Source organism: Flavobacterium endophyticum, assembly GCF_003634455.1.
Classification (GTDB): Bacteria; Bacteroidota; Bacteroidia; order Flavobacteriales; family Flavobacteriaceae; genus Flavobacterium; species Flavobacterium endophyticum.
The window spans coordinates 287,984-403,326 of the sequence record NZ_RBLC01000002.1 but is presented as its reverse complement, the minus strand read 5'-3'; the positions used below and the strand labels follow the sequence as shown (position 1 = coordinate 403,326).

The window sequence follows — 115,343 nt, the reverse complement described above, 5'->3', positions numbered from 1 at the left end:
TGAAGGCAAAAAGAAAAAGCAGTGTCGGAATAATTTTAGTAGTATAATACATATGTTAATGATTTAGGATATTTTCAAATATAGTCTTATATTTTGCGAATATTTTAAAAATAATATATTTAACATAACGATTTTTTAACATGACGCCGATTTATTTAAAAATATTGCAAAGTCTTTACTGGAAACGGTACTTGGAGTAATAATCTTATTTTTTTCTCAAAACGAGAATAAGTGACTATTAATCACTACCTTGCTTCATTACCCTCCATCAGCAAACCCTTCTGCCTTTCTTTTCAGGCCCAGCCCAGCAAGATATTTTATCAGGAATTGCACATCTGTCACCAGTTGATTAAAAAACATTTTCATATGGAACATACACTAACAATATAAGCAGGCACCAGATCCGTCACCGGTGGCAACCTGCAATTTGCGGTACGTCCATTTTGGTGGTGTATGACGAAAGATTACAGACTCCGTCTTTCCCTTACGCATTTCTCCCTATAATCTAAATGACCTAAATCATTTTTTCAATTCCAATAATTATGGCAAATAAAAATATACTAAAAAGTATATTATGAAAAATACTTTTTAGTATATTTGCAACGTTATAGACAAAGATCATGTTGACGAAAGCAGAAAAAACAAAGCAATTTATACTTCATACAGCGGCGCCGATATACAATCAGAAAGGTATTTCCGGAGTCAGCATTGATGATGTCCTTGCAGCTACAAAGCTCACAAAAGGCTGTCTTTACAGTCATTTTGAAAACAAGGAGGATCTTACAAACCAGGTTGTAGATCTGTTGCTAAAAAAGATATCAGACCAGATGAGACTGGAAGTTGCTAAGGGAAAAACAGTAAAAGGAAAACTGTTCAATTTTTTAGATTTTTACAAAGATCCCATCCAGACATTCGTCCCGGGAGGCTGTCCCATCATTAATACTGCAGCTGAAGCAGACGATAATTTCCCACTGATCAAAGAAAAGGTAGCATCCGTATTCCGTGCAGGGCAGGAGGATCTTACGAACCTGTTGATACAAGGCATAGAAGATGGAGAGTTTTCAAAAGAACTTGAACCTTCTGTCATTGCATTTAAGATTGTGGCTGCTGTGGAAGGAGGCATTGTCATGTGTAGGGTAATGAATTCTACAAAACCTATGGTTTCTCTGATAAAAAACCTGAAAGCCGAACTCGAACAATATAGCAACTAATTTTTTTTGGACTAAAATAGACCAAAAAGTATATTATTTCTTTAAAATAGACTAAAAAGTATAATACATAACATATACATTCATTATGGGTAAAACAGCGTTAACATCAGAAACCAAATTTGTAGGCATCGAAAACAGGAATATAGCGTATCGGCAGATCGGAAATGGATCTCCGATCATACTTGCCAATCGATTCAGGGGAACCCTGGATACCTGGGACCCATTATTTCTGGATCTATTAGCGGAAAAGAACACCGTGATCACTTTTGATTACCCTGGTATCGGTTATTCGGGGGGAGAACTGCCAACCGATATTAAGGAAGTTGCCAGTGAGATCATTAAGCTGGCCGACTGCCTGGGTATTGATAAATTTCATGTCTTGGGATGGTCTTACGGTACGTTTGTAACCCAATATGCTACGTGGTTGGCACAGGACCGCATATTGAGCAATACCGTAATCGGAGGAAATCCAATAGGGAAAAACGAAGTTCCGCTTGAGCCTCTTTTTCTAGAGCTGGCCCCTAAGCCTGCCTACGATTTTGAAGATTGGGTCACTCTATTCTTCGAACCTACATCGGAAAAAAGCAGATCAGCAGCCAAGGCTTCAACAGACAGAATCCATGAACGTCTTGACTGGAGTAAAGTACCTTCTACTGAAGAATTGATCGGTCGGTACATTGCCGGCATTGCGAGTGCAACCGAGGATGCCCTCAATGTTAGGGACGGTTATAAAACCTTACAGGTACCTGTTTTTGCTATTTCGGGCGACCACGACATATCTCTTGCAGTAGAGAATTGGTTCCCATTGTTAAAAAATGCACCTACCCTACAGCATTTTATCCTTAATGACGCAGGCCACGCTCCCCATTACCAAAGTCCTGAACTTATTGTGGGCTATATCCATAATTTCCTTTTAAAATAAAAAATCATCTACCAAAAATAAAAAAAATGAGTACAGAAAACATTTTCAAACCCTACACCCTAGGGAGTGTAGAATTGTCGAATAAGATCGTTATGGCTCCAATGACCAGAAGCCGATCGGATAATTCAGATAATGCCCCAACATTATTAAATGCTGAATATTACGGACAAAGAGCGTCTGCTGGTCTTATTATTACAGAAGGCACTGTTATTAGCAAATATGGCGTGGGTGTTCCGAATGTGCCAGGCATTTATTCTGAAAAGCAAATAGAAGGATGGAAACTAACTACAAATGCTGTGCACGAAAAAGGCGGGAAAATTTTTGTCCAGCTTTGGCATACAGGAGCATATTCGCATCCTGACCATCACAATGGAAACGCACCGCTGGCTCCATCAAGCTATAATCCAGATCTGGATATATTCACGCCTACCGGTTTCAAGAAAAGTGAAACTTCCAGAGCAATGAGCCTGGAGGATATCAAGCAAACCATAGCAGATTTCAGACAGGCAGCTGTCAATGCATTCAAAGCAGGTTTTGATGGTATAGAGTTGCATGGGGCAAACGGTTATCTTTTACAGCAGTTTTTCAGTAAGAACAGCAACCAAAGAAATGATCAATATGGTGGTTCTATAGAAAACCGTGCACGTATTCTCTTTGAAATCCTCGACGAACTTAAAAAAGCTGTGGACATTTCCCGTGTCGGTGTACGTTTTAACCCTTCATTAAATAACCTTATGGGTATTTCTGTTGACGATGAGACGATCGCCATCTATGATTATATTGTTGATAGGCTTAACGGCTATGGATTGGCTTACATTCATCTAACCGAACCATTTACAGATGTTACAGGAAACCCATTCGCTATCCACGAGGTGGCCAAACACTTCCGCAGCATTTATAATGGCACTATCATCATCAACCGTGGTTTCACGAAAGAAACGGCCAATGCCGTACTGGAAGCCGGTGATGCTAATCTGGTATCATTCGGAACTCCATTTATCGCTAATCCGGACCTGGTTGAGAGATTCCGTACCGATGCGGAACTTGCCATTCCAGATCAAAATACATTCTATACACCGGGAGCAGAAGGATATACAGACTATCCGGCACTCCAAAAGAACTAATAATTTCACGCAGCAGAGGATAAACAGCCTTAATTAAAGCGGTTCATGGGATGTGCTCTTAGATGGGCACCTCCCTGTTAAAAAGAAATATATGGAATTAAAAGGAAAAACAATATTGATAACAGGCGGAGGTTCGGGTATAGGACTGGAAGCCGCAAAACAGTTTCTTGAAATTGGAGCAAAGGTTATCATAACAGGCAGAAACCAGCAGAAACTAGATGAAGCAAAAAACAGGTATCCGTCACTTATTACAATACAGAGCGATGCAAGAAACGAACAAGATGCCAGAGCACTCCACTGTCAGGTTTCTGCTTTGGGAGGTATAGATATCCTCTATAATAACGCAGGGGTCGGCGTCCCGCCATTAAATCTTGGCATTGCTGATGATAGGCATCTTAATGGAGCAGCTTACGAAATGGAGGTTAATTATCTTGGTGTTATCCGTCTGAACAACCTGTTTATGGATATGCTCAAATCAAGAAAAGAAGCCGCCATAATCAATACGACTTCCATACTCAGTATCGTACCCTCTGTCATGGAAGCAACCTATTCCGCATCCAAAGCCGCTTTGGCATCTTACACCAGATCATTAAGGGAGCATCTGCATATTATTGGCAGTAATGTAAAAGTCTTTGAATTGCTGCCTCCGCTGGTTGATACCGAGATGACAGCAGATAGAAAAGACAAAAAACTATCTCCAGAGCAGTTTGTAAAAGGGCTTATCAGTGGATTGCATAAAAACCAGTTAACGATACGTGTGGGGGATACAAAACTTGTATACCTATTAAACCGTCTTTTACCAAAATTTACCTATGGACTGGTTAACCCGGCTAAAGATAAAAAATCATTGAAATAAAAAATTTACTAAAAATAAGATCTTATGAGCAGCAAATTTGAAGCACGAATCCAACGTTAAAGTGAAAGCGGAAAAAGCTGCGGAAAAAGAAAGTAATTTCCAACTACTTTGCATAGCTAGTCTCAAATCATATTAATAAATTAGTGAATAATAACTTAACCCTTTGAACTATGAAAGCGTACAGTATTTCCAGATACAGTAAAACGGACAGGTTGAAACTTGTCGATTTACCGGTTCCCAACCTAAAGCAAGATGAGGTCTTGGTCGAGATTTATGCCGCAAGCGTCAACCAACTCGACCTAAAAATAAAAAGTGGCGAATTCAAATTGATCCTGCCCTATAAACTACCGCTTGTGTTAGGGCACGATGTATCAGGTGTAGTAACCAAGGTTGGTTCAACAGTAACAAAATTCAAAGCCGGTGATGAGGTGTATGCCCGTCCATCGGATTTCCATATTGGGGCCTTTGCAGAATATATTGCAATAAATGAGATGGATTTAGCACTAAAACCGACTAATATCAGCTTCGAGGAAGCTGCATCCATGCCATTGGTCTCTTTAACGGCCTGGCAGGCACTTATAGAAAAATCCAATTTAAAAAAAGGACAAAAAGTTTTTATACAGGCAGGTTCGGGAGGTGTGGGAACAATTGCAATCCAATTGGCAAAACATCTGGGATTGAAAACCGCAACCACAACCGGTGCAGCGAATACTGAGTTGGTAAAAAGTCTCGGAGCGGATGTAGTTATTGATTACAGAAAAGAAGATTTTGAAGCTGTTTTAAAAGATTATAACCTTGTATTGAACAGCCAGGATGCTAAAACTCTTGAAAAGTCTTTAAACGTGTTGAAGGATGGCGGTAAAGTCATATCTATTTCAGGTCCCCCAACGCCAGTATTTGCAAACGAGTTCAACCTTCCGTGGTACGTAAAATTTGCTACCAAGCTATTAAGTAGTAAGATCAGAGGAAAGGCAAAGAAATCGAATGTTGATTATGAATTTCTTTTTATGAGGGCTAATGGAATGCAGTTGTCTGAAATCGGAAAGCTTATTGAAACGGGTGTCATTCGTCCTATAGTTGATAAAGTGTTTCCGTTTGAACAAATGAACGAAGCAATGTCCTATGTTTCAAGTGGTCACGCCAAAGGAAAAGTTGTCGTTAAAGTCAAGTAGCCAGGCTGTCAATTGGGGGTATTCTAAAAGTGGCCACCTGTTTTTTTCCAAAGTGGGGTTCTTCCCCACTTTTGGTGGTAAATCATGCGTGTGTGATTTTTGCTATCTAGAATACAGTTTTATAGCTGTGCGATGCACGTCAGTGGTAGATAATCGTGAGTAGCCGATAAGCTACCACCAAAACTAGGAAAGATCCACTTTCACTGAAATACACAATACCCAGGCAAATTATTTTTTGTAAGTGATATTTCTTTTGATACGGCTTAATGTTTCGGGTGCGATACCCAGATATGACGCTACCATTTTTTGAGGTATTTTATTAATGATTTCAGGATTAGAATTAAGTAACTGTACATACTTTTGTTTACTATAAACTTAGGTAGCAGATAGTTCTTTTTTAATGTGATGGACTATTGTTAAAAGATTTTTGCCTTAGCTTTTTGTCGCAAATTAGGTAGCAACTCCATTTTTATCTGTGCCATGATTGTGCCACAGAGATTTTGTGTGTTTTTGAAATATTTGTTAGGAGATTGCGTAAACAAAAAAGTCTACAGTTCATCGAAACTGTAGACTTCATGCCATTTAAGGGAAATTTTTTACCAAAACCAACAATTTTATTTATTGGTCTTTAAAGTACATTGTGGAGTCGGGGAGAGTCGAACTCCCGTCCAAACAAGCAACCAAAAGGCTTTCTACACGTTTATTCCCTGATTGGATTTTCGTCATTGAGCAAGGCCAGGAACAGCCACACAATGCTTATCTTCTTAGTTGTCAAAACAGCCCCGAAGCTTGACTGTTTCTAGGTTTATTTTTACGGTTCTCCTTTTAAGAACGCCACAAACCAAGGCTTTCAAGGAGAATCTAGCTTTCCTGCCTTGCAGGAACTAGGCAAATCGTACTATAATTCGGATTAAGCAGCTAAAGCGTAATTATTTTCGCCGTGTAAAAGTGTTAGGACCATTTAGTAACGAGAATTGTCCCAGTTCTCGACGTGCTTACTTTTCAATTCGACTTGCTGTCAAAACCAGTCGACCCCCAATATGTTTAAGAACTCTGCTATAAAGCAAAAACTATACCGCAAAAGTAGTCCAAATAAATCGAATTTGCAATGTACAGGCTAATTTGCGACGTCGTCTTTGTCAAGCTTGATCGGGTAAGTACCGAAAAGAGGCGCCAGCTTCCAGATTTTGTAGGTCTTTAATGTGTATTTGTTTGAAATGGCAAACATGGCCACGGTATCTTTTTTGAGCTTTACATACGATGAAGTATTTCCGTGCCACCATCCGTTATGGTAAAATAGCTGCTCTCCCGTTTCCCATTCCAGCATGCGAATGCCGAGGCCATAGTTTTTGGTTCCTCTATGCTCATAGCTGTATCCTTTAAAGGCCTCGCTGACCAAAACTGAATTAAGAAATTTATCGGAATAAGTTGCCATGTCAAATTTTAGCAGGTCTCTTGGAGTGGAATAGATATTCTTATCGCCATAGACATCATCCAGATGGTTCATCTCGTATAAGACTTTATTGCCTTTATAGGAAAGGCTTGAGGTTTCTTTGTCTTTAGCATAATCGTAGACATAAGTATTTTTCATGCCTAGCGGCTCAAAAATCATTTCCTGCATGGCATTGCGGTAATTCTTGCCTGTTACTTTTTCAATGACCAGCGCCAAGATGGCATAATTGGTATTGCAATAGCCAAACTTTCTGTCCGGCTTAAAGTACAATCCAAATTTATGCTGCGCCAGCAGATCAAGAATGTCTTGGTTGTGAAGCATCTTTGAACGATTCCAGATTTTAGTATCGTCTGCAAAATAAGCATAGTTCGGCAAGCCGCTTCTGTGGTTCAAAAGCATCTTGATGGTAATTTCATCATAAGGAAATGTAGGCAATATGCTATTGACTTTGTCTTCAAGATTTAGTTTTTCCCTGTCGATAAGTCTCAAGATGGCAGTTGCCGTGAGGACCTTTGATACTGAAGCAATATGGAGCGGGGTGTCGGCATCAATGCTTTCTCCTTTTGAAAAATTAGACTTGCCTTCGTACTTTTCGAAAATCACCTGTCCGTTTTTAGCAACGAGAAAGCCCCCATTCATAGAATTATTGGGCCAGTTTTTTTCGTAAAATTTCTCTAAACTCTCCTGTTTTGAAGATACATAACTAGGCAGGAGTTTTTTAGATTTTATGGTATAAGGTGAAAGTGCATCTGTAGTATTTTCGGTAAGGTCATTAGAAGCAATCTGTTTTTCCTTTTCTTGGCATGACGTTAAAAGTAAAGCCGAAACAAGGAAGGAATATATATATTTTGAAAAAGTCATTTTAATTCGGTGGTTGAATAGCAAATATAGAAAAAGCGACAAACTATGTTTCTACTTTAACAAAATAAAATAAAAGTTATTGTACGGTATCCCTCCTTTAACATTTTAGGAAGAAAAACTAAAAAAATGCAGCATTATTTCTACGTAAATGTCTTGCATGGCTTTTGAGTTAATGTTATATTTGGAACAAATTATATCGTTGTAGTTATAACAAATCGTTCAATATTATGATTTTGTTAAATTATTGCGATACTATTAATCATCTCGCGATAAAATTAAAGACCACCCTTTACTTTTTTAAAAACTAATATGAAATTCGGAATTATTAAGGAAAGAAAAAACCCGCCTGACAGGAGGGTCGTATTTACACCAGAAGAAGCATCAAGATTGCTTAAGGAACATCCAGAAGCACAGCTAAAAGTCGAAAGCTCTGATATCAGGGTATTTACGGACGAAGAATACAAATCACTGGGACTAGAGGTTACAGAGGATGTCTCTGATTGCGACGTGCTTTTTGGAGTAAAAGAAGTTCCTTTAGAGTGGCTGATTCCAAACAAAAAATATTTTTTCTTTTCGCATACCATCAAAAAACAGCCTCATAACAGAAAACTGTTGCAGGCAATCCTAGAAAAAAAGATCGATTTATACGATCACGAGACCATAGTAGATGCCAATTATAAAAGGCTTATTGGTTTTGGAAGATATGCCGGAATCGTAGGGGCTTACAACGGAATAAGAGCGTTCGGAATTAAATTCGAATTGTTTAATCTTCCGAAAGCGGAAACATTATCGAGCAAAGATGACTTGATTGCTCGATTGAGAAGACAGACGCTGCCGCCCATCAAGATTGTGCTGACAGGCCACGGAAAAGTAGGTATGGGCGCTAAAGAAATCCTTGACGGGATGAAAATAAAACAGGTTACTCCAGAACATTTCCTGTCTAAAAATTATTCTGGACCGGTCTATACGCAAATTGATGTTTTGGATTATAACAAACGAATAGACGGTAAGCTTCTTGATAAAGAAGATTTTTATGCCAATCCGCAAGACTATACTTCCGATTTCGAACGCTTTTCGCAAGCAGCCGATATCTTCATGGCCGGCCACTTCTATGGCAATGGCGCTCCGGTAATCTTATCGCGAGAAATGCTCAATTCAAAAGACAATAAAATTAAGGTTATAGCCGATATTTCTTGTGATGTAGATGGTCCTATTGCGGCAACGATCAAAGCTTCTACAATAGCAGACCCTTTATTTGGTTATCTTCCGAGCGAACATAAAGAAGTGGATGTGTTCCATCCGGCTGCTATCGTAGTCATGTCGGTTGACAATCTGCCGTGCGAACTGCCTAAAGATGCTAGCGAAGGATTTGGAGAGATGTTCATGGAGCATGTTATTCCTGCTTTTTTCAATGGCGATAAGGACGGAATATTACAGCGTGCCAAAATGACGGAAAACGGAAAACTCACCGAAAGATTCAAATACCTACAGCCGTTTGTTGACGGAGAATAAAAAATGGCCTCGAAGTATCGGGGCTTTTTTTGTAGCTGATTTGTTCGTTTTTTAGCAAACCTATATCTACCTTTATAAAAAAATAAGTATCATGAAAAGAAAATTTGTAAAATTAGTTGTGCTTGGAGCGGCTATAACTGTAGCGGCCTGTAATTCAAATAAAAAAGCTGCTGTAAAGGAAGACGGTACCGAAGTCGTGAAAATCAGAACTCCTGATGCTACAGAAGCTGGAAAAGAAGAAGAAAAAGTAGAAACCGTCGCTGTTCAAGGAAAAGTCGGCGAAATAAACAAAGGAAAAGACGGTTATACGGCTATCCTGACCACTGATGACGGCAAAATTTATTATGCCACAATCAGCATCCCGAATCTAAAAGACCCGAAGCAATACCGTTCTGTCCAGATTGGTGAAACCATCAAGGTCAAAGGCGATTCTTGGAAAATGGAAGACGATAATTATATTACGGTTCGTGAATTAGAAAAGTAAAATACTTAATTATTATTCCGGCGACATAGGTCTATTTTGAGCCTTACAGTCGCTGGAATAGTTATTTTAACTACTCTTTGACCATTATTATCTGAGTTGATTTCTCAATTCGGACTTTAATCATCTCGTAAATCCATTCTGAATTTACTTTTTGGGCAGCAATGTCCATTCTTCCTCTTTTCTTTTTTCCTCTTATCCGCACGGTGGCAAAAACAGATTTGTTGTTATTGGAATATTTGGTGCTTCCTTCTAAAATTGCCAGATTATCTAAAGGCCCGATTTCTCCAAGAATTTGGATGACTTCTTCATTGTTATTTGCTTGGTCTATTGCATTGGTGTAAAGCGTCGTATCGTTATAGGCTTGTGCCATATCTTTAAAGTTGCCCTGAGTTATGGCATACGCTAGAATCAGGCTTGCCAAAATAAAAGCGAGCAGGGAAACAAACCATTTCCAATTTCTTTTCCACCAGTTTTCTTGAGTTATTTCATTATCCATGATTATATGATTTTAAATGTGTTACGTATTGTATTTAAAGGAATATTTAGCATTTTTGAATAGTCAAGACTATGGAATATCAAGGCATTCTTTCCTCTTTGGTATTGGCTTTTGAAGTAGCTGATTTTGGCAGGGTAGAAGAAGGTTCCAGTTACTAGCACCATATACAAATAAAAGCTGCGTTTGCCGTTACCGTATAAAAAATACTGCATGCCGATTTCTTCCGGGACTGAAATGCCCGTATTGGTCAGTACATGGAATACGTCATGATTTTCTAATTTCGGCTGGATTTCGAAATTGTATTTCAACAGAAAACAGCCAAGATGGAATCCTAGAGATTCTTCAGGCAGTTGCAGCAGTTCCTTTTGGCTGATTGTCCAAGGTTCGCCTTTTTTAAAGAACTTTTGGTAAGGCTTTTTACTTATTTCATAAAGCTTTTCGATAAATAAATCTTTCATAGGGCAGTATTTTTATTTTGTAAAGTACTTTGTTTTTCAAAGTAAAAAGATAAAAAAAAGCATCAGCTTTTTTGGATCAATTTTTCAAGAGCATCAATATGTTCTTTAAAGGCTTTTTTTCCTTCTTTGGTAGCGATATATCTTGTGTTTGGTTTTTTTCCGATGAATTGTTTTTCTATGGAAATATAATTTTCAGATTCCAATGCTTTGGTATGGCTGGCCAGATTACCGTCAGTGACACCCAAAAGCTCTTTCAGCATATTGAAATCGGCAGATTCGTTTACCATAAGAATAGACATGATTCCGAGTCTGATCCTATGGTCAAAAGCTTTGTTGATATTTTGGATGATGTTTTTCAAGTTATAATAGTGAGCAGTTTAATTATTTCTGTGCTTTTCTGAGTCGGGCCAAAGATACTATTTGTAAAGTTTTAAATATAATTTTAGTTTTTTTCATATTTGAAATACATCATCGATCCGTAAAAAATATGGCAGATACCGAATCCTAAAGCCCAGAAAAACAATCCATAAGCTATAAAATAAGAGGAAGCTAGGCCAATGATAATCAGTGTAATTCCTAAATAGCGGACATCGCCTAAAGTGTATTTGCTGGCATTTACGCAAGCCAGTCCGTAAAAAATCAACGTTAATGGCGCTACATAGCCATAGATTTCTTTTTCAATAAGGAATAATATAAAAAAACCACCAGTCGCCAACGGAATAGCAAAGTTGATGATTAGTCTTTTTGAGGAAGCATCCCAGATCTTTTCGTTTTCTTTTTTTGCTTTCTTGATGCTCAGTATAATTCCGGTAAGCAGGGAGAACAGTATTACGATAAATGCGATTGCAAAAAGCCTTTTCATGGCATCTTCTGTAAGGACTAAATTTTTATAGGAACCTACATTATTCGAATCGGTGTATATCGTTTGATAGGCAAGCCAGGCTCCGATTAAACAATAAACTCCGGCTAAAATTCCTGATAAGCCGCTTAACGAAAGAAATCGAGAAGAACGATTCATCATGTTCTTGATTTCTGTAATGTCATTAAGATATTTGTTTGTCTCCATATAAAGTACTTTGAGCAACAAAGTAAAGTAAATAAAATGTAATAGCAAAAAAAATCCCTCGAAAATTTCGAGGGATCTTAAATTATTTTTTCAAAGTGCTTACAGCCTGAAAATACCGCCAACAGTAATAATTCTTTGGAAGAATCCGAAATGTTGCGATGCACTGTCAGCATTGCTAGAAGTGGTCTTGATGTCTTGCATGTCGATATAGCCTCCTTTTAGTTCACCTTGGATATAAAAGTGCTTGAAGAATGTCAAGTTGAGTCCTACTTGTGCAGAAAGTCCGTATCCAGAAACATGGAAATCGTCGTGACGTTGCTTGCTCAACAGGGTTGCGTTGGTTTTAGGGTATAAAAATCCGCCGCCGACACCTTCTGTCAAATTAATTTGGAATTTGTCTGTGTTTGGAAGGTGGAAAAATCTTGAGATATCGTCAACACGGTTAATTTGTGCGTGCACGTAGTTCAATCCGTCTGTATGCTCGAATTTCAAAAAGTCTTCTGACATTACGGTCGGTCTGTTGTCATAGATACCGTTGTGGATTGATCCTGCTTCCGATTCTGGAAGGTTGATTTCTCCATTTACATTGGCAGTTTGGCCTTGTGTCATTACATATTTCATATGGTCAACGCCGATAGAAACGTTGTAATGGTCGCTGATAAAATACCCGATTCTCAAGTTGGTTTGAGGAATGGTCATTCTTGCAGGGTTCAAATAATCAAGATGATACCCTTTTGGCTTGTCGTGTGCTTTCACGTCGTTGACTGTGAAATTATAGCCATCGCCTTTAAAAGTAATGTCTGATTTTGTGTAAGATTCTCTGTTGCCACCCCAAGAGATAAAGAATTTTCCTTTGTTGTGAGCAGTGTATTTTTCAGGACTTGTTGCCAGTTCTTGGGCAAAGGTGTACTGTGAAAAAGCACAAAAAAAAGTTAGTACACCCATTAGGAATGGATGTTTCAAAATGAGGGATATTAGTATTAAAAATTATTTACGGTTTTTCTGATGGCTACTAATTTTGTCATGAGTCCTTCAAAATATTTAAGGTCTAGCATGTTAGCGCCATCGCTTTTTGCGTTTGCTGGATCGAAATGGGTTTCGATAAAGATTCCGTCAACGCCTACGGCAATTCCAGCTTTTGCAACGGTTTCGATCATGTCTGGTCTTCCTCCAGTCACGCCTGCTGATTGGTTAGGCTGTTGTAGCGAATGGGTTACGTCCAATACTGTGGTAGCGTATTGCTGCATGGTCGGGATACCGCGGTAGTCTACAATCATGTCTTGGTAGCCAAACATGGTTCCTCTGTCGGTTACCATTACTTTTTGGTTGTTGCAATCCAATACTTTCTGTACGGCATGTTTCATGCTTTCAGGGCTCATGAATTGTCCTTTTTTAAGGTTTACGGTTTTTCCTGTATTAGCGGCGGCAACGACTAAATCGGTTTGGCGTACTAAAAAGGCAGGAATCTGAAGCACATCTACATATTCTGCTGCCATAGCGGCGTCTTCGTTAGTGTGGATGTCTGTAACTGTCGGAACGTCAAAAGTTTCGGAAACTTTTCTTAGAATTTTTAGGGCTTTTTCATCGCCGATTCCAGAGAAACTGTCTATTCTGGAACGGTTTGCTTTTTTGAAGGAGCCTTTAAATACGTAAGGGATTTCTAGTTTGTTTGTGACTTCAACTAATCTTTCGGCAATTCGAAGCGCCATTTCTTCGCCTTCGATGGCACAAGGTCCTGCTAAAAGGAAAAAGTTATTGCTGTCTAGGTGCTTTATTTTTGGGATATCTTGTAGATTCATAAGTGTTGTTTTTGAAAGCGCAAATTTACAAATAATATTAATCGAAAGATAAATTCTGTTAAAAGTTTAAGAAGCAAAAAGACAGGGATTTATAGGTAATTTGTTTTGTTGTTTTCTAAATTGAATTTTTTTAGACTTTCTGTTGTATTATAGGGTTTTGAAATAGAATTTTTGAGGCATAAAAAAACACGAACGTACTTTGAGCAGCGTGTTCGTGTTGGTTTGTTATTGGCTTTTCTTGAGTCCGAATCCTTTTGGGACAAAGAGATAGCCTTTTTCGTAGATGTTGAAGTAGAGGCGGATGGGCTTTGCTAGTCCGGGCCACGTGATTTCATAAATGTCTAAGAGTCCGGCGCCCATTTCGTTTCTTTTGGAAGGGAAGGGACAGCAGCTTTCTATTTTTTTATAGCTTATGGTTTCGCCTTTGGGACCTGTGAGGGCATCTAGAAAGCGTTTCGGGTTGATGTCTTCGTCGGCAACGCTTTTGTAGAATACGTTGATCGGATAGTCTTTGTCGTAGCCGTATTTTTTGTCCTTGCTAAATTCGGTTAAAAGAAACCAGCCGTCTTTGGTCAGGATAGGTTCTGGGGCATTGTCGTCGATGTTTTTGATTGTCGAGCGGGTACTTACGCAGGAAACTGTAAGTATTCCGACGAATAGTGCTAGTATGAAAGATTTGGTTTTCATTTATTTTGTTTTTTTAGTTTGGACAAAATAGGCTACGATAGCCGAAATTACCATGCCTATAGATAACGCAAAAAAGATGCTTTGTATGATATAGCTTTTCAAATTAAAATAGGTTGCCGCGCTGGTTTTGTCTTTTGAGGCTTTTATCATGTTCTCAAAAAATTCAGGGGCAATTAATTCATGCAATGAAGCTTGTGTCAGCGGCATGAGCAGGGCGATTACAATGGTCATGTAGAGTCCGGTGGCACAGCCTTGTTTCCAGTCCATGCTGCCATTGAAATAGTGGGTCTTTTTTTCTTTTAGGGCCAGGGTATAGATGAGTGCTGCAAAAAGGTAAAATAGTAGGGAAGAGAGCATATAAAAGCTCATGTTTTCTCCATAAATACCTAAAGATTTTTCAAGGATGGCCCATGCCAGATAACAGAAAGTGTATCGGATGCCCCATTTGATTTCGATTGCAAATTTTTTCATTGTATGTAGGGTGTAATTCTGCACCAAAATTAAATGTTTATTTTAATTGGGTTCTATTTTAAGGCGGAATATTACGGAAGAGTGGGAGCGAATTGTTATTTTTGCGTAAATATTTTCAGCTATGTATAGTTTTTATGGCACTTGGCCTTGGTATATTTCGGGATTTTTGATTGGGGCTGTGATGCTTCTTTTGATTTATTTCGGGAAGACGTTTGGTATGTCTTCTAATCTTCGTACGCTTTGTTCTATTTCTGGAGCGGGAAAGTTTTCTGATTTTTTTAGGTTTGACTGGAAAGCGCAGCGCTGGAATCTGGTTGTCGTGCTTGGTGCGATGATCGGGGGCTTTATCGCCGTGCATTATTTGAGCGATGGTTCTGGGGTCAACTTGAATCCGGCTACTGTAGCGCAGTTGAATGAGATGAATATTGATGCGCCTCATGGCAATTTGCTTCCGGAACTTTTTACTTCTAAGGAAACCATCTTTACGCCAAAAATCTTTGGGTTTTTGCTTTTCGGAGGTCTTTTGGTAGGCTTTGGTTCTCGATATGCGGGGGGATGTACTTCGGGCCATGCGATTACGGGGATGAGCAACTTGCAATTGCCTTCTTTGATAGCGGTTATCGGTTTTTTTGTGGGCGGCTTGATAGCGGCGCATTTTTTATTGCCTTTGATTTTTTAAGTTTAATTATCTTTTGATCTTTGACCCTGACAGGGTTTGGAACCCTGTCAGGGTCAGAGCCGGAGGTGAAGGGGAAAAGAAAATAATTCTATTATATCTGTACGATGAAATTTATAAAATATTTGCTTGTTGGTATCTTGTTCGGAATCGTTTTGACTAAATCGGAGGCGGTTTCTTGGTACCGTATTTATGAGATGTTCCAATTCCAGTCGTTCCATATGTTCGGAATTATTATGACGGCTATTGTGGTGGGTGTTATTGGCATCCAGATTTATAAGAGGAATAATGTTATCGGGCTTGACGGCAAGCCGATACAGATTGCGGATAAGGAAAAGGGCTTTAAGAATTACATCATCGGGGGCACTATCTTCGGATTGGGCTGGGGAATGATCGGTACTTGCCCGGGACCTATCTTTATCTTAATCGGGGCTGGCTTTTACGGAATAGGGATTGTTCTTTTGGGTGCCTTGATCGGAACATTTCTTTATGGCTTGTTAAAAGACAATTTGCCTCATTAATTTTTGCGGCTGTGCATCGATTTTAGGGATAAAATTTATTTCTAAAGGCGTGAAAAGAGTTTCTAAAGAGGTGAAATGAATTTCTGAAGAGGTGAAATTAATTTCTAAAGGCATGAAAAGAGTTTCTAAAGGCGTGAAATGAATTTCTAAAGGCATGAAATGAATTTCTAAAGGCGCGAAAAGAGTTTCTAAAGACGTGAAATGAATTTCTAAAGGCGCGAAAAGAGTTTCTAAAGACGTGAAATGAATTTCTAAAGGCGTGAAAGAAGTTTCTAAAGGCATGAAAAGAGTTTCTAAAGACGTGAAAGAAGTTTCTAAAGGCATGAAAAGAGTTTCTAAAGACATGAAATGAATTTCTAAAGGCGTGAAAAGAGTTTCTAAAGACATGAATGAATTTCTAAAGGCATGAAAGAAGTTTCTAAAGACATGAAAGAAGTTTCTAAAGACATGAAATGAATTTCTAATTTACTTATATAAAAAAGCCCCAAGGTTTCTTGGGGCTTTTTTTATGTGAGCATTGTTTTTTCTGCGTTTTCGAGGGACATGGCTTCTCGGTCGGCTAGGATGACGCGTTCGAGTTCTTCAATCTTTTCGCGGACGGCGCTAATGTATTCGTCTTGGTTGCGTATGCTGGCGAGGTACTTGAGCGTTTTTTCGTCGTGGGTAAAGAAGGTTTTTGCGGAACGGGTGGCTTCATAGCTGCTGTGTCCTAATAGCTTGAGCACGTCGATGCCGACACGCAGGCTGGTATCGAGGGTTTCTCTGTAGATGTGCATGATTCCGGCATTCATCTGATCGTAGGCATCGTCGCGGTTTTCGGAGCGCACTAGGATGTAGAGGTTCGGGAAGTGTTTTTTGACCATCTCGATCATCTCCATTCTTTTTTCGCGGTTTCCTATGGCAATGACGATGACTTGGGCTCTTCCGGCTCCGGCAATCTGAAGGAGGTCGTGGCGGGAGGCGTCTCCGTAATAGACCTTGAAGCCTAATTTTCGGAGGAGGTTGACATTGTCGCTGTTGTTGTCGAGTACGGTGGCTTGGATGTTGTTGGCGCGAAGGAAACGTCCGATCGTGTTTCCGAAATGTCCGTAGCCTGCAATGATGACGGGGTTGCTTTCATGGTCTACATCGCTTTCGTCTTCTTCTTCGCTGCCGGTCATCGAGCATTTGGATTTCATCAGTACTTTTTCATTGAACATCATCAGCAGGGGCGTAAAGGCCATACTAAGGGCTGTTACGGCCATCATGAGGTCTGTTATTTCTTTGCTGAGTATGTTTTCTTGCAGGGAGAAGCTTAACAGCACGAAGGCGAATTCGCCAATCTGGCTGAGTCCGAAACTGAAAATAAAGTTCTGTGAGTATCCGACCTTGAAAAATTTGCCTAGGGAATAGAGCACGGTAATCTTGATAGCCATGATGCCTGCTACTAATCCTATAATCTGGAGGGGCTTGGACAGGAGGAGCTCAAAGTCGATGGAGCTTCCTACGGATATGAAGAAGAGTCCTAAGAGGAGTCCTTTGAAAGGGTCGATGGCAATTTCGAGCTGGTGGCGGTATTCGCTGTTGGCGAGCATGACACCGGCCAAAAAGGCTCCTAGGGCAGGGCTGAGTCCGACGGAGGTCATCAGTACGGCAATGCCTACTACGACAAGGAGTGCCATTGCGGTAAACATTTCGTGCATTTTAGTCTTTGCCATGGCGTGGAAGATGGGACGAAGCAGGTATTTTCCGGATAGGACCACGAGGGTTACGGAGGAGAGTACCAAAAGGGCTTGTATCCATTTAGGGAAGGAGTCCATTAGTGTGACATGGGCCGCCACGGTATTGTTCTGTAGGGCTTTATTGGCCAAGAGGGGCAATATGGCGAGCATGGGAATGATGGCGATGTCTTGGAAAAGCAATACGGCAAAGGAGCTTCGTCCGGCTACGGTTTTCATCCAGCCTTTTTCGTCGAGGGTCTGCATTACGATGGCTGTTGAAGACATGGAGATAATCATTCCGAGCACGAGGGCTGTTTTCCAGTCGAATCCGAAGGCCAGGGCAATAGCGGTGAGTGTTATTGTGGTTCCTGCGACTTGTATGCCGCCCATTCCTGCTATTTTTTTTCGCATTCTCCAGAGGCGGTCGGGTTCTAGTTCTAGGCCTATGACGAAGAGCATCATGACAACGCCGAATTCGGCAAAGTGCATGATGTCTTGGCCTTCGGTACCGATGAGGCCCAAAAAGGCGGGTCCTATGATCACTCCGGCAAGCAGGTATCCTAAAACGGAACCGAGGCCGAGTCTTTTGGCAATGGGAACCATGATGACGGCTCCTGCCAGATAGATCATTGCTTGAAAGAAGAAAGTGTCCTGCATATAATTGATTTACTTTATAAAATTAAGCTATTTTAAAAAAGGTATTGGTTTTTAGAAATAAAAAAATCAACTGCCTGACGGGTAAATATCAGGCAATTGATTTAGGGAATTATGAATGGGCTGTTATTTCCAGCCGCCGCCTAGGGAGCGGTAAAGTTCAACGTCTGCCTCAAGGCTAGAGCGTTTTATGGATGCGAGGTCTAATTCGCTTTGCAGCAGATTGCCTTGTGCTACAATAACTTCTAGGTAGGTCGCCATGCCGTTTTTGAACAGCATGTCGGCGTTTTTCACGGCTTTTTGCAGCGTGGCTACACGGCCGGCAACTATGGCTTGTTGTTCTTTTAGTTTTTCGACTTTTACGAGCGCGTCTGAGACTTCGCCTACGGCTACGAGTACGGATTGTCTAAAGTTGATTACGGCTTTTTCTCTTTCTATTTTAGAGATTTCGTATTGGGCTTTTAGTCTTTTTCCGTTCAGCAGGGGCTGTGCAAGGCTTCCGGCCACGGTCCCGAAAAGGGAGGCTGGGGTGTTGAACCAGTTGCTGGCTTCGAAAGAGGTGAGTCCTCCGGCGGCGGTAATGTTCAGGGTCGGATAGAGGCTGGCTTTTGCGATTCCTACTTTTGCGTTGGCGGCTTTTAGGGCCAGCTCGGCATTCTTAACGTCGGGTCTTCTGCTTACTAAAGAGGAGGGAATACCTGCGGCTGCATTTTCTTTTAGGGCAATGGCGCCTAGCGTGGTTTTTCTTTCTTTGGCACTCGGGAAGGTTCCGGTGATCGTGCTCAGGGCATTTTCTTGAATAGCGATGTTTTGCTCTAGTTCAGGAATTAGCTGTGCGGCTACTGATTGTTGTGCTTCTGCTTGTTGTTTTGCCAATGAGGTTACTTGCCCGGATTCGTACTGCAGGTTGATGACAAACAGGGTACTGTCGTTCAGGGTGAGGTTCTTTTTGGCAATTTCTAATTGGGCGTCGAGCATCAGAAGGTTGTAAAATCCTTTGGAAACATTGGCTACGATGGTGGTCTGCAGGGCTTTTTTGGCTTCTGCGGACTGTAGGTATTCTGCCAAGGCGCTTCGTTTTTGGTTGCGGATCTTGCCCCAGATGTCGGCTTCCCATGATAGGTTCAACGCGGCATTGTAGTCTTCGACGTGCTTTCTTCTTAGGAAAGTGCTGGTGCTTAATCCGTTCAGGCTGTTGTCTGACAGACGGGTGGATGTGGCAGTGGCTTGGAAGTTTACTTTGGGTACGTTGCCCCATTTGGACTGTGTCAATTGCCATTGCGCGGCTTCGATATTTTTTTGGGCTACCAGCAGGTCGTTGTTCCTCACGATGGCGCTGTCGATCAGCTTTTGCAGGGAGGGTTCTGTGAAGAATTCTTTCCAGCTTTGGTCGGCAATGCTCGTGGTGTCTGTAGAAGTGGTATTTCTAAAGTTTTCTGGCAGGGCGTCTTTTGGAGTCTCGACGTCTTTCGAGACTTTACATGCTGTAAGGGTGGTAAGCAGTACCAAGACAGCGACATATTTATTGATGTACTTTTTCATTTTTTATTTTTCTTCGTTATGGATTACGGCAATTGGTTTTCCACTAACTTTTTCTTGTAAATATTGGAATATTATGAATAATACCGGGATGATAAACAGTCCTAGGATTACTCCTGATAGCATACCTCCTGCAGCACCAATACTGATGGAGTGGTTACCTTGGGCAGATGGTCCTGTGGCACTCATCATCGGAATCAGTCCTACGACGAAGGCTAGCGAGGTCATGATAATTGGTCGCAGACGTAGCTTGGCTGCGTCGATGGATGCTTTGCCTAGCGCTTGGCCTGATCTTCGTTTTTGTACTGCAAATTCTACGATCAGGATGGCATTCTTGGCGAGCAGTCCGATAAGCATGACGAGCGCTACTTGTACGTAAATGTTATTTTGGATGCCTGTCAAACCGATGGCTGCAAATACTCCAAAGATTCCGGTTGGGATAGAAAGGATTACTGCTAACGGCAGGATATAGCTTTCGTATTGTGCTGCAAGTAGGAAATAGATGAATACCAAGCACAATAGGAAAATCGTTGTTGATTGTCCTCCAGAAGAAATCTCTTCACGGGTTTGTCCTGAAAATTCATAGCTGTATCCGGCTGGCAATTGTTGTGCCGCTACTTCTTCGATTGCTTTGATGGCGTCTCCGGAGCTGAAACCTGGTTTTGGAATGGCGTTGATTGAAATGGAGTTGAACAGGTTGTATCGTGAAGCGGTTTCGGAACCGTAAATACGGGTTAGTTTTACTAGGGTATTTATCGGAACCATTTCGCCATTTTTGTTTTTTACGAATACGCGATCAATGGTCGATGGGTCTGCTCTGTCGGCAATATCTGCTTGGACTACTACTCGGTAGTATTTTCCGAATCTGTTGAAATCGGAGGCTTGGGCACTACCAAAATAGGCTTGCATGGTTTGCAATATGTCTTTTACTTTTACGCCTAATTGGTCTGCTTTTTCATCGTTGATGTCTAATTGCAATTGTGGATAATCGGCTTTAAAAGAGGTGAAGGCTACTGCAATTTCTGGGCGTTTCATTAGTTCTCCGATAAAGTTTTGCGAGATGCCGCTAAATTTATCGAGCTTGCCGCCTGTTTTGTCTTGCAATACTACATCTAGGGCTTCTACGTTACTGAACCCAGGTACGGTTGGGAAACTGAATACGAAGAAACTTCCTCCTGAGATGGCGCCTAATTTGCCTTGAACCTGACCCATTATTTCGTCTATATTTTTAACGTCTCCACGTTCTTCATTTGGTTTCAGCAATACGAAAACAACTGCTGAAGAGGGGCTTGTAGAGTTTGTCAATAGGTTGAAACCTGAGATTGCGGTTACAAATCGTGATGATTCTAAGCCTTTTAGCATGTTTTCGGCTTCTGTCATTACTTTTTGGGTTCCGTCAAGGGATGTTCCTGAAGGGGTGTTTACTGCAATGGCGATAAATCCTTGGTCTTCTGTTGGGATAAATCCTGTTGGAGTTCTGTTGACCATAATGACTGTTGCAACGGTAATCACTGCTAAACCGCCTAAACTTACCCATTTGTGACGGATTAGGAATTTAAGTCCGCCTACATAACGATTGGTTAAAGAGTTAAAGCTAGTATTGAATGCGTTGAAGAATTTTTGCTTGAATCCTGGTTTGGCATATGGTTCGTCTCCGTCGTGTGCTGTATGGTTTTCTTTTAAGAATAGGGCAGCAAGGGCAGGGCTTAATGTCAAGGCGTTTATTGCCGAGATTACGATGGCGATTGCCATGGTAAAGGCAAACTGACGGTAGAATACTCCTGTGGAGCCTTCCATGAAACCTACGGGTAGGAATACGGCGGCCATTACTAGGGTAATCGAGATAATAGCGCCTGTAATTTCGTGCATGGCTTCGTGTGTTGCTACTTTTGGAGACAGGTGTTTGTGTTCCATCTTGGCATGCACGGCCTCGACGACGACAATGGCATCATCGACCACGATACCGATCGCTAGGATTAAAGCGAAAAGTGTCAATAGGTTGATGGAGAATCCAAATAGCTGCATGAAGAAGAATGTTCCTAAAATGGCTACTGGTACTGCAATTGCTGGAATCAGGGTTGATCTAAAGTCTTGAAGGAAAAGGAAAACTACAATAAATACGAGTATAAATGCTTCTAATAGGGTGTGTTCAACTTGTTCAATTGATTGGTCTAATGATACTTTTGTACTGTAAAATATGTTGTGTTTTATTTCTTTTGGGAAATCTTTGGATGCTTTGACCATCAATTTGTTGATGGCTACCTGAATGTCGTTTGAGTTGGAACCTGCTAATTGGATGATACCGATTACGACTCCTTTGTTTCCGTTTAAACGGGTCAAACTGTTGTAGGAATAGGCGCCAAGCTCTACTCTGGCCACGTCTTTTAGGCGAAGGATAGAACCGTCGGCATTGGAACGGATCGCAATGTTTTGGTAGTCTTCTGGCTTGGTTAGTTTTCCTTTGTATTTGATAACGTATTCGAAAACTTCTTTGCTTCGTTCTCCAAATTTACCTGGTGCGGCTTCTAAGCTTTTGTCTTGAATCGCAGCCATTACTTCGGTTGGCGTTACGTTGTAGGTTGCCATTTGTGTTGGGTTTAACCAAACACGCATGGAATAGTCTTTTGTACCTCCAAAGATGGAAGCGGAACCGACTCCAGGAATACGCTTGATTTCTGGAATGATGTTGATTTGCGCATAGTTGGCAACAAAGGTTTGGTCGTATTTGGCTTCGTCTTCGGTATACATACCGATGGCCATGATAAAACTGTTTTGTTGTTTTGCGGTAATAACGCCTTGTTGTACTACTTCTGCTGGCAGCTGGCTCGTGGCTTGTGCTACTCTGTTCTGTACGTTAACGGCTGCTTGGTCGGCATCGGTACCTAGTTTAAAGAAAACGGTAATGGCTAGGGTACCGTCGTTACTGGCAGTCGAGCTCATGTATGTCATGTTTTCGACACCGTTGATGGATTCTTCTAGCGATGGTGCTACCGAACGCAAAACGGTTTCGGCATTGGCTCCAGGATAGACTGCGGTTACCAATACGGATGGGGGCGCAATGTCTGGAAACTGTTGTAGGGGCAATTTTGTAAGTCCTAGTACGCCTAATATCACCAATAAAATGGATATAACTGTGGCTAATACAGGTCTCTGTATGAATATTTTGAACATTTTCGTGAAATTATTTTTTGTTAATTACTTGAGCAATCTTAGTGGATTTTTCAGGTTGGATTGCCTGGCCTTCTTGAAGTTTGTCGATACCGCTTAATACGATTTGATCGCCTGATTTTACGCCATCTTTGATAAGGTAGTTTGTACCGCTTTTGCCTATGATTGTAATTGGTGCTTTGGTTACTTTGTTTTCTTTGTTTACGGTAAACACGAAAACTTTATCTTGCATTTCAATGGTTGCGGATTGCGGTACTAGGATGGCATCGTTGTGTTTGATTCCTAAACGGACTCTTCCTGTGTTTCCAGAACGTAAGGTTCCGTTTGCATTAGGGAAGGTGGCACGAAGCGTGATGGCTCCTGTGTTTTTGTCGAATTGGCCGTCTACCATATCAATTTTTCCGGTTTGAGCATAGGCGTTGTTGTCTGCTAATATTAGGGAAACTGGCGGCAGAGTTTTGATCTTGTCATTGATGGTGTTTCCTGAGTATTGTGCTTTGAAGTTGATGAAATCTGTTTCTCCAAGTGAGAAATAGGCATAGACTTCGTGTACGTCAGAAAGTTTTGTCAAAGGCTCGATATCGGCCGGCGAAACTAGGCTTCCTTGTTTTTTTGGAAGTCTTCCGATGTAACCGCTAACTGGGGCAGTGATTGTAGTATAGCCTAAGTTGATTTTTGCTGAACCTACCATTGCTTTTGCTTGGTCTAAATTGGCTGAAGCGATTCTGTGTGATGCTTTAGCTGTTTTTAATTGGTATTCTGAAACGACTTTGTTTTGAACTAATGGTGTTAGTTTGTCAATTTCTAATTGGGCATTGATCAAAGCGGCTTCGGCTCCGTGAAGACTAGCAAGGGCGTTGTTTAGTTGCTCGCGATACGGCTGCTCGTTTATTTTGAATAGGGGCTGTCCTTTAGAAACGAAAGCGCCTTCGTCTACGAATATCTTTTCTAGGTTACCGCTTACTTGTGGACGGATTTCTACGTCAACGGTTCCTTGGATAGAAGCTGGATATTCTGAATCTGTGGTTGCGTTTTCGCTTTGGATGGCGTATACTGGCAATGTTGGAGCAGGAACTGCGGCTTGTTGCGCGGCTTTATCGGAGCATCCTATTAGTACAACAGCGAGTACTAGGCTGGTTAGAATTATATTTTTCATTTTTTTTTGACTTTTGAATTTGTTGAACATTTTGATTGATTCTTGGTTTTTGTTGCGATACATTTTTGTAAGTGATTTAAATAGGACCGGCTATTTTAGAAGCTGGTGTTTTTACTTTCTTTTTGTTTTATAAACCATTTTATATCATTTTTGTGAAGTGTTTCTTCTGGGAAACAGGATCACGACTACGAACCCGCTACATTGTCATAAGTATTAGTTTGTTCTTAATCATTGTAAAAAATTATAATTAAACCTTATTAAATTATCTAACATCGTTAAGTGATAAGACGAAAAAATGTATAGATTTGTTGGCTTATCTATTTGTTATAGATTAGCATTAAATTATTTATCACTGTTAAGTATCGGGTTAAAAAAAAGGGTGATACTTTATGTTATTGTTATTAAATCATTTATCAGCGTTAAGTAAAAGTCAAAAAAATTAGGCTTCTACTACTTGAATTGATTTAATGATTCCTCCGATTGCATCCTTAAGTATCTGGTTATTGATACTTGATGCCAGCCCATTGCCTACAATATTGATTGAAATCAGTCCGTGGATTACTGAGAAAAAAGTGAAATACTTTTGTTTTATGACATCGTCTGTCGGCTTTTGTCCTTTCATCAATTCGGCAATTGCTTCCGTAAATAGTTTGAAAGGGACTTCTGCTTCTGGAACGCGTTGCATACAGCAGGTCATTTCGACACCAAACATTACCTGATAGAGTTCTTTGTCTTCGAAAGCAAAATTCCAATACGCCATCCACATTTCTTCTAGCTGTTCGGCCGGATCTGCTGATATGGTTTTTGCTTTTTCAAGATTTGTTGACAGGCACACGAACCCTTTTTTGGTGAGTTCATGTAGTATGGCTTCTTTGTTTGAAAAGTATTCGTAAATGATTGGGGCGGTATATTCGATGCGGTCTGCGATTTTTCGCATGCTCAAACCTTGCCATCCTTCTTCCTTCACAATATAATAGGCAGCATCCAGGATGTTATGCCTGGTCTCTTCTTTTTGTCTTAAAATTCGATCTTTGCTTGCCATTTTTTGTATAGTATTAAATTGTTTAACACCGTTAAGCAAAATTACAGCTTTTTTATAATACGAACCAAATGCATCATCAAATTTTCTTATGGAACTATAAAGAGTATAGAATTTCTATATAAAAAAACAATCGCAGGAAACGAATTCCCTGCGATTGCTACTAACTCAAAACCTGAACAAAAAATTATTTGTTCGAATATACTCGAACATAATCGATGATAAATTCTTGTGGAAAGATGGAATCGTCTACTTCTGGACCGCCAAAGTTTCCTCCAACGGCTACATTTAGGATAAAATAGAAGGGTTGGTTGAACGGCCAAACGTCTTCGGTCTTGTCTTTTGGATTGAAAGTAAAGACGAGGGTGCCGTCTACATAAAAATCCATTTTTTCTTTGGTCCAATCTACGCCGTAGGTATGGAAGCCTTCTTCGATATTCTCGAATTTGGTCTTGTGCGAACTGGCTTTGTCGCCGTGATTGGCTTGTGTATGGAGTGTCGTGAACACCATATCGGGTTCTTTTCCGATGTATTCTAGGATATCAATCTCGCCGCTTTTTGGCCATCCGACTTGTTTGATATTGGAGCCTAACATCCAAAATGCTGGCCAGATTCCTTGTCCAACGGGAAGTTTGGCGCGTGTTTCCATATAGCCGTATTTGAATTCTTTTTTTCCGGCCGTGGTGATGCGGGTAGAGGTGTATTTATTGCCGTCTTTTTTTACGGTAATGATCAGCTTGCCATCAACCAGCTTATGGTTTTCGGTGGTATAGATCTGGCGTTCGTTGTTTCCCCAGCCGCAGATGTTCGGGCAGCCGTCGCCTAGCTCATAATTCCACGTTTTTTCGTTTAGTTTATTGCCGTCAAAGCTTTCTTCCCAAAGGAGCTTTCCTTTTTTGACCTGTCCGAAAACGGAACAGCTTGTAAGCAGTAGTAGGATTGCAGTTTTTTTCATACGTCTTTTTTTAGTTGGAATAGTTAAAGTCTGCCTGAAGGGTTGCTGTAGAACTGCCACCGACAAATAGCTGGAAATCTCCGGCTTCTGCTTCCCAGATCTTGTTGGCAGAATAGAACTCGATGGTTTTTTCGTCGATTGTAAAGGAAACGGTTTTTGTCTGTCCGGCTTTTATTTCGGCCAGTTCAAAGCCTTTTAATTCTCTTACCGGGCGCGTTACGCTAGCGACCAAATCTCGGATGTATAATTGCACGACTTCTTTACCATCAACACTGCTGGTGTTTTTTACGTCTACAGTGACTTTAATTTTTCCGTTTTTCTGTAATGATTTGGTATCGAGCTTTAGGTTGGAATATTCAAAAGTTGAATAGCTCAGTCCATGTCCGAAAGGGTATAGGGGCGTATTTTCGATGTCGGTATAATGCGACCAGAAAACGCTTTCCGGATTGTCTGTCGAAGGTCTTCCTGTATTCTTGTAGTTGTAATAGATTGGCACTTGTCCTACATTTCTAGGGAAAGTCATCGGCAGCTTGCCGCTAGGGTTGTAATCTCCGTATAGGACTTGTGCAATGGCGTGTCCGCTTTGGGTTCCTAAATGCCAGGCCTCGACAATAGCGGGAATGTTTTTTGCTGCCCACGGAATGGCTAATGGACGTCCGTTTTGCAAGACGAGCACTATATTTGGATTGGCTTTGTATACGGCTTCGAGGAGTTCTTGTTGTACGCCAGGGAGCGTGATATCGCTTCGGCTTCTTCCTTCGCCGGTCTGCAGTCCGTGTTCGCCTAGTACCATAATGACTACATCGGCTTGTTTTGCGGCCGCGATGGCTTTGTCAAAACTGCTCTTGTCGGTCGTATTTATTTTTGTTTCTACCATAAATCTAGGTTCTCCTAGAGCTACATCGGCACCTTTTTCATAGGTAATCTGGTTTCCTTTGTAGGCTGCCATACCTTCCAGAAAGGAAATAGCGGTATTGTCGTCGGCACCAATTCTCCAGCTTCCTAACGGGCTGGTCTTGTCGTTGGCTAGGGCTCCGATTACGGCGATTTTCTGTCCTGATTTTTTAAGCGGCAGGAGCTTGTTTTCGTTTTTCAGAAGTACGATAGATTTTTTTGCCATGTCTAAAACACCGTCTTGAAATTCTTTTTTCCCGATGTTTTGCTTTTCGCGGTTTTCGTCGCAGTATTTATAGGGATTTTCAAAAAGGCCTAATTCAAATTTTACTTTTAGGATTCTTCGTACGGCATCGTTGATTTTGTCTTCGGAAACTTTGCCTTCTTTTACTAGTGTTACAAGGTGGTTTAGGTAGCCGTAAGATTCCATGTCCATGTCAGAGCCTGCATTTGCGGCTTTCATAGCGGCATCCTTCATATCTTTGGCATAGCCATGAGCAATCATTTCGCCCATAGAGCCCCAATCGGAAACGACGAAGCCGTCGAATTTCCATTCGCCTTTGAGCAGGTTTCTTTGAAGGTAGGCGTTTCCAGTAGCAGGAATTCCTTCTAATTCGTTAAAAGAGTTCATGAAAGTGAGCACGCCTGCATCGACTGTAGCTTTGAAAGGAGGAAGGATGATATTGTGCAAAGTGTTGTCGCTGATATCGACTGTGTTGTAATCGCGTCCGGATTCGGCAAAACCGTATCCTGCAAAGTGTTTGGTGCAGGCTGCAATGTGAAATTCATCGAGCTTGTCGCCTTGAAATCCTTTGACTCTTGCGATAGCGATTTGGCTTCCTAGGTAGGGGTCTTCGCCAGCGCCTTCCATCACGCGTCCCCAGCGGGCATCTCTGGAGATATCTACCATTGGGGCAAATGTCCAGTTCAATCCGGAGACGGCGGCTTCGGCTGCGGCAATTTCTGCTGATTTTTTCATGGCTTCGAGATCCCATGAAGCGGCTTCTGCCAAGGGGATAGGGCTGACTGTCTTATAGCCGTGAACGACATCGAATCCGAAGATAAGCGGAATTCCTAGTCGGGTTTCTTCTACGGCAATTTTTTGCAGCGCTCGTACGTCTTTAACACCGCGGACATTCAGCATGGAGCCTACTAATCCTTTTTTTAGGTTTTCGTATTTTTTTGCAGCTTGTCCGTCTTTAGGAACGGGACCGGTAACATCCCAAAAGCCGTTGTATTGGTTCATCTGGCCCACTTTTTCTTCTAGGGTCATCAGCTTTAATACGGAATCTACTTTTCGGTCTATGGGAAGCTTGTCTTTTCCTGCGAAATTGCTTTGTCTGGAACTGCTGCATCCGATGGCAAAAACCAACGCGGCGGCAACTCCGTATCGTATCGTAGTATATTTCATTCTTGCTGTTTCGAAATTTTATAAAAAGCCAATAATCAAGAAGGCTAGCCAGGCTAGCCTCCTTAATTAGAAGCGAAAGAGTTGGATTTATTGGTAGACTCTTACGTAATCAATTTCCATTGCGGACTGCGTGAATCCAGGTGCTACTGTTCCTCCGAACGTTCCACCCATGGCCACATTCAATATCAAGAAGAAATTGCTATTGTATGGTGTAGAAGGGGAGTTTACATAGGAATGGAAAGCAGGCTGGTCGTCTATATAAAACTTGATCGATGTAGGGCTCCAAATGGCTTTGTAGACATGGAATTCTGACGAGACATTGCTGGCTGTCGTGGTTCCGCTGTCTGCATTTCCGCCTGAACGGCCAGGATAGTGGAGTGTTCCGTGAATGGTATTCGGTTCGTTGCCTTTGTGTTCCATGATATCAATTTCGCCGCAGGCTGGCCAAGGGTTTGTGGCGTAGTTTTCTCCTAATGCCCATATCGCAGGCCATGTTCCGCCGCCAGATGGCAGCTTGGCTTTTACTTCAATCTTGCCGTATTTGAATTCGAATTTGTTTTCTGTAACCAAACGGGCAGAGGTATAGTTGGAACCAGAGAAGCTTTCTGCTTTTGCAATGATTTTTAATACGCCGTTTTGAACAATCGCATTGTCGGCTCTGTCGGTATAGTGTTGCAACTCGCTGTTGCCCCATCCGCCAGCGCCAAGATTGTATGACCATTTTGTAGGATCTGGAGCGCCGTCTACTTCAAATTCATCATTCCATATCATGTTGGTATAGTCAGGCTCATTGCCTCCTTGAACAGGCGGCTGGTTGCTGAAGGTATGGTACCATGCCAAAGCAGGATTGCCACCCATTACAGCTCTTACCACAAGCTTGCTGTCTGTAAGTTCTAAAATTTCGTAAGTGCTTTGTCCGATATAGTAGCCCATAAAGCCATTGTCTGAAAAGGTCATAGCGGTACCACGTTTTTTGTCTGCTGGTACTAAGGATTCGCTAGGGCTCAAGGCTACTGTCTTAACGCCGCTTGTATTGTAGTTCAAGCAAAGGTCAGAGCTTCCTGAACCGCCGCCTACACCTAAGAATGCTGAATTGAAGAATGTTTTTCCTCCATTGTCTAATTCAAATTTCAATACGCCGTTTTCTACGAAAAATTTCAGTTCGTTGTCGTAAAGGCAGCTGCTGTCTGGCGATCCTGCTTTTTCGAATGGAGTCGCTGCATAGTAGTTAGGGTAGAAGTTTTTGGTGACGTCGCCGTCGTTTTGTCCTACGCCTAAATGCCCTGGCTGTGCTGCTGCCCAATACCATGTTTTGGAGCTTCCGTTGGTAAGCAGTGTTATGGCTTCTGGATCGGAGAAGTTACTGAAAACGGTTACTTCAAATGAAGTGTTGCTGGCTGTTCCGCCTTTTCCAAACGCAATGACGGTTACGATATAGGTGTTTACGCCATTTTTGGTAAAGGTTTTTGTATACACGCCTCCTGGGGCATTTTGGGAAGTGGCATCGCTGAACAGGTATTTGAAGTTTACTGCATTTTCGGCAGTTGCTTTCAATATCACTTTTCCTGAACCGTCGCCGTCGGGATGTTCTGCATCTTTGCCGACAATTTCATATTCCAATTGGATGTTCTTTGGGGCATCGAGATTGCCAAAGGTCTTATCGTCTTCTTGGCAGCTGCTGACCATGAATAGGAGCAGGGCTAGTTTTCCGAAGTTTTTTAGTATGTTTTTCATCACTTTTAATTTGAAAGTTTGACGTCATCGAAATAGTAGCTTGCTCCGGTTCCGTTGGTTCCGAAATCAAAGAAGAGGACTACGTTCTGATACGCATTGTTGTTGTTTATTCCTGTAAAGTCATAAGTCAGTTCTTCCCATCCGTTAGCAACGGTAGTGGTTACCGAGATTTCTCTGTTGATACCTGTATTGGCTGAATTTTCTAGTTTTAGAAGTACTGGTATTCCGGCTTGCGGCGACCATACTTTGATTTTGATCTTATGATACACAGAGAAGTCGATCGGTTCGGTAAGCGTGATAGCAGTTCCTGCCCAAACTTCTGAACCGGCGTTCTTTACGACTCTGGCTACATTGGCTGTCGTATTGATTCCTGTTGCATCAGGATTGGCTATTTTTGAAGCAAATGCGCCTCCAAAGTCACCAAAGCCGTAATTGATGGTTGTGGATTCGAATGTCAGCGGCAAGGTTTTAGGCTCGTCGCCATTGGTCAGGTAGATATCGTCGAAATAGTACGTAGCACCGTTTCCTGGATTTCCGAAGTCGAAGAAAAGAACGACTTTTGAATAGGATTGTGATAAGTTGGCTCCTGAGAAATCATACGTAAGGTATTGCCATGCATTAGCGACCGTTGTTGTCTGGTCTACTTCGGCATTTATTCCGGCATCGGTAAGGTTTTCAAGTTTCAGCTTTACGACAGCTCCGATTTGCGGCGACCATACCTTGATTCTGATTTTGTTTAAGGTCGAAAAGTCAATCGGACTGTCAAGAACCATGATGGTTCCGCCCCAAGTTTCGGCTCCGTTGTTTTTTACCAATCTTCCTACTTTTGAACTTAGGTTGATTCCAGAAATATCAGGATTATTAACCTTACTTGTGCTTACATTTCCGAAATCGGAAAACGAATAGTTTAATGCTGCATTTTCGAAAGTCAGCGGCATCAAGATTGGGTTAGAGATTACGACGTTTTGAGTATAGGTGGTCGTTGCCGCACCTCCGCTATACGCTACAACTGTTACGACATACGTTCCAGTGTTGGCGTAGGTATGCGCGACAGGAGTGCCACCTTGCATAAATGGTATCGGTTCTTGCGCCGGATCTTCTCCAAACGTCACTTCAAAGAATGTTTCGAAGTCTGCCGAAGCGGTCACGTTGATAGAGAAAGAATCTCCAACAACAGGACTGATTGTTACAGCCAAGTTTTCTGGAGCCCTGAAAGCAACAGTCAGCGGAAGCACGACTTCGCTAGTCAATCCGTTGATTGCGGTGGCTACAATTTTTACATCGTATTGGCCTTCGGCGTAGATGTGCTCTACGGTTCTTCCAACGGCTACTTCTGCAGGTTCTGCCGTAGCATCGCCAAAATAGACGTCGTATTTTACTAGGCCTTCGCCTCTAGGGGCTATTGTTACCCGACCAGAGTTGTCTTGCGTGATGGTAAACAATGCAGACAGGTTGGAAGGAGCAGGGGCATTCGTAACCGAATCAAGGCTTGTATCGTCGCTGGAACATCCTATGAGGAAAGCCAGCAGGAATAAGCTGATTATTGATTGTATTTTTTTCATATATCTTAAATTTTAATATCCAGGGTTTTGTTGCCAATTTCCAGCTGAAAACTGAATTTCTTCAATCGGAATAGGGAATAGTTCGTTTTTATCAGCAGTAAAGCCGTCGATTTCAATAGCTGCTCTTCCAGTTCGTACCAAGTCAAAGAAACGGTGTCCTTCTCCTAGAAGTTCTCTTCTTCTTTCTTCCCAGATCAAAGAGGTAAGCGTAGCTCCAGTTCCATTGATGTCGTGGTTGGTATCTCCAAAAGCGCGTCTTCTTACTTGGTTTAGGTAGAATCTTGCTTTGGTGTCATCGATACCGCCTCTGTTGAAGGCTTCGGCAGCCATCAATAATACGTCTGCATAACGGATCGCCCTGTAGTTATTTGGGTTCGTCAAGTTCAAGTCACCTGCTGCGTTCGCGCTTCTTGTTCTTGGAATGTATTTTTTGTTGAAAAAGCCAGTATGCTTGTAGCCTACGCCATAGGTAGCGCCAGTTGCTGTAGCCCAAGCCGCGATATCTAGGATGGCAACATCTTTTCTAAGATCGCCTGCTTCGTAGATGTCTACTGCTTCTTGAGTCGGAACGTTAAAGCTGTATCCTGAAGAAAATCTTGGTCCAGAATAGTTTCTAGGTCCGTTGAATCCTACGGCAACGTTTCCTTCGCTGCATTGAAGACATCCGAATCCAGCACCTTCGATATCGGTGTATTGTACTTCAAGTACTGATTCTACGCCGTTTTCTTCAGCAACTTCAAAAAGAGTGTCGTAATTTGTAACTAATGAATAGCCTCCCGTTACGGTAATCAGGTTTTCTAAGGTCTGTGCCGCCAAGTCAAATTTGTCTTGGTATAGGTATACTTTTCCAAGCAATGCTTGCGCTGCGCCTTTGGTAACGCGTCCTACTTGTGGAGCGTTAGGACTTAAGTCGGCAATAGCTAAGATCAAATCATTTTCGATAGATGCGTATACTTCTGCTTTAGAAGATCTAGGAATCGTTTTTTCGTCGCCTAATTTGAATCGGGCATCTTGTTTCATCGGAATACCGCCGAACCATTTTACTAATTCAAACTGGAAATAGGCTCTCAAGAAACGCGCTTCGGCAATGATTTGTGGTTTGTTAGCGAAATTGGTCTTGTCTTTGAACTCCATGATGTAGCTGGCTCTGTTGACTCCGGCAAACATCCAGTCCCAAACGTTTTTTACGTTGGCGTTTACCGGAGTGTGGATCATTTCGTCTACTTGCTGGAATCCGATAACGTCGTTGGCGCTTTCTCCGCCCGAAAGCGTATTGTCTGAAGCGATTTCGCCTAACAATACGTTGACATAGGTAGATTGCAGGATATCATAGGCAGCGACCAAGGCATTATAGTACTCTTGTTCGTTGTTAAAGTAATTGTCTGCTCCGATCGAATAAGGAACTTCCCTATCGATGAAATCGTCTCCGCAGGAAACGGTTGTCAAGAGCGTCAGTGCCATGAAGGCTGTGATTATATTCTTTTTCATTTTTGTCTTGAATTAAAAATTAACATTTACGCCAAACATATAGGTTCTCGGAATCGGATAGAATCCGTTATCCACACCGCCGCCAATAGGATTTCCATTGGATGCTCCTGGGTCATAGCCTTTATATTTTGTGAAAGTGTAAAGATTGTTTACTCCTGTGTAGATTCTCACTTTGGTGATTCCTGCTTTTTCTGTGAAAGAAGGGTTTAGCGTATAGCCTAATTGTACGTTTTGTATTCTTAGGTACGAAGCATCTTCTACGAAATAATCTGAGAATATGTTGTTGGCCGTAGCTGCTGTCGTAACTCTAGGAACGCTGTTGGAAGTACCTTCGCCTGTCCATCTGCCTAACATGTAGTTGGATCTGTTAACGTCGTTTTGAGTTCTTTCATAGGCTCTTACCATGTCGTTTCCGATAGAAGCGAAGGCATAGGCTGTGAAATCAAATCCTTTGTAGTTTAGGTTGATGTTCAATCCCATGGTTACATCTGGAATAGGACTTCCAATGTCAGTTCTGTCGCTAGTATCGATTTTGTTGTCTCCGTTGACATCAACAAAGCGCAGGTCGCCTGGTTTTGCTTCAGCACCTAAAGCGGATTGCGAAGGATGTGCATCGACTTCGGCTTGGTTTTGGAAAATTCCGTTGGTTTTGTATCCGAAGAAATAGCCCATTTCATGTCCGACCTGCATTCTAGAAGTAATCGTGCTTGTTCCGAATAAACCGCCTTCGATAAATCCGGTACCGTTATTGACTTCGATCACTTCGTTTTTCAATGTCGTAACATTATAGTTTACGTTGAAAGAAAAATTGTCAGACAGTTGTTCTTTATAGTTGATGGCAAATTCAAATCCTTTGTTTCTAACGCTTCCTGCATTAACGACTGGCGAAGAGCCTCCAGGAGCCGCAATTCCAGTGATGGCACTGATCGGAACGTCTACGATCAAAAGATCTTTTCGGGTATCGATAAAATAATCGGTAGCGATTTCGACTTTGTCGTTAAACAGTCTGAAATCCAAACCTACGTCGAACTTTTTAGCTTCTTCCCATTTTACATCTGGGTTGGCTAATAATCCGATTGCATTTCCATTGACAAGCTGTCCGTTAAAGATATAGGTAGCTTCACCTCCTAGCAAGGAGATATAGGCATTTGATTTAATTTGGTCGTTTCCAAGGCTTCCGTAGCTTCCTCTTAATTTTAGGAAATTGATGAATTTAGATTCTCCAAAGAAACTTTCGTCTGATATCACCCATCCTGCTGTGAAAGAAGGGAAGTAGGCCACGCGGTTGGAAGGTCCGAATTTAGTTGACATATCGCGTCTGATCATGGCAGACAACAGGTATCTTCCTTTATAATCGTACTGCAATCTTCCGAAATGTGACAATCTTCTTTCATCATAGGCGTAGGATCCTGCTGCTTTTCGGTCTACATATCCTGTAGTTAATGAAATGTCGGCAAATTCCCATGAGTTGTTCGGAACGTCAAAACCAGTTGCATTCAGTCCGTTGCCATATTCTTTGAATACGGTCGTACCTGCTGTTACTGCAAAGTTGTGGTCTTCTGCCAGCGTTTTTTTATAGGTCGCAAACAAGTCGAACGTGTAGCTGTTGTCGTTGATGGCGTTTTGGTCTACGCTGCTTCTCGGATTGTTGAATACTTTTCCTTCGCCGTAATAAACCAGCTTGTTAAACGTTTTTCCTTCGCTGTTAGAGGTTTCAAAACCAATACGTCCGGTTACTGTCAAGTCTTTGATGACGTCATATTCTAACGCAAAGGAACCGCTTAATCGCTTAAGGTTATAGGTGTTGAAGGTGTTGGCAATCTGCTCTAGCGGGTTGATGATTTCAAAACCGATGTTGCTACCTGGAGTATTCACATCACCGCTTGGCAAAACGGTATAGTTTCCGTTTTGGTCATAAGGTTTGAATATAGAAGGCGTATTGATGGCATTAAACAATACCGATCCTAAAGCATTTTCGTTAAAAGTCCTTGAGCTTGTGTATAAATACATCACGTTTGCTTTGGCTCTTAATTTCTCTGTCAAGTCAGCATTTAAGTTCAAACGTGCCGTATTTCTCAAGAAATTTGATTTATAGCCGCCAATGATACCGCCTTGGTCTAAATGTGATCCGCTGATGGTATAGGTCACTTTATCCGAACCGCCGCTTGCAGAAAGGTCATGGCTTACGATCGGCACGCCGGTATCGAAAACCTCGTCCTGCCAGTCGGTTCCTTTGCCTAGTCCGGCTACATTTGGGAACGGAAGCGCATTTCCTGCATTAGCATAGCTTTCGTTCAATAACAGCGCATATTCCGTAGCATTTAGCAACGGTAGCTTTCTGCTTGTTTCTTGCGAACCAATATATGTATTATAGGAAATTCTTGTTTTTGAGTTTTTCTTTCCTGTTTTTGTCGTAATCAAGATCACACCGTTGGCACCAATGGTTCCGTAGATAGCCGCTTGCGCATCTTTTAATACGGTAAGGCTTTCGATATCATTCGGATTCAGCAATCCTATATCTTTTATGATATTGCCGTCTACTATAAAGGTAGGCCTGTTTTCACCGTTGGTAGCGATACCTCTGATTCTTACGTCAAGATTACCGCCTGGTCTACCAGACTGAGTCGTTACATTGACTCCAGAAACGGTTCCTTGCAGCGCCTGCTCGATTTTTATAGGACGCAGCTGTTCTAGATTCTTGCTGCTTACGATCCCTACGGCTCCGGTTACTTCTCTTTTGGTTTGGCTTCCGTATCCGATCACTACAACTTCTTCTAGCGATTCGGCATCAGGACTCAATCCTATAGAGATGGTTTCGTTCTTAGTTACCTTAAATTCATAATTAGAGAATCCAACGTAACTAAATACTAAAGTAGCACCCGATGGAACGCCTGAGATCTTAAAATTTCCATCTAGATCTGCTATTGTTTGTAATGTTCCGTTTTTTACGGAAACAGTCGCTCCAGGCAATGGCAGGCCTGTTTGAGCTTCAGTTACTTTACCGCCAATTTCATATTCCTGCGCATAGCAGAAAGAAGAAATCAGGATGAAAGCAATGAGGAAAAAGTTTGACTTCATATAATTTGTTTTTTGTGATATCTAAAATTAGAAGTCTTGTTTGAGAATATGAGAAATACAACCACAACAAAAAATATACAATTCAAAAAAAATTGGCTTAAATTTTATTATTCATAAAAAAAGCGAGCATTAACAGTAATTTAAGAGATTTTTAAAGTTTTGCTAACACTCTCTAAGTAAGCTTAAGAAATCCAATTACAACGTTGTTGTTGTGGTGTTGTATAGGTAGATTTGCTTAATGTTGTGGTTTGTCATATCGAAAGTATGTACTCGACAAGGCCTTCTTCGTGGGATAAATCCATTTTTTTACGCAAACGATATCGTTTTATCTCTACACTTCGTACAGAAATGTTAAGCAGGGGAGCAATTTCTTTGGAAGAAAGATTCAATCGCAAATAGGCGCAAAGCCTTAAGTCATTAGGTGTTAACGACGGATGCAGATTTTTTACTTTTTTAAGAAAATCCTTGTCAGCATTGTTAAAAGCGTCCTTGAAGATATTCCACGTGTCTTCTTCGCTGATATTCTTGTTGATGGTGGTGATGACCGACTTGATGTTTCTGTTTCCTTCTTCAGAATTTTTCTTCAAATCTTCTTTGATCATGCTCAAGAGCTCGTTCTTTTTGATAAGGCTCATGGTCGATGCCGCCAGCTCGCGGTTCTTGCTTTCAAAATCTTGTTCCAGCTGCTGGTTTTTGATTTTCATCAGTTCCTGTTCTGTTTCCAGTTCTTTGATTTCAAGTAGACGGTTGTTTTCTTCAATCAGCTTTTCTTTTTGCTGGTGGTAGTAATTTTTATAAGCCCTGTTGATGAAATACGCCATCACCAAGAAAATGATGATGTAGATGATAACTGCCATCGTCGTTCGGTACCAAGGCTTTAGGATCGTAAACGTATAGGAAATCGTATTTTCTGAAAGCGCGTTTCCGATTTTAGCACGAACCTTGAAGGTATAGTCGCCTGGCGGAAGGTTCTTAAAGTTTACGGTAGGCTTGTTGCTCCATTCGCTCCAGGTTTCTTGATAATTTTCAAGAAGGTATTGGTATTCCGCATTGATGTATTTGTTGAATTCCGGAACCGTATACGAAAAAGTAATGTTGTTGTCGGCAAACTTAAAATCAGAATGCCCCGCGATTGCTGCATAGCGAAGGCTCTCATTGGATTTGTTGACTGAAATGCTCGACATCGAAATCTTGTACTTGTTGAATTTAAGATCGTCGATGTTGATGGTATAATAACCGTCCGTTGTTCCAATCAAGTAGATGGAATTGGATATCTGCGTAATATTTTCATACCCCAGCATCGAATTGGTAAGCGAAGACGGAATCGGGATGATATTGTGCTTCAGCTGCGAGCTTAATTTTCCATACGAGAAATAATTGATGTAGTTTTTGGTAAAAAACCATAGCCTGTTTGAGTTATCGACCATCAGCTTTCCCGATGTATAGCTGTCTTTCTCAAAAACGCGGCTTAATGTCGTATCCTTTTCAAACTGCTTGGTCTTTGGGTCTAGCTTAAAGATACCGTATTTATAAGAATAATAGATGCTGCCGTTGAATTTTGTGAGTCCGGCATTTTTCCCTTTTGTCGGATATTTATACGTGATGAACCTGTCTGTCTTTCGCAAGTCGGAATCCAGCTGAAAGCGGAAAACGCCTTTGTATTCATGGCTTACGTAGACTTCTAAGTTCTTTGTAATCTCAAAGTATTTCGAAGAATAGTCGAAACCAGAGATTTTATTACGGAAAGCCCATTGCCCATTTTTATTTTCTAAAACCGAAACGCCATAATAATTGCCTTGCAATAACAAATCTTCTCGGCCGGGAACAGTTTCGAATTTCCAGGTTCCTGAAATAGTAAAAAGAGAACTGACGGTATTGCCGTTGACAATAAACGTACCCGAATCATGGCCGCAGAACAGTGTTCCTTTGTGCGAATACAATGTCCAGACCTGTCCTTTGGTGCCGTTTATGAACTTGAAGTCTTCAGGCGATTCGTAGGTTTTATAAAACAATCCTTGGTTAGTACCCACGAACAATTTGCCGTCATGGAGAATCGATGTATAAACGGTACCCAGAATTCCAGTATCGTCCGAAAAAGAACGTACGGGAGAATTTAGGTTGATGCAGTTGATGCCGTTATCAAGGCCGATCCAAAGGTTTTTATCATAATCTTCAAAAATCGACAAGGCCGTGTTGTTGCTCAAGCCTTTGTTTTGGGTAATATGATAGAGCATCTTTCCTTCTTTGGAAATGATAAAGATGCCGTTAGAAACGCTGCCTAGAGCAAAACTGCCGTCAGATAAAATCTGGCTGCTATAGATACTGCTCGCGGATAAGTCCGCGTCTGCTTCTGTATGCCATTTGACCGGCGTGTTGTTGAAGAAGGTATAAAAGCCGTTGAATTGTGTCTGCAACAACAATCCGCCGTTTCTTGAAAAGATATTTACGATTTTGTTCTTTAGGATGATAGGATCGTTAGAAATCAGCTTGCCTTCGCCGTTTTCAATCTCAAACAGCCCTTCGGTATAGGTTTGGTAATAAATAGCATCGTTGGCCTTAAAAGCCCTTGAGATAGCGCCTTTTGGGGTAATGATTTTGAATTTTGAGGTCTTGGTATCGTATAAAAAAATCTGGTTCAGCGATTGAAAGATGACCCATTGATCGTAATCGATGATGTTCCAGATCTGCTCGTCGTCCAACATCTTGTCAATAATAGGCTTGCTCAGCGACGTATATTTCAAAAGACCGTCCTTTTGTCTTTTCCAATAGCCGAACTCCATATAACAGCCCGTATAGATCCTGTCGTTGATGAATTTTGCCGAACGGATGATGGTTTCGTTTGGCGAGGGATAGAGCTTCCAGTCGGCCCCGTTAAATTCTAAAAGCCCTTCATTGTTAGCAAAATAAACAAACTGGCTGTTGTCTTGGGTAATCATCCAGTTTTGGTTGCCGGCTCCATAACTGTTGGAACCGTATTTTAGGATAGGAGGCAGTTCTTGCGAAAATCCTAAAAAACAGCAAAATAGCAATAGTATGAGTATTTTTTTAGACAAGGTCGGGTAGGGATTAGGTTCTTAAGTGCTACGAATATACGATTTGAAATGAAAACTTTGCAAGGCAGATTTCAATGTATTGCGGGTTTATCACAATTTTTACGCTATTTTTTAGTTATAATCCCAAAGAATATACTATGAGAAAGATTAAAATTTTGATGGGTGTGCTGGCTATGGCAAGCTTATCATTGGCTTCTTGTAGTTCTAGCGATGATGAGTTTGAAAGAACCATTGTCGGCAAATGGAACTACAACAAGACTATCGTCACAGCTCAAGGAGGCACTCCGGTAGACCAAAGCTACACGGGTCATGAAAACGGCTGTGAAAAAGACCATGTAGAATTTGTTGAAGGCGGTGTTTTTAGGAATGTGCTGCTAAACAAAGACCAAAACAACAACTGCGTGGAAGATGCCACCCAATCGAATTGGACAAAGAATGGCGCAACGCTTACGATAGGTGCCGATACCTATCAGGTGACCAAGCTGAACGGCTCAGAATTGCGGTATGAAAATACGGTCAATCTCGAAGGCGTTCCTGTTAAGGTAGTTAAAGTCTTTACAAAAAACTAAAAAACTGGATAACGAGCTTGAGATTTGGCCGTTCTAGTTATGCATTAAAAAACCTGAAGTCGTACTTCAGGTTTTTTTTGTGCGCTTTTATGCGGTGTAGCTATACTATGAGTAAGCTTGTAAGCGTACCAAGTTGCTAGGCAAGGCTATGCTAGAAGCAAGGCAAAGTATACCTATATGTTGGGCAAAGTCATCCAAGGGGTAGATCAAAGTATGCCTACGTAGTGAGCCAGATTATCCTAGGGGCAGGGCAAAGTATGCCTAAATATAGATCAAGGTTATCCATGAGGTAAAGCAAAGTATACTTAGGTAGAGAGCAAGGTCTTGTTAGATACAAGTCAAGGAATTTCAAGAAAATGCTAAAGCAAGTTTCATGATAAGTTGCCATAATTCGATTTTGCTGTCCAAATAAAAAGGCTCCCATTGGGAGCCTTTCTTTTTAAACTATTTCTGCGCTTAATCCAGCTTCTAGCAGCTGGGTACATTGCGGCTTCAGTTCGTCCAATGAACCCGTTTTCACGGTACACTTTCCTTTATAATGAACAATGATAGAACATTGCTCGGCTTGCTCGGAAGTATGATTGCAGACCCGTATCAAGGTTTCGATAACATGGTCAAAAGTATTCACATCGTCATTATAAAGAATAATTTCATTGTTTAAGGAAGTCAGTTCTTCGACTAAGACTTCTTCTTGAATTTTTTCTTTAGTGCTCATAATCAAAAATTTAATCTAATTTACATATTTCAAGGCGACCCAATTGTTTTTTTGATGTTTTTTAACATAGGTCAGCCCTTTCTCAGTGCAGGAAGCATCGATTACCGGGATGTCTTCTTCATAAAAACCGCTCAAGAATAATGTGCCACCCGGATTCAGGCAATCTACATATTGCTGCATGTCGTCTAGCAAGATGTTTCGGTTGATATTCGCGATGATTACATCATAGCTTTTGCCCGCCAGCAATGCCGCATCGCCTTCATAAACGGTAATATGGCTGCAGTTGTTGCGTTCAGCGTTTTCAATCGAATTCAGGTAGCACCAGTTGTCGATATCGATAGCATCGATTGGTTGAGCGCCTTTCATTTCAGCCAATATTGCCAAGATAGCGGTACCGCAGCCCATGTCCAACGTTTTCTTTCCTGCTACATCCGTTTCCAAAAGATGCTGGATCATCATGTGCGTCGTTTCGTGATGGCCGGTTCCGAAAGACATTTTCGGCTCGATCACGATATCGTATTTTGCATCGGTCTTTTCATGAAAAGGAGCTCTTACATGGCAGATTCCGTCAACGTCGATGGCTTCAAAGTTCTTTTCCCATTCCTCATTCCAGTTCACCTGCTCGATTTCTTCTACCGTATAGCTCACGGTAAATTCAGGCGAGGTCAATATAAAAATATCCTCTAAGACATCCTCAGTCCAAAGTACCTTTTGAATGTAGGCCGTAACTCCAAATTCAGTTTCGATGAAGCTTTCAAAAGGTTTTTCGCCTAATTCGGCCACAAGAATTTCTGAGCCCAGCTCTTTTGGTTCTACTTTAAAATGATATCCCAGGTAGGTATTTGCCATAACATTAATTTTTTGCAAAGGTAATATTCTCATAACATACGCTAGGTAAAATTAATATTAAGTTTGCATCAAATTAACACAACGCCATTATGAAGAAAATCTTAACGCTGGCATCGCTATTTGTAATTAGCGTTTCTACTGCTCAGGACATTAAGGTTACTACCAAAGATAACGATTTAAAATTATCTGCGCTGCCGTACTACAGCTACGGTAAAGGCTTGGGGCTGACATCTCCTGATAGTCTTTTTCAGCTGAACATCCGTTTCAGGATGCAGAATAGGGTCACGTATATTGAGAATGAAGGGGAAGAATCGGCTTATGACGGACAGATTCGAAGATTGCGTCTGCGTTTTGACGGATATGTAGGAGATCCTAGGTTTTTATATGCCATCCAGCTTTCTTTCGCTCCTGGCGATGTGGGCGAGATCGAAGAAGGAGAGAACCTCAACATCATCCGTGATGCGGTGGTGTTTTACCGACCGAATAAAAACTGGAACTTTAGCTTCGGACAGACAAAATTGCCAGGGAACCGCCAGAGGGTCAACTCTTCGGGAGGTCTGCAGCTGACAGATAGGACCATTAATAATGCCAAGTTTACGGTAGACCGTGATTTTGGTTTCCAAGCGCATTACCTCCACGAAAACCTAGAAAAGTTTTCTTATAACATCAAGACGGCAGTTTCGACCGGCGAAGGACGAAACTGGACAAAGAGCAACGACAACGGCGTGGCCTTGACCGGAAAGCTGGAGCTGTTTCCTTTTGGTTCTTTTAAAAAGGACGGAACTTCTTTTGAGGGCGATATTGCCAGAGAAGCAACACCAAAATTAATGCTATCGGGTGCTTTCCAGCAAAATAACCATGCAAGAAGAACGCAAGGACAGTTGGGAGAAGATTTGTTTGAGCAAAAAACAATGAAATCGGTACTGCTCGATGCCATGCTAAAATACAACGGCTGGGCATTTATGTCGGCCTATATGTCTAGGGCTTGTGACAACCCGATTACGGTAAATCCAGAAGATGCTACCGATATACAGTATGTCTTTACCGGAAGCGGAATGGACTATCAATTGAGCTACCTTTTTCCTTCAAATTATGAAATCATCGGAAGGTTCTCCACACAAAAAGTCAATGAAGACATTCAAGAATTAGCACCGGATACCAAACAGTACAGCATAGGCGTTACCAAATACATCTGGGAGCATGCCTTCAAGCTTCAGGGAGAGCTTACGCTTGACGATTTGAATTACTTTGACGGAAGCTCTAAGCAGAATTGGTATTTGAGATTTCAAGTAGAAATAGGGATTTAAGAGGTTGTTTGTTGCCCGTTTTAAATTTCCCATAGAGGCTTTATCGTTTGATAAGGCCTTTTTTATTGCCTTATGTCAACCTCAGCCAATCTGATGATAGCAAAAAAAACCAGTTTCAGAACGAAACTGGTTTTTTGTAAAGGGAAGAAAGAAGGGGATTATTTGACCACGAGCTTTTTCGTGATTCCTTCAGCGGTCTTAACCAGGTAGATTCCGGTTGCCATTGAAGAAGTGTCGATGGTCAAGGCTTGTTTGGCTGTATGGATTAGTTTTCCGGTATAGTCGAAAACTTCGATATCGGCTATTCTGTTGAAGTACACGATTCCGTCAACCGCCGGGTTCGGGAACAATACGAACGTTTTAGGCTCGTTTTCAAAACCTGGAGTCGAAAGATTTTCAGTATTTACTTCAAACAACGTCAAAGTACCGCTGATTTCATTGGCTACTACAATATAATCTTTATTCGTCGGGCTGTCTGCCGCTTTGATATAGGTGATTCCTTCTGGACCATGATCACCAGCATAAGCAGAAACGCTACGGCTATTTTTGTAATCTACAAATTTCACGTCGTTCGGGTTAGTCACATCATAGACCATAACGCCACCGACTCTTTCTAGGCTGATAAAAGCAAATGTTTTGCCTGCAATTTCAGCAAGCGTAACACCTTCAGGTTCTGGACCCTTAGCGCGGCTTCTTACTTTGATTCCGTTATCCTCGTGATCTGCATTAAAGATCGGATTGATAGACGGTGTCATGGCTGTGTACATTTCAAAATCGTCACCGCTGTCAAACACTAACTGTTTTGTATCGGTATTGAAGATAGAGAACGAACGTCCGCCAAGCGCATAAATCTGTTCTTTTTCAGCGTCAGCATCAGTATTTCCTGAGAAAGCAGAAACTCTGAATCTTCCGGCATTGTAGCTTTGTTTTAGCATAGAAGCATTTGGATACGCAATAGCGTCTAATCCGTAGTTGTTATCTCCAATCGTAATTCTTTCTACAAAACCAGTATATTCTTTTTCATCGCCTTCGTTAGCCGTTACGATAAAATTAGTACCGCCTGCAGTATAATTGGCAATTCCGTCAGGCTGGTAGAATGATTTTATAGGCCAGTTGGCAATCAAGATCTGTCCGTTGTTGTCTGAGATATCCGCTCCGTTACCTACAACGCTCATGTCTTTTGTGCCTAAAGCCCAAAGAGCCGTGTACGTATTGTTGGTCAAGTTGATTTCTGCAATGGCGTTGTTTTCCTGCAAAGCAACCCACGCTTTTTGAGAATCAGCGCTGATCGTGATGTATTCTGGCTCAAAATCTTGAGACATTGTGCTTGTCGATTTCAATTTTCTAACGCCGCTGGCAATAAGTGCCGTTTCTTGGGTGTTGTACTGCGTGAACAACATAGTCGTTACGTTCGCTTGCGTAAGAGAAGCAATGCCTCCCGAAATATCAATTACGCTTACAGAACCTTCTGGATCGACAGTATAGTCTGCGTTTGGCTGTCCTTCGTTAGCAGTCAATACTTTAGTGCCGTCTGGCGTAAATGTAATCATGTCTGGAAGAGCACCAACGGTAACTTGCTTTTGGAACACACCGTTAGTAGTGAAGAATACCACAGAACCGTTCAATGCTTCGTTTGCATTTGGAGAAGCCACGGCAACAATTCCGTTTTTAACCGCAACACTTGTCACGCCGCCATAAGGATTCATGTCAATCGACTGTACTACAGATAAGGCAGCAGGATTCGAGAAGTCTACGATGTCAAGAAAACCAGCAATAGCGCTTGTCGTGAATAAACGTTGTGAAACTGGGTCGTGTACTACGATTTCACACGTACTGTTGTTTGCTCCTGACGGATCAAAGCTTCCGATATAGTTCAATTGAATATCGTTGTTCGGAACTTTAGCCATCCTATCGTTGTCTTTGATATAGATCGTAGCCATAGGATTTCCTGTAATCGAATAGCCTACAGGATTTTCTAAGCTCAATACGAAATATTCCGCTTGTTGCTCTAAAGCCGTATCGTCGATAATCGGAATCTGTATCGTTTGTGTCAATGCGCTTGCAGAAGTGAAGTTCAGCGTGCGTGTAGCAAATGTAAAGTCATTCGAGTCAGCAGTGTTGAATGAAGCCGGTTTTAAGACCAAGTCTACAGAACCTGTAGCTGCAGCCGCAAGATTGACAACAAAATTCAAAGTACCTGCATCTTCATTAACCGTTACAAAGTTAGAAGCCAAAGACAAGGTCGCATTAAAGCTGAAGTTGTAAGTATAAGGACAAGCCATAGTCGATCCGGCAGCATCTTGGATGTTGCTGATGACCAAAGCATAGTTTGTAGCAGGGGCAAAAGGAGTAGAGAAAGTCAAAGTAGCTACATTGTTCGCTACCGTAACAGAGGCTAAGTTGGCTACGCCAGTATAATTAGCAACATTCGAAGCCGAAGCTGTATTTAAGTTGGCATTGAACGTAATCTGAATTGTAGTGTTGTTCAATACCGAAGCGCTTTGTACTTGCAATGAACTTGGGAAGTTCCAAGTTGGCCATGTTTGAGGAGCTGTTCCGCCTGCAACACCCGTCCAGTTGGCAGGGTTTAGGATAGCCGCTTTTAAGACAGCAGGTGTTCCTGTTTGTACGCCGCTATAAAAAGCATTGACTGTATTTCCAGCATCGTTTCCAGGAGCTGTAGACGTGTTTAGCGCGCTAGTTCCGACAACCAATCCCGCTGGAAGTATTGAGATGCTGCCGCCGCAAGCCGTGTTTGCAGTTGCCCATCCGTTAGAGCTTAAAGCCGTAATATAGTTTGGAGCGGTATTCGTTCCAGAGTAAACGATTACTTGGTCGCCGCTTGAGCTTAGTCCGAAGCCAGAGCCTGTAACGGTTCCTTTGTTGGCAATCAAGGCAGAAGTCTGGATTCTGACAACAGAACCTGCAGGGATACATTCGTTAGCGCCAACCGTCCATACAATTCCGTTCGGACATTGTGCTGGCGTGTTAGTCGTATATTTTGAATCGGTAAACGTCAAGAAAGTACCCGGAAGGATATCTACAAACGTTACAAAAGCTACTTCGTCTTCTGTTCCAGAAGCGTTCATTCTATAGGCTACAAAAGCCAAATCTCCCGCTTGAAATTGTGTCTGTACCGCAATGGTAGTAAACGTGCTTGAAGTGGCAGCAGTAACCGCATTACCGCTCAAGTCTTCCACCGTATTTGGAAGCAAGGCTACATAATAGACTTGGTTGTTGGCTAAATTTGAAGTTGGATTGATTGTAATTGTATTTCCCGAAATCGTCGCGTCAAACGGAACCACAGCTCCTGTCGCGTTGTTTAGGCGTAATGTTACCAAAGCATCTACATTCGTATTGTCAATAGCGGCATCGTTAGCCAATCGTACAGCTTCGTTGAAAGTAATAGTAATATCTGCAGCTACCGCAATGTTGGTGCTAGAATTAGCAGGAGCATATACCACAGTCGGTGCAGTAGTGTCGCCACCGCCCGCAGAAGTTCCTTCTACAGTGAAGTTGTCAAAACGATTGTTTCCTACCGTTCCGCCAGCTCCGACTTCGAATTCTACTTTTAATTTAAAATTTGGATTGTTGTCTGTGGCAGCAATGGCACTAAAATCTAAGGTTTCTAATGCAGGATTGCCGTTGTTTGGTGCGATTGTCGTAAAAGGAACAAAAGTAGTTCCGTCTACAGAATACGACCATTTTTGGTTTCCGGCTCCTGAGCCCGAACGGCGTGAAGCAAATTTAACGATCACGTTTTCAAAACCAGTCGTAGGCAATGCAAATTGCAAAGCACCACCGATAGGGTCGTTAAAACGTAAGTGCGTTCCAGGACCATCGCCATTTCTGGCATTCAGGTTTTGCAAATCAAAAGCCTGTCCGGTTCCTCCGGCAAAGTCGATAACGCTGATTCCTCCAGCAATAGCAGTCAGCGAAGCTCCAGTGACAAGTGTCGATGTAGGAGTCGTGATAGCGGCTTCGGAAGCATTGTTGTTGAAATTCCAATAATGGATGAGGGTCTGCCCATAAGAAAATTGGGCCACAAAAAAGAGGATGAGCAACAGTAGTGCTTTCTCGATTTTTGAAGCGTAGTTGTGTGACATAAAGTATTTAGGTTGATTAATTCCCGCAAAAGTCACAAAGAGTTATTAACCAGCCATTACTGCCAGATAAACGAAAGTTTAAGAGAAGCTTTCCAAATGTTTTATAAACGTTAAGCCATAACGATGGCTTAATATAGGCATAATAAAAAAGCCCAGAATACAAGTTCTGGGCTATAGTATAAAGTACAAGAATTGCTTATATCGCTGCCACTATCGCTGCAAAATCGGTCGCTTTTAATGCAGCACCGCCAATCAATCCGCCGTCTACATCCGGTTTAGAGAAAATCTCTTTGGCATTGTCTGGTTTTACGCTGCCTCCATAAAGAATAGAAACATCTTCAGCCAAAGTTGCATTGTATTTAGACGTAATCGTTTCTCTGATGAACTTGTGCATTTCTTGAGCCTGTTCCGGAGAAGCCGTTTCGCCTGTCCCGATAGCCCATACCGGCTCATACGCCAAGACGATGCTTTCCCAGTCTTTTGCTTCCAGGTGGAACAATCCGTCTTTTAATTGGTTTTCTACAATATTGAAATGATTGCCCGACTGTCTGTCTTTTAATTCTTCACCAAAGCAGAAGATTACCTGCAATTCATGTTTCAAGGCCGTGTTTACTTTTTCAGCCAAGAGAGCATCCGTTTCATGGAAATACGCTCTTCTTTCAGAATGTCCAAGGATAACGATGCCTACGCCGATGCTTTTTAGCATATCCGCAGAAATCTCTCCAGTAAAAGCACCGCTTTCGGCCTGGTGCATATTTTGTGCGGCAACGCCGATATTGGTAAATTCTAAGTGGTCTACCGCAGAAGCCAGGTTTACGAAAGTAGGCGCTACAATAATATGTGCTTCTACATCGTTCGGCAATTTATCAATAAGGTCGTTTAGTAAATCTTCCGTTTCTTCCGCGTTTTTGTGCATTTTCCAGTTGCCCGCAACAATCTTTTGTCTCATTAGTTAAGTTTTTTTAAAGTAGCATTTATTTTATCAAAATCGGTTTCGATGGCTCTGTAGATAGCAATCTTTCCTTTCTTGTCGATAACAATATAGCGCGGAATCCAGTCCAAGTCGATAGCTTTCCCGAATTTGCCTTTCATTCCGTCAGGCGCCAGATAATGCTCGCCAGTCAGGCTGTGCTTTTCGATTCCAGCTTTCCATTTCTCGGCTGTCTTGTCCATCGAAATAAAGACGTAGTCTGTCTTCGGACTTTTTTCCTGCATGTCTTTTACTTTCGGCATGGCCTTCACGCAGTCGCTGCACCACGAAGCCCAGATGTCGATCACGACAGTCTTTCCTTTATGCTTGTTTAGTATTTCTTTAAAAGAGATTTCTTTTCCGTCTAAAGTCTGCAGTTTTTCAGCCAAGGCTTCTGCAGCGAATTCTGTCTTTTGAGCCTGAGAGCAAGATACGGTTCCCAAGACCACCAAAAGAGATAAGAGTATTTTTTTCATTGAGTTGTTCTTTTTTGAGATAAGCAAATATACTATTAAGTTTTTGAATACAACAACCCTGACAGGGTTCCAAACCCTGTCAGGGTTAAAGTTAAATCTATCCTAAACGAATCTTCGGATCCAAATACGCATACACCAGATCCACCAAAATATTAATCACCACAAAAGTAGTAGCAATCACGATAACCGAACCCATAATCACAGGCAGGTCTAAATTATTCAAAGCCTCTACGATTTCTTTCCCGAGGCCGTTCCAGCCAAAGATATATTCCACAAAAACAGCACCTGCCAGCATTGAAGCAAACCAGCCCGAAATAGCCGTCACTACCGGATTCAAAGAATTTTTGACCGCATGCTTCCTGATAATCTGAAATTCCGACAGCCCTTTCGCACGTGCCGTACGGATATAATCCTGCCCAAAAGTCTCAAGCAGCGAATTCCGCATCAACTGTATCACGACGCCTAGCGGACGGATGCCCAAAACAATCGCAGGAAGCAATATGTTTCTCCATTGGATGTACTGCCCTTCGCCAAAATCATCTACCTCATACAAACTGCCCGTCATGTTCAGTCCCGTATACTCATGCAGCACAAAGCCAAAAAGCCATGCAAATAAAATAGCGCTAAAAAAAGACGGAATGCTCATGCCCAACGTACTCAACAAAGCAATCACCCTGTCGATCCAAGTATCCTTATAAAGAGCAGAAACAATCCCAAGCAGGATGCCAATGACGATAGCAATCACGATAGCAAACAATGCCAACAGAAACGTATTCGGCAAGGTATTCCCGATGACATCCGATACTTTCTTGCCGCTTTTCTGAAAGCTTTCGCGCAGGTAAGGCGTTTTTAAAACCACCTCATCATTGCCGATAGCAAAAAGCGGAACCGCATTGTATTTGCCTTCCGAAAGAAACGTATAATCCTCCGCATTCTTGCTGTGGACAGAAATAGGCGAGAGGTCGTTCAGATAATACAGATACTGCGTCGAAATCGGCTTGTCAAAACCATACTTCTTCTTAACAATAGCCAGCTGTTCCGAGTTTTCATTCTGGTCGAGCATCATACGTGCCGGATCGCCCGGCAGCACGTTAAACAAAAAGAATATGACCGTGACCACTCCAAAAAGCGTCAGCAGGGCATATCCTATTTTATGTAAGAGGTATTTGATCAAAGAAGCTTATTTTTTTAGCTCAGAATAATTTTTTTTCAAGGCGTTCTGCAATTCAGAACCCACAAATTTCTTTTCGTTGATGCCGTCCCATTCCTTGATCTTGTTGCCATTCCAAAGATAGATAACGCCAGGAGTATCCTTGCTCGTGCCTAAAAGCTTCCAAAACGGAATCACTTCCAAGACCTTATACGGATAATCCGCTCCCGCAAATTTGAAGAACTCCGGAATCTTTTCAGGTTCCTCGTTCATAAACAACACAGACACTTCAGGGAAGTTTTTATTTTTCGCCCTCATTTCAGTCAGCTCTTTCGCCACGTCACGGCAATGATCGCAGCCCGGAACAAAAAGACAGATAATCTTCTTGCCTTGGTCGGCCTTGCTGAAATACTGCGCATAGCCTGATTTTTGCGGAGCGGGCTCGTCGGTTGCCGGTTTAGCAGCCTCAACAGCAGCTGTCTCAGCCGTTTTGGCTTCCGCAGCAGGAACTGCTGAAGAATCGGCAGGCTGGGCAGGGAAGGCCTCTAAAGTTTCTATAGGAAGTACTGTAGCATCATCAGCTGTGTCTTCTACCGCTTTAGGCTGTATCGGTGCCAGCATAAAGATCATCAATACCGAAGCAAAAGTCACGGTCGTCAAGACCCAGAAATTCTTTTTATCGGTATTCTTTGGAAGCAAATATAAAAGATAAATCAAGAGTGCTCCCGCAATCACGTTTTTGATAATCGCCTCAATCGGCGTCATAGGAAGCAAGCTCCCGAAACAACCGCAGTTGCCCGAATTGCCGCCGTTTTGTATCGTATCGATGGTCAAATGTGTCGTAAAAACAATCAGCATCAGCAACGTAGCCGGAATAACGATTCGCTTTAAAAAATGCGGCTGTAATAACAAAAGCCCCAATGCAAACTCAATCCCGATCAAGATTCTAGAAAAGAATACAGCAAAATCTTCCGAAAAGCCCATCGGATACAGCTGTTTTACTTCAAAAGTAGAAATAGCAAAATAAGGAGAAGGATACATTTTTGCGACAGCCGAAATCAAGAACAAAAAAGAAATCAAGATCCGTAAGGCCCAAGGGAGGTATTTTTTTATGTTTTCCATGATGTAAGTTTTCTCAAAAATAAAGCTTATGATAAATTCAATTTGTTAATGAGTTGTTATTTGGCAAAACCCATCAAGATCAAGGCAAAAACCGAGTAGTTGATCATGTCTTGGTAGTTGGCGTCAATCCCTTCAGAAACAATCGTTTTCCCCTTATTATCCTCTATCTGCTTTACGCGAAGCAATTTCTGCAAGATCAAATCCGTCAACGAGCTTACTCTCATGTCGCGCCAAGCCTCGCCATAATCATGGTTTTTCGCCTCCATAAGCGCTTTCGTCAAGGCCACCTTTTCATCATAAAGCTCTGTTGCCTTTGCCACGCCCAAATCCGGCTGCTCCACAACGCCCAAATCCAACTGGATCAGCGCCATAATCGAATAATTGATGATCCCTATGAATTCTCCCGTCTCGTCCTCATCCACCTTGCGTACCTCGTTTTCCTGCAAGCTTCTAATGCGCTGCGCCTTGATAAAAATCTGGTCGGTTAGCGAAGGCAGGCGGAGGATGCGCCAAGCGCTGCCATAATCCTGCATCTTGTTGATGAATAAAGTACGGCAAGTGCCGATAACGCTGTCAAATTCCTGAGAGGTAGTATCCATTATTGGTGTATATTTGTATGAAATTTGTCCAAAAATAGTGAAAAAAGAGTTAAGGCGAAAGGTAAATCATAAAAGCCGCTCATAACACAAGCAAGCATAAAAATGGCAGCAAATAATTTTGACGGTATCTGGATGTACGTAAAAGACAACGACTATTATGGAGAACCCCGATACATTATTTTTGATAACGATAAAGCCGTTCGATTCGATATCGAAACAGAAAAAGACGGTACCCTTCGATTAAAAGAAAACGGAATTGCAGAAGAAATGGCTGCCATAAGACACGAATTCATCACTCCCGACCGCCTGCGTTTCTTCACCAAAGCAATCCACTATTCCGTTTACGGGCATGAAAGTCAAAATACCACCGAAGAAACCGAACTAGCCGAAGAATACCTGCGGCTGGAACCTACCGTAACTTCCCTCACCAAAGAAGAAATCCAAAATAACAGCTATCTTGCGCAATGGAATAAAGAAAAGCTGCAGATACGATTCAATACCGCGCTAGATTCAGAAATTATCCAAGAAATCAACAAGAAGAACAATAGGGAAGGACGAAAACTAGTGGTAGAACAATTAAGAGACACCCTTTTCCTGTGCTTTTTAAATAACAGCCAAAGAGAACTCCTTTTGCCGATCAAGACCATTGACCAAGAAAAAATAGTACTCCAAGGCTTTCCATCGGAACCCTACGAAATAACAGGAACAAGAATACGATAGCCTAAAAGCATTCGAAACCAGCAGTCCAATTAAAGCATGATGCAATGAAAACAATACAGCAACATTTTGTATTCCTCTTTTTAGCCTTTACAAGCAGTTGTATCGCGCAAGCGCAAGGTGCAACCACCACCCATGAAACCGCTGCCTATTCGATTACCTATCCCGCGAAATCCGAATTGAGAACCTATAAAAACGAAGAAAAAGACCTGTTCAAATCCCTCTTTTCTCTTTATGATTTTGGCAGCAGTGCCATAGCCGATTTTTCCGGAATCTCATTGTCCAAACTAGACTGTTCCGGCATAGGAATTAAGGCAGTGATAGAAGTGACAGAACGCGGAAAAACAGTAACCAAAAGCTGGAACGAACATTCCCAATCCGCATTTGACGAACTCATCTATGAAGATGACGGCTATACGTTTGTAAAGCATCTTTATATAGAAAAGGAAAATCTCTACCAACTTACGGGCTCGATTAAAACCGACATGTTTCCCGCCCATTATAAAGACATGCAAAAAATAATGGCAAGCTTCTACCTGAAATAAACACAAGCCCAAAAATACCTATTCAATGAACTGCAACGGAACCCTTATCGACCTGTCAACGCCCAAAGTAATGGGAATCCTCAACATTACGCCAGACTCTTTTTACGACGGCGGAAAAAATGACAGCGACCAAGCCATCATCGACAAAGTAAAACAGATGCTAGACGAAGGCGCCACCTTTATCGATATCGGAGCCTATTCCTCAAAACCCAATGCCGAATTCGTTTCCGAAACTGAAGAACTCGCAAGACTCCTTCCCATAATCGATCTTTTGACAAAAGTCTTCCCAGAAATCATCATTTCCGTAGACACCTTCCGCAGCCAAGTCGCAGAAGCCGCCATCCAGCACGGAGCCGCCATCATCAACGACATAGCCGCAGGCGGACTAGACCCAAAAATGATGCAAACCGTTGCCAAATACAACACGCCCTACATCATGATGCACATGCGCGGCAATCCGCAGACCATGCAAAGCCTCACCGAATACGATGATATCGTCAAAGACATGCTGTTTTATTTCTCCGAAAAAGTAAGCCAAGCCAGAAGCTTAGGAATTAATGATATTATCATCGACCCCGGCTTCGGATTCGCAAAAACAACCCAGCAAAACTTCCAAGTAATGAACAAGCTCGAACTCTTCCAGATCCTCGAGCTCCCGATCCTGTCCGGCATCTCCCGAAAATCCATGATCTACAAAACCCTGGGCATCACACCCCAAGAATCCCTAAACGGAACCACCGTGCTCAATACCATTTCCCTCCAAAAAGGCGCCAAGATATTAAGAGTGCACGATGTGAAAGAAGCTGTAGAAGCAATTAGATTAGTGGATAGTTTGTAGTGGATAGTGGATAGTTGGAAAGTTGAAAGTCATAAAGTTGGAAGGTCGAAAGTGGAAAGGTGAAGAATTATTTATGGTTTAAGATTTTAGATTTTGGATTGCTTGATAAATGAATTTGTTTATTCTTTATGACTTTCGACTTTCTAACTTTCCAACCATCAAAAATCACAAATCAAAAATCCCAAATAACTATAAACTAAAAACTATCCACTATCAACTATTGATGATGATACGGCTCCCCCCTCAAAATACTAAACCCTCTATACAACTGCTCAATAAAAAACAACCGCACCATCTGATGCGAAAAAGTCATTAGCGACAACGAAACCTTCCCTTGAGCCTTAGCATACACCGTTTCCGAAAAACCATACGGCCCGCCGATGACAAACGCCAACGTCTTGATGCCCGAGTTCATCTTCTTTTGCAGTTCTTCCGAAAAACCGACGCTCGAAAAACTCTTGCCATTCTCGTCCAACAAGATAAGTTGATCCGTAGGCGATAGCTTAGAAAGAATCAATTCACCTTCCTTTTCCTTCTGCTGTGCTTCCGAAAGATTCTTCACGTTCTTGATATCCGGAATAATCTCCAAGTCGAACTTGATATAAAACGATAATCGTTTCTGATAATCATCAATCAAAGCCTGAAGCGACTTATTATCCGTTTTGCCGATGGCGATAAGTTTGATATTCATTTTTAAAGAAGCTAAGATTATAGGCACTAAGCCACTACGATCGCGCAGCAAAGATAACGCTATCCCATCAAGAATTCAAAAAATAGAAACCGCCAAAACACGAGCAATTAAATACAACAAACCCTGTACAAGTCTAAAAGAATTTATTATTTTAGCTACCATTAAAACAATACCATGATTTCAGAAGCCCAGTTTCAGAACGAATTACAACTCATCATACAAAACGGAATCCGTGAAGACGTCGGCGACGGCGACCACAGCTCACTAGCCTGCATTCCCGCAACCGCACAAGGAAAAGCCAAGCTATTGGTCAAAGACCAAGGCATTATTGCCGGAGTCGAATTTGCCAAGATGATCTTCAACTACGTCGACAAAGACCTAAAAGTAGAAACCTTTATCCAAGACGGAACACCTGTTAACTACGGCGATGTCGTCTTTCACGTAGCCGGAAGCTCCCAGTCCATACTCAAATCAGAACGCCTCGTGCTCAACGCCATGCAGCGCATGTCGGCCATTGCCACCAAAACCAAAGCCTTTGCCGACCTTTTAGAAGGCACCGGCACCAAAGTACTCGACACCCGAAAGACCACGCCCGGCATCCGAGCCATCGAAAAATGGGCCGTAAAGATAGGAGGAGGAGAGAACCACCGATTTGCCCTCTACGATATGGTCATGCTCAAAGACAACCACATCGATTTTGCAGGAGGCATCACCAAAGCCATCCAAAAAACCAACGACTACCTCAAGGCAAACAGCCTCGACCTCAAGATTATCGTCGAAGCCAGAAACCTAGACGAGGTACGCGAAATCCTAGCATCCCAAAACGTATACAGAATCCTGCTCGACAATTTCGACTACGACACCACCCGTACCGCAGTAGCCCTTATCGGTACCCAATGCCAGACCGAATCCTCCGGAAACATCAACGAAAAGACCATCCGCAGCTATGCCGAATGCGGCGTGAACTATATCTCCTCAGGAGCCCTTACGCATTCCGTCTATAATATGGACCTTAGCCTGAAAGCCATCTAAAACAAGACCAAGTGACCAAGATAATCGAAGACAAGCTCGAAAAGATTCCCGTAATACGCCCGCTGATGCACCTCACGCAGCGCATCAAGCTCCCGTGGCTCGAAGGACTCTCGTTCTACGACCTCCTAGAGCTCTACTTTATCGGTATTGCCAAAGGCGCTTTTTCCTACCGCGCCAGTGCCATTGCCTTCAGCTTCTTTATGGCCCTCTTTCCGTTTGCGCTTTTTATCCTGAACCTGATTCCGTACATCCCGATTGAAGGCTTCCAAGCCGACTTCCTGAAATTCGTCGAAGAAAGCGTACCGCCCAATACCTACGAAGCCATCTATAAAATCATCAACGACATCCTCAACAACAGCTACAAAGGACTCCTTTCTTCCGGTTTCCTGCTGTCCATCTTTTTGATGGCCAACGGTGTCAATGCCATACTCGGAGGCTTCGAGATATCAAGACACATCACCGTCACCCGAGGCTTTTTCCGCCAATACGCCGTAGCCCTAGGCATTGCGATTATATTGTCGACCCTGTTGATCGTGACCGTTTCCGCTATCGTTATTTTCGAATACATCATACAGCGCATGAAAAGCCAAGGCGTCTTTGACAGCATCAACCTCGTCAGCATCGGACGTTTCGTCTTCGTAGGACTCATGATCCTCACCGCCACCTCCATACTCTTCAAGTTCGGAACCAAGCAGACCCGCCGCAACTCCTTTTTTAGTATCGGCTCCATATTTACCACCGTACTCATTATCCTGACCTCCTTTATTTTCGGAATTTATGTTGTCCGTTTCGCAAAATATAACGAACTTTATGGTTCTATCGGAACGCTCTTGATTCTGATGATTTATATCTGGCTCAACTGTATGATCCTGTTGCTCGGTTTTGAGCTAAATGGTGCGATTAATCGATTAAAAAGGAAGAATTTATTTAATTAGCGATTTCGAGCAATACTGCTCTTGCACAATTCGCGAAGCGTGAACCCGATTACTGCCAAATTCCGTTGCTTTTCTCCTAAAAGCGCCCAGCGGCTACCCCAAAAAAAACAGACATTTACCGATGGCTATACTACAGCCATACCGTACCCATACCGTATCTATACCGTATTTTCTGGCAGTTATCTCCCAGTTATCTCCCAGTCTCCTTCGGAAAACCTTTTAATAGTGTATTAATGTATTTTTCAAAAGAGGAATTGATTGGGAAGGAGGGTGGAACCAAACTGGAACAAAAGGTATTGTGAAGTTATAGAATATAGCTTTTTTGGTTTTGATTCTGAGTGACTTCCTATTTTAATCGTAGCTTTTTTTGGGAATGAGGGAAACCGTATAAAAGTTTTTAGTGAGTAATTTACATTTGAGAGATTTTTCTTTACAGTTTGTCGAGTATTCGCGGAATGAGAATGAATGGTAAAAAATATTTTGTAGACTTGAGCAAAATTATTTATAATGGATATTGATACACTTTTAAAGCTTCTACAGAATTGGACTAATAAGGTTCCTTTGATTATTTTAGGGAGTGGAGCTTCTGTTCCTTTTAAGTTACCATCAATGTGGGATCTTGGTGAATATATTAAGGATAATGTAATACTTACTGATAAAAAAGATAAACTTCAGTTTGAAAAATTCAAAAAAGCATTTGAAAAAAACGGAGATTTGGAGTCTACTTTATCTAGCCTTCAATTAAGAAGCAATGTGCTTTACGAGATAGTATGTAAAACATGGGAATTAGTTAACAAGAAAGATTTAGAAGCTTATGAGTCACTGATTTGTTCAAAAGTAAACTTTCCTCTATTTGGACTTACACAATATTTACTTTCATCTGCTGGTTCAAGACTTTCTATTGTTACAACAAATTATGATCGACTTGCTGAATATGCGGCAAGTTTTTCAAATTCTTTTATTTGCACAGGCTACACACAAAATTTAATCGGAAATTTTTCTAAAGATGTTCATCTAAACAAAAATATTCCTAAAGGATATAATGGTCAAGTTAATATATGGAAAGTACATGGCTCGTTAGATTGGTTTAAAAATGTTGAGGATGAAAAAAATTTACTTCTACCCCTTCGTCATCTTGTGCCATTAGGATATGTCCCATCTATTGTAACTCCTGGATTAAGTAAATATATGGAAACGCATAATGAGCCATATAGAACAATTTTTACAGAAGCTGATAAAGAAATCGAAAATGCTAATGGATATTTATGCATCGGTTATGGTTTTAATGATATGCACGTACAGCCAAAATTAATTTCTCAAATTAAAGCAGGAAAGCCAATAATCGTACTAACAAAGCAATTGTCTCCCAAAACAAAACAATCAATTATAGATAATAAATGTAAAAACTATGTATTGATGGAAGAAGATGCTAATGATAATAGAAATACTAAAATTTATACTTCAGCTTTAGGAAATCACATTGTTGAAGGTGTAAATTATTGGGAATTGTCAAAATACTTAGAACTTATAAAATAATAAAAAATGTCAATATTTAAATTTATACAAAATTCAGTAATAGGAACTGTTTATAGTGTTGATACTTCAACAATTGTCGTCAAAGTAGATGAAATTGAAAAGCTTAGAAAACTACAGGTTAATCATTTGATAGCGGTAAGAAGCTCAAAAGCAGGACAATATCTTATAGGGATTATTAGTAGAATAACAAGAAAATCTTCCGAAGAAGATAAACCATCTGATGATATTGGGCTAAATGGTTTCCTAATGACTGAAAACATTTTGAAAGTTAATTTGATAGGCACTTTGCTTGATAAGCATGGTCAGAAGGAGAATGTTTTCAAGAGAACGCTAGATACTGTTCCTGAAATTGATGCGGAATGTTTTCCTATTGATGGTGAGAACATAACATTATTTATGCAAACTGTTTCATCTGTTGATAATTATAAGGTTCCGTTATCAATAGGTAAATATTCAATAGATGAAAATGCACAAGCTTATTTAGATGGTGATAAATTATTTCAGAGACATGCTGTAATTGTTGGTAGTACAGGGTCAGGAAAATCTTGGTGTGTAGCAAAGTTGATAGAACAAATAGCACAACTACCAATGGCAAATACTATACTTTTTGATATTCATGGTGAATATAGTGGAAATGATTTTACGGCAGCAGGAATTCAACACTTTAAAATAGCAAATCCATCGGATTTAGGAAAAAAAGAAAATTTAGAAAATGGTGTTTTGATGTTGCCATATTGGATGCTTACATATGAAGAAATGCTCGCCATGCTCTTGGATAGAAGCGACAGCAATGCACCTAATCAAGCAATGGTATTTTCGAGAACTGTTTTTCATGAAAAATGTTCTTTCTTGAATCTTATCGAAGATACATATTTTAAGGACCATATTACCATAGACAGTCCAGTGCCATACAATATGGAAAATATCTTGATTGAGTTAAAAAGGCTTGATAATGAGCAGGTTGTTGGTTCTACATCTGCAGGAAAAGCTGGGGATTTTAAGGGAAAGCTATCTAGATTCATTCAAAGATTAGAAGCAAAAATTCAAGACAAGAGACTAGGTTTTATGTTTCAAATTTCAGAAGACGAGATGCATATTGATTGGTTAAATAAATTGTGTAATTGTTTAATGTTGGGATCTAAAAGAAATGAAAAAAAAGGAGGAGTAAAAATCATTGACTTTTCAGAGGTGCCTTCTGATGTTTTACCTTTAGTGATAGGCTTGGTTGCAAGATTAATTTTTACAGTACAGCAATGGACTGCAAACGATAAGAGGCACCCGATTTGTCTTTTATGTGACGAGGCTCATCTATATATACCTGAAAGAACAAGTCAAGATTCAGCGTCTGAATTAGGTTTAAAAAATTTCGAGAGAATAGCTAAAGAAGGAAGGAAATATGGGGTTAGTTTAATAGTTATTAGTCAAAGACCTGCAGAAGTTAACAGAACAGTTTTAAGTCAATGCAATAATTTTATTTCATTAAGGCTATCAAATGCGGAAGATCAAGCAGTGATAAAAAGACTCTTACCTGATAATCTTGCAGGTTTAACCGATGTATTGCCTATACTTGATATAGGAGAAGCTTTAATAGTAGGAGATGCTTCTTTATTACCTACGCGAGTTATAATAGATGAGCCAAAAATTAAACCTCAAAGTGCTACGATTAGATTTTGGAAAGAATGGAGTAATGAAGAGGCAGAACAGGATATTGATAATGCAGTATCAAGCTTAAGGAGGCAATCAAAAATTTAAAAATAAAATATAAAATTATGATTAACGAAATTCCTGAGGAAATTTTAAATTTAGATTTAGTTTCTAATGATTTAAGTATTTTAATTGGAGAAAACGGAAGTGGCAAAAGCACACTTTTAAATAATCTTTCAAAACATTTTTTATCAAACGGAAAAAAAGTTATTGCAATTGCTAATTCTATTCATGATAAGTTTGACAGTAAAAGTAAAAACTTCAAATCTTTAAGAGGAAGATCTGGTCGTAAGCAATCAAGAAATACCTTAAAAAATTCACTTAAAAATATTGCTGAGTCTGATGAAATAAGGTTGAAAAATGCTTCAACTGCTTTAAAGTATGTGGGTTTTGAACCGGAAATTGGCTTCAAAATTGTAGGACTAAAAGATTATTATGAAGATTTAATTATGCAATCTGATTTAACTATTGAAAAGAAAAATCAGCTACTTTATTTAATTGTTAATACTGCTAATCGAAGCAATGATATAAATTGGTTTATGATTGATAAACTAAATTTTAATGAATTAAAAAAATTCACTCTCATAGAAATTTTTTTATTTGAAACTTTACTACGAAAACTTAAAATAATAAACAGGATTGAAGTTTTTTTGAAGAAAGGAGAAAATATAATATCAATGCTCGAAGCCAGTTCAGGTGAATTGGTTTTGATAACATCAATAATTTACATTTCTACAATGATAGATGAGAATACTGTAATATTGATTGATGAACCAGAAAATAGTTTGCATCCTAAATGGCAAAAAGAATTTTCTAAAATTCTTTTTGATATATTTTACTATTACCAACCTAAAATTATTATTGCAACACATTCACCAATAATAATTAATGGAGCAGAATTGAATATTGAAACCGCAAAAATATTTAAGGCGGAAAATTTTGAATTTATATTACAAAAAAAAGAATTATTAAATGTTGAAGAAATGTTTTATACTTATTTTGATGTTACTACACCAGAAAATAGATTCCTTTCAGAACGTTTAATAAGATATTTTAATTTATTAGTAAATCAAAAAATGTCAATATCTTCATTTGAAGAAAAAATTAATGAAATTATAGATAGTTCTTATGATCCTAAGCAAATTAATGTTTTAAGGGCAGTTATAGGATTGGGAGAAAAAACAGTTTCTAATTTAAATTAATTTTATGAAATTTACGGAAGACGATTTTAAAAATATAAAAAAAGCAATAGATGAAGGTGGAAAAATATGGGAGAATAAGATTCTCTTAAGTTTTAAAAAGAAATTTAAGAGTTATTATAGAAGTATATCTAATGACCAGTGTTGTTATTGTAAAAGAGATATAAAGGCAGAGTTTAAAATGGTAATAGATATTGAGCATATTCTTCCAAAAAGTGAATTTGTGGATTTAATGTTTGATGTCATAAATTTAAGTGTATCATGTAAGAGATGTAATATGAATATCAAGAAGGAAGATTATAGCTTTGTTAAAGATTCTAAATTGATAAAAGAAAATCATCTTGATAAAGATTTGTATAAAATTATACATCCGAATTTAGATTCATATTTTGATCATTTAAATTATAATGTAGAAATAGTTAATGAGTTGAAGATTGTAAAATATAGAGTTGTAGGAGAAAGTGAAAAAGGAGATTTTACGTATAAATACTTTAAGCTTTTCGAATTTGAAATTGATTTAATGAATCATGCGCAAGGTATAGTTGTTAGAGATGAACTTTCTGAATTAATTGATTTTGATACAGCTAAAGAGATAAAAGAATTGCTTAATAAATTAAAAGCTAAATAGTGATTTTTTGGCTTTCAGGTGTACTTAAACTAGTAGTGCTTGTTAGTTATAACATAAAATGATAATACAAATATTATAAAACATATTTATAAACACATTTCCAAAAAGAACAGCAAAACAAAAAATTGAGATTTCAAACGCCAAAACCTTATCTTTGTATAAACCAAAAAGCCATTAAATGTATTTTGTAGAAGTCATTCTTCCCCTGTCACTGTCCAAAACTTTTACCTATAAAGTTTCAGAAGCAGAATACAACTACATCAAAAAAGGAATGCGCATTGCAGTGCCTTTCGGCAAGAGCAAAATCTATACGGCGCTGGCAATCGAGCTCCATCAAAACGAGCCCACGCTCTACGAGGCCAAAGAGATCCACCAGATATTAGACGAGTCACCTTTAGTGACCGAAATCCAGATTGCCCATTGGCAATGGATCGCCTCCTATTATATGTGCGCCATCGGCGACGTATACCGCGGTGCCATGCCGTCGGCCTTTCTGCTCGAAAGCGAAACCATCATTTCGCAAAAACAAGATGCCGTAGTCGACGAGCTGCAGCTTACCGATGAAGAATTCCTGATTTACGATGCCCTGCAGCATCAAAGCTCGCTTAAAGTACAAGACATCATCGCTATCGTAGGCAAGAAGAACGTCTTTCCCATTATCCAAAAACTGATCGACCGCAATATCTTGGTACTCCAAGAAGAAGTCATAGAACTCTATAAGCCCAAGCTCACGCGCTACATTCGCCTGCACCAAGACTATGCCGCCGAAGAGAATCTGGTAGCGCTTTTAGACAATCTGAAAAACGCCAAGAAGCAGAAAGACATCCTGCTCAGTTATTTTCAGCTCAATGCTTCGCAGAAGAAGCCTATTTCCGTAAAGCAATTGGTCGAAAATTCAAAAGTCTCGTCCACTGTCGTAAAAGCATTGGTAGACAAAAACATCTTTGAAGAATACCACCTGCAAGAAGACCGCGTTTCTTTCGATAAAAACCAAAAAGAAAAGAACCTGCAGCTAAGCACCGCACAGCAGCAAGCCTTTGACGGAATCGCTGCCGCCTTTACCGAAAAAGACGTATGCCTTCTGCATGGCGTAACCTCCAGCGGCAAGACCGAAATTTACATACAGCTTATCGAAGACTATCTGGCAGTCGGAAAACAAGTACTCTATCTTCTGCCCGAAATTGCCCTTACGACCCAATTGGTCGGACGACTTACGGCGCACTTCGGAAACCAAGTGGCCGTCTTCCATTCCAAATACACCAACAACGAACGCGTAGAAGTCTGGAGACAAGTGCTGGAAGATTCGCCAAAAGCCAAGATCGTGATAGGAGCAAGGTCGGCGCTCTTTCTGCCGTTCCAAGAATTAGGACTCATTATTATAGACGAAGAACACGAGCAGACGTTCAAGCAATACGATCCCGCTCCGAGATATCATGCCCGCGATGCCGCTATCGTTTTGGCGAATTCCCACAAATCAAAAGTGCTTTTAGGTTCTGCCACGCCAAGCCTGGAAACCTATTTTAATGCGGCGAGCAGCAAATACGGCCTTGTAGAAATTACCGAACGCTTCGGCAACGTAATGATGCCCGAAATCGAACTGGTAGACCTCAAAGACAAATACTTCCGCAAAAGGATGAAAGGCCATTTTAGCGACACGCTTTTAGAAAACATGGCAGAAGCCTTGGCTTTGGGAGAGCAGATCATCCTGTTCCAAAACCGACGCGGCTATTCGCCTGTATTGGAATGCATCACCTGCGGCCACGTGCCCGAATGTCCCCAATGCGACGTCAGCCTGACCTATCATAAAAACAAGAACCAGCTCCGTTGCCACTATTGCGGCTACTCTATGGCCAAGCCGACCAACTGCCACAACTGTTCCAGCGTAGACCTGACAACCAAAGGATTCGGAACCGAACAGATTGAGATGGAGCTCGCTTCGCTGTTTCCAGAAAAGAAAACCGGACGCATGGACCAAGACACTACCCGCGGCAAATACGGCTACGAAAAGATCATCGACAGCTTCAAGAACCGCGAAATAGATATCTTGGTCGGAACCCAGATGCTAGCAAAAGGATTGGACTTTGACAATGTGTCCTTAGTCGGAATCATGAATGCCGACAATATGCTCTACCATCCCGATTTTCGTGCCTTCGAAAGAAGCTACCAGATGATGACGCAGGTATCGGGCAGGGCAGGACGCTCCGAAAAAAGAGGCAAGGTCGTCATCCAGACCTACAATCCGAACCACAATACCATCCAGCAGGTTACCAACAACGATTATATCGGCATGTATAAGGAACAATTATACGACCGCCATATCTTTAAATACCCTCCTTATTATAGGCTGATCAAGATTACGCTCAAGCACCGTGATTTCGACAAGCTTAAAGAAGGAGCCATGTGGCTGTACCAAGTCATGAGCCAAAATCTGGACATGCCTGTTTTAGGTCCGGAAGAACCTGCCATAAGCCGCATACGAAACGAATACATCCGCACGATCATGATTAAGATTCCGCAAAACCAGCCATTAGGAGGCATAAAAAAAACTATCCAGAAAATGCTGAATAGTTTTGAAGCGGTACCGCAATACAGGCCGATAAAGACGGCTGTTAATGTCGATTTTTATTAGGCCGAAGCTAAGGCTTTCACCAAGTCTTCTTTTTTGTTTCTGCTCAATGGGATTTTAGTCACGCCGATCTCTGCAAACTTGCTGTTGAATTTGTCTACCTTGTCAATATTGATAATAAAGGACTTGTGCACGCGTATAAAACGCTCTTTAGACAAATCGTTCTCAAAAGATTTCATGGTCGACAATACCAGATGGTTTTCGTCTTCGGTAACCACCTTTACATAATCGCCATACGCCTCGATCCATTTGATTTTTGACGTAAAGATCTTCAATTTCTTAAGATTGCTCTTGATAAAGATATGCTCGCTGTCTTCATCGATATTTTCCTTGCGCAACAAATATAAGTCCATGGCTCTTTTTACGGCAGCATTAAAGCGCTGTGGCGAAATAGGCTTTTGGAGATAATCGGTAGCATCATAATCGAACGCTTTCACGGCATATTCTGCTTTAGAAGTAATAAAGATAATCTGCGGTTTTACTTTTAAACCGTCAAGCAAATCAAAACCGTTAATGACGGGCATTTCGATATCGAGAAAAATAAGGTCTACCTCTTTATTGGTAAGACAATTCTTTGTTTCTATGGCATTTGAAAAATCGCCCACCAAATTCAGGTTCGGATGATTGGCAACCAGCTTGGTTACCGTCATTCTCTGAATGGCACTGTCATCCACTACGACACAATTCAATTTCATAATAATCGGAATTTATAGATTGGGTACGATAAATGTAGGATAATTTTTTTATAAAAAAACAATCTTTTGCCCGTTTTTTTGTACTTCGTCGAATATAGTCATTTTTCGCTTGCAGATTAAAAATAAATAGTTACTTTTGCACCCAATTTTATAACAAATAAAATATATTATTATGAATCATTATGAGACTGTTTTCATCTTGAATCCCGTTTTATCTGAAGTACAGGTAAAGGAAACAGTAAGCAAATTCGAAGATTTTCTTACTTCCAGAGGAGCAGAGATGGTATCAAAAGAGGATTGGGGCCTAAAAAAAATGGCGTACGAAATCCAACACAAAAAAAGTGGTTTTTACCATTTATTTGAGTTCAAAGTAGCTCCTGAAGTATTAATCGCTTTCGAAACTGAATTCAGACGTGACGAAAGAGTTATGCGTTTCTTGACTGTAAGTCTTGATAAACATGCAATTTCTTGGGCAGAAAGAAGAAGAGCAAAATTAAAAGCAGCTAAAGCGTAATTATTATGTCAACGATCGAACAATCAGCAAAAGGAAAAAAAGACGGAGATATCAGATATCTAACGCCTTTGAACATAGAAACTAACAAAACTAAAAAGTATTGTCGTTTCAAAAAATCTGGAATCAAATATATCGATTATAAAGATGCAGATTTCTTATTGAAATTCGTTAACGAACAAGGGAAAATCCTTCCACGTCGTTTAACTGGAACTTCATTGAAATACCAAAGAAAAGTGTCTGTAGCTGTGAAAAGAGCAAGACATTTAGCTTTAATGCCATACGTGGCCGATTTACTAAAATAATAAAAACAAAGTTGTTGGTTTCTCGTCAAACGGAACCTAACTTCTCTTAATAAGGACAACAACATGGAACTTATATTAAAAAAAGACGTACAAAATTTAGGTTTTAAAGACGATGTAGTAACTGTGAAAAACGGATACGGTCGTAACTTTTTGATCCCGCAAGGTTTTGCTCAAATGGCAACTCCTTCTGCTAAAAAAGTATTAGCTGAGAACCTAAAACAAAAAGCTCATAAAGAAGCTAAAATTGTTGACGATGCTAAGAAATTGGCAGAAGCACTAAAAGCTCTTGAAATCAAAATTGCTGCTAAAGCAGGTGGTGAGAAACTTTTTGGTTCTATCACTAACATTGATATCGCTGAAGCTTTAGAGAAACAAGGTCAATCAATCGACAGAAAATACATCACTTCTGGAATCGTTAAACGTACTGGTAAATATACTGCTAGTGTTAGATTGCACAGAGATGTTATCGTTGAGTTGCCTTACGAAATCGTAGCTGAGAAATAATATTTTCAAGTACTGAAATACAAAAGTCCCGATGCAAGTCGGGATTTTTTTTGTTTCAAAATTCAATATTCCAAATTCAGAGTTCGTTATTGATTTTTAAATTTTGAATACTCAACTTGGAATATTGAACTTTGAAAGCTTATATAGAGTATAATTAAATGAAGGAAGATTGCTTCTTTCCTTGTGACGACATGAAATACAGAAGACTAACAAAAGAGCAATTCGAAGCGCTTCATCAAGAATTTGCCAATTTCTTGGCTACGCAATCAATCGATAAAAAAGAATGGGATACGATCAAGGCAGAAAAGCCTGAAGTAGCCGAACAAGAACTAGATGTGTTTTCAGACCTGATCTGGGAAGGCGTACTGACAGGAGCACACTACTTAGAGCACTTTTCTAAAAATTATATTTTTCTTTTTCACTGCCAGGAAAAAGTGGTGAAGTCTATCGTTTTGAAATCATTGGTACAAGAAGTCGATTTTATGACTAGAGAAGGCTTGCAGTGGCTGAGCGACAATATGTTTACCGAAACCGTAGAAATCAAGCTAGGCCAAAAGGACTATGAAGAAGAAAGAAACAGCTCGATCTTCAACCTGATCCAGCAAGGCGCTATCTTGAGCGACGGCCAATTATACCTGCAAATTAATGGGATAATTCAAGCTTCATAAATACAAATATTTAGTAGAAATTGGTTATTTTAGTGCTCTGTTTTCAGAAAACTAAACTAGCCAATTTCTTTTTTATGGACATTCAGAATACCATCCAATCATTACGCGAAGAGCTCAACCTGCACAATCATAATTACTATGTTTTGGATACGCCCACGATATCCGATTATGATTTCGACCAAAAGCTAAAAGAGCTGCAAGATCTTGAAAGCAAGCATCCTGAGTTTTTTGATGAAAATTCCCCGACGCAGCGAGTGGGCGGGATGATTACCAAGAACTTCGCGACAATCACCCATAAAAATAGGATGTATTCCTTAGACAATTCCTATTCCAAAGAAGATGTATTGGATTGGGAAAAAAGAATCCAGAAGATTTTAGGCGATGTGCCTTTAGAATATACCTGCGAGCTAAAATACGACGGCGCTTCTATTTCCATGACCTACGAACACGGAAAGCTAAAACGCGCGGTAACGCGCGGCGACGGTTTTCAAGGCGATGAAGTAACGAATAACATCAAGACTATCAAATCCGTTCCGTTGCAGCTGAAAGGAGATTTTCCAGACAGTTTTGAAATACGCGGCGAGATTATCCTGCCATTGGAAGGTTTTGCCAAGATGAACCAGGAGTTGATTGAAATAGGCGAAACGCCTTATTCTAATCCTAGAAATACCGCCTCTGGCAGCTTGAAGCTGCAAGACAGCACAGAAGTAGCCAAACGTCCGTTAGATTGCTTATTGTATACTTTTATTGGCAATGATGTCAAATTTGCAACGCATTTTGAAAGCCTTGAAAAAGCAAGAAGCTTCGGATTTAAAGTGCCCAAAGAAGCCAAATTGGTAAAAAACGTTGACGAAATTTTTGAATTCATCGATTACTGGAATATCCATCGCCACGAACTGCCGTATGAAACAGACGGCGTGGTCGTGAAGGTAAACAATCTGCACTATCAAGATGAATTAGGCTATACTTCAAAAGCGCCGCGTTGGGCGATTGCCTATAAGTTCAAAGCAGAACAAGTTTCAACCAAATTAAATTCTATTTCGTATCAGGTAGGACGCACAGGAGCGATTACGCCGGTAGCGAATCTAGAACCGGTACAATTGGCGGGTACGATCGTGAAGCGTGCTTCTTTGCATAACGCAGACCAGATCGAAAAACTCGATATCCGCGTTGGTGATGAAGTTTTTGTAGAAAAAGGAGGCGAGATTATCCCAAAGATTATCGGCGTAGACTTTACCAAGCGTTCTTTAGATCTGCTGCCGACAGTTTACATCACCAATTGTCCAGAATGCCAGACCGAACTAATCCGAAAAGAAGGCGAAGCCCAGCATTATTGTCCGAACTTTTACGGCTGCCCGCCCCAGATTATCGGACGAATCCAGCACTATATTTCCCGAAAGGCGATGGATATTGAAGGATTAGGAGGAGAGACAGTTGCTTTGCTGTTTAATAATCACCTTGTGCAGAATTATGCCGATTTGTATGACCTTACGGTAGATCAAGTGATTCCGTTAGAAAGAATGGCGCAGAAATCGGCAGAAAACTTGGTCAATGGAATCGAGAAATCCAAAGAAGTTCCGTTTGAAAGAGTCTTATTTGCACTGGGAATCCGTTATGTAGGAGAGACCGTAGCAAAAAAACTTGCCAAGCATTACCAGACAATCGACAATTTGGGCAACGCCAGCTTAATGGACTTGATACTGGTAGATGAAATCGGAGAACGAATTGCGCAAAGTGTTGTAGAATTCTTTGAAAATCCAGAGAACCAGATAATCATCCAGAGATTAAAAGATTACGGCGTACAATTGGAAGCAAAAACAGTCTTTAATCCAGATGCGACCGATAAACTAGCAGGCAAGACCTTCGTGGTTTCGGGAGTATTTGAGAAATTCTCTCGCGATGACCTAAAGAAATCCATAGAAGATAACGGCGGAAAAGTAGGGAGTTCTATTTCTGCCAAGACCGATTATGTGGTTGCAGGCGATAATATGGGGCCAGCAAAACTGGAAAAAGCAAATAAACTAAACGTACCGATAATTTCGGAAGATGATTTTATCGCAATGTTGCAGTAATATTGAAAGTAACTACTAAAAAAGGCTCGTGATATACGAGCCTTTTTTATTTTGGATATTGTTTGCAGTTAGACTACTATAGTCCTTCCTGAATGCGATTTGTTTTTGTCTGTATCAAAATAAAAATCAATACGTCCAAGGTTGATTCCGTAGCAGCCTACTTGGTTTACTAAAGTATCAATTCCGTCAAGGTTTTTTACGATGGTCGGCTTGTCAAGGAAAGTATGTGTATGCCCGCCAATAATCAAATCGATATCTCTTGTAGCGGCGGCTAATTTTAAATCAGAAACTTTGTTCGGGTCGTTTTTGTATGCGTATCCAATGTGAGAAAGGCAAATAATCAGGTCGCATTTTTCCTGCATTTTTAAGATTCGCGTCATTTCTTGCGATACGGAAATGGGGTCGTTATAAACAGTTTCTTTGTAGTTTTTTTTATCCACTAAACCGTCCAATTCAACGCCCAATCCAAAAACGCCAATCTTGATGCCGTCTTTCACAAAAACCTTATAGGGCTTGACGATTCCGTCCAATACCGTATTTTTAAAATCATAATTAGCGCTGACGAAGTCAAATTTGGCATTGTGCAATTGCGAATAAAAACCGTCAATTCCGTTGTCGAAATCGTGATTTCCCATTGTAGCCAGATCGTATTTTAGCATGCTCATTAGCTTAAATTCCAATTCGCCGCCGTAATAATTGAAATAAGGCGTGCCTTGAAAAATATCACCAGCATCCAAAAGCAATACATTCGGATTTTCTTTACGAATGCTTTCGATCAAGCTTGCTCTTCTCGAAACACCACCCATATTAGGATTTTTTGCATCTGTTGCAGGAAATGGATCGATATGGCTATGAACGTCATTCGTATGTAAAATCGTGATGTGTTTTTTATCAATCGGCGCAAAGCTGCTCAATGACAATCCGCCAACAGTCAATAATGCGGAACCGGCTACTGTTTTTTGTATAAAATCTCTTCTTTTCATTTTTGTGTCTTTTTGGCTTCTTTAGAATTGGGAACTACTCAACAATAATTCTCTTGTTCGTCAAAACAGGAATGGTGTCGGTTTCTTTGAAATAATCGATCCAAACATTTCGAAGTTTGTAATCTAAAGAAGTCATGGTTCCTTTTTTAAAGAAATTCATGCTGTCGCCGCCGTTGTACAGATAATCATTTGTGGCTACGTAATAGGTTTTGTTCAGATCTAAAGGTTTTCCTTGTACCGTAATGCTTTTGTAAGCAGAAGCGTCTTTGTTTAAGATAATTTCCATTCCCGAAAGCGGATGCGGTTTTTTCTCAGCAATCAGATAATTGACCATTTCTACAATCTGCTCGCCTTTTAGGGCAACCACTACCAATTCGTTTTCAAAAGGCATTAATTCAAAGGCGGTACGTGTCGTTACGTTTCCTTTTGAAATCATGCTTCGGATACCGCCATGGTTCAGCAAGCAGATGTCGACAGATTTGTTTTCGCGCTTTTGAAAAATTTTATTGGCTGCGGCAAGCGTTATATCGGCCTGAAGGCTTCCAATACTGGTCTGCCATTCACCTTTGCTCTTGTCTAAAGTTTCCGGTGCATACGCTAAAACCTGATTCATGTCTTTGTCGATATTTTCGCGATAAGGTTTTATAAATTCCTCGATAGCAGGAGTTTCCGGATTTGTATTGGTGACGCCGATTTGCTTTCCTTCGATTTTAGAAACATACGCTTTTTGATTCGAGCAAGAAAGTGCAAGAAATAATGTTAGAATTAAAACAAATTGTCTTGCAGCGGCGTTATAGTTTTTTAGTTTTAGCATCTGAAATACGGCTTATTTAATTAAATTTGTAATCACAAGTAAAAGTACTATGTTTTTAAAATTTTTCAAGAATTTTTCTGCAAAAAGAACATTAAAAAATAGTTCCCTGCATGTAAAGGGAAACCCTTCGACCGAAACGATAAAAACAGTCGGACTGCTCATTGATAAGACCTATTTTGAAGACAAAGTCAATTTGATAGAAGAGCTTTTGGCTAACGGAATCAAGAGAGAAGACATACAAATTTTGCTTTATAAAGACCGTTTCAAGAAAAAAGAAGTTATTAATTATCCGAGTTTCAGCCACAAAGATTTGAGCTGGAAAGGAACGCTGGAAAATAAGAATGTAAGGGACTTTGCCGAGAAGGAATTTGATATGCTCATCAGTTATTACGATACTGAGAAAGCGCCCTTGATGATTACGACTTTCAAGTCGAAAGCGAATTTTAAAGTGGGATTTTCAACCATCGACAAAAGATTGAATCATTTTATGATCAATACCAATGCCGAAAATTATAAGGTTTTTGTTTCTGAATTATTCAAATATCTAAAAATACTAAATAAAATATAATTATGCAGTCACTTATTGGAACAGGCGTTGCGCTTGTCACACCATTCAAAAAAGATTTTTCTGTTGATGTCGAGGCCTTAAAAAGAATCGTAAATTATCAGATCGATAACGGAATCAACTATCTTGTTGTTTTAGGGACGACAGGCGAGCCGGCTACATTAAAGAAAGAAGAAAAAGAATTGGTCATAAAAACCGTAATCGAAACCAATAACGGAAGATTGCCATTGGTTTTGGGTGTTGGCGGCAATAATACTGCAGAAGTTGTGGAGGAACTAAAAACCAGAGATTTTACAGGATTTTCAGCAGTTCTTTCTGTTTCGCCTTACTATAACAAGCCTACGCAAGAAGGAATCTATCAGCATTTTAAAGCGATTGCAGAAGCTTCGCCGCTTCCGGTAATCTTGTACAATGTTCCGGGAAGAACAGCTAGCAATGTCTTGCCGTCGACAGTACTTCGCTTGGCGAATGATTTCAAAAATGTCGTGGGAATTAAAGAAGCTGCGGGAGATATTGTTCAGGCTATGAAATTGATTCAGGACAAGCCAAAAGATTTCTTGGTAATTTCTGGCGATGATATGGTAACACTACCGATGGTTTTGGCCGGTGGAGCAGGAGTGATTTCAGTAATTGCAGAAGGTTTTCCAAAACAATTTTCAGAAATGGTGCGTTTGGGATTGGAAAGAAAAGTTGACGAAGCTTACCAGTTGCATTACCAACTTGCCGATTCTATCGACATGATTTTTGAGCAAGGAAACCCAGCTGGTGTTAAAGAAATCTTTAAATCTTTGGGATTGTCAGAAAATACAGTACGTTTGCCATTAGTTAATGTTAACGAAGATTTAGCAGGCAGAATTGACCAGTTTGTTAAAAAAACAGTAAATTAGTTTCAAAAAATAAAGATTATGTTGTCACAAACCATACAAGACGCGCTAAACAAACAAATAAAAGTAGAAGGAGATTCTTCTCAGATTTATCTTGCGATGGCTTCTTGGGCTGAAGTTCAAGGTTTTGAAGGAATATCAACTTTTATGTTTGCGCAGTCAGAAGAAGAAAGAATGCACATGCTGAAATTGGTAAAATACATCAACCAAAGAGGCGGCCAAGCTAAAATATCTGCTACTGTTGAGCCTGTACTTGATTTGTCAAGCTATAAAGTGCTTTTCAAGCAATTATTGCAGCATGAAATTAAAGTTTCGGAAAGCATCAACGACTTGGTCGGTATTGCGTTAGACGAAAGAGACTATGCGACTCACAATTTCTTGCAATGGTATGTTGCCGAGCAGATAGAGGAAGAAGCAAACGCTAGATATATCCTAGATAAAATCAATTTGATCGGTGACGACAAAGGAGGTTTGTATCTTTTTGATAACGAAATGAAAAACTTTACGAGTCCGATTGCGACTGGAAAATAAATACAGAATTTAATCGTTAGAAAGGTGTCATTTTATTTGGCATCTTTTTTATTTTTAAGTCTTTTTGGAGCCTTAAAAAAATGTTTTTTTAATCTATAATTAATAACTAAATTTGCGGTTGATTTTTATACAGCCTCAAAAAGCTTGAAATCAGTAAATACAATCTTGAAAATGAACAGAATATTTTACATACTTTTAATCGCAATAGCCCTTGGTTCTTGCAGTCCTTATCAAAAAGCCTTAAAATCAGAGGATATCGCTGTAAAATATGACATCGCTTCAAAAATGTATGACGCTGGAAAATATACAAAAGCAATTCGACTTTTTGAGCAGATTGCGCCTTCTTACAGAGGAAAACCTGCGGCAGAAAAAATGTTCTATATGTTTGCGCAGTCGTATTATAAGACAAAACAGCATTATCTTGCCGGCTATCAGTTTGAAAGCTTTACATCAAGCTATCCAAAAAGCGAAAAGGCCGAAGAAGCTGCTTTCTTGAGTGCTGAAAGCTATTCAAAACTATCTCCGAGATATACTTTAGATCAAACGGATACGGATAAAGCAATTGATAAGTTACAAGCATTTATCAACCTGTATCCAAATTCTGAATACCTGCCAAGAGCGAACGAAATCGTAAAGACATTAAGAGAGAAGCTAGAGAAAAAAGCTTTTGAAAACGCAAAACAATACCATACGATTGGCGGTTATACACGTGATTATTCTGCAGCTATAAAAGCGTTAGACAATTTTATTGCAGACTATCCAGGAACGCCTTTCAAAGAAGATGCTCTATATTACCGATTTGATTCGGCTTATATTTTGGCCATCAACAGTGTAGAAAGCAAAAAGCAAGAACGATTGAACTTAGCGAAAGCTTCGTATGCTAATCTGATAAAATTTAATGAGTCGACACAATACAAAAAAGAGGTCGATGAAAAGCTTGCAAGAATCGAAAAAGAATTACAACAATTTTCTAATTAAATAAAAGTCATGGATTTAAAAAAGACTAATGCTCCAGTAAACACAATTACTTATAATAAGAGTGTGATCGAGGAACCGACAGGTAATGTGTATGAAGCGATTACGATTATGGCTAAAAGAGCAAATCAAATTAACTCTGAGATCAAAAAAGAATTGACAGAGAAATTAGAAGAGTTTGCTACCTATAATGACAGCTTAGAAGAAATTTTTGAAAACAAAGAGCAAATCGAAGTTTCAAAATTCTACGAAAAATTGCCAAAACCACACGCTTTAGCGGTACAGGAATGGCTAGAAGATAAAATCTATTACAGAGATACTACTAAATAATTACGATGTCTGTTTTAAGTGGTAAAAAAATAGTGCTGGGAGTTTCCGGTGGGATTGCCGCATATAAAACAGCTTCGCTAGTAAGATTATTCATAAAAGCAGGCGCCGATGTCCAAGTGGTCATGACGCCTGCTTCTAAGGATTTTGTGACACCGCTCACACTTTCCACGCTTTCTAAAAATCCGGTACATTCTACTTTTTACAACGAAGAAGACGAAAATGCTGTCTGGAACAATCATGTCGAATTAGGTCTTTGGGCCGATTTGATGCTTATTGCTCCCGCTACTGCAAATACGTTATCTAAGATGGCTAATGGTGTCTGTGATAACCTTTTGATTGCGACTTACCTTTCTGCTAAATGCCCGGTTTATTTTGCGCCTGCAATGGACTTGGATATGTATAAGCATCCTTCAACTTTAGCGAGTTTCAGATTATTAGAACAATTCGGAAATACAATTATTCCTGCCGAGTCAGGCGAATTGGCCAGCGGACTTTCAGGCGAAGGAAGAATGGCTGAACCTGAAAATATTATTGCCTTTCTTGAAGCTGATCTCGAAAGCAAATTGCCTTTAAAAGGAAAAAAAATACTAATTACTGCCGGACCTACATACGAAGCCATAGACCCCGTGCGTTTTATAGGCAACCATTCCTCTGGAAAGATGGGATTTGATATTGCAGAACAAGCAGCCAGCTTAGGAGCAGAAGTCATTTTGATTTCTGGACCGACGCACTTGAAGCCTAAAAGTTCCAAGATTCAGCAGATCAACGTGACTTCGGCACAGCAGATGTATGATGTTTCGCATGATTATTTTGATGCTGTTGATGCAGCCATAGCGGCAGCGGCAGTTGCGGATTATAGGCCTAAATTTCCTGCATCACAAAAAATAAAAAAGACGGAAGACGCTTTTACAATCGAGCTAGAAAAAACACAAGATATTCTTGCTTCTTTAGGAAAGCTGAAGAAAAAACAATTTCTGGTAGGATTTGCTTTAGAAACAGAAAATGAAATTGAAAATGCGAAGCAGAAAATCCAGAAAAAAAACCTAGATTTGATTGTTCTCAATTCATTGCAGGATGAAGGAGCTGGTTTTGGAAAATCGACAAATAAAGTTACCTTTATAGACAAGAATTTCAACATCGAGCCGATGCCTCTTAAATCAAAAGAAGCCGTGGCTGAAGATATTTTAAATAAAGTAATACAACATTTTTATGCGTAAGATATTATTTCTTTTGTTGCTCGTTGCCGGATCTGTTCAGGCTCAAGAATTGAACTGTACCGTAAAAATAAATTTCGACAGGATTACGAATGCCAATACGCAGATTTTTAAAACTCTGGAGCGTTCCTTGACCGAATTTGTAAACAAGACAAGATGGACAAACCAGACTTTTGGAGAAAATGAACGTATCGAATCGACCATGTTCATCAACGTTTCAGCCTATAGTTCAGACCAATTTTCGGCATCTATTCAGGTGCAGTCATCGCGTCCTGCATTTAATTCTACGTATTCTTCTCCGATTTTCAACTTTAACGACAAAGATTTTAATTTCAGGTATGTAGAGTTTGAAAACCTTATTTTCAATCCAAATAGCTATGATTCTAACTTAGTGTCGGTTATTGCCTTTTACAGCTATATCATCATGGGGCTGGATGCGGATTCTTTTTCGCCAAAAGGCGGAACTCCGTATTTTGAACTGGCACAAAATGTTGCAATCTTGGCACAACAAGGCGGTTCAAAAGGATGGAACCAATCAGACGGTAATATCTCAAGATACTTTTTGATCAACGACCTGATGTCCAATACATTTGCTCCGTATAGAGAAGCGCTTTACCAATACCATTCAACCGGAATTGACGTGATGAGCGACGACCTAAAAAAAGGAAAAGAAAACATCAAAAATTCTATAAAAACACTAGCTCAAATTTATGAGCTTCGACCAAATGCATTACTGACCCGCGTATTTTTTGATGCAAAATCAGATGAAATTGTTTCGATTTATACAGGTGGGCCTTCCATAGGGATAGCAGATTTAGTTGAAAACCTCAACAGGATTTCTCCTCTAAATTCAAGCAAGTGGGGCGGAATCCGATTTTAATTTTTTGAAGCTTTAACCAGCTATCCGTTCCAATCTTTTTAGCAAAAGTACCTTTTGCTAAAAAGGATTTCCACTTCTATCTGGGCTAGGCGACGGTGCAAATTTTTAACATCATTTCTAAATTTAAAGGCATTGCTGACATCACTATCCATAAAGAATTTTGCCCTTATCGAAAAGCTTGATATTGACTTTTCTGAGAATTTCTCTATCATTACAGGAGAGACAGGAGCCGGAAAATCGATCTTATTAGGAGCTTTAGGCTTAGTTTTGGGAAAAAGAGCGGACTTGAGCTCCTTAAAAAATAAAGAAGAAAAATGCGTCATCGAAGCGCAATTTGAAATAGCACGCTATAACCTCGAACCCTTTTTTGAAGCCAACGATCTGGATTTTGAAAAGCAAACCATTATCAGGAGAGAAATACTTCCTTCAGGAAAATCAAGAGCCTTTGTCAATGACAGTCCTGTAAACCTTCAAGAACTTCAAGAGTTGGGCGAATTTCTGATCGATATCCATTCGCAACATCAGACACAAGAACTTTCCGAAGAAAACTTCCAGTTCGATATTATTGATTCCATTGCCGGAAATACAAAAGAAATAGCCGAATATAAAGCGCTATTAAAAAAATATAAAAACCTAAAAAGTAATCTGTCTGCGCTGAAATCTAAGTTGCAAGACGCTTCAAAAGAACAAGATTATAATTCTTTTCTTTTAGAAGAATTGCTTGCTGCTAAATTAAAATTAGGCGAACAAGAAGAGCTAGAAAGTACTTTTGAGCAGTTGAACAATGTCGAATTAATCAAGGAAAATCTAGATCGCTCGCTTTCAATCGCAGAAGAAGAGCAGTTCGGCGTACTTCACAATCTGAAAGAAATAAAAGCGGCCCTTCAAAAAATTGCCGCCTTTTCACCGGATTATAACTCGTTGTCTGAAAGAGTAACTAGCGTTTCCATCGAATTTGACGATATTGTTTCCGAATTGAACCAAATTGCCGAATCTTTGATGAATGATCCAGAACAATTGGATTTGGTCAATCAAAAACTGCAGACCATTTACAACCTGCAGCAAAAACACCAAGTCAAGACAATTGATGAATTGCTGGAAATCCAGAACAGCCTTGATGAAAAAGTTATTTCTGTAGACAGCCTGCAAGCAGAAATCGAAACAGGAGAAAAAGAAATTACGGAAAGCGAAGCTCAATTGGATGCTATCGCTAAAACTATAAACGAAAAAAGACAAAAAGCAATTCCAGTGCTTACCGAAAAACTGATTGCTATTTTAGAGCTTTTAGGGATGCCAAATGTTCGCTTCCAGATTGAAGCTACTTTATCAGAAAGCTATCATGCCAACGGAAAAGACAATCTGCAATTTTTGTTTGCCGCAAATAAAGGTTCTGACTTTGGCTTGTTGAAAAAAACAGCTTCAGGCGGAGAATTGTCAAGAATTATGCTGGCCGTAAAATCAATTTTGGCACAGTATCAGAAACTGCCGACCATCATTTTTGATGAAATTGATACTGGAGTTTCAGGAGAAATAGCCCATAAGATGGGAGAAATCATGAAAGAAATGAGCAAGACGATGCAAGTCTTTGCTATTACGCATTTGCCGCAGATTGCTGCCAAAGGCAACTCGCATTTCAAAGTATTCAAGTCGACAGTAGGGGAGCAGACGCAATCCGAACTTAAGCTGCTCTCAAGCGAAGAAAGGATTGTCGAGATTGCGCAAATGCTTTCGGGAAAAGACATTTCCGACTCCGCCATAAATCACGCCAAGGCCTTGCTGAACTAAAAAAACAAAGGTATATTTGCCATTGCGGAACGCTAGTTTTATAATTTTTAATCGAATATATAAATTTTTATGATCATAGAACCAAGAATGAGAGGATTTATTTGCTTGACTGCACATCCAAAAGGTGCCGAGCAAAATGTTAAAAATCAGATTGAATACGTAAAGTCAAAAGGAAAAATTGAAGGCGCCAAAAAAGTCCTAGTGATTGGTGCTTCTACAGGATTTGGTTTGGCTTCTAGGATTACGAGCGCTTTTGGTTCTGATGCTGCTACTATTGGAATTTTCTTTGAAAAACCACCATTAGAAGGAAAAACAGCTTCGCCAGGCTGGTACAATTCGGCTGCTTTTGAAGCAGAAGCGCACAAAGTGGGTCTTTATGCAAAAAGCATAAATGGAGATGCCTTCTCGAATGAAGTGAAAGACCAAACCATTGATTTGATAAAAGCAGATTTAGGCCAGGTAGACTTGGTAATCTACAGTCTAGCTTCACCAGTAAGAACTAATCCGGTTACAGGAATCACGCACCGTTCGGTTTTAAAGCCAATCGGAAATACCTTTTCAAATAAGACAGTAGATTTCCATACAGGAAAAGTTTCAGAAATTTCGATAGAGCCAAGCAAAGAAGACGATATTGAAAATACAGTTGCCGTAATGGGCGGCGAAGATTGGTCTATGTGGATTGATGCCTTGAAAAAAGCAAATGTTTTGGCTCCAGGAGCGATGACAGTTGCCTATTCTTATATCGGGCCATCGTTGACAGAAGCCGTATACAGAAAAGGAACTATCGGACGTGCAAAAGACCATCTAGAAGCGACAGCATTTTCGATTACAGACAGCCTGAAAGATATTGGAGGAAAAGCCTATGTTTCTGTAAACAAAGCTTTGGTTACGCAAGCAAGCTCCGCTATTCCTGTTATTCCATTATACATTTCGTTGCTTTACAAAGTAATGAAAGAAGAAGGCGTACATGAAGGAACTATCGAGCAAATTCAAAGATTATACCAAGAAAGATTGTACTCAGGAGGAGAAATCCCGACTGATGAAAAAGGAAGAATCCGAATTGACGATTGGGAAATGCGTGATGATATCCAAGAAAAAGTAGCCGCATTATGGACAAAAGCTACAACAGAAAACCTTGCTGAGATTGGAGATTTGGAAGGATATAGAAAAGATTTCTATCACCTTTTCGGCTTCGAAGTACAAGGAGTTGATTATGCAGCAGATGCAAACGAAATGGTAGGTATTGATAGCATAAAATCATAGTTTTATAGCTGTTTATAACTTTCTAATAAATAAGGAAGAAAATGTTAAGCCCGCGTAGATGCGGGCTTTTTGCATAATATAGGCTTAACGTTATGTTTAAATTCCTGCTTTTTATGTCTAACTTTTCAATTTTAACTTTTTAGTTTATTAAAATTAGTATTTTAGCGGTCTGTTAATCAATTTATACTTTTTTATGAAAAAAATTACGTTATTGCTGATGCTATTTGTCGGCTTTCTGTCCTATGGACAGGTCTGGTCGGTAGCATCATGTCTAGATCTCGGGTCCAATACTTATGGGCCCATGAACAGTACGTCTGCGGTGAATTCCACGAACCGTACTGCCGTAATCTATCCAGCTTCCCAATTGACTGGAATTGCGGGTCAGGTTCTTAACTCTGCCTATTTTGAGAGAGTTACTGGTACTGGAACTATGGCTGGGACTCCGAATTTCAAAATCTATTTGAAAGAAACTTCCAGCACAGACTGGGGAACTGGAGCATTAGATTGGGCGACAGCTATCACCGGAGCTACTTTGGTTTATGATTCTAACCCTGCTACAGCTAGTGGTTCGTCTGCTGGCTGGAAAAGTTTTGTTTTTACCAATAACTTTACATACACAGGGGCGCAAAACCTAGCCGTTTTGATGGAATATACAAATTCAACGGCAAGTACGACAATTACATGGAGTTATGAATTCCAAAGCCCATGTATTAATACGGGTAATTCGAATACCACGAAATATTCTAACAATACTTCGGGTACATTGCCAGCAAGTTTAGGATCTTCTGATTATAGAAGACCGCTTATTGGTTTTGATTACAATGTTTCATGTAATGTGCCGACAGCCTTGAGCTCAACTGCTGTTACAACAAGCGGAGCCACTATAAACTGGACTGCTCCTACGATAGCTCCTGCAGAAGGTTATGAGTACTATTTAAGTACTTCTGCTACTACGCCATTACCTTCGGCAACACCAACAGGTTCTGTACTTGCAGGTGTTACTACTAAAAGCTTTACAGGATTGCCTTCAGCTACGCAACATTATGTTTGGGTAAGATCAAACTGCGGAACTGGCGACAAGAGTACATGGGTTGCAACTACATTTACGACAGCATGTGGTACAAATGTTCCTTCGTACCTTCAAGATTTTACGACTTTCGTTCCGACATGTTGGAGTACAGCTGGCGATGGGGATCCTACAACAGGACCGATCGGTACTGCAGCGGGTATCTGGGTAGCAGACGGATTCTTAAATAACGGAACTACTGGTGCTGCTAGAGTTAACTTATATAGCCTTAACAGAAAAGGATGGTTGATTTCTCCTCCTATCAATATGAGTGCTGGAGGATATAGAGTTAAGTTTGATGTTGGTGTAACAGCCTTTACAGGTTCAGGACCAGCAGAAATTGTATCAGATGATAAAGTTGTTTTCTTGGTATCTCAAGATAATGGAACAACTTGGACCATACTGAATACTTGGGATTCTACTAACTCTCCTTCAAATCTAGGAACTGTATATACTGCAAATCTTGCTACTTACGTGAGTCCTACTACTAAGTTTGCTTTTTATGCAACAGATGGGCCTCTTGATGATACTCCTGATTATAATTTTTATGTAGATAACTTCTTGGTTGAAGCTATTCCAAGCTGTGAAGCTCCTGTTAACGTAGTGGCTTCTGGCATAACAAATGCAGCAGCAACTATTACTTGGGATGCTGTTACAGGCTCTACAGGATATGAATATGTTCTTGACCAAGTGGCGACTAGCCCTACAGGTGCAGGTACTACGATTGCTGCAGCGCCATATAATGCTGCTTCTTTAAATGGAAATACTACTTATTATTTCCACGTTAGAAATAATTGCGGTTCAGAGTTCAGCCTTTGGACGACAAAAAGCTTTAAAACACTTCCAAACCCACCAGCTAATGACGACTGTACAAATGCTGTTGTCTTGACTGTAAATCCTAATTTATTGTGTGGTGTTAAAACTTCAGGTACATTACTGGGAGCTACAGATTCTGGTGAAGGTGATAACGGTGCAGGTGTGCCTAATGATGATGTTTGGTATAAGTTTGTTGCTACAGCAACAGCGCACCAATTTACAATTTCTAATGTTGCAGGAACTCCTACAGATTTAGTACATGAAGTATTGGAAGGAACTTGCGGTGGTGGTTTGTTTAGCCTAAACATTAGCGATCCAAATACAAGTACAGTAACGGGTCTAACACCAGGAAATACTTATTATGTAAGAGTATTTAGTCTTGCAGCTGCAACTGGAGCTACAACAACATTTGACCTTTGTGTTGGAACTTTCCCTCCAGCTCCTGCAAATGATGATTGTTTCGCGGCAGTTACTTTGACAGTAAATGCTGATTTAGCTTGTGGCGTAAAAACTTCAGGTACTTTGCAATCCGCTACAAATTCAGGTGAAGGCGACAATGGTGCTGGTGTTCCTGATGATGATGTTTGGTATAAATTTGTTGCAACTGCAACGTCTCATAGAATTGCTATCTCAAATGTGGCAGGAACTCCAACTGATATAGTACATGAAGTACTAGATGGAACTTGTGGTGGCGGTCTGATTTCTTTAGTTGTCAGCGATCCTAACACAAGCACAGTAACTGGATTAATCCCTGGAAGCACATATTATGTAAGAGTTTTCAGTGTTGCTGCGGCAGCAATGACAAACACTACAACTTTTGATCTTTGCGTTGGTACTTTCCCTGGACCTCCAGCAAATGACAACTGTAGCGGAGCTATTGCTTTGACAGTGAATGCTGATTTGGCTTGTGGTGTAAAAACTTCAGGTACTTTACAGTCTGCTACAGATTCTGGTGTGCCAGATAATGGAGCAGGTCTTCCAAATGATGACGTATGGTACTCTTTCGTAGCGACTACAGGATCTCATACTATCGCTTTGTCAAATGTTGGCGGAACTCCGACAGATTTGGTACACGAGCTTATGGTTGGAACTTGCAATGGTTTAGTAAGCTTGAATGTTAGCGATCCTAATAGTTCTACATATACAGGATTAACGCCTGGTACGACTTACTATGTAAGAATCTTTAGTTATGGAACAGCAACTGATGCTTCAACTACTTTCGATGTTTGTATCGGTAGTTCAGCTGCTGCTGCAGCTCCAGCAAATAATGAGCCTACAGGAGCAGTTAACTTGACGGTTAACCCAGCTTTAACATGTACGGCGACACAAGCAGGAACTACGATTTCTGCAACCGCTTCGGCTGTGCCAGCTCCGGCTTGTAATGCTACTGGATTTAATGACGATGTGTGGTATACATTTACTGCAACTGATGTTCGTGCTAGATTTACATTTACTGGAACTGCAACTGGTGCTGTAATGGCAACTGCATTATACACTGGAACTCCTGGAGCTCTTGTTGAAGTAACAGGATCTTGTCAAGAAGGAAATGTTCAAAACTTTGCAAACTTGACAGTTGGGACGCTTTATTATGCTAGAGTTTTCACAAGTTCAGCAAGTCCAATTGCGACTTCTGCTTTCACTTTATGTGTTGGAACTCCGCCTGCGCCACCTGCAAATGATGACTGTGCTAATGCAGTATTGTTAACTCCGGGTGCTACCCTAACTTGTACATCACCAGTTAGTGGAACTACAGTTGGCGCAACACAAAGCCAAAGTGTAGGTACTTGTTTTGGTAACCCAGATGATGATGTTTGGTATAAATTTGTTGCCACTGGAACAGCTCACAGCATCATAACTGCAAATGTAACAGGAAGTGGTACTGCTGATATCGTTACACAAGTATTTGATTCTTGTGGAGGGACTTCAATAGTTTGTCAAGATTCTCCAAACTCGCCAGTAAACTTAACAGGTCTGACAGTTGGAAATACCTATTTCTTTAGAATTTATTCTTATGCTTTGACTACAACAACATCGTTTACAGTTTGTGTTGGAACACCAGCACCGCCACCTGCTAACGATAACTGTGCTAGTGCTGTGGTATTGACTCCAGGTGAATTGTTCGCAACGAATCCGGTAATTGGAACAAACGTATCAGCAACAAATTCAAATCCTCCTGCTCCTGGCTGTGCTAGTTTTTCAGGCGGTGATGTTTGGTACCAAATTACTGTTCCGGCTTCAGGAAGTATAACTATCGAAACAAATAGCAATACTGGAGGCGTGATCGCAGATACTGGTTTAGCTGTGTATAGTGGAACTTGCGCTGCTTTGACTTTAGTTGAATGTGATGATGATGATAGTACTGACGGGAATTTCTCTAAAATTGTTTTAAGCGGAAGAACTCCTGGAGAAGTATTGTATGCAAGTGTTTGGGAATATGGCAACGATACGTTCGGAACCTTTAAAATTTCTGCTTACGATGCTTCATTAAGTGCTCCTTCATTTGATGATACAGACTTCAGAGCTTATCCTAACCCTGTTGTAGATGTATTGAACTTGTCATACACACAAGAAATTTCAAACGTGTCTGTCTTCAATTTATTAGGACAACAAGTACTTACAAAAACAATTGGAGCTACCGATGCTTCTGTTGATATGTCAAGCTTAGCTGGCGGAACTTATTTAGTAAAAGTGGCTGTCGATAATCAAGTTAAGACAATTAAGGTGATTAAAAAATAATTGACATAACCTTTTAAAATAGAAAATCCCGACTGCATTTGTAGTCGGGATTTTTTTTGCTTTATCGGAAATATCTGAGCCTATTTTTTGTTATTCGAACAATCCAGATAAGGCAAAGTTTAAAAGGCAAAAATTATATAAAATGCCGTAAATAAAGGGGAGTAGGATGCTACGCAAAAATGTTTTTTATATAAAAAAGTGTCATTTAGAGGCTTTTTGTTTTATTTATTAAATCTTAAAAATATATTAAAATAAATAATTATATTGCAGTGTATTAACTAAACTATTAAACAGTATGAAGAAACTTTACTTATTGCTTGTCATGCTTTGCTGGCAAGTTAATTCGCAAACGCTCAATCAATCGGCAGGCTGGCCAAACCCAGCCTGGACGATTACTGGGAGTTACAATTCGGCTGCTGCCGCTTTTGAATCCGATCCAAGAACAACTGCAAGTTTTGCGTATGACGACGACGATGCCGGAAATCCGCACGATGATAGCATTGCGGCAGAATCTCCGGTTATTGATTTGACACCTGCTTTTACGGCTGGAGAAACCACATTAGAAATAACGGTGCAATACGGCTACTATTATTTGGCTAATGATGTCTTAAGATTTGAATATTGGAATGCAGCGACATCTGCGTGGGTTCCTTGGGGGACAAGCAGTATTCCTGGAAATAATACAATAGTGACAGATAATTTTTGTTCGATTACAAAAACAACTTATCTAACTGAGGGGCTTAATATTTCTACTTTTACGCCAGCACAATTGACAGGGTTTAAATACCGCATATTTTACGATGATGATATTGCAACTAGTGATTGGAATTATGGCTTCTGTTTCAGCTCTCCAACAATACGTTCCATAGCTTGTGGAGCTCCAACCGGACTTGCGGTTTCAGGAGTTAGTGCTGGTGGTGCCACTCTTGCTTGGGATCCTACTTTGGGGGTAACAGGATTTGAATATGTTTTAAATACAACAAGTGGCGATCCAACTGGAGCTGGAACACCGACAACAGCAACTACTTTGTCTCCAACCGGATTGCCTGCAGGTACAACGCATTATTTTCATTTAAGAACTATCTGTGCTACTTCTCAAAGTCCATGGAGAACAGTTTCGTTCACAACTAGTCCTGCTAACGACAGCTGCTCAGGAGCTATAACGTTGACCGTAAATGCAAATTTATTGTGTACTGTAAAAACATCAGGAACTCTTGAATCTGCAACGGATTCGGGTGAGCCAAACGGAGGTACTGGTACGCCAGACGATGACGTATGGTATAAGTTTGTCGCTACAGGAACTACACATAGAATAGAGCTTTCTAACGTAACAGGAAATGTAACCGATTTAGTTCATGAAGTACTAGAAGGAACTTGCGGTGGGGGATTAATCAGCTTAAGCATAAGCGATCCTAATATAAGTACAGTAAGTGGCTTGACAGTCGGAACTACATATTACGTAAGAGTATTCAGTTACGGCTCTGCAAACAACCCTACGACTGATTTTGATTTATGTATAGGCACATTCCCGCCGCCGCCAGCTAATGACAGCTGTGCAGGAGCTATTATGCTTACCGCAAATACGGATGCAAATTGTGCTATCGTTACGCCTGGAAACTTAACTTCTGCAACAGATTCTGGTGAAGGAGATAATGGTACAGGAACACCTAACGATGATGTGTGGTATAAATTTGTAGCAGCTCAAACAGAGCATAGAATTTCACTTCTAAATGTGGGAGGAACACCAACAGATCTTGTTCATGAGTTATTAGAAGGAACTTGTGGAGGTGGTTTGACCAGCTTGAATATTAGTGATGCAGACATGAGTACTGTAGGAGGATTGACTGTAGGAAACACGTATTATGTAAGAGTCTTTAGTAATTCGTCAGATACAGGAGCTACAACAACATTTAATATTTGTGTTGGAGTGCCACCAATTGGAGCGGTTTGTGAAAATCCAATTGTTATTGCCAGCTTGCCATACACTACTACCGATAACACCAACCTTTATGGTGATGATTATGATTTTCCTAATGGAGGCGAATCAGGTTGTGCTGGTACATCAAATTATTATTTGAATGGTGATGATGTTGTGTATGCTTATACACCAACAGCAAACCAGTCGATCAATATCAGAATCCCGAATGCTCCAGCTTGGTCTGCAGTTTTCGTTTATACAGATTGTAGCGCAATAGGAACAGGAGCTGTTGCTTGTGCTGCTGGAAGCGGTTCTGGAAATAGAGAAATCAATCAGTTTTCTGTAACAGCTGGTACTACATACTATATTGTTCTTTCAACTTGGCCATCACCGCAAAGTTTTGCCTACACGATGAATATTACAGTAAATACTTGTATTTCTCCAACTGTAGCATTTACTAGAACATCAAATTGTGCTGTTTCGCCAGGATTCTTTGTAAATGCTAATATATCTAGCTTAGGATCTGCAACTTCTGTGACAGTTACTGACAATCAATCTAGTCCATCTCAGCAAGTAACAGCTACAGGAAATGTTCAGTTTGGACCTTATGCTAACGGAACATCTGTTGTCCTTACCGTAACAAATAATCAAGATGCAAGCTGTGTAGTAACAAGTACAGCTCAAACTCAAGCAGCTTGTCCTCCTGTGAATGATAATTGCGCTAATGCTGTAGCAATAACTCCTACTGGATCTTTCGGAAGTGTTACTGACGGAACAAATTTGGGTGCTACTGCGAGTTCTACAGAAACGGTACCTACAACATGTAATGGATATTCTGGTGGCGACGTATGGTTCTCTGTTGTCGTGCCTCCTAGCGGTAACTTGACAATTGAAACAGGAGCTTCTAGTACTAGTGCGCCTCCTTTAGATACTGTAGTTACTGTGTATTCAGGAGCCTGTGGTTCATTAGTTCAAGTAGGTTGTGATGACGACGGAGCAGCAACAGAAGCTTATTCTTTAGTTACTTTGACTGGACAGACACCAGGTTCGACATTGTATTTGAGAGTTTACGAATATTCAAATGATGGTACCGGAACTTTTGGTATTTCAGCATATGATACTTCATTAAGCACTAACTCTTTTGACAATGCAAGCTTTAAAGCCTATCCAAACCCTGTGAGGAATTTACTGAATCTTTCATATACTGAAAACATGTCGGATATTGCCGTATTTAATCTTCTTGGCCAGCAAGTCCTTTCTAAAAAAGTCAATGCTACTGAAAGCCAAATCGATATGTCGACTTTGACTAGCGGTACTTATTTGGTAAAAGTATATGTAGGCAATCAAGTGAAAACACTAAAAGTGGTTAAGCAATAATAACCTGATTATCAAAAATATTTTTAAAAGCCACCAATTTTGGTGGCTTTTTTTATACTTTCGTAAAGTATTATCCCCAAATAAGTAACACATGGAAAAACACTACTTTGATTCCATCTATCAAAGAACAAAGACTTTAGGCTTTCTAAAAATTGTATTGTTCTTCATTTCCATAAACTCCTTTTCCCAGACCGTATTGATTAATCCGAATTCTGACGGCGGATTTGAAAATGGAAATACCTTCGCTTCTAACGGGTGGACCGCCATCAATGCTTCGACCGACAGCTGGAATGTTGGAAACGTTCCCGTGGCAGGTGCCGGAACTAACTGCGCTTTTGTTTCCGCTACAGGTGGAGCTACTTGGCAGTATTCACAGACCAGTTCAGTCATTCACTTATATAAAGAAATAACCATTCCTGCTAACGAGCCTAAAATTGCACTTTCTTTCCGATGGAAGGCTGGAGGCGAAGGAACGGGAGCTAATGATTGGGACAATATGAAAGCCTTTTTGGTTCCAGCCTCTTACAATCCTGTCGCAGGAGTTCCGATACCGCCAACGTATCAAGTAGGTACTTTGTATAAGCTGAGTTCGACCAATTGGAATACAGCCACTATTGCTCTAGCCATTGTGCCTGGCACATCTTATAAGCTGGTATTTAGCTGGAAATCCGATATCCTTGATGTCGTAAATCCGCCGGCTGCTATCGATCAAGTTTCGATGATCTCGAATCCGCCTGGCAATTTTACATCTATAGCTTCAGGAAACTGGAACATTCCGGCTACGTGGGATGCAAACGCGGTTCCGACTAGTGCAGACAATGCGATCATTGCTACAGGTACTACGGTAACGCTAAACGCGAATAATTTAGCGATAAATGATCTTACGGTTAACGGTACTCTAAATTACGCAGCGGCAGCCGTAACATTTGCCGTAAAAGGGAACTTGCTGGTGAATACAGGAGGAAATCTAGATGCCTTTGCCGGTACGGTAGGCAAAAGCCTTGTAGTTTCAAGGAATTTTACAAATAATGGAAATATTGACCTTTCAAAAGGAACAGTACTTACAAATATCTTGACGTTCGACGGTATCATTCCGCAGACGGTAGGAGGAACAGGAACATTTACAAATAATGTCATCCGAAATCTTACCTTCAACAATTCATCATCAGGTGTTATTACTTGGAATTTTAACGATATCAGGGTTGGAGGTAATCTTACTTTCACCAAAGGAAAAGTCGCTTTAGGAACTAATACGCTGATTCTTGGCACAGGTGTGACTCAAGGAACAGGGAACAATGGTATCGGAGCGCTCGTTTATACTTCTGGCGGATTTGTATCTGGAACCTTTTCTAGATGGTGGGCGAATACGGCTACGGGGACAGCATTGACTGCTGGAACCCAACCGACGGCTGCTTTAGGCCGATATCCTTTTATTAGTAATTCGGGAATTAGTAGGGCGGCTTATGTTCAGCGCGTAACACCTACTGTGGGCGGACAAATTGCTTGCCGTTATGTAGATGCTCCGACAGTTTCTCCTTCGTCAATTTCAGATGCAGGCTATACCCTTGATTCAAGATATGATGGAAATTGGACGTTCTCAACTCCGGTAACCGTTCCTGTTTCGGCAACCTACAACATTGCACTCATCGGACAAAATGCCTATTTGGCTTCTAATGGAAACAGTAGGATTGTAAGAGCTGCTTCAGCGCTGGAAGGTACACATCTAAATGGTACAAGCCTACCTGTCGGACAGCGTACAGGACTTACGCTTGCTCAACTAACCCAAGCACCTTTGTATTTAGGAGTTTCTTTTGCCGATACTCCCAACTTCTCTATTGCTAGCGGAAATTGGAACAATGCTTCGATCTGGAGCAAAGGAAACGTTCCGAACTGTACAGAAGCTGTCAGTATTGCTTCAGGACATACCATAACTGTAAATTCTGCCGCGAATGTATGTAAAAACCTTACCGTGTCGTTAGGGGGAACTTTATCCGTTTCTGGAGGAGATTTGGTCGTTGGCTGTACAGATAATAATAATTCTTTAAATATTCTGGGCGTTTTCAATGTAACGGCTGGAACTGTGAATGTCAATGGAAACATTGCCACATCATACGGTTCTGTATTTTCGCAAAGCGGAGGCAACATCAACGTTGATGGAAATTCAGGTACGATAGCGACAAGTGTTCCGAATGGCACGCGAATCATCAATATTATCCCAGAAGATTCAGAAAGCTTAAATTGGACAGGAGGAACGTTAACGATTGTGGATCCTCATGCCTCAACAACAGCCAACGATGTCTTAAGGGTCGACGGTACTTTTGAAGGTTCTGTAAATGTTACGGCGGGACATACTATTCGATTTGGAAATGGAGTCTCAACACAGGCTGGTGGTAACGCGACGAATGGTTTTAGGGTGAATGGCTGGGCTACAGTCACAGGATTGCCTTTAGGAAACGTAATTGTTGAAGGTCCTGCAGGAACAAACCGCCATTTGACGAGTACGTATCAATTTCCTGTGTACGGCAACCTGACGATTAATGATGGTGCCGAATGCCGTATTCCTACAATCTATTTGAACGGTAATGCTGTAATCAATCCTGGAGGGATACTTACTTCTACGACTGGATTCTTCTTTGTAAATACGCGATTTATTAATGATTCTACGGTATCTTTCAACCCAAGCCTTAATCCGCAGCAAATCACGAACAACGGAACGATCAGAAATCTAGCAGCAGCTCCGACAGCGAATTTTTCAAATGTCGTAGTGACTAACGGAAACGCCTCTGGAGTAACTCTAAATTCGCCTTTGTCTTTAAGCGGTACGTTAAGCTTGAATGAAGGGAAATTAAATACTTCAAATACAAATCTGCTTACCGTCGGAACAGCTACAGCGGCTGGAGATATTGCAGGAGGTTCTGAAACAGCTTTTATCAATGGTCCGTTAGTAAGAACATTTGCTTCTAATAGAACTTCATTAGGAACATATTCAGGTGCGACGCTATACCCTGTCGGAAAAAATAATAGCTACTTGCCATTTTATGTGGATCCATCAACTTCAAACGGTGCATTGCAAATAAAAGGCGAAGCATTTACCACTAATTCAGGAACTTTTCCTGCAAATGTTTCGGTACTTTCTAACAATCGTTGGGAAGCATCAGTTGTTTCAGGAAATAGCAATTTTTTAAATGCAAATGTGAGAATTACAGACGCAAGCATTGCTTCGAATAGTAAAATGTTGAAATCCGCTACAGCTACTGGCGAATATGCTGTTTTTTCACCAGTTTCAATACCATCGTCTGGAAGCTTGACAACCTACTCCCCAATTATGGCGACTGATTTCGCAGGATATTTTTCACATGGGCAAATAATTTGTACAGGAACTGTGTTGGCGCCGACGGGCACTGCAATCCAAGATTTTGTAACTGGGCAGACTTTGGCAGATTTTGTAGTTAACGGAACGGATATCATCTGGTATGATGCTGAGATTGGCGGAAATATTCTTCCGCTGTCTACATTAATTGTTAGTGGTGTCACTTATTATGCTTCTCAAACCATAAATGGCTGTGAAAGCAGTACCAAGCTGGCGGTTACAGGCGGCATCAATTTACAGAGAGAAGATTTCGAATCCATCGCTTTTAAATACTTCCCGAATCCTGTAGAAAATAGGCTGAACCTTATATCTTCAGAAAATATTGAGTCGGTAGAAATTTATAACTTTTTAGGACAGAAAGTCTTTTATGCAACATTCAATGCAATGGAAGGCGAAGTAGATTTTTCATCGCTATCCAAAGGGACTTATATTTTGAGAGCCAAAATAGGGGAGCTGGTAAAAAATGTAAAAATCGTCAAGAAGTAGATCATGCTAAAATAACAAAAGAGCCATCCTCAATCAAGGATGGTTTTTTTGTTTATAAAAGTTATCTTTGTTACAGTTTAAAAACCGTTATGAAATTTTCTTTTATAATTCCTGTTTACAATCGTCCAGACGAAATTGACGAACTTTTGCAGAGCCTGACTTTGCAAGAATACGACCAAGATTTTGAAGTTGTGGTAATTGAAGACGGATCGACCGTGCCTTGCAAAGAGATTACAGATAACTATCAAGACAGGCTGAATATTTCGTACTACTTTAAAGAAAATTCTGGACCGGGCGATTCAAGGAATTTCGGAATGAAAAACGCAAAAGGAGATTATTTTTTGATATTAGACTCTGATTGTATCCTCCCGCCCGAATATTTATCCGAAGTGCAGAAAGCTCTTGAAACCGATTATGTAGATTGTTTCGGTGGCCCTGATAAGGCATTAGACAGTTTTTCGGACATACAAAAAGCCATAAATTTTTCCATGACGTCTTTTTTGACAACAGGAGGAATTCGTGGAGGTTCGGAGAAAATAGGAAAATTTCAGCCTAGAAGTTTCAATATGGGATTGTCCAAAATAGCCTTTGAAGCCAGCCAAGGTTTTGGAAATATCCATCCTGGTGAAGACCCTGACCTTTCTATCCGACTTTGGAAGATGGGCTTTGAGACGAGACTATTCCCGAACGCTTATGTCTATCACAAAAGAAGAATCGACTGGTCAAAATTTTACAAGCAGGTCAATAAATTTGGAAAAGCCAGGCCGATCTTAAACAGCTGGTATCCTGAATACAACAAGCTCACTTTTTTCTTCCCAACGCTTTTTTTTCTAGGATTTGTCGTTTCACTTCTCTTCTTGCTTTTCGGGATATCGATCTTCTTGATACTATATGCCCTTTATTTTCTAGCCATACTGGTTGTTTCGACATTTGAAAGCAAAAGCTTAAAAATTGGATCCTTTTCACTTTTTGCCGTAGCTACGCAATTTTACGGTTACGGAATAGGCTTCCTGAAATCTTTCTGGAACATCATCTTGCTTAAGAAAAAACCACAAGATGTATTTCCGGAATTGTTCTTTAAAAATTAAAAGATTATGACAAAAATTATTGGCTTGACTGGAGGAATCGGGAGCGGAAAAAGCTCCATCGCCCAGCATATAGAATCGCTGGGAGTTCCAGTTTATATTGCTGATATCGAGGCGAAAAAAATACTCGAGACCGATGCAGTAATTGCCAAAGTTGTTGCCTTATTTGGAGAAGATATACTAGATAAAGAAAAAATAGATAAAAAAAAGATCGCAGCATTGGTTTTTCAAGACCCCGAAAAACTTAGAAAATACAACAACATCATTCACCCCGAAGTCTTCCTGCATTTCCAAAACTGGGTAAAACAGTACGAAAACCTTCCTTTAGTCGTAAAAGAAGCCGCAATACTTTTTGAAAGCGGAAGCTATAAAGATTGCGACAAGATTATTTTAGTCACAGCTCCAAAAGAGACTAGAATCAAGAGAGTTATGAAAAGAGATGGCGTTTCAAGAGAAGCTGTCGAACAGCGAATGGCACATCAATGGGACGATGAAAAGAAAAAAGCCCTTAGCGATTTTGTAATTGAAAACATCGATTTGGCGAAAGCTAAAGAATCTGCAGAAAACATAATTTCCGTATTAAGAAATCAATAATTTATGAATTAGATGTTAATGTTTGGTTAATGTATTTATTGATTAAATGTTAAAATGTTAATTTTGTTTCGATGAATAAGACATTGTTTCGCTTACTGGTTGTGTTGATGAGCCTATCTTTGATAGGAATTATTTTGGTTCAGTTATATTTGATTAATACATCTTTCAAGAATAACGAAGAGCAATTTAAATATCATGTACAACAAGTAATAGGAAATGTTTCAGAGAAATTAAAGCAGCAGGAAACATATACTATTGTTAATCAGTATAATATATTAAGAGATAGTATTGGGAAAGACCCAAATCCAAGCCAATTGCTAGATTTTGTTCTTGTACAGAAAAATAAGGTTACCAACGAGACCATTATTTATTCAAACAACATTATTGCAGAAGATTATAATATCAATCTGACGTTCTTTGATAAGAAAAAAGATTCAGTAAAAGCCCAAAGCTATATTTCTAAGCGTCGGACTGAAATATATTCAGGCAAACCGATTGACAATTCAGGAATCCAAAAAAATACGACTCCCGATATAACAATAGAAAAATCTGGAAATATCGAAATGCTTGAAAGAGCACAATTTGATATGTTTTATAAAGATATTGCAGAAACAAAACCTTTGAAAGACAGGGTTTCTAAAGAAAAACTGCAAAAGATGTTGCAGCAAGAATTAAAGCAATACGAAGTAAAAACACCTTTCGAGTTTGGTATTTACAGTGATGGCCTTGCGACAAAAATAAGGTCAGACAATTTTAAATTTGATAAGAATTCAACTTTTCAAACGCCGATTCTGACTGATAATGATGGGAAAAGCAAGTACCAATTGCTGGTTAGCTTTCCGGAGAAAAAGAAATTCTTATTCACAGATTTGGTTGGCATTACCATTTTGTCGATAACATTTACCCTGATTATTATTATTGCTTATGCCAGCGCCTTGAACCAATTGATAAAACAGCGCCAGATTTCTGAAATCAAGACCGATTTTATCAACAACATGACGCACGAATTTAAGACGCCTATCGCAACCATAAATTTGGCTCTGGATGCTATCAAGAATCCTAAGATAATTGAGGACAAAGAAAAAGTCCACCGCTATCTGCAGATGATTCGAGACGAAAATAAACGAATGCACGCCCAAGTCGAAAACGTTCTTAGAATTTCTAAGCTAGAAAAGAAAGAACTTGAAATTAACAAGGACCCGATTGATGTCCAAACTATAGTGGAAGATGCTGTAGAACACGTGAATCTGATTATTGAAGACAGGCAAGGAACCATAAATACGCATTTTAATGCGACAAGAACAACAACATTGGTCAACGATGTTCACTTTACAAACGTAATCGTCAACATTTTAGACAACGCAATAAAATATTCGCCAGAAGCCCCGATTATTGATGTTTATACCGAAAATGTCAAAGATTTTATCCTAATCAAAGTAAAAGACCAAGGACAGGGGATGAGCAAGGTGGCGCAAAAAAGAATCTTCGAGAAGTTCTATAGAGAACATACGGGAGATTTACACAACGTAAAAGGCCACGGTTTAGGATTGGCCTACGTAAAAAGAATTATAGACGACCACAACGGTCAAATATTTGTTGAAAGCGAAAAAGGGAAGGGCAGTACCTTCATTATAAAATTACCACTAATTAATTAAGCTATGGAAAATGTAAACAAGAAAATCCTCCTAGTCGAAGACGATCCAAACTTCGGTTCTATTTTGAAAGACTATTTGAATCTGAATGATTTCGAGGTTACCTTGGCTAAGAACGGGATGGAAGGTTTCGAGAAATTTAAAAAAGATACTTTCGATTTGTGCATTCTTGACGTAATGATGCCTTACAAAGACGGATATACTTTGGCTAAAGAAATCAGAGAAAAAAATAAAGATATTCCGTTAATCTTCTTGACAGCAAAGTCAATGAAAGAAGATGTATTGAAAGGATACAAAGTTGGAGCTGATGATTATTTGAATAAGCCTTTTGATTCAGAAGTATTGTTGATGAAAATCAAGGCAATTATCCAAAGAAAAGCGTCTGACAGCAAAACAGATAATACTAAATTTGAGTTCCAGATTGGAAACTTCCACCTGAATTCAAAACTACGTTTCTTGACATTTAAAGATGAAGAGCCAATCAAACTTTCCCCTAAAGAGAATGAATTGCTTAAAATGCTTGCTGTTCATGAAAACGACTTAATGCCAAGAGAATTGGCGCTGACAAAAATCTGGAGAGATGACAACTATTTTACTTCAAGAAGTATGGATGTCTATATCGCCAAACTAAGAAAATACTTGAAATCTGACGAAGATGTCGAAATCTTAAACATTCACGGTGAAGGTTTTAGACTTGTAGTCAAAAATAAAGTTTCAGAATAAGAGAGAAAGCTTCAAGAAATTGGAGCTTTTTTTTTGACTTTTTATTTCCAGTTTAATTCTAAAGCAAAGCAAGTTTTGCCTTCTTTTGCTATCGAATAAATAGATTTATTGTCTAATGAGGCTTCTTGTATTGAAACCTCATCACCAAGAACCAGTTCCTTCATAAAGTTCATGTCGAAACTTTTTAAGTCCTGCTTCAATATGGATTTAAAATTGACCAAATCCAGGCACCATTCAAGATATTTTACGTTATTGACATGGTTAACGATATCCAAATCAGAAAGAACTACTTTTCTTTCGCTGGCATTTTTCATGTACTTTGGAAGGTCTATTTTTTTAACTCTTTCTTCTGTTGAAAATTTTGTAGCATATTTTTCGAAATGCTCGTGCGGAAGCGCTAAAGGTTCAGGCCTGCGCAACTTTGTATTGAAAACAGCCCAATACGTTTCGCACCCTATAATTTTCTTTCCACCAACATACATTTCTAAAGCTCTCACCGAGCGTGAATTTTCTAAAGAAATGATCCAAGTTTTTACGGTTACGACATCTTTCCATTTAGGCAACGACTCGATTTCAAGCTTCATTCGGCTCAATACCCAAGCTTGATGAAATTCCTGCATGTCTGTAAAACTAATGCCTCCAATTTCAGCATGATCGCCAGCTGTCAATTGCAATATGTTGCACAAGTCAGTATATTTTAAATAACCGTTTGGAGTGCATTGCGTAAAATTGAGTTCCCAGTCTTTGCTGAAAATAGAAGTGAAATTCGAAGCTATTGGCATTTTAATTGGGTATTATTATCAAGAAATAGAATTCTTTATATAGTTTAAGATGTCTTCAAAATCCGTTTTGTAATCAAACCATTTTGCGTTTTCTGTTCTTTTGAACCACGTCATCTGGCGTTTTGCAAATCTGCGAGTATTTTTTTTGATTTCCTCGATGGCAAAATCAAGACTAAAATCTCCGTCAAAATAACTGAATAGTTCCCTATAGCCTACCGTCTGTAAGGCATTCAAGTTTTTGTTCGGGTAGAGTTTTTTGGCTTCTTGTACCAAACCAGCCTGTATCATCAAGTCTACGCGAAGGTTGATACGCTCATACATTTCGTGCCTTTCCGCTTCCAGTCCGATGATGATTGGAATGAAATTTCGGTTATTTTTTTTACGATTCAAAAAAGAAGAATACGGTTTTCCAGTTCCGATGCAGACTTCGACAAAACGCATCATCCTTTGTGGATTTTGCAATGTCTGCGGATTTTCATTCGAAATCGTATCGAAATAGGCTTTGTCAAGTCTTTCCAGTTCTTGCTGCAGATAACCGATGCCTAGTTTTTCATAGCTCGAAATAATTTCTTCTCGGACAGTTGGGTCAATTTCAGGGAAACTGTCAAAACCTTTCAGTATAGCATCCACATACAAGCCAGATCCGCCGACCAAAATTGCATAGTCGTTGGTTTTATATAGCTTGTCTAGTTTGTCAATGGCCTCTCGTTCAAAATCGCCTACCGTATAGTTTTCAAAAATCGATTTATTCTGTATGAAATGATGCGGAGCTGAGCTTAGTTCTTCTTTTGAAGGAACGGCGGTACCAATTATCATTTCTTTGAAAAACTGTCGCGAATCGCACGAAATGATTTCGCAATTGAATTGTTTTGCCAGCTTGATGCTCAAAGCCGTTTTGCCGATTGCTGTGGGTCCGATGATGGTAATTAGATATTTCATAAAGTATGTCCGCAATGATAGCAAAATTTTGCATCGTCCCTATGGTGGTCGGCGCTGCAGTTAGGGCAGACCTGAGTGTTTTCGTGTACTTTTCTGTCCTTGGACATAAATTCTGCGGTAACCAATCCTGTAGGAACGGCAATAATTCCGTAACCCAAAATCATGATGATCATCGAAACAAACTGGCCGAAAGGTGTTGCAGGAGTTATATCGCCAAAACCAACAGTCGTAAGTGTAACGATAGTCCAGTAAATACTCATTGGAATACTTGTAAATCCATGTTCAGGACCTTCGATCATATACATAATCGTTCCTAAAATGATACACAATACGATTACACTGAACAGAAAAACGGCAATTTTCAGACGGCTTTTCTTTAGGGCAACAACTAATTGGTTGGATGCGCCGACAAAGTGGGCAAGCTTTAGGATTCGGAAGACCCGCAATAGCCTTACTGCTCTAAGTGAAACTAAGAAATGCCATCCAGGGAAAAGCAGGTCAATATAGGCAGGCAAGGTTGCCAGAAGGTCTATAATTCCATAGAAACTGAAGATATATTTGAGCGGACGCTTGACTGCAATTATTCTTCCGATGTATTCCAAGGTGAAGAAACCCGTAATAATCCACTCAATGATTGCGAGTTCAGTTCCGTATAAAAATCGTATCGACGCCACGCTTTCAAGCATTACAGAAATAATGCTTACGATAATAAGCAGAAGCAGAATAACATCGAAGAGTTTTCCAAAAGGAGTGTCGGCCTCATAAATAATTTCATGAAGTTTTTTTCTAATTCTTTCTATTCTAGTGACTTCCAAATTAGGTTTTTATCGGATTATATCAAATTTACTAAAAGTCTTAAAAAGATAGGGTTTTGAAGACTTTCTTTTTTCGGAGATAGCTTAAAATTATATTTTTAGAATCGCGATTGCTGTCCATCGGGATGATGATGTTTTTCAAAATTTCGATATTATTCACCTGATAGTTCAAATCGAAGAAAGCATAACCCTTGAAAGTACCATTTTCAATCAATACGGCGCTTCTTTCTTGGATATTTCTTCCTCGATCGATGATAATCATATTCTGATTCTGATATTCGTTATTTTCGAAAAAATCTTCAACACGACGGTTGTATTCTTCAGGAGATTCTTTTCCGATGCAGGCACCGTTGCATTGATTAAGCTCGAAAGGAAAACAATGTGTTTTTACGGCCTCAAGACTGTTAATCTTCTGACAGAGCCTATAGTTATCAGTAATCTTAAATAAAGCGCTCTGTGCTTCGGCATGGCTCGCAAACGAAGCCAGCTCTTTCTTTCGGGCATCGGTCTTTTGCATTTTTAAAGAGAGATAGCCTTCTGTGTCTTTTTCAAGATACAACGACCATGGAAAAATGGTTTTTTTCAGCGATCGATTGTATTTTGGCTTATTGACTTTAATTTCTTCGGCTTCTTTTAAAAGCGCAATCAATTCGCTTCCAGTTTCTTCGTAAGTGACGTCAAAAACCTCAAGCTGTATTTTTTTTGATTTGGTGGACCCGTTCGTAAAATGCTGGTTGACGCGTTTTTTGATATTTCGGCTTTTCCCGATATAAATCAGGTCGCCATTTTCTTTATGGACATAGTAAATTCCTGTTGTAGAAGGAAGTCCTGATACGATATCTAGAAGTTTGGGCGCAAGTCCTTTTTCGACTTCTGTTTTGATAAAGCTTTTGACGATTTCTTTTTCAAGATCTTTAGCCAATAGCATTTTGAAAAGCTTTACGGTTGCTAAAGCATCGCCAGAAGCACGGTGTCTGTCGGCCATAGGAATCCCGAGCGCACGCACTAATTTTCCTAAGCTGTAGGAAGGCTGTTCAGGAATTAGTTTTTTTGATAATTCTACCGTACATAGATTTTTACGCTGAAAATCATAGCCAAGGCGTGAAAATTCTGTACGAAGAATTCGGTAGTCAAATTGTGCATTGTGGGCTACAATAACGCAGTCTTCTGTTATTTCTATAATTCGTTTGGCAACCTCATAAAACTTTGGAGCGCTGTGAAGCATGGCATTGTTAATGCCTGTCAATTTCACTACAAAAGGCTGAATTGTTTTTTCAGGATTGACAAGGCTGATGAATTGGTCTACAATTTCGTGTCCGTCAAATTTATAGATAGCAATTTCGGTAATTCCTTCTTCATTATACTGGCCTCCAGTTGTTTCTATGTCTAATATTGCGTACAAATTCTGATTTAAGTTTATTATGATAGCCCACAATCGTGCAAGCCATTTAAATTAGCGTGTTCCAAAGATACTACTTCCAATCCGAACCATTGTGCTTCCGCAATCGATTGCCAGCTGATAATCGCCAGACATTCCCATGGAAAGTGTTTTTAGATTGCAGTTTTCTGATTTTTGAGTTGGAGCTAGGCTATTAAAAATCGATTTCAAATGCAGAAATTCTTTCTTGATTTGTTCTTGATTGTCTGTGAATGTTGCCATGCCCATCAATCCTGTAATTTTTATATTTTGTAACTTTTTAAAAATTTCCGATTGCAGCAAATCATTTAGTTCTGTTTCGTTTAGCCCGAATTTTGTTTCTTCTTCGGCAATATGAATCTGCAATAGGCAATCAATAACTCTATTGTTTTTTAGAGCCTGCTTATTGATTTCCTCTAATAATTTTAAACTGTCAACGCCATGCACTAACCTCACAAATGATGCCATAAATTTGACTTTGTTCGTTTGAACGTGGCCAATCATGTGCCATTCAATGTCTTTCGGCATTTGTTCGAACTTTTCGGCCATTTCTTGGATCTTGTTTTCTCCAAAAATACGCTGTCCGGCTTCGTAGGCTTCCATGAGGTCGGAAACTGGCTTTGTTTTTGAAACAGCAACAAGCGTTACATTTTCAGGAAGCGAAGATTTTATTTCGAGAAGGTTCTTTTTTATTGACATTTTTAAATCTTTATATTTCATAAACCACCAATCCGCTTCGAAACTTCGGATCGATATACGTACTTTTTGGAGGCATGATCAAATTGTTATCGGCCAATTCTTTTATTTCTGAAATATCAGTCGGGAAAAGCATGAAGCCCAATTCAAATTCGCCTTCATCAATGACTTCTTTTATGGTAACAATAGATTGTTTTCCAGGGATATAATCTATTCGTTCGTCGTTTCTAAGGTCTTCAATACCTAATATCGGTTGGAGCACTTTTTTATATAAAATCTGTGCATCGAGGCTTTCCAACACAGAAGAAAAACTGTGCTCATCTTTTAAAATAAGGGAATAGAATTCTCCATCAAGATACATTCCGAATTCAAACTTTTTGGTCGGTTTCCACAATTCCTGTTCTTTATTTTTAATCCAGAAGTCGTTGGATAATTTGGCAAGAAATTCTTCTTTTGAATGTCCGTTTAAGTCACGTATGATTCGATTGTATTCGTATATTTTTACATTGCTTTCGGCTATCAGAAAACTCATGAAATAATTCAGGTTTTCGTTACCAGAAGCTTTATCTTCTTCGTATAATAATTCGGCAGAAGCCGAGCGGTGATGCCCGTCGGCGATATACAAGTCGCCAATTTCTTGAAATTTTTTCTGCAGCCAAACTATTTCGTCTGGGTTGTCTATTTTCCAGAGAATGTGCTTTTCTCTTTTAGTTGTTGAAAACTCATAGAGCGAATCGCTTTGCTTTTTTTCTGCAATCCAATTGGTTAATTCGGAATTGTCAGGATACGTAATCAAAACGGGTTCTGTATTAAATCCTGTCCTGTGAAGATAATCTTTGAATAATTCTACCCGATATTGTAGCGTATCTTCATGTTTTTTGATGACATTGTTTTGGTAATCTTCAATACTGGTTCCGGCAATTATTCCTGTGAAAGTCTGTGTTTTTGTTTCGATTTCATAAATGAAAAAGACTGGCTTTTCTTCTTTGATCAGGACAACTTCTTCCTTAAAATCATTGTATTTCTGGGCAACAAGCTTGAACCTTTTTTCAAGTCCGATTTTCTGCTGGTTTACATAAGCCGGATTCAGGACATGGAGAAACGAAAACGGATTAAAATCCAATTGCGAGGCCAGTTCAGCTGGGGAATATTCATCGTAAGAACGTGACGTCACCAGACTCACTTTGTCGCGTGTTGGCCGAACTGCTTTAAAAGGAATAATTTTTGCCATATTGAGTCAAAAAGTCTTAAAGTCTTAAAGTCGAAAGCATGACACTTTTGACTTTAAGACTTTCAAACCTTATACTATTATATAAATTGCTTTGCTACTTTTTCAGCTTTCTTGCTTTCTGAATAGTCATAGAAACCTTCTCCTGATTTTACGCCTAATTTTCCAGCACGAACCATATTTACTAATAACGGACATGGAGCATATTTTGGATTCTTGAAACCGTCATACATTACGTTTAAGATAGCAAGACAAACGTCAAGGCCAATAAAATCGGCTAATTGCAAAGGTCCCATTGGATGCGCCATTCCCAATTTCATCACCGTATCGATTTCATAAACACCGGCAACACCGTTGTATAGAGTTTCGATAGATTCATTAATCATCGGCATCAAGATTCGGTTAGCCACAAAACCTGGGTAGTCATTAACTTCAACTGGAACCTTCCCTAGTTTTACGGACAAATCCATAATGGTTTTAGTTACCTCATCCGAAGTATTGTAGCCACGAATAATTTCAACCAGTTTCATAATCGGCACAGGATTCATGAAGTGCATTCCGATAACTCTTTCTGGATGTGCAACAACCGCACCGATTTGCGTAATAGAAATCGAAGACGTGTTTGTCGCTAAAATAGTATTATGTGAGCAAGCATCGTTTAATTGCTTGAAAATATTCAGTTTCAATTCTACGTTTTCCGTAGCGGCTTCAACCACTAAATCTACTCCAACGACACCGTCTTTGATATGCGTATAGGTAATGATATTGCCGATGGTTTTCATCTTATCGTCTTCAGTAATGGTTCCTTTCGCAACCATTCGGTCCAAATTTCCGGCGATTGTGGCCATTCCTTTGTCTAAAGATTTTTCAGAAACATCTATCAGTTTAACTGTAAATCCGCTTTGTGCAAAAGTGTGAGCGATTCCGTTACCCATGGTTCCGGCTCCGATTACGGCTATGTTTTTCATTTTTATGTAAAGGTTTGAAATTTAGTTGGATATTATTTTTTGAAGCAGTCGATGATTTGATAGGCAACTCTCAAGGCTTCAGTTCCGTCTTCCAAAGTAACAATTGGCGTCGTGTTGTTGTTGATCGCGTCGGCAAAAGTTTCCAATTCGTCGAGGATAGCATTGTTTCCTTCTACATCAGGATTGTCAAAATAGATTTGTTTTTTTACGCCTTCGGCATTTTGTAGTATCATATCGAAATCGCCTGGAACTTCCGGTGCGTCTTTCATCTTTACGACTTCGCATTTCTTTTCAAGAAAATCTACAGAGATGTAGGCGTCTTTTTGGAAGAAGCGCGATTTGCGCATATTTTTCAGGGAAATACGGCTCGAAGTCAAGTTAGCAACACAGCCGTTCTCGAACTCGATTCGGGCATTGGCAATATCTGGAGTGTCAGAAATTACGGAAACGCCGCTGGCATTTATGTTTTTGACTTTTGATTTCACAACGCTCAAGATAGCATCGATATCATGAATCATCAAGTCTAAAACAACGGGAACATCGGTACCGCGAGGATTAAATTCCGCTAGACGGTGTGTCTCGATAAACATCGGATTTTCGATCATTTCCTTTGTTGCTTTAAACGCGGGATTGAATCTTTCTACGTGCCCGACTTGACCTTTTACGTTAAATTCTTTGGCTAAAGCGATGATTTCTTCGGCTTCTTCAACCGTATTGGAAATAGGCTTTTCAAGAAAAACGTGCTTGCCTGATTTTATCGCGACCTTGGCACATTTATAATGGGAAAGGGTAGGAGTTACAATGTCGACAACATCTACAGCATGGATGAGTTTTGCAATAGTATCGAATTTTGTATAGCCAAATTCCTTGGCCACTTTTTCGGCATTTTCTTGATTGGGATCATAAAAGCCTACTAATTCGTATTTTTCAGATTGTTGTAATAAACGCAAATGAATTTTTCCTAGATGGCCAGCACCTAATACTCCAACTTTTAGCATATAAATGTATTTTCCACAAAAATAACATTAATTGTTTAAAGATTAAAGTTTAAGTAGCTACAAACGCATAAAATATTTGAAGTAGTTTAATGTGAATTATAAGCTCATTTTCTCTTTGAAGTTATTGGTTTGTCTCCTAGAGATTTCCACTTTTGTTTCTTTGGGCATGTGCACGAGCAGATTGCCGCTGAACCAAGGGTCGATTTTGCCGATATATTCCATGTTGATGATTTGGTTTCTATTGGCGCGGAAGAAGTAATCTTCTGGGAGTTTTTCTTCGATCTGGTTTAAGGACTTGCTGATTATTGCTTTTTCGTCTTGGAAAAAGATTTTGGTATAATTTCCATCAACTTCAAACAGATAGATATCTGCTATTTTTACGAGCCAACATTTTTCTCCGTCTCTCAAAAAAATCTGGTTGTTTAGCGTAAGCTTCTTGCTGTTCTTTTCTTCTTTTTCGATAAGATTGGCGCTTACTTTTTCGATAGCTCGAGCAAATCTTTTCGGATTGATTGGTTTCAAGAGATAATCTAAAGCGTTGTATTCAAAGGATTTGATTGCATATTCATCAAAAGCAGTAGTGAATACGGTGATGGGAACTCTGTCGAGCATTTCTAACAGTTCGAAGCCATCTTTTTCGGGCATGTTGATGTCTAAAAAAAGCAGATCGGGCTGTACAGTATTTATAAGCTGGAAGCCTGAATCAACGTTTTCTGCTTCTCCGATAATTTCAATTTCGGGATGATTTTTAATCAACTCTTTTAGCTCGTTTCTGGCTAAACGCGAATCTTCTACTATGACGGCTTTTATCTTTTTCATGTTTAAAAAATTGGAATCTTGATTTCTGCAACTACTTGATTTTCTATTTCCTGTAATTTAAAATTAGCGTTTTCTCCATAAATCAACTGCAGTCTTTTTTCAATATTTTTTATCCCTAATTGGGTGGATTCTTTTTCGATGGTTAATGTGCCTGTGTTGGCTACTATAATTACTAGCGTTTTGTTCTCGTGTTTGATATCTAATACAATTTCTCCGCCCTCTTTTAATTTTGATATTCCGTGTTTTACTGCGTTTTCGACCAGCATTTGTATGATCATGGGCGGAATTTCTAATTTTAGTAATCCGGGATCGATTTTAGAAGTAAACTTTAGGCGGTCTTCGAGTTGTATTCTAGAAATCTCGATGAAATTTTCTACCATTTCGATTTCTTCTTCTAATGCAATCGTATTGATGTCGTTTTTGGTCAGGGAATACCGAAGCATTTCAGATAATCGGGTAATCATTTCTCTAGATTTTATTGGGTTTTCAAGAATCAAGCCGCGAATATTGTTTAAGCTGTTAAACATAAAATGCGGATTAATTTGTCCTTTTAGGGAATTCAACTGTGATTCTTTTAGGGATGATTCTAATTCTATTTTTGTGAATTTCACCTCATTTATATATTCGTACACTTTGATTGCCAGTATGATAGATAGCCATACTAAAAAGGCAACGGTGAACGGAGGAACATTTGTCAATTTCATAAACAATGTCATGAGGCCGTTGTTGTTTGATCCGAAATAATAGGTGGCAGGTATGTCTAATAATGGCCATAATGCTATGTGATAAATGGTCTGTGCTAGCGCAAAGACTAGAAATAAATTCCACCAATCTCTTTTTTTTAGATTAGACAAATTGAATTTAGTTTCAAGAAATACTAGTATGATATAGGATAATACGAATCCTAACATTGCACATATAAAGCCTTCGAGAAACGTGTAGTATATAAGATTTAATTCTTTAGGCTTGAATTTATTCATGAATGAAAAATCCCGATAAGAAATCTTATTAATAGTCAATGTGCTGAAAATATACAATTGCCAGCCTAAAAAGTTCAATAGGTTGTATTTGCTGCTTTTTATTAGTTTCATCAATTAGTTCGTTACATTAAGCATTCTAGTGCCGCGCCCGCTAAGTATAATAGTATTGAAATCATCTTTTTTAGGTATTATATACCTTTGGCAAAGCGTTGCTCCGCCAAAGGTACTAGATTAAAAATTATTTTGTTGGTTGGAAATCTTGATGTCCGACTTGCCAGAATGCAAAGCTCAATACATCGGCGATTTCTTCGTATGATTTTAACTTGGAAGCACCTCCAAAGTGTCCTGCCTCATAATCTACTTTCAATAAGGTAGGCTTGTCTGAAGCATTGGCTTCTAATAATCGGGCCGCGAATTTTGCAGGTGACCACACGATGATTCTCGGATCATTAAATCCTGCTGTTGTTAATGTTGCTGGATATTTCACGCCGTCTTTTAATTGCAGGTAGGAGTCCATTTCGATAAGCGCTTTTGCTTCTTCTTTAACTTTCATGGTTCCAAATTCTGGCATGTTGGCTGGTCCGTTTGGCGTATTTTCTCCTCGAACCGTGTTCATGCTTCCAACACCAGGAATAGCAACTGCATATAAGTCTGGTCTTTCTGTTATTGCTCTTCCAACGAAAATTCCTCCCGCGCTTCTGCTGTAGATGGCTGTTTTTGTCGGATTAGTATAGCCTTGGTTAATCATATATTCTGTACAGGCAATAACGTCTTTCCATGTATTTTGTTTGGTCGTTTTTTGTCCGGCCAAATGCCATTTTTCGCCTAATTCTCCACCGCCTCTAACATGAGCCACTGCCAAGATGCCGCCACGTTCTACCCATAAAAGCAATTCTGGATTGAAGGAAGGAGTGATTGACATTCCATACGCTCCATAACCGTAAAATAAAACTGGATTGTTTTTGTCTTTTTTGATGCCCCTTTTGTAGATGATAGATAAAGGAACTTCAACACCGTCATGAGATTTTACCATGAGTTCTTTAACTTCAAAGTTTTCAAATTCAGGATATTCGATGATCGTAGAAAGCTGTTCTCTTTTGAAAGTATTCGCCTTTAAATCATATCTGTATCTTTCTCCTTTATTTGTCCATCCCGTCGTTGTTACCCAGACATCAGAAAATTTATTTCCTCTGGTGCTTACAAATATTGATGCAGATTTTTTAGGAGTTGTAATTTCTTTATGTTTTTTACCCTCAAAATCAGTAAAATAAAGCTTGCTTTCAATTCCATTTCGGGTTCTGGTATAAAAGATACCATCTTTAGAAAGCACCATAGAGTTTAGGTTCGAATCGTTATTTTCAGGAATTACAAGCGTAGCAGTAGCCAAATTCGGATTAGCGATGCTTGTTTTTACAACCTTAAATTTTGGTGCATTTAAAGTCGTATACATGTAAATATCTTTGTTACTGAAAGCAAAACCTTTGACCTCGTCTTTCCGGTCTGTCAATAATTTCCAGCTTATTTTTGGCTTGTTTAGATCAGCGCCTTGTGCTAGAAATACTTTTTGATTCGTATCTACCGAATAAGGCGAAAAGAAAAGCAGATCGCTATCAACATCGTAGCCTACAAAAGGAATTTCTTCTTCTGCAATATTCAATTCAGGATACATGGCTTTTGAGAAAACAAGTTTGTCTTTTGAAACATCTGTCCCTATACTATGAACTTTTGTTCTTACGTCCATTTGCGCCTTCATATCATGGATATCATCTGTAGGCGATTGGATATAAAGAAATGATTTGTCGTCTTTCAGCCAGTTAGCGCCGCCGAATCTTAATTTGTCAATTTTGTCCGATAAGATTGTATTATCGGCTGTATTCATAAGGATCATCTCGCTCATTTCGCCTCCATTTTTGGAGATATTTATGGCGATTAATTTTCCGCTTTTGTTAGGAGAAAAAGTGCTGACATTAAAAACATCTTTGCCGTTCTTTTGATAGCTTTCTGGGTCAAAAATCAGAGTTTCTTTTCCTTTTAGACCATTTCTTTTATAAAGCTTTGCAACTTGATCTTTTGGAGTTGTTTTGAGGTAGAAATACGTTCCATCGTCCATAATTTGCAAAGTCGAAATACTTTCGGTTGTGCGATTATCAATTGAAGCCAGTTCATCAATGATTTTTTGTTTCCCTGGAATAGAATTTAGGATAGAATTCGTATAATCGGCTTGGCTTTTCATCCAAGAAAGTGTCTGCTCATTTTTTAGGTCTTCCAGATTACGATATTTGTCTTCAATTTTAATTCCGAAATAATCCTCCGTTACAGGAACAGAAGGAGCTTTAGCTGGTTTGTTTTGACCAAAAGAATTTGTTGAAAAGGCAAATCCGATTGTCAGGATGGCGATTTGTTTTAAGGTGGTTGTTTTCATGGTTGGTGATTGTTGGTTAAAGTTCGTTTTTGATGATTGATGATTGAAGGTTAGTTTAGTATAAAGTATTTTACAACGGTAAATCCGACTGCAAAACCAAATACTAATGCTCCCAAAATTTTTACTGTACTTTTTGTTTTAGCGTCCATTTTTTTTATTTTTTAGTGATTGATACTTCAAAAGTAATAGTGTTTCGAAGTAAAATATTTAGAAAAATGACGAACGGTTTATAAACCATTTAAGCGGTAAACGATTAGTTTGTATGCTATTTTCAGTAAAGCTTTTGTTCAGAAACATTAATGAAGAAGGCTATTAAAATAGATTTTACTTTCTTATTTTTACCAAAAATAATTCCTCCAAATTTTGAAAGATACAGCCAAACATCAAGGACTTCGAAATCAATTAGTAACTGTTCTGCAGCAGAAAGGCATTACAGATAAAAACGTTCTGGAAGCGATTAAAAAAATTCCAAGACATTTGTTTTTGAATTCAAGTTTTGAAGATTATGCGTATCAAGACAAAGCTTTTCCTATTGGTGCCGGGCAGACGATTTCACAGCCGTACACGGTTGCTTTTCAGTCACAATTACTAGAAGTGCAGAAAGATCATAAAATTTTAGAAATCGGAACAGGTTCGGGCTATCAGACAGCGGTTTTGTGTACTATGGGTGCTAAAGTATATAGTGTAGAAAGACAAAATGAATTGTTCAAGACGACTTCATTGTTATTGCCGAAATTAGGCATTCGTCCAAAACATTTGTCTTTTGGAGACGGCTATAAAGGACTTCCTAATTATGCACCGTTTGACAGTATCATAGTAACGGCTGGCGCTCCGATTATTCCAAAACCACTTATGGCACAATTAAAAATAGGAGGGAAACTTGTCATTCCTTTAGGTGAAGAACATCAAATTATGACCATGCTAGTCCGAAAAAACGAAACCCAATTTGAAAAGCACGAATTCGGGGAATTCCGATTCGTGCCTCTGTTGGAAAATAAAAATTGATGCTATTGCCCAATAATACTCAAGTATCGTTCTAGGCTCTCTTTTTCGATTTGGGCAATAAAAAGAAGAAAATCTTCTTTGTTAGAAGTTGTCTGCGCCTTTTCAAGAGCTTGGTAATATTGCATCCTGCTATCATAATCTCCTTTGATATTGGCAATTATATAACCATGTGAAAGCAAGACTAGATTCATAACTAAACGAGAAGTTCTTCCGTTTCCATCAATAAAAGGATGAATGGTAACGAGCCGTTCATGCATTTCTCCTGCTAAAATAACCGGATGAAGCGTATTTTTATTGGTTTCATACCAGATGAAATAGTCTTCCATCTGTTTTGCTACCATATAAGGTTGTGGCGGCATATGCGTGCTGCCTTTTATCATCACTTGAACTTTTCTGTAGCGCCCTGCATCTTCTGGATGTATTCCTCTCAAGATTAGGTTGTGAATACTTAAAATTTCCCTTTCGTTTAAAAGGGCATTTTTTTCCATCAATTGTTTTATGTAGGCAATAGCTTCTTGATGGTTGATGGCTTCAAGATGTTCGCGCATGCTTTTTCCTGAAACGGTTAATCCTTCGTTTATAACGAGGTCTGTTTCTCTTAAGGTTAGTGTGTTTCCTTCGATTCTATTGCTCTCAAAAGTGTATTCAAGTTCTAGAGCCTGTGTAATTCTATAACTGTCAAATTCTCGAAAAGTATCTAATTTTGATTTTAAGGCATCTATTTCTGCAAGAATCTTTTGAAGCGAGCTTGAAATCTTTTGTGTTGACTTTACCTGATAACGAATCTCTTCTTCTGCAACTTTCATGGCTTTTAAGGCAAATTCATCATTTCCAATCTCATAAAGGATTTTTTCTTTCAGCCAGGCGACCATTAGTGTTTCTAAATCAATTTTTAAAACATTGGCTAGTTTGAGTATTTGATCTCGCGTGGGTTTTCTGGTTCCTGTTTCAAATTTGCTTATAAGAGCCTGATCAATTCCTGTTTGCTGTGACACTTCCCGGACTTTCAGGTTCTTTGTTTCTCGTGCTTTTTTAAGAAGTGTTTTCATTTTGAAATATTTTGTCTTGACAAATTTAGTCATTTATTCTTAAATAAAAAAAATCATTTATTGAAATGATTTTTTTATTCTGTCCAAATCTCTTTTAGTGTCTTGTTCTTTGAGAGATTCTCTTTTATCATAGGTTTTTTTCCCTCGTGCTAGTCCAATATCGAGTTTTGCCATTCCTTTTTCGTTTGTAAACAGTTTTAAAGGTACTATGGTTAATCCTTTTGCTTGTACGTTTTTTGCGAGTGTTTTCAGTTCTCTTTTATTGAGAAGTAATTTTCTTTCGCTTCGTGCTTTATGATTAAACTGGTTACCGAACGCATATTCTTCGATATACATATTTATAGCAAAAAGCTCATCATTGTTAAACTCACAGAAGCTTTCGGTAATATTGGCCTTTCCTAAGCGGATAGATTTGATTTCTGTTCCGGTCAAGACTATTCCCGCCGTATATTTTTCAATTATTTCATAATCGAAACGGGCTCTTTTGTTCAGTATATTAATTGTTTTCAACATAGGAATGCAAATGTAGCAACATTTGGAGGAAACCACAATTAAGCTTAAGAAATTGTTATGTAAAATAATCCAAGAAGTTACTAAAGAGGATTCTTATTTTTTCAAAAGAGAATAAATTACAGTATCTTGGAATTCCCCATCATAATAAAAGTTTTCTCGAAAGTGCGCTTCTTTTAAAAAGCCGGTTTTCTGCAATAATTTTTCAGAACCTATATTTCTTGGATCAATTACTGCTTCAATAGAATGTAATTTCATTTTTTCAAAACCGTACTTTATTGCTTCTATAAGCGCTTCTTTCATAATTCCTTTTCCATGTGAATTCGGGTGTAATATATAGCCGACTTCACCTCTGAAGTTTTCAGGTTGCATTCTGAAAAAACCAATCATTCCGATAAGCTTATCGCCTTCTTTCAAAGCAATTGCCCAATTTATGAGCTCTTTATTGTCAATTGCCTGATTGGTTTCGTTTATAAATTTTTCAGCATCCTCAATAGTTTTTGCTAAAGGTCTTGGGATGTACTTCATGGTTTCTGGATTAGATCGTATATCTAAAACCTCAAGCGCATCTTCTAGACGGATTTTTCTTAATATAAGGTTTTCGGTTTCCAAAACAGGAAAAGGAGAGAAATCAAATTGTAGCATTTGGATTAATTTAAAGGAAATATCAATTCTGAGGTTATTTTAGTGTTATTGGCTTTAATGACATAAAGATTTTCAAAATCTGATTCAGGTATATCGGAATATTTTTGTTCTCCTAGGAGCTTGTTAATATAGTTTGGAATTGTATTGCTGTGCCCCACTATTACAATTGTCTTGCCTTCGTTTTCAGAAATTATCTTTTTTAAATCCATTGCTTCAGGTTTATAAAAAATAATATCTTTTTGTTTTGTTGTGGCAATAGCAGAACATGTTTGCTGTGTTCTTCGATACATAGTCGTATAAAAAACGTCAATAGGTGTTTTTTCAAAGTATTTCGCCCAATTTAGAGCTCGTTCTATTCCGGCTTGAGAAAGTTCAGGATTGCTCGAATTGTCTGCCTTTTCAGCATGCCTGATCAAGAAGACAGTAGTTTCCTTATTTTGAGCTGAAAGCTGTTGCATAATCGTCAGGATTGCTATAAGGCAGAATTTTTTCATCATTTTTCATATAAAATTAAACTAATTTTCCAATTGCTTATTTTTGCAATATGGAAAATAAACAACAAAACAATCCGCTTCACGGAATTACGCTTCAGAAGATGTTGGAGCAGCTAGTAGATTTCTATGGATTCGATACTTTGGGCGAATTAATAAAAATCAAATGCTTTACTGAAAATCCGAGCATTAAGTCAAGTCTTACCTTTTTAAGAAAGACCGATTGGGCCAGGACTAAAGTTGAAAATTTATATATCAAGACCCTTCCAAAATTTCCGAAATAGTTTAAGCTTCTGCAATTCCTTTCCACTTTTTTATCTGAATCGAGATTATCAGTAAAAAGATAAAGACAAAAAGAATATTTAAAGTGATGGCGTCATGAAAATGTTGCTCCATCCATTCTACTTGTGGAAATTGTTTCGCTTTTGAGTTGTATATGTATACATAATCATTGTACCCACTTGTTTCCTTGATAATCTCAAATACAAGAAAATACAACAAGGGTATAAATCCTGGCATGATCCATAAAATTTGACTCAAGGTTATTCCGGATATTCCTTTGCTTTCTTTTATTTTTAGAATAATCACAAAATGGAGCAGTAGCGATAAAAATACTAACATACAAATGATAGGAAAAGTAACAGAACCGCCTATGATTACAGAAAATATACCAGTAATGATCCCGACTACCCCAAGCGAAACAAAAGCAATCAGCCAATTTTTTCCAGAAGTAACCTTAAATGAAAAAACAGCCAAGGACAAGCCGATGGAAAGATAAATGAAGCTCAAGATAAAGTCAAAATCAACATCAGGGTTTTCATAAGCATTTGAAATCTTGCCATAAGATTTTGCCAATGCGTTATATGGGACATAATATTTTGAATATACAAATTCTTGTCCGTTAACAATTTTTATAGTCTTTGATAAGGTATCAATAGCTGCATTTTCAGGAGAATCGACAGTTTCTACAGCATAATCATAATTGTTGTCTACGCCATCATAATAATTGTAAATCGGATCGTTTTCGGTATGTGTTCTCCCTACAGTAATATACTTTGTGAATTCAGGATAATCATAAATCAGTTCCGTCCACTTTTCAGGAGTAATATTTGAAGTAAGGTTATGTTCTTTCGATAATTTGAAAAACTCTCCGAACAGCCATTGTACGGAATCTTTTTTGTTTTCTACGAGCCATCGTTTGGCTTTGAGTTCTATCAATGAATCTTTTAGGCCTGTAAAGTAATTAAAGCTCCGAATCTGCTTATTTAGAAGTGATTTTAAAGAATAATTTCTATTGGCATATTTAAAGGAATCTCTTTCTACACGAACGCTTTTGCCATTTATTTCTTCTATTGTAAAGTTACTTTCTTTAAAAGCGCCTTCAACAAACAGCGAAGAAAGTGTTATGGTTTCTAAACGTTTGCTGATTTCTTCTTCCGAATAATAATTTCTGGCTCTGAGGTCTTTTGCATAAAAAAACGAAACAGCATATGTTGCATTCAAGGTACAAAACAAAAGTATCAAGAGCCATTCCTTAAATAGCGATAATTTATTTTTAGGATAAAAAGACTTGAACGCATTGTTGCGGGAATAATAGACGAGCCAGATGATAAACATAAGTATGGTTATCAAGACGCTTACGGATATTGTAGTGAAGCTGTCAGTTCCGTAGCTATAATAATTATTAGAATCTGTAAAATCGATTTCTCCTTTTGAAAATCCCAAAAGAAAAAATATAATATGGAAAAATAGCGCCAGTGTAGCGAAAACTATAACCTTGCTGTTCCAAAGTAACGGATGATTGAGCAGCAATTTTTGTTGTATATTTTTAAACATAGTGATAAGTTTAGGAAACGAAAAATCTTCGGGTTGATTTTGAAATATTTCTGAAATACTGGAGCGGAATCTGTTTTTCTGTAATTATTCTTAAGAAGTCATACGAGCTCATTTCAGAAGAAAACGTTGCTATAAAAGTACCTCCATTAAATTTAAGAGAAATTAATTTTCCAGAAAATGCCTCGTTCAATTGGTTCTGTGACCATTCGCTTTCGAACTCAATGATAAGGTGTTCTTCAGTTTTTTCTTCATTTTCAGCCGAAGATTTAGCGTGAAGGTTTTTCTGTTCCCCATTTTTTAAGAAAATCACCTGGTCGGAAGTTTTTTCTACTTCATACAGCTGCTGAGAGCTCAGTACAATTCCAATTGGACGGAATGGCGATTTTGCAATAGCTTTAAAATCCTCTAAAACGGTTTGCTGGGCAAGGATGTCAAGATTGGCCAAAGGCTCATCAATAAGCAATATTTTTGGTTTCCTCAAAAGCATTCTTGCCAATTCAAAACGCATTTTATATCCAGAGGATAGGTCTTTCCAGCGATGATTTCTGTATTTCCTTAGATTTAGCCTGGCAATAATTAATTCTACGACAAGCTTGTTTTCTTCAGGTTTATAGCCATAGCTTGATGCCGTAAATTGAAGGTTTTCAAACATCGAACCGTACCAAGTAGCAGTTCTTTGCGGGATATAAACTAGCTGGGTTCTTAGCTCGAATAGATCTTTGAAGTGAAACGTGTAGTTTAATTCCCCATCTGTAGCGAATAATTCGCCGCAAAGGAGACGCAAGAGGGTTGTTTTTCCGTTACCATTTTCACCAACCAAGCCGAGAATTTCTCCTTGGCTTAAATCCAAATTAATAGGACCAAGCGAAAAACTTGCAGTATTGTATGACTTTTTGATGTTTTTTGCAGAAACAAGAATTTGTTTTTCAGGTATTGGCTTGCTACTCAAATATTGGTGGAGCTCGTCAAGCAGTAAGCTAAAACGCTGTTTCTTTGCCTCAATATTATTTTCATTCTGATCCAACCAATCTAATAAATCATTGGTCTTTTGATAAAAGGAAATATTTTCGGTATCCAGCGTTAGGTCGATTATTCTTTTGGTGAGCAGTGAATAATCTTCAAAATCCAAGAAACTTTTGATTTCCTGAAACTGTTTCTCAAATTCTGTCATGATATATCTGTCTATTGTATATCAAATATAACAGAATAATCTTTCAAATAGTATATTAGTTTATTTTATACGCAATCATAAGGCCGCCTCGATATAAAATCCATTCGCCGCTTTTGTTGTAATCATGAACCCAAGTATCATAACGTTCTCCAGTGGATAGTAAATAACCTTTATAAAATGCCTCTTGATGCCCGCCACCTACAAATAAATCCAGCGCCCATTTATCGCTCACTTTCCATTGATAGCCAATAGTGACTCCCAACATATAGTTTAAACCTTTTTGGTAAAAATCGGTATCCTTGTAACCATATTTTTGTAACTCGAATACGCCTCCGCTAATATTACCGCCAACATACAATCCGTTATTTTTTTCATTAAAATGATACCTCACTTCAGGAGTTAGTATGAAGGCTTTGAACGGAGCTCCGTTTACAGATTCCCAAAAAGAAGCAGTAGCATCCACCTGCAGGGTTATTTTTTTGCCAATGCTTGTTTCAATACCAATATTCGGGATTAGCGCTAAAGCTGTAGCTCCATTAAATTTGACGTAAGTCTGGCTGTATGAAAGGGAAACACTTAGCAGAAAGAAGAGGGACAGGTATTTTTTCATTTTACTGTAATCGGAATTTTTTTGCAAATGTAACGATGATAATGATTTGTACGACTTTGTTAACTAAATTTAATTTGACTAAAAAACATTAAAAGATTTTGATTCCGAAAGAAGTTTCAAAGGCCTCTTTTTCATTGAGGATGATAATTCCTTCTTTTTTGAATAAGTCACCCGTGCTTGCAATAGTGTCGGAATAACCATACCAAGGCTCGATACATAAAAAAGGAGCTTTGTCCTTTGTCCATAGCCCAAGATTTGGAAATTTTCCTAACTGTATTTCTACTTTTGGAACATTATTTTCAAGGATTTGGATTTTGTCGGAAGCAAGTTTCTTGATAATCAAAGCGTCGTTTGCAAATAAAGAATAGGCAAGCGGAAGCTGATTTTCAGTCAGCTCAAAAGTAGTTGTTTCCTCCGAGAGCAAATCTTCTTTTAATGAGTAGCTTATGATTGATTCGTCATTTTCAAATCGCAAAGAATAGTTTTCAAAGTTATTCGGAAGCGCAAAAGCTGGATGGCCCCCGATAGAAAAAGGCATTTTTGATATTCCTTTATTGAAAACTTCATATTGTAGTATCAACGAATCGTTATCAAGGATATAAATTACTCTCAGTTCAAAATCAAAAGGATAGTTTTCTAGTGTTTCTTTCGAAGATGATAAAGAAAATACCGCCTTATTTTCAGTAACCTCGCTCACAATAAAATCATTATCCCTAGCAAACCCATGTCTGGAAAGATGGTATTGCTTACCATTATAATTGTAGCTATTGTTCTTAAGAGTCCCAACAATTGGAAAGAGAATAGGAGAGTGCTTTCCCCAAAATTCAGGATTTCCTTCCCAAATAAATTCCTTGCTGTCTTTTTTTAGCGAAATTAATTCAGCTCCTTTGGTATTGATTGTCGCAGTTAGTGTATCGTTTGTAAGGGTAATATTCATTTTTGTATAATTTAAAACAAAAATAAAACAAAAACACCAGCATAGAGCCGGTGTTTGATAAAGCTTTAATAAAGCGAATTAGGATATAACCACTGTCTGGGTAATAAATTCTGTAGCGCTTTTCTTGAACTTAAATACGTAAGTTCCTGCTTGGTTGACAGTAAATTTGTACGGCTGCGTTTTAGTTGACGGAGTAGTTCCACAGTTATTCCCAGTGTATTTCGCTTCAACCTCAATTGTTTTAGTGTTGCCGCTTGTAGCTACAATAAATTTATTGAATTCGCCACATGAATTGTTAACCGCGAAAGTTACATTTAGAGTCACTTCTTGATTAACAGTTCCTGTTGTAGGTCCGGTTACGGCCGTAACAAATTCTTTTTCTGTGGTTTGTGAGCTTCCTGAATCGTCATCACTGCTACATGATGTAAGAGCTGTTGAAACGAATAAAACTAAAGCCATTGTTTTTAATGCAAACTTTTTCATAGATAAAATTTTTTAAATTGTTTTTCTTAAAGATGAATAAAATCGAAAAGGTTGCTTTTAAAGTTTTCTATTTAACATCATTTCTTTTGCAGTCTTTTTCTTTCCAATTGAAAACTAGAATACTATCAGAAAATTGGATCGCAATATTTTAACATTTTTCTTGTAGTCAAAGGTTCAAATAATTTTTTACTAAAAAGATCTTTTTTATAAGAATTTTAAAGCCTGA

99 protein-coding genes and 1 other RNA gene (1 of these 100 cut by a window edge) are annotated in these 115,343 nt (G+C 39.5%); 44 read left to right on the top strand and 56 right to left on the bottom strand.

The features are described 5' to 3' along the window. On the bottom strand, nucleotides 1–52 hold the beginning of the coding sequence (locus CLV94_RS11420; protein WP_121376610.1) for a hypothetical protein. Its footprint begins 1,430 nt before the window's first position; the window shows 52 of its 1,482 coding nt (coding positions 1–52); the start codon lies at nucleotides 50–52; the stop codon falls past the left edge of the window. A gap of 568 nt (nucleotides 53–620) precedes the next feature. Between CLV94_RS11420 and CLV94_RS11415 the strand changes: the two genes are divergently transcribed. From CLV94_RS11415 to CLV94_RS11395, 5 genes are all read left to right on the top strand, one after another. Further along, nucleotides 621–1,211, top strand: coding sequence for a TetR/AcrR family transcriptional regulator (locus CLV94_RS11415; protein WP_121376609.1), 591 nt, complete (start codon nucleotides 621–623; stop codon nucleotides 1,209–1,211). A gap of 85 nt (nucleotides 1,212–1,296) precedes the next feature. Further along, entirely contained in the window at nucleotides 1,297–2,133 is an 837-nt protein-coding gene (locus CLV94_RS11410; RefSeq protein ID WP_121376608.1) for an alpha/beta fold hydrolase, read from the top strand. 26 nt (nucleotides 2,134–2,159) lie between these two features. After that, nucleotides 2,160–3,257: an alkene reductase gene (locus CLV94_RS11405; RefSeq protein WP_121376607.1), complete on the top strand. Its 1,098-nt coding sequence runs from the start codon at nucleotides 2,160–2,162 to the stop codon at nucleotides 3,255–3,257. A 91-nt stretch (nucleotides 3,258–3,348) separates the two neighbouring features. Next, on the top strand, nucleotides 3,349–4,113 hold the full coding sequence (locus CLV94_RS11400) for an SDR family oxidoreductase (RefSeq protein WP_121376606.1): 765 nt from the start codon (nucleotides 3,349–3,351) through the stop codon (nucleotides 4,111–4,113). A gap of 170 nt (nucleotides 4,114–4,283) precedes the next feature. Next, nucleotides 4,284–5,285 carry an NADP-dependent oxidoreductase gene (locus CLV94_RS11395; RefSeq protein ID WP_121376605.1) on the top strand — a complete coding sequence of 334 codons (1,002 nt, stop codon included), beginning with the start codon at nucleotides 4,284–4,286 and terminating at the stop codon, nucleotides 5,283–5,285. 638 nt (nucleotides 5,286–5,923) lie between these two features. On the opposite strand, the gene ssrA is transcribed toward CLV94_RS11395, so the two are convergent. Both ssrA and CLV94_RS11385 read right to left on the bottom strand, forming a co-directional pair. Beyond that, nucleotides 5,924–6,321: a transfer-messenger RNA gene (gene ssrA / locus CLV94_RS11390) on the bottom strand. An 81-nt stretch (nucleotides 6,322–6,402) separates the two neighbouring features. Continuing rightward, complete coding sequence (locus CLV94_RS11385) at nucleotides 6,403–7,599, bottom strand: serine hydrolase domain-containing protein (RefSeq protein ID WP_121376604.1); 1,197 nt, start codon at nucleotides 7,597–7,599, stop codon at nucleotides 6,403–6,405. A gap of 309 nt (nucleotides 7,600–7,908) precedes the next feature. Here CLV94_RS11385 and CLV94_RS11380 point away from each other — a divergent pair, with 309 nt between their 5' ends. Together CLV94_RS11380 and CLV94_RS11375 are read left to right on the top strand one after the other, a co-directional pair. After that, on the top strand, nucleotides 7,909–9,111 hold the full coding sequence (locus CLV94_RS11380; RefSeq protein ID WP_121376603.1) for an NAD(P)-dependent oxidoreductase: 1,203 nt from the start codon (nucleotides 7,909–7,911) through the stop codon (nucleotides 9,109–9,111). A 91-nt stretch (nucleotides 9,112–9,202) separates the two neighbouring features. Further along, complete coding sequence (locus CLV94_RS11375) at nucleotides 9,203–9,595, top strand: hypothetical protein (protein ID WP_121376602.1); 393 nt, start codon at nucleotides 9,203–9,205, stop codon at nucleotides 9,593–9,595. A gap of 70 nt (nucleotides 9,596–9,665) precedes the next feature. Here the strand turns inward: CLV94_RS11375 and CLV94_RS11370 are convergent, their stop codons facing one another. The 8 genes from CLV94_RS11370 to CLV94_RS11335 all read right to left on the bottom strand — a co-directional run bounded on the left by CLV94_RS11370 (nucleotide 9,666) and on the right by CLV94_RS11335 (nucleotide 14,572). Then, nucleotides 9,666–10,091: a cytochrome c oxidase assembly factor Coa1 family protein gene (locus CLV94_RS11370; RefSeq protein WP_121376601.1), complete on the bottom strand. Its 426-nt coding sequence runs from the start codon at nucleotides 10,089–10,091 to the stop codon at nucleotides 9,666–9,668. A 2-nt stretch (nucleotides 10,092–10,093) separates the two neighbouring features. Further along, nucleotides 10,094–10,549, bottom strand: coding sequence for a hypothetical protein (locus tag CLV94_RS11365; RefSeq protein WP_121376600.1), 456 nt, complete (start codon nucleotides 10,547–10,549; stop codon nucleotides 10,094–10,096). A gap of 62 nt (nucleotides 10,550–10,611) precedes the next feature. Then, nucleotides 10,612–10,908 (bottom strand): winged helix-turn-helix domain-containing protein, encoded by a 297-nt coding sequence (locus CLV94_RS11360; RefSeq protein WP_121376599.1) that lies wholly within the window; start codon nucleotides 10,906–10,908, stop codon nucleotides 10,612–10,614. 83 nt (nucleotides 10,909–10,991) lie between these two features. Continuing rightward, entirely contained in the window at nucleotides 10,992–11,615 is a 624-nt protein-coding gene (locus CLV94_RS11355) for a hypothetical protein (protein WP_121376598.1), read from the bottom strand. 99 nt (nucleotides 11,616–11,714) lie between these two features. Beyond that, nucleotides 11,715–12,560: a hypothetical protein gene (locus CLV94_RS11350; protein WP_121376597.1), complete on the bottom strand. Its 846-nt coding sequence runs from the start codon at nucleotides 12,558–12,560 to the stop codon at nucleotides 11,715–11,717. Nucleotides 12,561–12,595: 35 nt separating this feature from the next. Next, nucleotides 12,596–13,414, bottom strand: coding sequence for a 3-deoxy-8-phosphooctulonate synthase (gene kdsA / locus CLV94_RS11345; RefSeq protein WP_121376596.1), 819 nt, complete (start codon nucleotides 13,412–13,414; stop codon nucleotides 12,596–12,598). 225 nt (nucleotides 13,415–13,639) lie between these two features. Beyond that, nucleotides 13,640–14,101: a 2-dehydro-3-deoxyphosphooctonate aldolase gene (locus CLV94_RS11340; RefSeq protein ID WP_121376595.1), complete on the bottom strand. Its 462-nt coding sequence runs from the start codon at nucleotides 14,099–14,101 to the stop codon at nucleotides 13,640–13,642. Continuing rightward, a complete protein-coding gene (locus CLV94_RS11335; RefSeq protein ID WP_121376594.1) occupies nucleotides 14,102–14,572 on the bottom strand; it encodes a DUF4199 domain-containing protein in 471 nt (156 codons plus the stop codon). A 121-nt stretch (nucleotides 14,573–14,693) separates the two neighbouring features. Between CLV94_RS11335 and CLV94_RS11330 the strand changes: the two genes are divergently transcribed. Next, entirely contained in the window at nucleotides 14,694–15,251 is a 558-nt protein-coding gene (locus CLV94_RS11330; RefSeq protein ID WP_121376593.1) for a YeeE/YedE family protein, read from the top strand. 104 nt (nucleotides 15,252–15,355) lie between these two features. Beyond that, nucleotides 15,356–15,769: a DUF6691 family protein gene (locus CLV94_RS11325; RefSeq protein ID WP_121376592.1), complete on the top strand. Its 414-nt coding sequence runs from the start codon at nucleotides 15,356–15,358 to the stop codon at nucleotides 15,767–15,769. On the opposite strand, the gene CLV94_RS11320 is transcribed toward CLV94_RS11325, so the two are convergent. The 13 genes from CLV94_RS11320 to CLV94_RS11260 form a co-directional block, all read right to left on the bottom strand. Continuing rightward, nucleotides 15,746–16,156 carry a hypothetical protein gene (locus CLV94_RS11320; protein ID WP_147406622.1) on the bottom strand — a complete coding sequence of 137 codons (411 nt, stop codon included), beginning with the start codon at nucleotides 16,154–16,156 and terminating at the stop codon, nucleotides 15,746–15,748. The two genes, CLV94_RS11325 and CLV94_RS11320, sit on opposite strands and share 24 nt — an antisense overlap. Before the next feature lie 119 nt (nucleotides 16,157–16,275). Further along, a complete protein-coding gene (locus CLV94_RS11315) occupies nucleotides 16,276–18,126 on the bottom strand; it encodes a monovalent cation:proton antiporter-2 (CPA2) family protein (RefSeq protein ID WP_121376590.1) in 1,851 nt (616 codons plus the stop codon). A 123-nt stretch (nucleotides 18,127–18,249) separates the two neighbouring features. Continuing rightward, nucleotides 18,250–19,665, bottom strand: coding sequence for an efflux transporter outer membrane subunit (locus tag CLV94_RS11310; protein ID WP_121376589.1), 1,416 nt, complete (start codon nucleotides 19,663–19,665; stop codon nucleotides 18,250–18,252). 3 nt (nucleotides 19,666–19,668) lie between these two features. Beyond that, on the bottom strand, nucleotides 19,669–22,833 hold the full coding sequence (locus CLV94_RS11305; protein ID WP_121376588.1) for an efflux RND transporter permease subunit: 3,165 nt from the start codon (nucleotides 22,831–22,833) through the stop codon (nucleotides 19,669–19,671). Nucleotides 22,834–22,843: 10 nt separating this feature from the next. Next, nucleotides 22,844–23,986 (bottom strand): efflux RND transporter periplasmic adaptor subunit, encoded by a 1,143-nt coding sequence (locus CLV94_RS11300; protein ID WP_211331194.1) that lies wholly within the window; start codon nucleotides 23,984–23,986, stop codon nucleotides 22,844–22,846. Nucleotides 23,987–24,425: 439 nt separating this feature from the next. Then, nucleotides 24,426–25,028: a TetR/AcrR family transcriptional regulator gene (locus CLV94_RS11295; protein WP_121376587.1), complete on the bottom strand. Its 603-nt coding sequence runs from the start codon at nucleotides 25,026–25,028 to the stop codon at nucleotides 24,426–24,428. Between the two features lie 184 nt (nucleotides 25,029–25,212). Next, nucleotides 25,213–25,980, bottom strand: coding sequence for a glycoside hydrolase family 16 protein (locus tag CLV94_RS11290; RefSeq protein ID WP_121376586.1), 768 nt, complete (start codon nucleotides 25,978–25,980; stop codon nucleotides 25,213–25,215). A 10-nt stretch (nucleotides 25,981–25,990) separates the two neighbouring features. Next, a complete protein-coding gene (bglX, locus tag CLV94_RS11285; protein ID WP_121376585.1) occupies nucleotides 25,991–28,285 on the bottom strand; it encodes a beta-glucosidase BglX in 2,295 nt (764 codons plus the stop codon). An 87-nt stretch (nucleotides 28,286–28,372) separates the two neighbouring features. Next, nucleotides 28,373–30,019: a glycoside hydrolase family 16 protein gene (locus tag CLV94_RS11280; protein ID WP_121376584.1), complete on the bottom strand. Its 1,647-nt coding sequence runs from the start codon at nucleotides 30,017–30,019 to the stop codon at nucleotides 28,373–28,375. Nucleotides 30,020–30,024: 5 nt separating this feature from the next. Continuing rightward, nucleotides 30,025–31,581 (bottom strand): hypothetical protein, encoded by a 1,557-nt coding sequence (locus CLV94_RS11275; RefSeq protein ID WP_121376583.1) that lies wholly within the window; start codon nucleotides 31,579–31,581, stop codon nucleotides 30,025–30,027. Between the two features lie 12 nt (nucleotides 31,582–31,593). Further along, a complete protein-coding gene (locus CLV94_RS11270) occupies nucleotides 31,594–33,069 on the bottom strand; it encodes a RagB/SusD family nutrient uptake outer membrane protein (protein ID WP_121376582.1) in 1,476 nt (491 codons plus the stop codon). 12 nt (nucleotides 33,070–33,081) lie between these two features. Next, nucleotides 33,082–36,147, bottom strand: a complete 3,066-nt coding sequence (locus CLV94_RS11265; protein WP_121376581.1) for a SusC/RagA family TonB-linked outer membrane protein — start codon at nucleotides 36,145–36,147, stop codon at nucleotides 33,082–33,084. A 251-nt stretch (nucleotides 36,148–36,398) separates the two neighbouring features. Next, complete coding sequence (locus tag CLV94_RS11260) at nucleotides 36,399–39,200, bottom strand: helix-turn-helix and ligand-binding sensor domain-containing protein (protein WP_317125115.1); 2,802 nt, start codon at nucleotides 39,198–39,200, stop codon at nucleotides 36,399–36,401. A gap of 137 nt (nucleotides 39,201–39,337) precedes the next feature. Between CLV94_RS11260 and CLV94_RS11255 the strand changes: the two genes are divergently transcribed. Continuing rightward, nucleotides 39,338–39,769, top strand: coding sequence for a hypothetical protein (locus tag CLV94_RS11255; protein WP_147406621.1), 432 nt, complete (start codon nucleotides 39,338–39,340; stop codon nucleotides 39,767–39,769). 439 nt (nucleotides 39,770–40,208) lie between these two features. Here CLV94_RS11255 and CLV94_RS11250 read toward each other — a convergent pair whose 3' ends face one another. Both CLV94_RS11250 and prmA read right to left on the bottom strand, forming a co-directional pair. Continuing rightward, nucleotides 40,209–40,484 (bottom strand): ATP-dependent Clp protease adaptor ClpS, encoded by a 276-nt coding sequence (locus tag CLV94_RS11250; RefSeq protein WP_121376579.1) that lies wholly within the window; start codon nucleotides 40,482–40,484, stop codon nucleotides 40,209–40,211. Nucleotides 40,485–40,499: 15 nt separating this feature from the next. Next, nucleotides 40,500–41,333, bottom strand: a complete 834-nt coding sequence (prmA, locus tag CLV94_RS11245) for a 50S ribosomal protein L11 methyltransferase (protein WP_121376578.1) — start codon at nucleotides 41,331–41,333, stop codon at nucleotides 40,500–40,502. An 89-nt stretch (nucleotides 41,334–41,422) separates the two neighbouring features. Here prmA and CLV94_RS11240 point away from each other — a divergent pair, with 89 nt between their 5' ends. After that, a complete protein-coding gene (locus CLV94_RS11240) occupies nucleotides 41,423–42,640 on the top strand; it encodes a porin (protein WP_121376577.1) in 1,218 nt (405 codons plus the stop codon). Nucleotides 42,641–42,798: 158 nt separating this feature from the next. Here CLV94_RS11240 and CLV94_RS11235 read toward each other — a convergent pair whose 3' ends face one another. The 6 genes from CLV94_RS11235 to CLV94_RS11210 all read right to left on the bottom strand — a co-directional run bounded on the left by CLV94_RS11235 (nucleotide 42,799) and on the right by CLV94_RS11210 (nucleotide 51,063). Continuing rightward, the gene (locus CLV94_RS11235) at nucleotides 42,799–46,746 is read right to left on the bottom strand and encodes a choice-of-anchor I family protein (RefSeq protein ID WP_121376576.1); all 3,948 of its coding nucleotides are present in this window, start codon (nucleotides 46,744–46,746) and stop codon (nucleotides 42,799–42,801) included. A gap of 196 nt (nucleotides 46,747–46,942) precedes the next feature. After that, complete coding sequence (gene tpiA / locus CLV94_RS11230) at nucleotides 46,943–47,695, bottom strand: triose-phosphate isomerase (protein ID WP_121376575.1); 753 nt, start codon at nucleotides 47,693–47,695, stop codon at nucleotides 46,943–46,945. Beyond that, on the bottom strand, nucleotides 47,695–48,192 hold the full coding sequence (locus CLV94_RS11225; protein ID WP_121376574.1) for a TlpA family protein disulfide reductase: 498 nt from the start codon (nucleotides 48,190–48,192) through the stop codon (nucleotides 47,695–47,697). The genes tpiA and CLV94_RS11225 overlap by 1 nt, the downstream gene beginning before the upstream one ends. Nucleotides 48,193–48,289: 97 nt before the next feature. After that, a complete protein-coding gene (locus CLV94_RS11220) occupies nucleotides 48,290–49,366 on the bottom strand; it encodes an ABC transporter permease (RefSeq protein WP_121376573.1) in 1,077 nt (358 codons plus the stop codon). A 6-nt stretch (nucleotides 49,367–49,372) separates the two neighbouring features. Further along, nucleotides 49,373–50,464, bottom strand: a complete 1,092-nt coding sequence (locus tag CLV94_RS11215; protein ID WP_121376572.1) for a MauE/DoxX family redox-associated membrane protein — start codon at nucleotides 50,462–50,464, stop codon at nucleotides 49,373–49,375. A 56-nt stretch (nucleotides 50,465–50,520) separates the two neighbouring features. Continuing rightward, entirely contained in the window at nucleotides 50,521–51,063 is a 543-nt protein-coding gene (locus CLV94_RS11210; RefSeq protein WP_121376571.1) for a DUF1599 domain-containing protein, read from the bottom strand. A gap of 102 nt (nucleotides 51,064–51,165) precedes the next feature. On the opposite strand from CLV94_RS11210, the gene CLV94_RS11205 reads away from it, so the two are divergent. The 3 genes from CLV94_RS11205 to folP are packed head-to-tail and all read left to right on the top strand — an operon-like array spanning nucleotide 51,166 to nucleotide 53,163. Continuing rightward, complete coding sequence (locus CLV94_RS11205) at nucleotides 51,166–51,783, top strand: hypothetical protein (RefSeq protein ID WP_147406620.1); 618 nt, start codon at nucleotides 51,166–51,168, stop codon at nucleotides 51,781–51,783. Nucleotides 51,784–51,827: 44 nt separating this feature from the next. Then, nucleotides 51,828–52,325: a hypothetical protein gene (locus CLV94_RS11200; RefSeq protein WP_121376569.1), complete on the top strand. Its 498-nt coding sequence runs from the start codon at nucleotides 51,828–51,830 to the stop codon at nucleotides 52,323–52,325. A 25-nt stretch (nucleotides 52,326–52,350) separates the two neighbouring features. Then, nucleotides 52,351–53,163 carry a dihydropteroate synthase gene (gene folP / locus CLV94_RS11195; RefSeq protein ID WP_121376568.1) on the top strand — a complete coding sequence of 271 codons (813 nt, stop codon included), beginning with the start codon at nucleotides 52,351–52,353 and terminating at the stop codon, nucleotides 53,161–53,163. Nucleotides 53,164–53,380: 217 nt separating this feature from the next. Here folP and rlmH read toward each other — a convergent pair whose 3' ends face one another. Then, the gene (gene rlmH, locus CLV94_RS11190) at nucleotides 53,381–53,854 is read right to left on the bottom strand and encodes a 23S rRNA (pseudouridine(1915)-N(3))-methyltransferase RlmH (protein WP_121376567.1); all 474 of its coding nucleotides are present in this window, start codon (nucleotides 53,852–53,854) and stop codon (nucleotides 53,381–53,383) included. A 174-nt stretch (nucleotides 53,855–54,028) separates the two neighbouring features. Between rlmH and nadC the strand changes: the two genes are divergently transcribed. The 7 genes from nadC (at nucleotide 54,029) to priA (ending at nucleotide 63,517) form a co-directional block, all read left to right on the top strand. After that, complete coding sequence (gene nadC, locus CLV94_RS11180; protein WP_121376565.1) at nucleotides 54,029–54,886, top strand: carboxylating nicotinate-nucleotide diphosphorylase; 858 nt, start codon at nucleotides 54,029–54,031, stop codon at nucleotides 54,884–54,886. Nucleotides 54,887–54,897: 11 nt separating this feature from the next. Beyond that, nucleotides 54,898–55,821 (top strand): YihY/virulence factor BrkB family protein, encoded by a 924-nt coding sequence (locus tag CLV94_RS11175; protein ID WP_121376564.1) that lies wholly within the window; start codon nucleotides 54,898–54,900, stop codon nucleotides 55,819–55,821. 507 nt (nucleotides 55,822–56,328) lie between these two features. Further along, complete coding sequence (locus CLV94_RS11170) at nucleotides 56,329–57,357, top strand: SIR2 family protein (RefSeq protein ID WP_121376563.1); 1,029 nt, start codon at nucleotides 56,329–56,331, stop codon at nucleotides 57,355–57,357. A 6-nt stretch (nucleotides 57,358–57,363) separates the two neighbouring features. Next, on the top strand, nucleotides 57,364–59,109 hold the full coding sequence (locus CLV94_RS11165) for an ATP-binding protein (RefSeq protein ID WP_121376562.1): 1,746 nt from the start codon (nucleotides 57,364–57,366) through the stop codon (nucleotides 59,107–59,109). A gap of 17 nt (nucleotides 59,110–59,126) precedes the next feature. After that, entirely contained in the window at nucleotides 59,127–60,263 is a 1,137-nt protein-coding gene (locus CLV94_RS11160) for an AAA family ATPase (RefSeq protein ID WP_121376561.1), read from the top strand. Nucleotides 60,264–60,267: 4 nt separating this feature from the next. After that, entirely contained in the window at nucleotides 60,268–60,888 is a 621-nt protein-coding gene (locus CLV94_RS11155; RefSeq protein ID WP_121376560.1) for an HNH endonuclease family protein, read from the top strand. Between the two features lie 178 nt (nucleotides 60,889–61,066). Then, complete coding sequence (priA, locus tag CLV94_RS11150; protein WP_121376559.1) at nucleotides 61,067–63,517, top strand: replication restart helicase PriA; 2,451 nt, start codon at nucleotides 61,067–61,069, stop codon at nucleotides 63,515–63,517. Here the strand turns inward: priA and CLV94_RS11145 are convergent. Continuing rightward, the gene (locus CLV94_RS11145) at nucleotides 63,514–64,209 is read right to left on the bottom strand and encodes a LytR/AlgR family response regulator transcription factor (protein WP_056065783.1); all 696 of its coding nucleotides are present in this window, start codon (nucleotides 64,207–64,209) and stop codon (nucleotides 63,514–63,516) included. The genes priA and CLV94_RS11145 overlap by 4 nt on opposite strands. 172 nt (nucleotides 64,210–64,381) lie before the next feature. Between CLV94_RS11145 and rpsF the strand changes: the two genes are divergently transcribed. The 5 genes from rpsF to ligA all read left to right on the top strand — a co-directional run bounded on the left by rpsF (nucleotide 64,382) and on the right by ligA (nucleotide 68,269). Beyond that, complete coding sequence (gene rpsF / locus CLV94_RS11140; RefSeq protein ID WP_121376558.1) at nucleotides 64,382–64,723, top strand: 30S ribosomal protein S6; 342 nt, start codon at nucleotides 64,382–64,384, stop codon at nucleotides 64,721–64,723. A 5-nt stretch (nucleotides 64,724–64,728) separates the two neighbouring features. Continuing rightward, nucleotides 64,729–65,025 carry a 30S ribosomal protein S18 gene (gene rpsR / locus CLV94_RS11135; RefSeq protein WP_002987043.1) on the top strand — a complete coding sequence of 99 codons (297 nt, stop codon included), beginning with the start codon at nucleotides 64,729–64,731 and terminating at the stop codon, nucleotides 65,023–65,025. A gap of 63 nt (nucleotides 65,026–65,088) precedes the next feature. Further along, complete coding sequence (gene rplI / locus CLV94_RS11130; RefSeq protein ID WP_121376557.1) at nucleotides 65,089–65,529, top strand: 50S ribosomal protein L9; 441 nt, start codon at nucleotides 65,089–65,091, stop codon at nucleotides 65,527–65,529. 191 nt (nucleotides 65,530–65,720) lie between these two features. After that, nucleotides 65,721–66,197 (top strand): DUF6495 family protein, encoded by a 477-nt coding sequence (locus CLV94_RS11125; protein WP_121376635.1) that lies wholly within the window; start codon nucleotides 65,721–65,723, stop codon nucleotides 66,195–66,197. A gap of 74 nt (nucleotides 66,198–66,271) precedes the next feature. Beyond that, nucleotides 66,272–68,269: an NAD-dependent DNA ligase LigA gene (gene ligA / locus CLV94_RS11120; protein WP_121376556.1), complete on the top strand. Its 1,998-nt coding sequence runs from the start codon at nucleotides 66,272–66,274 to the stop codon at nucleotides 68,267–68,269. Nucleotides 68,270–68,337: 68 nt separating this feature from the next. Here ligA and CLV94_RS11115 read toward each other — a convergent pair whose 3' ends face one another. Beyond that, nucleotides 68,338–69,252, bottom strand: a complete 915-nt coding sequence (locus tag CLV94_RS11115; RefSeq protein WP_121376555.1) for a bifunctional metallophosphatase/5'-nucleotidase — start codon at nucleotides 69,250–69,252, stop codon at nucleotides 68,338–68,340. 34 nt (nucleotides 69,253–69,286) lie between these two features. Further along, complete coding sequence (locus tag CLV94_RS11110) at nucleotides 69,287–70,066, bottom strand: 5'-nucleotidase C-terminal domain-containing protein (protein WP_121376554.1); 780 nt, start codon at nucleotides 70,064–70,066, stop codon at nucleotides 69,287–69,289. Nucleotides 70,067–70,115: 49 nt separating this feature from the next. Here CLV94_RS11110 and CLV94_RS11105 point away from each other — a divergent pair, with 49 nt between their 5' ends. The 16 genes from CLV94_RS11105 to CLV94_RS11030 all read left to right on the top strand — a co-directional run bounded on the left by CLV94_RS11105 (nucleotide 70,116) and on the right by CLV94_RS11030 (nucleotide 94,316). Then, nucleotides 70,116–70,634, top strand: coding sequence for a DUF6913 domain-containing protein (locus CLV94_RS11105; RefSeq protein WP_121376553.1), 519 nt, complete (start codon nucleotides 70,116–70,118; stop codon nucleotides 70,632–70,634). A gap of 2 nt (nucleotides 70,635–70,636) precedes the next feature. Then, entirely contained in the window at nucleotides 70,637–71,518 is an 882-nt protein-coding gene (gene dapA / locus CLV94_RS11100; protein ID WP_121376552.1) for a 4-hydroxy-tetrahydrodipicolinate synthase, read from the top strand. Between the two features lie 18 nt (nucleotides 71,519–71,536). Then, nucleotides 71,537–72,046, top strand: a complete 510-nt coding sequence (locus CLV94_RS11095; RefSeq protein ID WP_121376551.1) for a ferritin — start codon at nucleotides 71,537–71,539, stop codon at nucleotides 72,044–72,046. Between the two features lie 171 nt (nucleotides 72,047–72,217). Continuing rightward, nucleotides 72,218–73,024: an outer membrane protein assembly factor BamD gene (locus tag CLV94_RS11090; RefSeq protein WP_121376634.1), complete on the top strand. Its 807-nt coding sequence runs from the start codon at nucleotides 72,218–72,220 to the stop codon at nucleotides 73,022–73,024. 9 nt (nucleotides 73,025–73,033) lie between these two features. Further along, a complete protein-coding gene (locus tag CLV94_RS11085) occupies nucleotides 73,034–73,351 on the top strand; it encodes a DNA-directed RNA polymerase subunit omega (RefSeq protein ID WP_121376550.1) in 318 nt (105 codons plus the stop codon). A 5-nt stretch (nucleotides 73,352–73,356) separates the two neighbouring features. Further along, nucleotides 73,357–74,568, top strand: coding sequence for a bifunctional phosphopantothenoylcysteine decarboxylase/phosphopantothenate--cysteine ligase CoaBC (gene coaBC, locus CLV94_RS11080; RefSeq protein WP_121376549.1), 1,212 nt, complete (start codon nucleotides 73,357–73,359; stop codon nucleotides 74,566–74,568). After that, on the top strand, nucleotides 74,561–75,445 hold the full coding sequence (gene porD, locus CLV94_RS11075; RefSeq protein WP_121376548.1) for a type IX secretion system protein PorD: 885 nt from the start codon (nucleotides 74,561–74,563) through the stop codon (nucleotides 75,443–75,445). Before coaBC ends, porD begins: the two co-directional genes overlap by 8 nt. Nucleotides 75,446–75,577: 132 nt before the next feature. Continuing rightward, entirely contained in the window at nucleotides 75,578–77,230 is a 1,653-nt protein-coding gene (gene recN / locus CLV94_RS11070) for a DNA repair protein RecN (protein WP_121376547.1), read from the top strand. A 69-nt stretch (nucleotides 77,231–77,299) separates the two neighbouring features. Beyond that, entirely contained in the window at nucleotides 77,300–78,493 is a 1,194-nt protein-coding gene (gene fabV, locus CLV94_RS11065; protein WP_121376546.1) for an enoyl-ACP reductase FabV, read from the top strand. A gap of 193 nt (nucleotides 78,494–78,686) precedes the next feature. Further along, nucleotides 78,687–83,111: a T9SS type A sorting domain-containing protein gene (locus CLV94_RS11060; protein WP_121376545.1), complete on the top strand. Its 4,425-nt coding sequence runs from the start codon at nucleotides 78,687–78,689 to the stop codon at nucleotides 83,109–83,111. Nucleotides 83,112–83,406: 295 nt separating this feature from the next. Next, nucleotides 83,407–86,406 carry a T9SS type A sorting domain-containing protein gene (locus CLV94_RS11055; protein WP_121376544.1) on the top strand — a complete coding sequence of 1,000 codons (3,000 nt, stop codon included), beginning with the start codon at nucleotides 83,407–83,409 and terminating at the stop codon, nucleotides 86,404–86,406. 91 nt (nucleotides 86,407–86,497) lie between these two features. Then, complete coding sequence (locus tag CLV94_RS11050; RefSeq protein ID WP_121376543.1) at nucleotides 86,498–90,262, top strand: T9SS type A sorting domain-containing protein; 3,765 nt, start codon at nucleotides 86,498–86,500, stop codon at nucleotides 90,260–90,262. Between the two features lie 89 nt (nucleotides 90,263–90,351). Next, nucleotides 90,352–91,350: a glycosyltransferase gene (locus CLV94_RS11045; RefSeq protein ID WP_121376542.1), complete on the top strand. Its 999-nt coding sequence runs from the start codon at nucleotides 90,352–90,354 to the stop codon at nucleotides 91,348–91,350. 6 nt (nucleotides 91,351–91,356) lie between these two features. Next, nucleotides 91,357–91,941: a dephospho-CoA kinase gene (gene coaE, locus CLV94_RS11040; RefSeq protein WP_121376541.1), complete on the top strand. Its 585-nt coding sequence runs from the start codon at nucleotides 91,357–91,359 to the stop codon at nucleotides 91,939–91,941. A gap of 71 nt (nucleotides 91,942–92,012) precedes the next feature. Next, nucleotides 92,013–93,596 (top strand): sensor histidine kinase, encoded by a 1,584-nt coding sequence (locus CLV94_RS11035; protein ID WP_121376540.1) that lies wholly within the window; start codon nucleotides 92,013–92,015, stop codon nucleotides 93,594–93,596. 3 nt (nucleotides 93,597–93,599) lie between these two features. Continuing rightward, nucleotides 93,600–94,316: a response regulator transcription factor gene (locus tag CLV94_RS11030; RefSeq protein WP_121376539.1), complete on the top strand. Its 717-nt coding sequence runs from the start codon at nucleotides 93,600–93,602 to the stop codon at nucleotides 94,314–94,316. A 41-nt stretch (nucleotides 94,317–94,357) separates the two neighbouring features. Here the strand turns inward: CLV94_RS11030 and CLV94_RS11025 are convergent, their stop codons facing one another. From CLV94_RS11025 to CLV94_RS10975, 11 genes are all read right to left on the bottom strand, one after another. Next, entirely contained in the window at nucleotides 94,358–95,098 is a 741-nt protein-coding gene (locus CLV94_RS11025; protein ID WP_121376538.1) for an acyl-[acyl-carrier-protein] thioesterase, read from the bottom strand. 18 nt (nucleotides 95,099–95,116) lie between these two features. Next, entirely contained in the window at nucleotides 95,117–96,037 is a 921-nt protein-coding gene (gene miaA / locus CLV94_RS11020) for a tRNA (adenosine(37)-N6)-dimethylallyltransferase MiaA (protein WP_121376537.1), read from the bottom strand. Further along, on the bottom strand, nucleotides 96,034–96,852 hold the full coding sequence (locus tag CLV94_RS11015; RefSeq protein WP_245982539.1) for an ion transporter: 819 nt from the start codon (nucleotides 96,850–96,852) through the stop codon (nucleotides 96,034–96,036). The genes miaA and CLV94_RS11015 overlap by 4 nt, the downstream gene beginning before the upstream one ends. A gap of 40 nt (nucleotides 96,853–96,892) precedes the next feature. Beyond that, nucleotides 96,893–98,254, bottom strand: a complete 1,362-nt coding sequence (locus tag CLV94_RS11010) for an exonuclease domain-containing protein (protein WP_121376632.1) — start codon at nucleotides 98,252–98,254, stop codon at nucleotides 96,893–96,895. A gap of 51 nt (nucleotides 98,255–98,305) precedes the next feature. After that, a complete protein-coding gene (locus CLV94_RS11005) occupies nucleotides 98,306–98,968 on the bottom strand; it encodes a YggS family pyridoxal phosphate-dependent enzyme (protein ID WP_121376631.1) in 663 nt (220 codons plus the stop codon). A 10-nt stretch (nucleotides 98,969–98,978) separates the two neighbouring features. Beyond that, nucleotides 98,979–100,196 carry a DUF1015 domain-containing protein gene (locus CLV94_RS11000; RefSeq protein ID WP_121376536.1) on the bottom strand — a complete coding sequence of 406 codons (1,218 nt, stop codon included), beginning with the start codon at nucleotides 100,194–100,196 and terminating at the stop codon, nucleotides 98,979–98,981. A gap of 77 nt (nucleotides 100,197–100,273) precedes the next feature. Continuing rightward, nucleotides 100,274–101,161 (bottom strand): 3-hydroxybutyryl-CoA dehydrogenase, encoded by an 888-nt coding sequence (locus CLV94_RS10995; protein WP_121376535.1) that lies wholly within the window; start codon nucleotides 101,159–101,161, stop codon nucleotides 100,274–100,276. A gap of 32 nt (nucleotides 101,162–101,193) precedes the next feature. Beyond that, nucleotides 101,194–102,159: a Gfo/Idh/MocA family protein gene (locus CLV94_RS10990; RefSeq protein WP_121376534.1), complete on the bottom strand. Its 966-nt coding sequence runs from the start codon at nucleotides 102,157–102,159 to the stop codon at nucleotides 101,194–101,196. Nucleotides 102,160–102,255: 96 nt separating this feature from the next. Then, a complete protein-coding gene (locus CLV94_RS10985) occupies nucleotides 102,256–102,978 on the bottom strand; it encodes a LytR/AlgR family response regulator transcription factor (RefSeq protein WP_121376533.1) in 723 nt (240 codons plus the stop codon). Nucleotides 102,979–102,980: 2 nt separating this feature from the next. Beyond that, nucleotides 102,981–104,069, bottom strand: a complete 1,089-nt coding sequence (locus CLV94_RS10980) for a sensor histidine kinase (protein ID WP_121376532.1) — start codon at nucleotides 104,067–104,069, stop codon at nucleotides 102,981–102,983. A 127-nt stretch (nucleotides 104,070–104,196) separates the two neighbouring features. Beyond that, on the bottom strand, nucleotides 104,197–106,380 hold the full coding sequence (locus tag CLV94_RS10975; protein WP_121376531.1) for a prolyl oligopeptidase family serine peptidase: 2,184 nt from the start codon (nucleotides 106,378–106,380) through the stop codon (nucleotides 104,197–104,199). A 363-nt stretch (nucleotides 106,381–106,743) separates the two neighbouring features. Between CLV94_RS10975 and CLV94_RS10970 the strand changes: the two genes are divergently transcribed. Next, on the top strand, nucleotides 106,744–107,385 hold the full coding sequence (locus CLV94_RS10970) for a protein-L-isoaspartate(D-aspartate) O-methyltransferase (RefSeq protein ID WP_121376530.1): 642 nt from the start codon (nucleotides 106,744–106,746) through the stop codon (nucleotides 107,383–107,385). Nucleotides 107,386–107,387: 2 nt separating this feature from the next. Here the strand turns inward: CLV94_RS10970 and CLV94_RS10965 are convergent, their stop codons facing one another. The 4 genes from CLV94_RS10965 to CLV94_RS10950 form a co-directional block, all read right to left on the bottom strand. Next, nucleotides 107,388–108,434, bottom strand: coding sequence for a Fic family protein (locus CLV94_RS10965; protein WP_121376630.1), 1,047 nt, complete (start codon nucleotides 108,432–108,434; stop codon nucleotides 107,388–107,390). A 57-nt stretch (nucleotides 108,435–108,491) separates the two neighbouring features. Then, complete coding sequence (gene smpB / locus CLV94_RS10960) at nucleotides 108,492–108,947, bottom strand: SsrA-binding protein SmpB (RefSeq protein WP_121376529.1); 456 nt, start codon at nucleotides 108,945–108,947, stop codon at nucleotides 108,492–108,494. Between the two features lie 93 nt (nucleotides 108,948–109,040). Continuing rightward, entirely contained in the window at nucleotides 109,041–109,589 is a 549-nt protein-coding gene (locus CLV94_RS10955; RefSeq protein ID WP_121376528.1) for a GNAT family N-acetyltransferase, read from the bottom strand. Nucleotides 109,590–109,594: 5 nt separating this feature from the next. Next, entirely contained in the window at nucleotides 109,595–110,086 is a 492-nt protein-coding gene (locus CLV94_RS10950) for a SixA phosphatase family protein (RefSeq protein WP_121376527.1), read from the bottom strand. 47 nt (nucleotides 110,087–110,133) lie between these two features. On the opposite strand from CLV94_RS10950, the gene CLV94_RS10945 reads away from it, so the two are divergent. Further along, nucleotides 110,134–110,364, top strand: coding sequence for a VF530 family protein (locus tag CLV94_RS10945; protein WP_121376526.1), 231 nt, complete (start codon nucleotides 110,134–110,136; stop codon nucleotides 110,362–110,364). Between the two features lies 1 nt (nucleotide 110,365). Here CLV94_RS10945 and CLV94_RS10940 read toward each other — a convergent pair whose 3' ends face one another. From CLV94_RS10940 to CLV94_RS10920, 5 genes are all read right to left on the bottom strand, one after another. Further along, the gene (locus CLV94_RS10940; RefSeq protein ID WP_121376525.1) at nucleotides 110,366–111,916 is read right to left on the bottom strand and encodes a hypothetical protein; all 1,551 of its coding nucleotides are present in this window, start codon (nucleotides 111,914–111,916) and stop codon (nucleotides 110,366–110,368) included. A gap of 10 nt (nucleotides 111,917–111,926) precedes the next feature. After that, nucleotides 111,927–113,087, bottom strand: coding sequence for an ABC transporter ATP-binding protein (locus CLV94_RS10935; RefSeq protein ID WP_121376524.1), 1,161 nt, complete (start codon nucleotides 113,085–113,087; stop codon nucleotides 111,927–111,929). A gap of 55 nt (nucleotides 113,088–113,142) precedes the next feature. After that, complete coding sequence (locus tag CLV94_RS10930) at nucleotides 113,143–113,697, bottom strand: DUF3575 domain-containing protein (RefSeq protein ID WP_121376523.1); 555 nt, start codon at nucleotides 113,695–113,697, stop codon at nucleotides 113,143–113,145. A gap of 88 nt (nucleotides 113,698–113,785) precedes the next feature. After that, a complete protein-coding gene (locus CLV94_RS10925) occupies nucleotides 113,786–114,634 on the bottom strand; it encodes an aldose 1-epimerase family protein (protein ID WP_121376522.1) in 849 nt (282 codons plus the stop codon). Nucleotides 114,635–114,712: 78 nt separating this feature from the next. Beyond that, nucleotides 114,713–115,117 (bottom strand): hypothetical protein, encoded by a 405-nt coding sequence (locus CLV94_RS10920; protein ID WP_147406619.1) that lies wholly within the window; start codon nucleotides 115,115–115,117, stop codon nucleotides 114,713–114,715. Between the last annotated feature and the right edge of the window lie 226 nt (nucleotides 115,118–115,343).

Bases quoted from the DNA above. Each gene is read 5' to 3' on its own strand.
- CLV94_RS11335 (WP_121376594.1), bottom strand. From the start codon at position 14,572: ATGAAAAAATTTGCAATCGAAATCAAATGGGGCATCCGATACACTTTC.
- bglX (WP_121376585.1), bottom strand. From the start codon at position 28,285: ATGAAATATACTACGATACGATACGGAGTTGCCGCCGCGTTGGTTTTT.
- CLV94_RS11205 (WP_147406620.1), top strand. From the start codon at position 51,166: ATGGCAGCAAATAATTTTGACGGTATCTGGATGTACGTAAAAGACAAC.
- CLV94_RS11200 (WP_121376569.1), top strand. From the start codon at position 51,828: ATGAAAACAATACAGCAACATTTTGTATTCCTCTTTTTAGCCTTTACA.
- CLV94_RS11115 (WP_121376555.1), bottom strand. From the start codon at position 69,252: ATGAAAAGAAGAGATTTTATACAAAAAACAGTAGCCGGTTCCGCATTA.
- CLV94_RS11125 (WP_121376635.1), top strand. From the start codon at position 65,721: ATGAAATACAGAAGACTAACAAAAGAGCAATTCGAAGCGCTTCATCAA.
- dapA (WP_121376552.1), top strand. From the start codon at position 70,637: ATGCAGTCACTTATTGGAACAGGCGTTGCGCTTGTCACACCATTCAAA.
- CLV94_RS11365 (WP_121376600.1), bottom strand. From the start codon at position 10,549: ATGAAAGATTTATTTATCGAAAAGCTTTATGAAATAAGTAAAAAGCCT.
- smpB (WP_121376529.1), bottom strand. From the start codon at position 108,947: ATGTTGAAAACAATTAATATACTGAACAAAAGAGCCCGTTTCGATTAT.
- CLV94_RS10975 (WP_121376531.1), bottom strand. From the start codon at position 106,380: ATGAAAACAACCACCTTAAAACAAATCGCCATCCTGACAATCGGATTT.
- CLV94_RS11160 (WP_121376561.1), top strand. From the start codon at position 59,127: ATGATTAACGAAATTCCTGAGGAAATTTTAAATTTAGATTTAGTTTCT.
- CLV94_RS11395 (WP_121376605.1), top strand. From the start codon at position 4,284: ATGAAAGCGTACAGTATTTCCAGATACAGTAAAACGGACAGGTTGAAA.
- CLV94_RS11275 (WP_121376583.1), bottom strand. From the start codon at position 31,581: ATGAAAAAAATACAATCAATAATCAGCTTATTCCTGCTGGCTTTCCTC.
- CLV94_RS11310 (WP_121376589.1), bottom strand. From the start codon at position 19,665: ATGAAAAAGTACATCAATAAATATGTCGCTGTCTTGGTACTGCTTACC.
- fabV (WP_121376546.1), top strand. From the start codon at position 77,300: ATGATCATAGAACCAAGAATGAGAGGATTTATTTGCTTGACTGCACAT.
- CLV94_RS10955 (WP_121376528.1), bottom strand. From the start codon at position 109,589: ATGCTACAATTTGATTTCTCTCCTTTTCCTGTTTTGGAAACCGAAAAC.
- CLV94_RS11340 (WP_121376595.1), bottom strand. From the start codon at position 14,101: ATGAAAACCAAATCTTTCATACTAGCACTATTCGTCGGAATACTTACA.
- prmA (WP_121376578.1), bottom strand. From the start codon at position 41,333: ATGGCAAATACCTACCTGGGATATCATTTTAAAGTAGAACCAAAAGAG.
- CLV94_RS11250 (WP_121376579.1), bottom strand. From the start codon at position 40,484: ATGAGCACTAAAGAAAAAATTCAAGAAGAAGTCTTAGTCGAAGAACTG.
- CLV94_RS10945 (WP_121376526.1), top strand. From the start codon at position 110,134: ATGGAAAATAAACAACAAAACAATCCGCTTCACGGAATTACGCTTCAG.
- CLV94_RS11005 (WP_121376631.1), bottom strand. From the start codon at position 98,968: ATGTCAATAAAAAAGAACCTTCTCGAAATAAAATCTTCGCTTCCTGAA.
- CLV94_RS11415 (WP_121376609.1), top strand. From the start codon at position 621: ATGTTGACGAAAGCAGAAAAAACAAAGCAATTTATACTTCATACAGCG.
- CLV94_RS11025 (WP_121376538.1), bottom strand. From the start codon at position 95,098: ATGCCAATAGCTTCGAATTTCACTTCTATTTTCAGCAAAGACTGGGAA.
- CLV94_RS11265 (WP_121376581.1), bottom strand. From the start codon at position 36,147: ATGAAGTCAAACTTTTTCCTCATTGCTTTCATCCTGATTTCTTCTTTC.
- CLV94_RS11280 (WP_121376584.1), bottom strand. From the start codon at position 30,019: ATGAAAAACATACTAAAAAACTTCGGAAAACTAGCCCTGCTCCTATTC.
- tpiA (WP_121376575.1), bottom strand. From the start codon at position 47,695: ATGAGACAAAAGATTGTTGCGGGCAACTGGAAAATGCACAAAAACGCG.
- CLV94_RS11315 (WP_121376590.1), bottom strand. From the start codon at position 18,126: ATGCAGGACACTTTCTTCTTTCAAGCAATGATCTATCTGGCAGGAGCC.
- CLV94_RS11350 (WP_121376597.1), bottom strand. From the start codon at position 12,560: ATGGGTGTACTAACTTTTTTTTGTGCTTTTTCACAGTACACCTTTGCC.
- CLV94_RS11330 (WP_121376593.1), top strand. From the start codon at position 14,694: ATGTATAGTTTTTATGGCACTTGGCCTTGGTATATTTCGGGATTTTTG.
- CLV94_RS10985 (WP_121376533.1), bottom strand. From the start codon at position 102,978: ATGAAAAAGATAAAAGCCGTCATAGTAGAAGATTCGCGTTTAGCCAGA.
- CLV94_RS11235 (WP_121376576.1), bottom strand. From the start codon at position 46,746: ATGTCACACAACTACGCTTCAAAAATCGAGAAAGCACTACTGTTGCTC.
- CLV94_RS11290 (WP_121376586.1), bottom strand. From the start codon at position 25,980: ATGAAAAAAACTGCAATCCTACTACTGCTTACAAGCTGTTCCGTTTTC.
- folP (WP_121376568.1), top strand. From the start codon at position 52,351: ATGAACTGCAACGGAACCCTTATCGACCTGTCAACGCCCAAAGTAATG.
- CLV94_RS11095 (WP_121376551.1), top strand. From the start codon at position 71,537: ATGTTGTCACAAACCATACAAGACGCGCTAAACAAACAAATAAAAGTA.
- ligA (WP_121376556.1), top strand. From the start codon at position 66,272: ATGGACATTCAGAATACCATCCAATCATTACGCGAAGAGCTCAACCTG.
- CLV94_RS10990 (WP_121376534.1), bottom strand. From the start codon at position 102,159: ATGCTAAAAGTTGGAGTATTAGGTGCTGGCCATCTAGGAAAAATTCAT.
- CLV94_RS11410 (WP_121376608.1), top strand. From the start codon at position 1,297: ATGGGTAAAACAGCGTTAACATCAGAAACCAAATTTGTAGGCATCGAA.
- coaE (WP_121376541.1), top strand. From the start codon at position 91,357: ATGACAAAAATTATTGGCTTGACTGGAGGAATCGGGAGCGGAAAAAGC.
- CLV94_RS11380 (WP_121376603.1), top strand. From the start codon at position 7,909: ATGAAATTCGGAATTATTAAGGAAAGAAAAAACCCGCCTGACAGGAGG.
- CLV94_RS11270 (WP_121376582.1), bottom strand. From the start codon at position 33,069: ATGAAAAAGAATATAATCACAGCCTTCATGGCACTGACGCTCTTGACA.
- rpsF (WP_121376558.1), top strand. From the start codon at position 64,382: ATGAATCATTATGAGACTGTTTTCATCTTGAATCCCGTTTTATCTGAA.
- rplI (WP_121376557.1), top strand. From the start codon at position 65,089: ATGGAACTTATATTAAAAAAAGACGTACAAAATTTAGGTTTTAAAGAC.
- CLV94_RS10940 (WP_121376525.1), bottom strand. From the start codon at position 111,916: ATGTTTAAAAATATACAACAAAAATTGCTGCTCAATCATCCGTTACTT.
- CLV94_RS11320 (WP_147406622.1), bottom strand. From the start codon at position 16,156: ATGTCTTTAGAAACTCTTTTCACGCCTTTAGAAATTCATTTCATGTCT.
- CLV94_RS10925 (WP_121376522.1), bottom strand. From the start codon at position 114,634: ATGAATATTACCCTTACAAACGATACACTAACTGCGACAATCAATACC.
- CLV94_RS11400 (WP_121376606.1), top strand. From the start codon at position 3,349: ATGGAATTAAAAGGAAAAACAATATTGATAACAGGCGGAGGTTCGGGT.
- CLV94_RS11035 (WP_121376540.1), top strand. From the start codon at position 92,013: ATGAATAAGACATTGTTTCGCTTACTGGTTGTGTTGATGAGCCTATCT.
- CLV94_RS11240 (WP_121376577.1), top strand. From the start codon at position 41,423: ATGAAGAAAATCTTAACGCTGGCATCGCTATTTGTAATTAGCGTTTCT.
- CLV94_RS11060 (WP_121376545.1), top strand. From the start codon at position 78,687: ATGAAAAAAATTACGTTATTGCTGATGCTATTTGTCGGCTTTCTGTCC.
- CLV94_RS11055 (WP_121376544.1), top strand. From the start codon at position 83,407: ATGAAGAAACTTTACTTATTGCTTGTCATGCTTTGCTGGCAAGTTAAT.
- CLV94_RS10950 (WP_121376527.1), bottom strand. From the start codon at position 110,086: ATGATGAAAAAATTCTGCCTTATAGCAATCCTGACGATTATGCAACAG.
- CLV94_RS10935 (WP_121376524.1), bottom strand. From the start codon at position 113,087: ATGACAGAATTTGAGAAACAGTTTCAGGAAATCAAAAGTTTCTTGGAT.
- CLV94_RS11170 (WP_121376563.1), top strand. From the start codon at position 56,329: ATGGATATTGATACACTTTTAAAGCTTCTACAGAATTGGACTAATAAG.
- CLV94_RS10920 (WP_147406619.1), bottom strand. From the start codon at position 115,117: ATGAAAAAGTTTGCATTAAAAACAATGGCTTTAGTTTTATTCGTTTCA.
- rlmH (WP_121376567.1), bottom strand. From the start codon at position 53,854: ATGAATATCAAACTTATCGCCATCGGCAAAACGGATAATAAGTCGCTT.
- CLV94_RS11085 (WP_121376550.1), top strand. From the start codon at position 73,034: ATGGATTTAAAAAAGACTAATGCTCCAGTAAACACAATTACTTATAAT.
- CLV94_RS11145 (WP_056065783.1), bottom strand. From the start codon at position 64,209: ATGAAATTGAATTGTGTCGTAGTGGATGACAGTGCCATTCAGAGAATG.
- CLV94_RS11000 (WP_121376536.1), bottom strand. From the start codon at position 100,196: ATGGCAAAAATTATTCCTTTTAAAGCAGTTCGGCCAACACGCGACAAA.
- priA (WP_121376559.1), top strand. From the start codon at position 61,067: ATGTATTTTGTAGAAGTCATTCTTCCCCTGTCACTGTCCAAAACTTTT.
- CLV94_RS11295 (WP_121376587.1), bottom strand. From the start codon at position 25,028: ATGGCAAGCAAAGATCGAATTTTAAGACAAAAAGAAGAGACCAGGCAT.
- kdsA (WP_121376596.1), bottom strand. From the start codon at position 13,414: ATGAATCTACAAGATATCCCAAAAATAAAGCACCTAGACAGCAATAAC.
- CLV94_RS11405 (WP_121376607.1), top strand. From the start codon at position 2,160: ATGAGTACAGAAAACATTTTCAAACCCTACACCCTAGGGAGTGTAGAA.
- CLV94_RS11255 (WP_147406621.1), top strand. From the start codon at position 39,338: ATGAGAAAGATTAAAATTTTGATGGGTGTGCTGGCTATGGCAAGCTTA.
- CLV94_RS11050 (WP_121376543.1), top strand. From the start codon at position 86,498: ATGGAAAAACACTACTTTGATTCCATCTATCAAAGAACAAAGACTTTA.
- CLV94_RS10995 (WP_121376535.1), bottom strand. From the start codon at position 101,161: ATGAAAAACATAGCCGTAATCGGAGCCGGAACCATGGGTAACGGAATC.
- CLV94_RS11215 (WP_121376572.1), bottom strand. From the start codon at position 50,464: ATGGAAAACATAAAAAAATACCTCCCTTGGGCCTTACGGATCTTGATT.
- CLV94_RS10965 (WP_121376630.1), bottom strand. From the start codon at position 108,434: ATGAAAACACTTCTTAAAAAAGCACGAGAAACAAAGAACCTGAAAGTC.
- CLV94_RS11155 (WP_121376560.1), top strand. From the start codon at position 60,268: ATGAAATTTACGGAAGACGATTTTAAAAATATAAAAAAAGCAATAGAT.
- CLV94_RS11325 (WP_121376592.1), top strand. From the start codon at position 15,356: ATGAAATTTATAAAATATTTGCTTGTTGGTATCTTGTTCGGAATCGTT.
- nadC (WP_121376565.1), top strand. From the start codon at position 54,029: ATGATTTCAGAAGCCCAGTTTCAGAACGAATTACAACTCATCATACAA.
- CLV94_RS11305 (WP_121376588.1), bottom strand. From the start codon at position 22,833: ATGTTCAAAATATTCATACAGAGACCTGTATTAGCCACAGTTATATCC.
- CLV94_RS11090 (WP_121376634.1), top strand. From the start codon at position 72,218: ATGAACAGAATATTTTACATACTTTTAATCGCAATAGCCCTTGGTTCT.
- CLV94_RS10930 (WP_121376523.1), bottom strand. From the start codon at position 113,697: ATGAAAAAATACCTGTCCCTCTTCTTTCTGCTAAGTGTTTCCCTTTCA.
- CLV94_RS11225 (WP_121376574.1), bottom strand. From the start codon at position 48,192: ATGAAAAAAATACTCTTATCTCTTTTGGTGGTCTTGGGAACCGTATCT.
- CLV94_RS11370 (WP_121376601.1), bottom strand. From the start codon at position 10,091: ATGGATAATGAAATAACTCAAGAAAACTGGTGGAAAAGAAATTGGAAA.
- CLV94_RS11110 (WP_121376554.1), bottom strand. From the start codon at position 70,066: ATGCTAAAACTAAAAAACTATAACGCCGCTGCAAGACAATTTGTTTTA.
- CLV94_RS11210 (WP_121376571.1), bottom strand. From the start codon at position 51,063: ATGGATACTACCTCTCAGGAATTTGACAGCGTTATCGGCACTTGCCGT.
- CLV94_RS10980 (WP_121376532.1), bottom strand. From the start codon at position 104,069: ATGAAACTAATAAAAAGCAGCAAATACAACCTATTGAACTTTTTAGGC.
- coaBC (WP_121376549.1), top strand. From the start codon at position 73,357: ATGTCTGTTTTAAGTGGTAAAAAAATAGTGCTGGGAGTTTCCGGTGGG.
- CLV94_RS11045 (WP_121376542.1), top strand. From the start codon at position 90,352: ATGAAATTTTCTTTTATAATTCCTGTTTACAATCGTCCAGACGAAATT.
- CLV94_RS11105 (WP_121376553.1), top strand. From the start codon at position 70,116: ATGTTTTTAAAATTTTTCAAGAATTTTTCTGCAAAAAGAACATTAAAA.
- CLV94_RS11300 (WP_211331194.1), bottom strand. From the start codon at position 23,986: ATGAAAAATATAATTCTAACCAGCCTAGTACTCGCTGTTGTACTAATA.
- CLV94_RS11030 (WP_121376539.1), top strand. From the start codon at position 93,600: ATGGAAAATGTAAACAAGAAAATCCTCCTAGTCGAAGACGATCCAAAC.
- CLV94_RS11385 (WP_121376604.1), bottom strand. From the start codon at position 7,599: ATGACTTTTTCAAAATATATATATTCCTTCCTTGTTTCGGCTTTACTT.
- CLV94_RS11375 (WP_121376602.1), top strand. From the start codon at position 9,203: ATGAAAAGAAAATTTGTAAAATTAGTTGTGCTTGGAGCGGCTATAACT.
- porD (WP_121376548.1), top strand. From the start codon at position 74,561: ATGCGTAAGATATTATTTCTTTTGTTGCTCGTTGCCGGATCTGTTCAG.
- CLV94_RS11165 (WP_121376562.1), top strand. From the start codon at position 57,364: ATGTCAATATTTAAATTTATACAAAATTCAGTAATAGGAACTGTTTAT.
- rpsR (WP_002987043.1), top strand. From the start codon at position 64,729: ATGTCAACGATCGAACAATCAGCAAAAGGAAAAAAAGACGGAGATATC.
- CLV94_RS11355 (WP_121376598.1), bottom strand. From the start codon at position 11,615: ATGGAGACAAACAAATATCTTAATGACATTACAGAAATCAAGAACATG.
- miaA (WP_121376537.1), bottom strand. From the start codon at position 96,037: ATGAAATATCTAATTACCATCATCGGACCCACAGCAATCGGCAAAACG.